Annotated in this window: 95 protein-coding genes, 6 tRNA genes and 1 pseudogene (1 of these 102 running past the window's edge); 68 read left to right on the top strand and 34 right to left on the bottom strand. The window is 41.1% G+C overall.

Annotated features, from left to right (window positions below; genetic code table 11):
* From C7391_RS00540 to C7391_RS00515, 6 genes are all read left to right on the top strand, one after another.
* Positions 1-146, top strand: partial view of a cobalamin biosynthesis protein gene (locus C7391_RS00540; protein WP_243726293.1) — the 3' end only. It extends 220 nt beyond the left edge of the window; the window shows 146 of its 366 coding nt (coding positions 221-366); its start codon lies off the left edge, out of view; the stop codon is at positions 144-146.
* On the top strand, positions 130-912 hold the full coding sequence (gene cobJ / locus C7391_RS00535; protein WP_133516596.1) for a precorrin-3B C(17)-methyltransferase: 783 nt from the start codon (positions 130-132) through the stop codon (positions 910-912). The genes C7391_RS00540 and cobJ overlap by 17 nt, the downstream gene beginning before the upstream one ends.
* 65 nt (positions 913-977) lie before the next feature.
* Positions 978-1,694 (top strand): precorrin-8X methylmutase, encoded by a 717-nt coding sequence (locus C7391_RS00530; RefSeq protein WP_133516595.1) that lies wholly within the window; start codon positions 978-980, stop codon positions 1,692-1,694.
* A gap of 78 nt (positions 1,695-1,772) precedes the next feature.
* Positions 1,773-2,897, top strand: coding sequence for a cobalt-precorrin-5B (C(1))-methyltransferase (locus C7391_RS00525; RefSeq protein ID WP_133516594.1), 1,125 nt, complete (start codon positions 1,773-1,775; stop codon positions 2,895-2,897).
* Positions 2,898-3,133: 236 nt separating this feature from the next.
* Positions 3,134-3,487 (top strand): hypothetical protein, encoded by a 354-nt coding sequence (locus C7391_RS00520; RefSeq protein WP_133516593.1) that lies wholly within the window; start codon positions 3,134-3,136, stop codon positions 3,485-3,487.
* Complete coding sequence (locus C7391_RS00515) at positions 3,484-4,077, top strand: cobalt-precorrin-7 (C(5))-methyltransferase (RefSeq protein WP_133516592.1); 594 nt, start codon at positions 3,484-3,486, stop codon at positions 4,075-4,077. The genes C7391_RS00520 and C7391_RS00515 overlap by 4 nt, the downstream gene beginning before the upstream one ends.
* 68 nt (positions 4,078-4,145) lie before the next feature.
* Here C7391_RS00515 and C7391_RS00510 read toward each other — a convergent pair whose 3' ends face one another.
* Positions 4,146-5,183, bottom strand: coding sequence for a virulence RhuM family protein (locus C7391_RS00510; RefSeq protein WP_133516591.1), 1,038 nt, complete (start codon positions 5,181-5,183; stop codon positions 4,146-4,148).
* Between the two features lie 177 nt (positions 5,184-5,360).
* On the opposite strand from C7391_RS00510, the gene C7391_RS00505 reads away from it, so the two are divergent.
* Complete coding sequence (locus tag C7391_RS00505; protein WP_166627337.1) at positions 5,361-6,182, top strand: heparan-alpha-glucosaminide N-acetyltransferase; 822 nt, start codon at positions 5,361-5,363, stop codon at positions 6,180-6,182.
* Positions 6,183-6,195: 13 nt separating this feature from the next.
* On the opposite strand, the gene C7391_RS00500 is transcribed toward C7391_RS00505, so the two are convergent.
* The 6 genes from C7391_RS00500 to thiE form a co-directional block, all read right to left on the bottom strand.
* Entirely contained in the window at positions 6,196-8,169 is a 1,974-nt protein-coding gene (locus C7391_RS00500) for an ATP-binding protein (RefSeq protein WP_166627336.1), read from the bottom strand.
* Between the two features lie 96 nt (positions 8,170-8,265).
* A complete protein-coding gene (locus tag C7391_RS00495; RefSeq protein ID WP_133516588.1) occupies positions 8,266-9,660 on the bottom strand; it encodes an FRG domain-containing protein in 1,395 nt (464 codons plus the stop codon).
* 15 nt (positions 9,661-9,675) lie between these two features.
* Positions 9,676-10,998, bottom strand: coding sequence for a restriction endonuclease subunit S (locus tag C7391_RS00490; RefSeq protein ID WP_133516587.1), 1,323 nt, complete (start codon positions 10,996-10,998; stop codon positions 9,676-9,678).
* Positions 10,995-12,416, bottom strand: a complete 1,422-nt coding sequence (locus C7391_RS00485) for a class I SAM-dependent DNA methyltransferase (RefSeq protein ID WP_133516586.1) — start codon at positions 12,414-12,416, stop codon at positions 10,995-10,997. Before C7391_RS00485 ends, C7391_RS00490 begins: the two co-directional genes overlap by 4 nt.
* On the bottom strand, positions 12,416-15,691 hold the full coding sequence (gene hsdR / locus C7391_RS00480; RefSeq protein WP_133516585.1) for a type I restriction-modification system endonuclease: 3,276 nt from the start codon (positions 15,689-15,691) through the stop codon (positions 12,416-12,418). Before hsdR ends, C7391_RS00485 begins: the two co-directional genes overlap by 1 nt.
* A 137-nt stretch (positions 15,692-15,828) precedes the next feature.
* Positions 15,829-16,515 (bottom strand): thiamine phosphate synthase, encoded by a 687-nt coding sequence (gene thiE / locus C7391_RS00475; protein ID WP_208107031.1) that lies wholly within the window; start codon positions 16,513-16,515, stop codon positions 15,829-15,831.
* A 419-nt stretch (positions 16,516-16,934) separates the two neighbouring features.
* Here thiE and cobT point away from each other — a divergent pair, with 419 nt between their 5' ends.
* The 9 genes from cobT to C7391_RS08185 all read left to right on the top strand — a co-directional run bounded on the left by cobT (position 16,935) and on the right by C7391_RS08185 (position 24,848).
* On the top strand, positions 16,935-17,996 hold the full coding sequence (gene cobT / locus C7391_RS00470) for a nicotinate mononucleotide-dependent phosphoribosyltransferase CobT (protein WP_133516584.1): 1,062 nt from the start codon (positions 16,935-16,937) through the stop codon (positions 17,994-17,996).
* Positions 17,997-18,171: 175 nt separating this feature from the next.
* Positions 18,172-18,735 carry a hypothetical protein gene (locus C7391_RS00465; RefSeq protein WP_133516583.1) on the top strand — a complete coding sequence of 188 codons (564 nt, stop codon included), beginning with the start codon at positions 18,172-18,174 and terminating at the stop codon, positions 18,733-18,735.
* An 8-nt stretch (positions 18,736-18,743) separates the two neighbouring features.
* Positions 18,744-21,233: a DUF5814 domain-containing protein gene (locus C7391_RS00460; RefSeq protein WP_133516582.1), complete on the top strand. Its 2,490-nt coding sequence runs from the start codon at positions 18,744-18,746 to the stop codon at positions 21,231-21,233.
* 186 nt (positions 21,234-21,419) lie between these two features.
* Positions 21,420-21,806, top strand: a complete 387-nt coding sequence (locus C7391_RS00455) for a DUF3467 domain-containing protein (RefSeq protein WP_223610928.1) — start codon at positions 21,420-21,422, stop codon at positions 21,804-21,806.
* Positions 21,807-21,992: 186 nt separating this feature from the next.
* A complete protein-coding gene (locus tag C7391_RS00450; protein ID WP_133516581.1) occupies positions 21,993-22,217 on the top strand; it encodes an LSM domain-containing protein in 225 nt (74 codons plus the stop codon).
* Positions 22,218-22,285: 68 nt separating this feature from the next.
* A complete protein-coding gene (locus tag C7391_RS08405) occupies positions 22,286-23,374 on the top strand; it encodes a helix-turn-helix transcriptional regulator (RefSeq protein WP_208107030.1) in 1,089 nt (362 codons plus the stop codon).
* A gap of 226 nt (positions 23,375-23,600) precedes the next feature.
* A tRNA-Glu gene (locus C7391_RS00440) sits at positions 23,601-23,675 on the top strand.
* A 71-nt stretch (positions 23,676-23,746) separates the two neighbouring features.
* On the top strand, positions 23,747-24,475 hold the full coding sequence (locus tag C7391_RS00435; protein ID WP_133516580.1) for a TIR domain-containing protein: 729 nt from the start codon (positions 23,747-23,749) through the stop codon (positions 24,473-24,475).
* Between the two features lie 220 nt (positions 24,476-24,695).
* On the top strand, positions 24,696-24,848 hold the full coding sequence (locus tag C7391_RS08185) for a hypothetical protein (protein ID WP_166627335.1): 153 nt from the start codon (positions 24,696-24,698) through the stop codon (positions 24,846-24,848).
* Positions 24,849-24,941: 93 nt separating this feature from the next.
* On the opposite strand, the gene C7391_RS00430 is transcribed toward C7391_RS08185, so the two are convergent.
* A complete protein-coding gene (locus C7391_RS00430; protein WP_133516579.1) occupies positions 24,942-26,213 on the bottom strand; it encodes a proteasome-activating nucleotidase in 1,272 nt (423 codons plus the stop codon).
* Between the two features lie 87 nt (positions 26,214-26,300).
* Between C7391_RS00430 and C7391_RS00425 the strand changes: the two genes are divergently transcribed.
* The 10 genes and pseudogenes from C7391_RS00425 to cptIN form a co-directional block, all read left to right on the top strand.
* On the top strand, positions 26,301-26,747 hold the full coding sequence (locus C7391_RS00425) for a TIGR00304 family membrane protein (RefSeq protein WP_133516578.1): 447 nt from the start codon (positions 26,301-26,303) through the stop codon (positions 26,745-26,747).
* A 47-nt stretch (positions 26,748-26,794) separates the two neighbouring features.
* On the top strand, positions 26,795-28,615 hold the full coding sequence (locus tag C7391_RS00420; protein WP_166627334.1) for a phosphoadenosine phosphosulfate reductase domain-containing protein: 1,821 nt from the start codon (positions 26,795-26,797) through the stop codon (positions 28,613-28,615).
* 248 nt (positions 28,616-28,863) lie between these two features.
* Entirely contained in the window at positions 28,864-29,424 is a 561-nt protein-coding gene (locus tag C7391_RS00415) for a bacteriophage T4 gp5 trimerisation domain-containing protein (RefSeq protein WP_133516576.1), read from the top strand.
* A gap of 82 nt (positions 29,425-29,506) precedes the next feature.
* Positions 29,507-29,779 carry a hypothetical protein gene (locus tag C7391_RS00410; protein WP_133516575.1) on the top strand — a complete coding sequence of 91 codons (273 nt, stop codon included), beginning with the start codon at positions 29,507-29,509 and terminating at the stop codon, positions 29,777-29,779.
* A 26-nt stretch (positions 29,780-29,805) separates the two neighbouring features.
* Complete coding sequence (locus tag C7391_RS00405) at positions 29,806-30,123, top strand: hypothetical protein (protein ID WP_133516574.1); 318 nt, start codon at positions 29,806-29,808, stop codon at positions 30,121-30,123.
* A 13-nt stretch (positions 30,124-30,136) separates the two neighbouring features.
* Entirely contained in the window at positions 30,137-30,538 is a 402-nt protein-coding gene (locus C7391_RS00400; protein WP_133516573.1) for a hypothetical protein, read from the top strand.
* 14 nt (positions 30,539-30,552) lie between these two features.
* Positions 30,553-31,245 carry a transglutaminase-like domain-containing protein gene (locus C7391_RS00395; RefSeq protein WP_133516877.1) on the top strand — a complete coding sequence of 231 codons (693 nt, stop codon included), beginning with the start codon at positions 30,553-30,555 and terminating at the stop codon, positions 31,243-31,245.
* Positions 31,246-31,247: 2 nt separating this feature from the next.
* A complete protein-coding gene (locus C7391_RS00390; protein WP_133516572.1) occupies positions 31,248-31,547 on the top strand; it encodes a TfoX/Sxy family protein in 300 nt (99 codons plus the stop codon).
* Positions 31,548-31,833: 286 nt separating this feature from the next.
* Positions 31,834-33,798 carry a threonine--tRNA ligase gene (locus C7391_RS00385; protein WP_133516571.1) on the top strand — a complete coding sequence of 655 codons (1,965 nt, stop codon included), beginning with the start codon at positions 31,834-31,836 and terminating at the stop codon, positions 33,796-33,798.
* 459 nt (positions 33,799-34,257) lie between these two features.
* Positions 34,258-34,521: pseudogene (cptIN, locus tag C7391_RS08635) on the top strand (type III toxin-antitoxin system CptIN family toxin); the annotation flags it as partial.
* A 98-nt stretch (positions 34,522-34,619) separates the two neighbouring features.
* Here cptIN and C7391_RS00380 read toward each other — a convergent pair.
* Both C7391_RS00380 and C7391_RS00375 read right to left on the bottom strand, forming a co-directional pair.
* Positions 34,620-34,692 (bottom strand) — tRNA-Glu (locus C7391_RS00380).
* A 104-nt stretch (positions 34,693-34,796) separates the two neighbouring features.
* Positions 34,797-35,873 carry a hypothetical protein gene (locus C7391_RS00375; protein ID WP_133516570.1) on the bottom strand — a complete coding sequence of 359 codons (1,077 nt, stop codon included), beginning with the start codon at positions 35,871-35,873 and terminating at the stop codon, positions 34,797-34,799.
* Positions 35,874-36,023: 150 nt separating this feature from the next.
* Between C7391_RS00375 and C7391_RS00370 the strand changes: the two genes are divergently transcribed.
* Together C7391_RS00370 and C7391_RS00365 are read left to right on the top strand one after the other, a co-directional pair.
* On the top strand, positions 36,024-37,457 hold the full coding sequence (locus C7391_RS00370) for a type II/IV secretion system ATPase subunit (RefSeq protein ID WP_133516569.1): 1,434 nt from the start codon (positions 36,024-36,026) through the stop codon (positions 37,455-37,457).
* Positions 37,454-38,362 carry a type II secretion system F family protein gene (locus C7391_RS00365; RefSeq protein ID WP_133516568.1) on the top strand — a complete coding sequence of 303 codons (909 nt, stop codon included), beginning with the start codon at positions 37,454-37,456 and terminating at the stop codon, positions 38,360-38,362. Before C7391_RS00370 ends, C7391_RS00365 begins: the two co-directional genes overlap by 4 nt.
* Here C7391_RS00365 and C7391_RS00360 read toward each other — a convergent pair.
* A complete protein-coding gene (locus tag C7391_RS00360) occupies positions 38,340-38,552 on the bottom strand; it encodes a hypothetical protein (RefSeq protein WP_133516567.1) in 213 nt (70 codons plus the stop codon). The two genes, C7391_RS00365 and C7391_RS00360, sit on opposite strands and share 23 nt — an antisense overlap.
* Between C7391_RS00360 and C7391_RS00355 the strand changes: the two genes are divergently transcribed.
* From C7391_RS00355 to C7391_RS00335, 5 genes are all read left to right on the top strand, one after another.
* Positions 38,547-38,774 carry a hypothetical protein gene (locus C7391_RS00355; protein ID WP_133516566.1) on the top strand — a complete coding sequence of 76 codons (228 nt, stop codon included), beginning with the start codon at positions 38,547-38,549 and terminating at the stop codon, positions 38,772-38,774. The genes C7391_RS00360 and C7391_RS00355 overlap by 6 nt on opposite strands.
* Positions 38,775-39,443: 669 nt before the next feature.
* Positions 39,444-40,451 carry a signal recognition particle-docking protein FtsY gene (gene ftsY / locus C7391_RS00350; RefSeq protein WP_411268220.1) on the top strand — a complete coding sequence of 336 codons (1,008 nt, stop codon included), beginning with the start codon at positions 39,444-39,446 and terminating at the stop codon, positions 40,449-40,451.
* Between the two features lie 63 nt (positions 40,452-40,514).
* Positions 40,515-41,681 (top strand): tRNA (guanine(10)-N(2))-dimethyltransferase, encoded by a 1,167-nt coding sequence (locus C7391_RS00345; protein WP_133516565.1) that lies wholly within the window; start codon positions 40,515-40,517, stop codon positions 41,679-41,681.
* 298 nt (positions 41,682-41,979) lie between these two features.
* Positions 41,980-42,489: a hypothetical protein gene (locus tag C7391_RS00340; protein WP_133516564.1), complete on the top strand. Its 510-nt coding sequence runs from the start codon at positions 41,980-41,982 to the stop codon at positions 42,487-42,489.
* A gap of 202 nt (positions 42,490-42,691) precedes the next feature.
* Positions 42,692-43,207, top strand: coding sequence for a hypothetical protein (locus C7391_RS00335; protein WP_133516563.1), 516 nt, complete (start codon positions 42,692-42,694; stop codon positions 43,205-43,207).
* A 164-nt stretch (positions 43,208-43,371) separates the two neighbouring features.
* Here the strand turns inward: C7391_RS00335 and C7391_RS00330 are convergent, their stop codons facing one another.
* Positions 43,372-43,557, bottom strand: a complete 186-nt coding sequence (locus C7391_RS00330; RefSeq protein WP_133516562.1) for a hypothetical protein — start codon at positions 43,555-43,557, stop codon at positions 43,372-43,374.
* 396 nt (positions 43,558-43,953) lie between these two features.
* Between C7391_RS00330 and C7391_RS00325 the strand changes: the two genes are divergently transcribed.
* The 5 genes from C7391_RS00325 to C7391_RS00305 all read left to right on the top strand — a co-directional run bounded on the left by C7391_RS00325 (position 43,954) and on the right by C7391_RS00305 (position 47,911).
* Positions 43,954-44,667 carry a hypothetical protein gene (locus C7391_RS00325; RefSeq protein WP_133516561.1) on the top strand — a complete coding sequence of 238 codons (714 nt, stop codon included), beginning with the start codon at positions 43,954-43,956 and terminating at the stop codon, positions 44,665-44,667.
* Positions 44,668-44,803: 136 nt separating this feature from the next.
* Complete coding sequence (locus C7391_RS00320) at positions 44,804-45,505, top strand: DUF2110 family protein (protein ID WP_166627333.1); 702 nt, start codon at positions 44,804-44,806, stop codon at positions 45,503-45,505.
* Between the two features lie 39 nt (positions 45,506-45,544).
* Entirely contained in the window at positions 45,545-46,072 is a 528-nt protein-coding gene (locus C7391_RS00315) for a DJ-1/PfpI family protein (RefSeq protein ID WP_133516559.1), read from the top strand.
* 331 nt (positions 46,073-46,403) lie between these two features.
* Positions 46,404-47,069 (top strand): SatD family protein, encoded by a 666-nt coding sequence (locus C7391_RS00310; RefSeq protein ID WP_133516558.1) that lies wholly within the window; start codon positions 46,404-46,406, stop codon positions 47,067-47,069.
* Positions 47,069-47,911 (top strand): DUF3307 domain-containing protein, encoded by an 843-nt coding sequence (locus C7391_RS00305; RefSeq protein ID WP_133516557.1) that lies wholly within the window; start codon positions 47,069-47,071, stop codon positions 47,909-47,911. Before C7391_RS00310 ends, C7391_RS00305 begins: the two co-directional genes overlap by 1 nt.
* A gap of 41 nt (positions 47,912-47,952) precedes the next feature.
* Here the strand turns inward: C7391_RS00305 and tatC (C7391_RS00300) are convergent, their stop codons facing one another.
* Positions 47,953-49,119: a twin-arginine translocase subunit TatC gene (gene tatC / locus C7391_RS00300; RefSeq protein ID WP_229386308.1), complete on the bottom strand. Its 1,167-nt coding sequence runs from the start codon at positions 49,117-49,119 to the stop codon at positions 47,953-47,955.
* Between the two features lie 324 nt (positions 49,120-49,443).
* On the opposite strand from tatC (C7391_RS00300), the gene tatC (C7391_RS00295) reads away from it, so the two are divergent.
* The 4 genes from tatC (C7391_RS00295) to C7391_RS08610 all read left to right on the top strand — a co-directional run bounded on the left by tatC (C7391_RS00295) (position 49,444) and on the right by C7391_RS08610 (position 54,285).
* Positions 49,444-50,355 (top strand): twin-arginine translocase subunit TatC, encoded by a 912-nt coding sequence (gene tatC, locus C7391_RS00295; protein WP_133516555.1) that lies wholly within the window; start codon positions 49,444-49,446, stop codon positions 50,353-50,355.
* Positions 50,356-50,453: 98 nt separating this feature from the next.
* Positions 50,454-50,804, top strand: coding sequence for a Sec-independent protein translocase subunit TatA/TatB (locus C7391_RS00290; protein WP_133516554.1), 351 nt, complete (start codon positions 50,454-50,456; stop codon positions 50,802-50,804).
* 138 nt (positions 50,805-50,942) lie between these two features.
* On the top strand, positions 50,943-51,245 hold the full coding sequence (locus C7391_RS00285; RefSeq protein ID WP_133516553.1) for a Sec-independent protein translocase subunit TatA/TatB: 303 nt from the start codon (positions 50,943-50,945) through the stop codon (positions 51,243-51,245).
* A gap of 1,312 nt (positions 51,246-52,557) precedes the next feature.
* Positions 52,558-54,285, top strand: coding sequence for a bifunctional fructose-bisphosphatase/inositol-phosphate phosphatase (locus tag C7391_RS08610; protein ID WP_166627332.1), 1,728 nt, complete (start codon positions 52,558-52,560; stop codon positions 54,283-54,285).
* A 154-nt stretch (positions 54,286-54,439) separates the two neighbouring features.
* Here C7391_RS08610 and C7391_RS00275 read toward each other — a convergent pair whose 3' ends face one another.
* The 3 genes from C7391_RS00275 to C7391_RS00265 form a co-directional block, all read right to left on the bottom strand.
* The gene (locus C7391_RS00275; RefSeq protein WP_223610924.1) at positions 54,440-55,987 is read right to left on the bottom strand and encodes a replication factor C large subunit; all 1,548 of its coding nucleotides are present in this window, start codon (positions 55,985-55,987) and stop codon (positions 54,440-54,442) included.
* Positions 55,988-56,075: 88 nt separating this feature from the next.
* Positions 56,076-57,095 (bottom strand): type II glyceraldehyde-3-phosphate dehydrogenase, encoded by a 1,020-nt coding sequence (locus tag C7391_RS00270; RefSeq protein ID WP_133516874.1) that lies wholly within the window; start codon positions 57,093-57,095, stop codon positions 56,076-56,078.
* Positions 57,096-57,320: 225 nt separating this feature from the next.
* Complete coding sequence (locus C7391_RS00265; RefSeq protein WP_133516551.1) at positions 57,321-58,292, bottom strand: damage-control phosphatase ARMT1 family protein; 972 nt, start codon at positions 58,290-58,292, stop codon at positions 57,321-57,323.
* 104 nt (positions 58,293-58,396) lie between these two features.
* On the opposite strand from C7391_RS00265, the gene C7391_RS00260 reads away from it, so the two are divergent.
* Entirely contained in the window at positions 58,397-59,971 is a 1,575-nt protein-coding gene (locus C7391_RS00260; RefSeq protein ID WP_133516550.1) for a sulfatase-like hydrolase/transferase, read from the top strand.
* 53 nt (positions 59,972-60,024) lie between these two features.
* On the opposite strand, the gene C7391_RS00255 is transcribed toward C7391_RS00260, so the two are convergent.
* A complete protein-coding gene (locus tag C7391_RS00255; RefSeq protein ID WP_133516549.1) occupies positions 60,025-60,417 on the bottom strand; it encodes a carboxymuconolactone decarboxylase family protein in 393 nt (130 codons plus the stop codon).
* A gap of 401 nt (positions 60,418-60,818) precedes the next feature.
* Here C7391_RS00255 and C7391_RS00250 point away from each other — a divergent pair, with 401 nt between their 5' ends.
* On the top strand, positions 60,819-61,391 hold the full coding sequence (locus tag C7391_RS00250) for an FKBP-type peptidyl-prolyl cis-trans isomerase (protein WP_133516548.1): 573 nt from the start codon (positions 60,819-60,821) through the stop codon (positions 61,389-61,391).
* Positions 61,392-61,501: 110 nt separating this feature from the next.
* Here C7391_RS00250 and C7391_RS00245 read toward each other — a convergent pair whose 3' ends face one another.
* The 3 genes from C7391_RS00245 to C7391_RS00235 all read right to left on the bottom strand — a co-directional run bounded on the left by C7391_RS00245 (position 61,502) and on the right by C7391_RS00235 (position 64,248).
* Complete coding sequence (locus tag C7391_RS00245) at positions 61,502-61,882, bottom strand: hypothetical protein (RefSeq protein WP_133516547.1); 381 nt, start codon at positions 61,880-61,882, stop codon at positions 61,502-61,504.
* A 234-nt stretch (positions 61,883-62,116) separates the two neighbouring features.
* A tRNA-Arg gene (locus C7391_RS00240) sits at positions 62,117-62,207 on the bottom strand.
* A 109-nt stretch (positions 62,208-62,316) separates the two neighbouring features.
* Positions 62,317-64,248, bottom strand: coding sequence for a site-2 protease family protein (locus tag C7391_RS00235; RefSeq protein WP_133516546.1), 1,932 nt, complete (start codon positions 64,246-64,248; stop codon positions 62,317-62,319).
* A gap of 480 nt (positions 64,249-64,728) precedes the next feature.
* Here C7391_RS00235 and C7391_RS00230 point away from each other — a divergent pair, with 480 nt between their 5' ends.
* From C7391_RS00230 to C7391_RS00220, 3 genes are all read left to right on the top strand, one after another.
* A complete protein-coding gene (locus C7391_RS00230; RefSeq protein ID WP_166627331.1) occupies positions 64,729-66,777 on the top strand; it encodes a beta-propeller domain-containing protein in 2,049 nt (682 codons plus the stop codon).
* A gap of 135 nt (positions 66,778-66,912) precedes the next feature.
* A complete protein-coding gene (locus C7391_RS00225) occupies positions 66,913-68,499 on the top strand; it encodes a thiamine pyrophosphate-dependent enzyme (protein ID WP_133516544.1) in 1,587 nt (528 codons plus the stop codon).
* Positions 68,500-68,583: 84 nt separating this feature from the next.
* Positions 68,584-70,347, top strand: a complete 1,764-nt coding sequence (locus C7391_RS00220) for a DUF4139 domain-containing protein (protein WP_166627330.1) — start codon at positions 68,584-68,586, stop codon at positions 70,345-70,347.
* Between the two features lie 186 nt (positions 70,348-70,533).
* Here C7391_RS00220 and cutA read toward each other — a convergent pair whose 3' ends face one another.
* The 6 genes from cutA to C7391_RS00190 all read right to left on the bottom strand — a co-directional run bounded on the left by cutA (position 70,534) and on the right by C7391_RS00190 (position 74,510).
* The gene (cutA, locus tag C7391_RS00215; protein WP_166627329.1) at positions 70,534-70,884 is read right to left on the bottom strand and encodes a divalent cation tolerance protein CutA; all 351 of its coding nucleotides are present in this window, start codon (positions 70,882-70,884) and stop codon (positions 70,534-70,536) included.
* A 29-nt stretch (positions 70,885-70,913) separates the two neighbouring features.
* Positions 70,914-71,975: a hydrogenase expression/formation protein HypE gene (gene hypE, locus C7391_RS00210; protein WP_133516541.1), complete on the bottom strand. Its 1,062-nt coding sequence runs from the start codon at positions 71,973-71,975 to the stop codon at positions 70,914-70,916.
* Positions 71,976-72,000: 25 nt separating this feature from the next.
* The gene (hypB, locus tag C7391_RS00205) at positions 72,001-72,690 is read right to left on the bottom strand and encodes a hydrogenase nickel incorporation protein HypB (protein WP_133516540.1); all 690 of its coding nucleotides are present in this window, start codon (positions 72,688-72,690) and stop codon (positions 72,001-72,003) included.
* A gap of 74 nt (positions 72,691-72,764) precedes the next feature.
* The gene (locus C7391_RS00200; protein ID WP_133516539.1) at positions 72,765-73,133 is read right to left on the bottom strand and encodes a hydrogenase/urease maturation nickel metallochaperone HypA; all 369 of its coding nucleotides are present in this window, start codon (positions 73,131-73,133) and stop codon (positions 72,765-72,767) included.
* A gap of 13 nt (positions 73,134-73,146) precedes the next feature.
* A complete protein-coding gene (hypD, locus tag C7391_RS00195) occupies positions 73,147-74,241 on the bottom strand; it encodes a hydrogenase formation protein HypD (RefSeq protein ID WP_133516538.1) in 1,095 nt (364 codons plus the stop codon).
* 11 nt (positions 74,242-74,252) lie between these two features.
* Positions 74,253-74,510: a HypC/HybG/HupF family hydrogenase formation chaperone gene (locus tag C7391_RS00190; RefSeq protein ID WP_133516537.1), complete on the bottom strand. Its 258-nt coding sequence runs from the start codon at positions 74,508-74,510 to the stop codon at positions 74,253-74,255.
* Between the two features lie 509 nt (positions 74,511-75,019).
* Here C7391_RS00190 and C7391_RS00185 point away from each other — a divergent pair.
* From C7391_RS00185 to C7391_RS00155, 7 genes are all read left to right on the top strand, one after another.
* The gene (locus C7391_RS00185; RefSeq protein WP_133516536.1) at positions 75,020-76,171 is read left to right on the top strand and encodes a hydrogenase small subunit; all 1,152 of its coding nucleotides are present in this window, start codon (positions 75,020-75,022) and stop codon (positions 76,169-76,171) included.
* A gap of 6 nt (positions 76,172-76,177) precedes the next feature.
* The gene (locus C7391_RS00180; RefSeq protein WP_133516535.1) at positions 76,178-77,971 is read left to right on the top strand and encodes a nickel-dependent hydrogenase large subunit; all 1,794 of its coding nucleotides are present in this window, start codon (positions 76,178-76,180) and stop codon (positions 77,969-77,971) included.
* Positions 77,972-77,984: 13 nt separating this feature from the next.
* Positions 77,985-78,746 (top strand): cytochrome B, encoded by a 762-nt coding sequence (locus C7391_RS00175; protein ID WP_133516534.1) that lies wholly within the window; start codon positions 77,985-77,987, stop codon positions 78,744-78,746.
* A gap of 376 nt (positions 78,747-79,122) precedes the next feature.
* Positions 79,123-79,680, top strand: coding sequence for a hydrogenase maturation protease (locus C7391_RS00170; protein ID WP_133516533.1), 558 nt, complete (start codon positions 79,123-79,125; stop codon positions 79,678-79,680).
* Positions 79,681-79,697: 17 nt separating this feature from the next.
* Positions 79,698-82,190, top strand: coding sequence for a carbamoyltransferase HypF (gene hypF / locus C7391_RS00165; RefSeq protein ID WP_133516532.1), 2,493 nt, complete (start codon positions 79,698-79,700; stop codon positions 82,188-82,190).
* 64 nt (positions 82,191-82,254) lie between these two features.
* Positions 82,255-82,337, top strand: a tRNA-Leu gene (locus C7391_RS00160).
* Positions 82,338-82,491: 154 nt separating this feature from the next.
* The gene (locus tag C7391_RS00155; protein WP_133516531.1) at positions 82,492-83,010 is read left to right on the top strand and encodes a type IV pilin; all 519 of its coding nucleotides are present in this window, start codon (positions 82,492-82,494) and stop codon (positions 83,008-83,010) included.
* On the opposite strand, the gene C7391_RS00150 is transcribed toward C7391_RS00155, so the two are convergent.
* A complete protein-coding gene (locus C7391_RS00150) occupies positions 83,007-83,228 on the bottom strand; it encodes a hypothetical protein (protein WP_133516530.1) in 222 nt (73 codons plus the stop codon). The genes C7391_RS00155 and C7391_RS00150 overlap by 4 nt on opposite strands.
* A gap of 157 nt (positions 83,229-83,385) precedes the next feature.
* Positions 83,386-83,943 (bottom strand): RNA 2',3'-cyclic phosphodiesterase, encoded by a 558-nt coding sequence (gene thpR / locus C7391_RS00145; protein ID WP_133516529.1) that lies wholly within the window; start codon positions 83,941-83,943, stop codon positions 83,386-83,388.
* A gap of 226 nt (positions 83,944-84,169) precedes the next feature.
* Between thpR and C7391_RS00140 the strand changes: the two genes are divergently transcribed.
* The 5 genes from C7391_RS00140 (at position 84,170) to C7391_RS00115 (ending at position 89,247) form a co-directional block, all read left to right on the top strand.
* Positions 84,170-85,165, top strand: a complete 996-nt coding sequence (locus tag C7391_RS00140; protein ID WP_133516528.1) for a cation diffusion facilitator family transporter — start codon at positions 84,170-84,172, stop codon at positions 85,163-85,165.
* 339 nt (positions 85,166-85,504) lie between these two features.
* The gene (locus C7391_RS00130) at positions 85,505-86,767 is read left to right on the top strand and encodes a 3-isopropylmalate dehydratase large subunit (RefSeq protein ID WP_133516526.1); all 1,263 of its coding nucleotides are present in this window, start codon (positions 85,505-85,507) and stop codon (positions 86,765-86,767) included.
* Positions 86,768-86,779: 12 nt separating this feature from the next.
* Positions 86,780-87,274, top strand: coding sequence for a 3-isopropylmalate dehydratase small subunit (locus tag C7391_RS00125; protein ID WP_208107041.1), 495 nt, complete (start codon positions 86,780-86,782; stop codon positions 87,272-87,274).
* A gap of 310 nt (positions 87,275-87,584) precedes the next feature.
* Positions 87,585-87,863: an ACT domain-containing protein gene (locus tag C7391_RS00120; RefSeq protein ID WP_133516524.1), complete on the top strand. Its 279-nt coding sequence runs from the start codon at positions 87,585-87,587 to the stop codon at positions 87,861-87,863.
* Between the two features lie 22 nt (positions 87,864-87,885).
* Entirely contained in the window at positions 87,886-89,247 is a 1,362-nt protein-coding gene (locus tag C7391_RS00115) for a PFL family protein (protein WP_133516523.1), read from the top strand.
* A 229-nt stretch (positions 89,248-89,476) separates the two neighbouring features.
* Here the strand turns inward: C7391_RS00115 and C7391_RS00110 are convergent, their stop codons facing one another.
* Positions 89,477-89,839: a transcriptional regulator gene (locus C7391_RS00110; protein WP_133516522.1), complete on the bottom strand. Its 363-nt coding sequence runs from the start codon at positions 89,837-89,839 to the stop codon at positions 89,477-89,479.
* An 846-nt stretch (positions 89,840-90,685) separates the two neighbouring features.
* Positions 90,686-90,759 (bottom strand) — tRNA-Ile (locus C7391_RS00100).
* A gap of 253 nt (positions 90,760-91,012) precedes the next feature.
* Between C7391_RS00100 and C7391_RS00095 the strand changes: the two genes are divergently transcribed.
* The 4 genes from C7391_RS00095 (at position 91,013) to C7391_RS00080 (ending at position 95,217) form a co-directional block, all read left to right on the top strand.
* A tRNA-Ala gene (locus C7391_RS00095) sits at positions 91,013-91,084 on the top strand.
* A 537-nt stretch (positions 91,085-91,621) separates the two neighbouring features.
* On the top strand, positions 91,622-91,978 hold the full coding sequence (locus C7391_RS00090; RefSeq protein WP_133516521.1) for a response regulator: 357 nt from the start codon (positions 91,622-91,624) through the stop codon (positions 91,976-91,978).
* Positions 91,979-92,271: 293 nt separating this feature from the next.
* Positions 92,272-94,590, top strand: coding sequence for a DNA topoisomerase I (locus C7391_RS00085; RefSeq protein WP_133516520.1), 2,319 nt, complete (start codon positions 92,272-92,274; stop codon positions 94,588-94,590).
* Between the two features lie 240 nt (positions 94,591-94,830).
* A complete protein-coding gene (locus tag C7391_RS00080; RefSeq protein WP_133516519.1) occupies positions 94,831-95,217 on the top strand; it encodes a hypothetical protein in 387 nt (128 codons plus the stop codon).
* Between the two features lie 40 nt (positions 95,218-95,257).
* Here C7391_RS00080 and C7391_RS00075 read toward each other — a convergent pair whose 3' ends face one another.
* From C7391_RS00075 to C7391_RS00065, 3 genes are all read right to left on the bottom strand, one after another.
* Positions 95,258-96,493, bottom strand: coding sequence for a DUF373 family protein (locus C7391_RS00075; protein WP_133516518.1), 1,236 nt, complete (start codon positions 96,491-96,493; stop codon positions 95,258-95,260).
* Between the two features lie 197 nt (positions 96,494-96,690).
* Complete coding sequence (locus C7391_RS00070; RefSeq protein ID WP_133516517.1) at positions 96,691-96,906, bottom strand: hypothetical protein; 216 nt, start codon at positions 96,904-96,906, stop codon at positions 96,691-96,693.
* Positions 96,907-97,135: 229 nt separating this feature from the next.
* On the bottom strand, positions 97,136-97,867 hold the full coding sequence (locus tag C7391_RS00065; RefSeq protein WP_133516516.1) for a 6-hydroxymethylpterin diphosphokinase MptE-like protein: 732 nt from the start codon (positions 97,865-97,867) through the stop codon (positions 97,136-97,138).
* Positions 97,868-97,972: 105 nt separating this feature from the next.
* Here C7391_RS00065 and C7391_RS00060 point away from each other — a divergent pair, with 105 nt between their 5' ends.
* From C7391_RS00060 to C7391_RS00045, 4 genes are all read left to right on the top strand, one after another.
* Positions 97,973-99,715 (top strand): ABC transporter ATP-binding protein, encoded by a 1,743-nt coding sequence (locus C7391_RS00060; protein WP_133516515.1) that lies wholly within the window; start codon positions 97,973-97,975, stop codon positions 99,713-99,715.
* Positions 99,712-101,649, top strand: coding sequence for an ABC transporter ATP-binding protein (locus tag C7391_RS00055; RefSeq protein ID WP_133516514.1), 1,938 nt, complete (start codon positions 99,712-99,714; stop codon positions 101,647-101,649). Before C7391_RS00060 ends, C7391_RS00055 begins: the two co-directional genes overlap by 4 nt.
* A gap of 657 nt (positions 101,650-102,306) precedes the next feature.
* The gene (locus C7391_RS00050; RefSeq protein WP_133516513.1) at positions 102,307-105,030 is read left to right on the top strand and encodes a hypothetical protein; all 2,724 of its coding nucleotides are present in this window, start codon (positions 102,307-102,309) and stop codon (positions 105,028-105,030) included.
* 517 nt (positions 105,031-105,547) lie between these two features.
* The gene (locus C7391_RS00045) at positions 105,548-107,812 is read left to right on the top strand and encodes a cation:proton antiporter (protein WP_208107029.1); all 2,265 of its coding nucleotides are present in this window, start codon (positions 105,548-105,550) and stop codon (positions 107,810-107,812) included.
* 262 nt (positions 107,813-108,074) lie between these two features.
* Here the strand turns inward: C7391_RS00045 and ileS are convergent, their stop codons facing one another.
* Positions 108,075-111,257 (bottom strand): isoleucine--tRNA ligase, encoded by a 3,183-nt coding sequence (ileS, locus tag C7391_RS00040; protein WP_133516512.1) that lies wholly within the window; start codon positions 111,255-111,257, stop codon positions 108,075-108,077.
* Positions 111,258-111,754: 497 nt separating this feature from the next.
* On the opposite strand from ileS, the gene C7391_RS00035 reads away from it, so the two are divergent.
* Positions 111,755-115,343, top strand: a 3,589-nt coding sequence (locus tag C7391_RS00035) for an InlB B-repeat-containing protein (RefSeq protein ID WP_133516511.1), incomplete at its 3' end; no start/stop codon positions are given.

Below are 115,343 nucleotides of genomic sequence, written 5' to 3'. Positions count from 1 at the left end.
AAACGAATCCCGAGTCGGAATCGCAGGCCGGAAGATTCGGTCTCAAAGGCGTGGCTGAGCCCGCCGCTTTAGCTTTATCAAATCATAAAAAATTAATTTCAAAGAAAAAAGTTTACGGGAGAGTTACAATTGCCGTTGCAGAATGAAAAGAAAGGAAAGTTATACATTGTCGGAATCGGTCCGGGTTCGGTCGAGCAATTGACAGTGCATGCGAGAGACGTTATTTTAAATGCCGATTATGTTCTCGGAAATGACACGTATTTGGATCAGATTGAAGATTTGCTGACGACGCAGAATATTTACCGCAGCAGCATGGGCAAAGAAGTAGACCGCGCCAAAGAAGCGGTGAAGCTTGCAGAAAACCATGTCGCTGTTATGGTCAGCGGCGGCGACGCGAACGTTTACGGCATGGCAGGCATTGTGATTGAGGTTGCCGAGAGCAACAATTTGGATGTCGACATTGAAGTCGTTCCGGGCGTCACGGCGATGCTTGCAGCGGCCAGCGTTCTCGGCGCGCCCGTTGTCGTTGACGCGGCAACAATCAGTTTAAGCGATTTGCTCACGCCGTGGGAAGTGATTGAAAAGAGACTCGCCGCTGCAGCCGGTGCGGACTTTATTATTTCTCTTTACAACCCCAAGAGCCGCCAAAGAACATCCAATTTTGAGCGCGCGATTGAAATTATCCGCAAAAACCGTGACGATTCCGTTCCGGTTGGTTTGGTGAAGAACGCGCTTCGCGGTGACGAACAGGAATATATCGTGACAACGCTTGGTGAAGTTTTGAAATACAATGATTGGGTGGACATGAGAACGGCGATTCTTGTCTGCAACAGCGACTCACGTATTTGGAACAGTCCCAACGGTGACAGAATTATCACGCCGCGCGGTTACCACCGAAAGTATGAATACTGAGCCGTGAGATTAAACTTATCAATAATTATTATCAATAATTAACAGAGTAAAACACGGGGCAAATTATGACAGATGCAAATAAAAACTACGGTACTTTAGACGAGTTGGCCGTTGTAACGATTGAGATTGATCAGGCTTTTGCAGATTCCTGCAAAGATTTCGGCGCGGGAACGGATGAAGCTAAAACCATTTACATGAAAAGCCGCACGTACATTGAAGGCGTGGTCGGCAACAAAACGCCTGAAGACCGGATCCGTCAGCGCTGCGCTGTGGCAACCGGCGACATTTCCGTTGCCGACATCATGGAATTCCGTCATGATCCGATTGCAGCCGGAGTCGTTGCAATTGAAAAAGGCGCGCCGATTTTTACCGACATCAGCATGGTGAAAGCCGGCATTACCAAGATCGGCCACGATTCCGAAATCATTTGTGTTTTGGATGGAGACAAAGACGCTGAAATCGCCAAAAAATACGGCATCACAAGAACGTCTGCCGGTTATTTGGCAGCGCGCGACAGATTAAACGGCGCAATTATTGCAATCGGCAACGCTCCTTCTGCCGCAATTACCGTTTCAAGACTCATTGAACGCGGTCTCAGACCGGCTTTAATCGTTGCGACACCGGTCGGTTTTGTCAATGCCGCCGAGTCTAAGGAAATTGTCAGAGACATGGAAATTCCCATTCCGTCGATTACTTGCGTCGGAACTCGCGGCGGAACGCCGATGGCGGTTGCCTGTGTCAATGAAATCATTGCGATTGCCAATGAAAAGAAGAAACAGTAAACTCCGGTTTACTTCACTTTTTTATTTTTAAGATTATTTAATAATTTGTTAAAATAATTTAAGAGTCGTGCGATTATTATGAAAGATCCCGTCAACGATTTTGAAATTCCCGAAGAATGGCTTGCAAAATCAACGCTTCCGAGAGCGGAAGTCGAAGATTTGGTCAGCCGCGGGTTAATTGTTGTTTTAAGCGACGGATCTTTCTTAAAGCGCGGCTTCACGACGGGAACAACGGCCGCCGCCGCCGCCAAAGCAGCAACGCTGTCACTCGGCAAAACGCTTTCAAACGGAACAATTATCTCGGTTCCGACAACAATCGGTTTGCGTGCCGAGATGCCGGTTGAATCCGCAAAAGACGGCGATGCCGGCGTTCGAAAAGTTTACAATGATCACGAATCCGATATCACGCGCGATGTTCTTTTTTGCGCCAAAGTCCAAAAAGTAAATCCGAAGGATTCCGAATTTTCGGCGGAAAAAGCAAAAGCCGTTGATAATATTTTTGTTACCGGCGGCATCGGTGTCGGAATTATTCAGCGCGCCGGCTTTGAGACGCGTGTCGGCGAATATGCGATCAACCCGAAACCGTTGGCTCAGATTCGCGAATCTGTCAAAGAAGCGCTTCAGGAAGTCGGTTTATTCAATGAAATTTGCGTGAAAAAAGAATCCGCAATCATTGTCAGCATTTACATTCCCGATGGCGTCGCGCTCAGCAAAAAAACGCTGAATGAAAAAATCGGAATTGTCGGCGGCATTTCGATTCTCGGAACCACCGGTTTCGTTGAGCCGTGGAACGATCATCTCGGTGAAATGAAAGATGTTTTGATTCAAAACGCCAAGAAAGTGGTTTTGACAACCGGCCGCCAGGGGATGGCGACATCAAGCATGCTTTTTCCGGGCTATGAAATTGTGATGGTCGGCAGCCGGATTTCTGAAGGCATTGACGCTGCCGTCTCCGCTGAAGAAATTGTCGTTTGCGGTCTTCCGGGGCTTGTTTTGAAGTGGGGAAATCCCGATATGCTCAAAGACAGCGGTTTTGCAACGGTTGTTGAAGTGATTGAAAAAGATCCCGGGAATCCGCTTTTGAAGCAGGCGTTTGACATGTGCGTCAAAAAAGGAAAAGGCGCCCGCATTGTTGTCATTGATCGAGAAGGTCTTGTTTTGATGGACAGCAAGGGCGAATTTGATTATTTGATGAAAAATTGAGTGATTTTCATGGATCCCTTAAGAATATTGCAATTTCTTGCCGTTGTCGGCTTTATTCTGATCATTTGGAACGGTTATATTTTATTGTCAACAGCTGACATCAATTCAATCTCAACTTCTTATAATCAATTCTTTTGGATGATTGTCGGCGTATTATTGATTGCTCCTCTCTGTATTTACGGGCGAGAGGAAACAAATAAAAATGCTTGAAACGTGTTATGAACCGAGTGATTATTATGGATATGAAAAGAGCAATACCGGCGTTTATTCTTGCAGCATTGGGTTTTATATCGACGTTTTTCGGCATTTTTCTTTTATTTTCCGGTTCAACCGATGTCTTAAGTTTAAGAGGTCAGCTCGTTTTAATCGTCGGCGGTTTGTTGATCGTTGCTTTTGCAATCTTTTACGCTCGAAATGAAAATGAGTATAAAGATGAAGACGATACAGTCGAGGACGAAGTTGAAATTATTTGGGAAAAAGTTGATGAAGACGAATCAAGTGAAGATGAATCAGATGAAAACGAAAATCCTGAAAATGAAATCCGTGAAAACGAAACCCATGAAAATGAATCTGGCGAGGAAAATAAATGATTGTTGTCGGTGTCGGTGTCGGTCCTAAAATGCTGACCGCGGAAGGAATTGAAGCGATTCAAAAAGCATCAGTCGTTTACGGCTCAGGCCGCGCTTTGGAATTGGCGAAGCCTTACATCCCGGAAAATACGCCGATTGATACAATCAAAGATTACAAAAATATTCATTTTCTGCCGGCTGACGCCGTCATTTTGTCAACCGGCGATCCGATGTTTTCGGGACTCGGTAAATTTGCAACTGATAATGATATTGTGATTCCCGGAATCTCTTCATTTCAAGTAGCCTGCGCCCGTTTGAAAGTAAATCTGACGAATTTTTCATGCGTGACGGCGCACGGAAGAAAAGAAATTGATTCCGCCAAGGATGAATTGATTCGTGAAATTCGGCTCGGGAAGAATGTGTTTTTGCTGCCGGATGAGAAGTTCGGGGCGAGTGAGGTTTGTGAGGTTTTGAAGGAATTTTCTGTTAAAGCGGATGTTTATTCTTTGGAAGAATTAGGTTATCCTGAAGAAAAGATTTTGAAGGGGGATGTTTTGAATCCGCCGAAGCCTGAGTCGGATTTGTATGGGCTGATGATTGTTTTGAAATAAATCATGTTAGAAATATTCAAGTTTCTTCGGTTATCAAAGTATAAAATTAATTGAGTTTAAATTATGGTTCAAACTAAATAATTCTCGCCCGCTTCTCTAACCATTCGGTCGAAATCGCTTTCATACTCACGATCCTGAATAATACGATATTTTTCAAATTCACTTTCTGCAAAAGCGCGAGCGATTTCGGCGGTGACTTTGCCGCTGTCTTCTAAAATTTCCTGTTCGTTGAATTGAAGGAAAGCGTTCAACTTTTCCGCCCAATCTTGCATTGTCATCGGGATCTTCTTTTTGGCCTGCAGCTCGGCATAATCCAAATACATGGAAACAATTTGGTTCATTTCTTTAGATTCGCAGGCGGTCAGATAATTTTTTGCGACAGTTACGTCACTGCGAATTATTTTTCCGTCGGGCGCATTTTTCCAAGTCGATAATCCCATGTGTTCTTTTTCGCTGTCAGCCCGGTTCATAATGAGCTCGGCCGCGGTTTGACTGTGAACAGCATAATGAAGTTTATTTTGAACGGCTGCGAAAAAGGTCTTCGTTGTCGGTGCATCCGGATTATAATCCATAGCCGTTGCGTAAATATCCGTGATTTTTTGGTAAAAGCGGCGTTCGCTTGCTCTGATTTCGCGGATCTCTTCCAGAAGTTGGTCATAATAGTTTTCGTTTAGGAAACTGCCGTTTTTCATGCGTTCTTTGTCCAAGACATATCCCTTGAGTGAATAATCTCGAAGAATTGTAATTGCCCATTGGCGGAATTGAACGGCACGGGTATTGTTGACTTTGAAGCCGACAGCGATGATTACATCTAAATTGTAGAATTTGATTGCTCTTGAAACGGCTCGACCGTTTTCATTTTGAACTATTCGGAAATTCCGAATAGTTGCCTCTTCATTCAGTTCTTCTGTTTTGTAGATATTTTTCAGATGTTCATTAATTGTGTGAGTTTCAACTTCAAATAATTCCGCCATCAATTTTTGAGAAAGCCAAACCGTTTCATCTTCAACACGAACTTCAATCGCTCCGCTGCCGGACTGTGATGTGAAAATTAAAAATTCTGCCGTACTGTTTTTGATTTGAAGCTTTTTTGACTTTTCCGACATTGTTTTCTCTTTTATTTTTTAATTTTATTTTCGGTGAATTTCAAGTGCTTAATCTTAGATGTCTTCATTCAAATATGTTTTTAAATTTTAATTCAATCAAAAAAACAAGATATATAATATCAAAAATAATATCACATATAGAATTTCAATCGTAATATTTCAATCGGATTTGCAATCGTGAACATCCTCCCAATCTCCAAAAATTCAACTGTGTCTTCATCCGCCTCTTCGCCCAGATTCTACGAACTCGACGTTTTCCGGGGAATCGCCGTCTTTCTCATGGTCATTTATCATTTCCTTTTCGACCTCGAATATTTCGGAATTCGGGAAATGCCCGCTTGGTTTTGGCCGCAGCAGCTCTACGGTTTTCCCATCACAATCATGTTCATTTTCATCGCCGGCGTTTCGCTTGCTCTTTCCGCATCCAAAACAAAAGATGCCGAAACTTTAACGAAAAAACTCATCAAAAGAGGCACCTTCATTTTTGCCGTCGGATTGATCATCACGGCGGTTACTTGGATTTATCCGCATGACGGCGCGATTCTTTTCGGCGTTCTTCATTTGATCGGAATTTCAACAATTCTCGCCGTGCCTTTTCTGTTAAGTTTTACAAAAGAGGCGCAAATTTCGGGAAAATATAAAGAAAAGTCGGCATGGCTTCTCCCGTTTATTTTCGGAATCGCGGTGATTTTGGCTTCAAAGATTGTTGAAAAAATGAGCGGGCCGATTTGGACAGTTCCTTTGGGAATTCATCCTTACGGGTTTTATGCGTTGGATTATGAGCCGCTGTTTCCTTGGTTCGGGGTTGTTTTGATCGGGGTTGCTGCGGGGGCATGGTTATATCCGAAAGGAGAACGGCGAGGATTATTGTCTTTTTTGAAAAATGAGCCTCCGGTTTTGAAGGGGATTTCTTGGATTGGGAGGCATTCTCTTTTGATTTATTTGGGGCATCAGCCGATTATTTTGGGATTATTGTGGCTGTTAAGTTTATTGAATTGATACTTTCTATAAATTATATTCCCAATTTCTCAAAGTAAATTTTCAATCTTTGTTTTGCGTTTACACTTATCCAATCATAAGATAAGACTTCCATGTATGCATTGTAATCTTCGTGGAATAAATAATATCCTGCCCCATTGTACATTTCTTTAAATTTATGTCTTTTCAATGTTTGTTTTATTTTATCATCCGGATCACAAAGAGCATAACAGAAAAATTTTGTAGAATCAGTTGTTTTGATGTCCCTTCCATTTTCTCTTTTTATTGTGCAGTTTTGAATATTTTCAATATAGGTGTATAATTGATTAACAATATCTCTATCATCTGTTTGTGATCTCTTTAGTTCAATTATTGAAACCGAATTGCAAATATTTGAATTATTTTCGTTAACTTCTGAAAAAATTATTACATCTGGTCGATTATCGCTGTCTGAATCGGATATATTCTTTAATTTCATATCTGAAGCAGCATAACTATGGAATGTAAGAGATTCATCAATTAACCATAAATTATGATCATCATAATCTATTTTTTCAGAATCTGTTTTCCGAGGGAATATTATATCGTGTATTTCTCTTTCAAAAGGATATTTGCCATCATCATTTAATTCTAATGATTTTTCAAATAAATCGAGGATCAATTTACGATGAATAACATAACTGGTTAAGTTGTCCTTTTGTAGCTCATCCAATTGTTTAAAAATCTCCTCGTTTTTTTGCTTTAAAACTTCACGTTTATTTGTTTTAAGTATCTTTTCAACTTCTTTTCTCTTCTCGTATTCAGCTTTTCCTTTATACTTGTATAAAACGTCATTAATTTTTTCTTCGGATGATTCCGGATTTATTTCATCAAGTATTTCTTTTGAGTAATATTTGTATACAAATTTGAAATGAGGATTCTGCAAAAAATATTGGTTTAATTTATCTTTTTTAGTTTTTTCAGCTTGTTCTGTATATTCTTTTAAGTGAAGACGAGAATGTTTTTCAACCTCTTTTAAAATCATCTCTCTTGTAACTGGGAATGTTTCCGTGTCTAAATCACGTATTGAAGGTATTCTAAAATTCAATCTATCAGACTCAACATTCTCATCTAAATAATCACTTAAAATATATGCCGAATAATAACATTTTTTACCTGCAAAAGACAATGATGTCTTTTCTAAAAAATCAATTTTATGAGATGAAACTGCTCTATTGTGTGCGCATAATATTGATTTATTCAAATCTTGAACTGTATTAAACATAATTACATGAATTAGTTTAAAATCAATATTTGCCAGTTTAAAATTTTCTTCTCTGATCCCATTTTTTAATTCATTAAACATGGATGTTAAATCTTTTGAAACTTCTTCGCTAATTGTATGAATATGTGGATAATTATCTCCAACGTAATAAGACAAACAGTGCTCTAATATGCGTTGTGCAATTTTTTCAGTTGTTCGAAATGCACTTTCTTGCTGTCTATATTCATTTTTAAATCCAATTAGTTTCACACAAGTTTGGATATCCTCTTCTGTTTTTACTGGTTCCTGACCAACAATTCCTTTTGTTGTAAATGTAATTATTCTTTTAAATTTTTGACCTTTTTCTAAAAAAACACTTTCAATCTCAACCTTTTCAAATACTTTTAGCCAAGTAAATCGTCCAATGCCTTTTCCTCCAATTTCCCATTTATGAGGACTGTGCAAATTTAAAAAAGATTGATAATTTATTTCATCGAAACCGCATCCATTATCTCGAATTTCAAAACCTACAATTGTATCGTCTTTTTCACCATTCAAATTTTTATGCAATCCCCTATTAATTATTACAGAAATGTTTCCATCTGCCATCTCCAAATCTTTTCTTTCATCAATAGCCTGAATTGAATTAACAACAGCCTCATAAACGGGTAATAACGCTTCAGTTTTCCGGAGAGGTAGATTTCGAACAATTCCTTCTAAATTTGCAGGTATTTGTCCATCTGAAATCTTTATAGTATTTTGCATAATATGTTCCTTTGATTTTTTAATAGAACTTATGGGCTTCATTATTAAAAAGATATATCTTACTTTTATAAAAGAAATTCAAGCAAGGTGAAATTATTAATCTAATGGAACTGTTTTAAATGAAGTTATAATGTTTAATATGATGTTTTCAGCTTTTTGCTGACGGATTTCTAAAGCATAACCACAACTAATCAAAATCTCTTCAATTTGTTTTTTTAGTTTAATTATTTCCGTGGTGTCTTCATACCAGTTTTCTTCTTTATTTATGAAGAGTTCTTTTATTACTTTAGAATAATAGTTTCTATTAGAAACAAGGGCAATCTCATTTAATATAATGTAATTCATGTGTTTTTCAATTTTTTCATTTCTTGAAGGGAAATCCATTTTGGCATTGAATTTTTCATCGGGTGTTGAAACCAATGAAATCATTTTTCCACTAACTCCTGTCATACCAGAAGCAAGGTTAATGTTTTTTGGACATCTGTATCCGCTATAATGAGAAAAATCTTTAATGACACAGTGATGGAACATTGGATAAAAGGAAACATCATCTTTTAACGATTGATTTTTGTATTTTATATATTTTAATTTATGTTCCAGTTCTGGAAATACAGATGCTTCGTTGATATTCAATCTGTCGAGTTCTTTCAATATTGACTCTTTTTTATCAAAAGGAATTATAAACATTTCTTGAAAATCAATTCTTAAATCTCTGATTCCCGGGCTGATTCTGGATTTTGAATAATTAGAATTATCTACTTCGACTTCAAATCCCGGAAATAAAAACGCACCGCTTTGGGAGACAAGACGCTCATTATTATAACTCGATAAAATAAATTTACTGTTTTGAAGAAAAGAAAACATTTGGTAATATCGTTCATTCACTTCCATTCCACTTTCTTTAAAATAGCCGAAATGTTTGTCAAATATTTTCAATATCTTTTCAGGAACAAGTTCGTCAAGACCAAGTTCACATAAATTTACAACAAAATTGACTTCAGGTGCATTATAATAAACTCCCCTATCCCATGCACCATAAACAACTCCATTATCTTTTTTCACTTTTGCATAATATATTGAATCATCCTCTGGGGGTGCATTCAAAATTCGATTTGAGTCTATTTTTTCAATTGATTCTGAAGGCTGACAAGCAAAATATAATGCGATTAAAGGATTCAATGTCAAATCTAAAATTCTTGTACTAAGTCCGTAGTGTTGAAGAACTGTTAAATTATCTAAGTCCATAAAATCAGTTTTTGATAAAGAAGGGGTTCGTTGAATTGCTTCTCTGATCATTCTATATTCTATGCTCAGATTATCTTCTCTAAATATACTGGGTGCAATAGCCCACTTTGAATTTGCTTGACCTCTAAAGAAAAACTCAACATTGCTGCCTTGCCAATTCTTTTTCTCTTGAAATTTTGAAACTGCATCCAAATATTCCTTTAAATTATTGACTTCAAATTTTTTCTCATCTACATCAATATTCAAAGATTCACTTCCAGATTAAATGTTCATTTTTTCTTCATTGGGGTTATTTGTTCCAAGTTCCCCTCTAAAAGCGCGAGCAAGTATCGATTTTTTAATTAAATCTATCTGTTCAATTACATCAATTAGTTCATTAGACTGGTCTTCGAATGTAAAGATTTCATCCAAAATTGAAACAATTCTTTCTTGTTCTTCTATAGGTGGAACCGGGAATCCAATTTGAGAAATTCTTTTCCCAGATAATTCCAAGAATGTTGTTCCACTAGCATATGATTCTAATCTTTCTCCCATAAAAATCAAGTAATAATACAAATAAAGGGGAAGATAATGAAAGTTGGGCAAAAAACTCTTAAATCCCTGATTTGTACATAATTCATTTTCAGCAATTGCAACATATCCAATCGGTGCACGAGAAGACAATAAAACTGTTCCTTTTGGCATTAAACGAGCAGAACTTTTTGATAAACCCAGTTCAGTAATATTCTTTTTTCCTTTGGAGATATATTTTGATTTGTAGTTTGATAAATCTGAAGGGGAAATCCACGGAATTGTACCATTTTCATAATATTCATCTACATTTGAAGGAGGGGTTCCTCCACCAATTATTGTTGTTATCTCTCCAAATGTAGTCCAAATCCAACAATCAGGAATTTCAAAAAGAATTACATCATTGTCAAACGATGTTGAGAAATCACAAACAAAGTTGTGATTTTTTCTCCATTCCCTCGTCAACTCTCCTGTAAAAGCCTTATGAAGAATGGCAGCTTTCCTTTCTTCAAATTGATCAAGAGCTTTTTGAGCGAGTTTTTTCGCTTGGTCGAGTTTTTCAAATAAACTTTCAATCCGGTCAACAATTCTTTGTTGTTCAGGAAAGGGGGGGATTGGTATTGGATGAGCTTTAAGAATTTCTTGTGAAATATTTGGTTGAGCTCCACCTTTTCCCTTTTTTAAAAAAGCGTCTTTTTGTGAAACAAGATAATGAAATAAATATTTGTAGTAAATGTTATCATTCACAATCGCGGCAGCACAAGCCTGATTTGTTGTAGCTTCCACTCCTAATATTGCACATTTCCCAATGGTTGCACCATACATTGCAATTAATACAGAGTTTTTGGGAAAAAGTTTTGCACTTGATTTATCTATTGCGTCTTGATTTATTTTCTCTTCACTATCATAAATAAATGAATCTGAAAGTTCTCCTGTTTTAATCCATGGAATAGTTCCAGAATAAAATTCAGGATTTTTACGAGATGGTGTTCCTCCTGAACCCCATTTTGCAATAGAACCCAAATTCGTAATAGTCCAATTGCTTGGAATATTTTTCACCTCTTTAGAATTCATTGGTTCTTCCCTTCCAACGACTTCAGTTCTTTCACAACACTTTGAATCAAATTAATGGCTTCTTCCAAATCTGCGATGATTTCTTCACCGCTTTCAATCGGGTTAGGAAGATCATCATAATCTAAAACGGAATCATCACGAATCAGGCCGAGATCAAGACTTTCTTTCTTCTCTTTAATTTGTTCACGTGTAAAATATGAAAAACGCTCATCTTCGATTTTTGTTCTGTCTTCGGCGGTGTAAGCTTTGATGAAGTTTTCAAAATGGTCATGTTTTAATGGGCTTGTTTTGCCGAAAGATTGCATGTTTGTTCGCAAATCATAGAACCAAACACCTTTTGTGTTGTTTTTTTCGGTCGGCTCGCGGGTGAAGAATAAAACATTCGTCTTAACGCCCTGGGAATAGAAAATGCCGGTCGGAAGTCTTAAAATTGTATGAAGATTGCATTTGTCCATTAAGTCGGCACGAATGGAAGCACCATCATTGTCGGCGAAAAGAACATTATCGGGAAGAACAACGGCGGCTCTGGCTTTGCCGTCTTTCTTTAAACTGCGGTAAATGTGTTGTAAAAAGTTAAGTTGCTTGTTGCTTGTCAAATATGATAAGTCCGTTCGGGTTGCGCGCTCGCCGCCTTTCTTTGTCCCGAATGGCGGATTGGTCAAAACAACATCAAAATTCTTTAAATTTTCACCGGCGCTTGATAAAGTATCAATTAAATAAATCTCGCCTTCAATATCATGCAATTGAGCATTCATCAAAGCCAAACGATGCGTTTCATGAACAAGTTCCGCACCGGTAAAAGCTTCTTTAACTTGGAATTCCTGTTGGTCTTGGGGCAAGTCAGCCAAATCATCCGTTTTATTTTTGATATGCCTGTCAGCAGCAATCATAAACCCGAAAGTTCCGCAGGCCGGGTCATTACAGCGTTCTCCCGGTTTGGGATCAATCAGTTCAACCATCACATCAATCAAAACACGCGGCGTGAAATATTGGCCGGCACCGGATTTCTTTTCATTGGCGTTCTTTTCCAAAAGACCTTCATAAAGATTACCCAACCCCTCTTCCTTGGCGGAATACCAATCCAATTGATCGATTGTTTTGATGATTTTTTCAAGATTTTTGGGTTCTTCAATGTTGGAACGAGAACCCGCATAAATTTGCTGAATTTTTCCGGTACTCTTGTCACCGAGGTTGGTTAAAAGTTCATTATAGAATCTTTTCAGCTCAATTCCTTCCTTAGAAACAAGCTGATTCCAGCGGTAAGCTTCGGGAATATTGGATTCACTTCCCGTCTCTTTTGCCATTTTCAAAAAAAGAATGTAAGTCAATTCAGTAACATACTGGTGGTAAGTAATACCGTCATCTCTGAGGACATTACACAAATTCCACAATTTCGCAACAATTTCCTGATTATTCATTAGAGTCCCTTCATCCCGTACATAAGACTGTTCAAGTCAAAAATGATTTGGTTCAACTGACCGCCAAAAACACTATCGGCCATTTTGAACCCTCCGGAAGATTTAAAAGTCGGAGCTTCGTCAAACGTTTGAGCATCCAAAACACTCTCATGAAGCAAATGCTTTTCAATTTTATTCAAAAGATTCTCTTGCCTCTTGTTGAAAGTGTGTTTCTGTTTGAGTTCCTGAAATGCTCTTTGAATCCGATCATTATGATCAACAAGCTCAATGCCAAGTGCTTCCTTTCGAATGAAGCTGATAATATCAGCCGTAATGTCTGCATTTGTCATTTCTTTCCAAGCAGCGTTCAATTCATGTTCCGAAAATTGATTCTCTTCCAAAATCAATTGAAGCTTTTTCAAATCATCCCGCTTTAAGGAAGCCGGCTGTGTACAAACAATCATCAAAGCTGGAATTTTATCCTTATGAATATCAATAAACTCTTTAAACTCCTCTAAATAATCCTGCGGCTGTTTTTGATTTTTCCCATAACCGTGAGTAAATGAAAGGAAGGAATCAGGTTTATCGGAGACTGCAATATAACGCTGTTTTGTTTCTTTACTTTTTTCAAGCAAAATCAAAAAATCATAATTTTCCTGAATGAACTGATACGACTTTGAAACATCCGGCTGAAGTAAACCCTTGATGATATCATCCGGCATCAACCCATCTGTTTTTATTCTGAATTTCTCCAAGTTCTCATCAGAAATTGTCCGCTTACTTCTCTGCAATTTCGCAGCAATTTCTTGAATCTGATTTCGAAGAACCCTCTCGTCATGAATGCCGTCTAATTCTTGAATCAATTGCTCAATCGTCGCATGAGGATTCGAGGAAATCGGCTTCATCGTACTGACACTGTTCAATGCATCATAAATGCCGACAGCATCAAAAATCTTGAAACTGGTTTTTCCGATTTCATCACATCTGCGTGTTGCGCGTCCCAACATCTGTTCATATAAAACACGAGAGCGCACACGGCGCAAGAAAACTAAATTACAGATAGACGGGACATCAATGCCTGTTGTCAAAAGATCAACTGTCACAGCAACATTCGGATATTTTTCATTCTTAAAGCGTTTAATTGCTTTGAGAGTTTTCTTAGAGTCACCGCCGCCGGTTGCTCCGGTAATCTTCATAACCGATTCATGGCTGAAATTTCTCTCACTGCAATATTCTTTCAAAATTTGAACAATCAGATCAGCATGAGCATCATTGGTTGCAAAAATCAAAGTTTTTTCATCGCTTGAAAAATCTAAATATTCATCAGCAATATTGTAAAGAACAGTACGATTGAAACTTTCAGTAATGACATCTTTATTAAATTTCTCAACTTCAAAATCAACATCATCTTCTAACTCATCACTATTTAAGAGTTCTCCTGTAACAGCATCAATTTTCGGAAGAATTTCTCCTTTTTTATAATGAATTCCTTGGGTATTTAGTTCCGTATTTACATTAATAGGCGGATCATAAGGAATCAAATATCCTTCAATAACGGCTTGGCGATAACCGTAATTAAATACGGGAGATCCGAATATTTCTGTTGTATGAAGTGCAGGCGTCGCCGTTAATGCAATTTTGACAGCATCAAAATACTCCAAAACTGTTCTGTATTTACTGATGTAATCTTTATGGTTTTTAAATACCAACTCATCTTCATCCATTTCTTTATCTAAAATGTAACCGCGATGAGCTTCATCAACAATAATCAAATCAAAATCGCCCGGAAAAACTGTCGGTTCATCTGCAATCAATATGCGTTGAACAAGGCTTTGAACCGTTGAAATCTGAACTTTCACTTCAGGTTCAATCATACCACTTTTAAGACCCAGGGGGTTGATATTATATATGCTATCTAAAGTCGTAAACTCCTCCAATCTCACTTCTTGAAATGTATCCATGGCTTGTTCACCAAGCGGATTACGATCAACCAAAAACAAAATCCTCTTAAATCTTTTATTCTTGAGCATTTTATACATAATTCCAAGAACGGTACGCGTTTTTCCTGTTCCCGTGGCCATTGAAAGAAGAATCGACTGCTTCCCCTCAATAATTGCTTTTTCCGAAGCTTCAACCGCTTCAACCTGATAAGGTCTCAAGTTCAACCCGTTCGGGTCGGTTAAGTATCTTTCATCTTCCGTCTTCATTTTTTCATTTGCTTCGGAAATATTTGTTTCCAGCATCTCTTTTATGTTTAGAGGTGAGAACCAATTCGGAAGTGCTTTTGGAGCATTTGATTCACGGCGAACATCTAAAAACCAAATCCCTGATTTCGTTGAAAGTTGTTTCAGATACGGTCTGCCATTTGTTGCAAACAGGAAAGGAACACGATACTTATCGGATTGCCAACACACATATTCTTCATGCTCTTTCTTAATATTTTGAGCGTACTCTTTACATTGATAATCTAAATCCGATGACACATCTTTAGACTCTTTTTTAGCTTCAATAATTCCGACCAATTGAAGACCTATAAATAAAGCATAATCTGCGTATCCGCTTTTGCTGACCGACGAATCAGTCGGCCATTCCGCAATAGCTATATTTTTATTTGATTGCGGACGAACACCCTTTGCATATGTCAATTCTTCCGAATCAGCTTCCCATCCTGCATCTCTTAATTGTTCGTCAATTAAAATACGTGTTTGTTTTTCGGTTTTGTGAATAAGCTGAGCACTTTCAGTTGAAATCTTAATTCTTTCTTCAATGTTTGTCGGCAATTTGATTGATTGGAGTTTCTCAAGCTCCTGCTCTAAATATTGAGTCCTTTGTTCTGCTAATTCTGTTTGTTTTTTCAATTCTTCAATTGAAACTTGTTCATTTTCCGGTAAAAAAAACGGGTCCGGCTTAAAAGCAAATGTTTTATACGTTTGATAAAACCAAACCGATATTTGATATGTGAATTGAAGCATTGCTTGAGCAGCTGTTTCTGATTCATAATTGTCATGAGCTGCATCATTTCTCTTTTGTCTCAAAACATGAAGAATATCGGAAATCTCGCGAGGCAGTAAACCGCTTCTTTTAAGTATGGAAATTCGATTTGCAGCAGTATTTTCATATCCTTCCGGTTCTCGAATATGTTCCATTGCTAAAATGTATTGGACAAGTTTCTCTGAAAAAATGCCCATTTTTAAAAGAGCCGTATTAGTATCATCATAGAGATTTCGTTCAGCCAGTTGTCCGATTTTAGCAAGCTCAGGCCAATCCTTTTCCAAAAAGCTGAAATTACTTTTCATATGCAAATACCTCAAAATAAAAATGATATCTCTTTGAAATTAATTTATTTCTATGGTATAAAAGAAAAGATGTAATATTTAAACAAATTGTCTTCGTCTTTAAAAAATAACAGACTCAGGGGATAAATATAATAAATTCAGAATGATTCGATTAAGTTACTTAATTTCTCAGCCGCTTCCTTAGCATCTTCACTTCCCATTATCGCCGACACAACAGCAACCCCATCAATCCTTAAACCAGACAATAAAGAAATAGTCTCCAAATTTATCCCCCCAATCGCCACTATAGGAATAGAAACAGCCTCTCGAATCTCTTTAAACATCTCTAAAGAAACTTCAACAGCTTCCGGCTTCGTCCCCGTCGAAAAAGCGACAACACCCAAATAATCTGCCCCCTCCTTCTCAGCCAAAACCGCTTCTTCAACGGACCCCGCGGAAACTCCGAGAATCTTATCCGGCCCCAACAACCGCCGGCAAACAGAAACAGGTAAATCTTCCTGTCCGATATGCAAACCGTCGCAATCAACAGCCAATGCAATATCAAGCCGGTCATTAATCAAAAAAGGAATCTTCAAGCCGCTGACACTGCACATATTTTTCAACAAATTTGAAACTTCAACCGCACGATTATAAAATTCCAATGAAGAGGCGTCTTTTTCTCTCAACTGAACGATTGAAACACCGCCGAGAACGGCTTGTTCGATTTGATGCAGGAATTTATCAGGCGGGCAGAATGACCTGTCGGTCACGAGATAAAGCGAATAATCAATTTTTTGCTTCTTCAGTTTCTTTGAAGCCATGTATTCTGCAGTTTCTTCCGTCATAATTCAGCCGCCGGGTGAAAAAAGGAAATGTTGAAATTAAGAATAATGAAATAATGAAATGAATGATATAAATCAAACAAATCATACTTCTTCAACATAAATTTTCGCATTTTTTCTGAAATCGTCGGCATCAATCAAAAAAAGTTATTTTTTACACAGTATGTGTCGACCACTATCGAAATAATTGAGTGTAAAAATGTTGAAAGAAAAATAAAGGGATAACAATAAAATAACAATAAAATAGCAAATTCTTTATTCAAATCAATTTTCAAATCAATTAAACTTTCATTTTTTTCAAATTTATTTAACGGAGGGTTAATATTCAAAAATCCCCTTATTACATTCCACTTGTTTATTACTTGTTTATTTTATCAGAATTATGATTGCAGATTGTTTTTGAATGAATGGGGATGATTAGAATGAGTTGGACGACACCAAAACCCGAATGCAAAGCTGAAAAGCCGCTTTATGTCTGCGTTTTATCAAACACGAAAACATCGCAGATTCCCGGTCTTTCGGCTGCCGGAAAAACGGCGGAATTAACCGTTTACACGCCGGCCGGCGACAGTGAATTGATGCACACCGGAAACATTATCAGCGTTCCCGTGATGCCCATGACACCGCCTTACGATACGCCGACGCCCGCTGTGATTACACGCTCCGCTCTCAATCTGACAAAAGTTCCCTACGCCTTCGTCAATGCCGGTTTAATGATTCTGCCGGATGATTCCATTCCGATGTACACCACCGACGCAGCTGTCGGCGAAGACATCACCACCGGAATCGCCGTTCACGATCCGAAAGCGATTTTTGAAAGCGGCCGAAAAATCGGATACGAACTCGCGCCGACCACCGACCACCCGATTATCGGCGAAAGCACGCCCGGTGGCACAACGACTGCAATGGGCGTTCTCATCGCGCTCGGCTACAACGCCCGCGTCAGCAGCAGCGCCGACATCAATCCCGTTGAGCTGAAATGCCAAGTCGTCAGCGACGCGATGAAAAAGAACAACATCATTGTCGGCAGTCTCAGAGACGACCCGCTCAGAGCCGTCGAACTCCTCGGCGATCCCATGATGCCTGCCGTTGCAGGAATTGTTGCAGGATTCAAAGACTACGATCCTGATATGAATATTATCATGGCCGGCGGAACACAAATGGCCGCCGTCTACGCTGTCGCGAAACACATGGGCGTCAACCTCAAAAACGTAGATTTGGCAACCACGAGATACGTCATGGAAGACGAAACCGCCAACTTCGGTGATCTTTCCAAAGACCTCGGTTTCAAGGCTTACATTTCCGACCCGGGTTTCGGCAAATCAAGACTTCCCGGAATCCAAAGATACGATACAGGAACAATCAAAGAAGGCGCCGGCGCTGGGGGTGCCATGTATTTAGCAAATCTTTTAGGTTTTTCCGACAAGGAGTTTAGAGAAGAAGTCGAAAATGTGTGTGAAATTTTGAAAGCGGGAAAGGTTTAATTTTCCGTTTTCTTTTTAATTTTAAACCCCCTTCAACCACCGCTAATTTTCATTCCGAGCTGAGCAAAGCGAAGTGAGGAATGGAAATTTGCGGATTCGTACTCAGCCGATACAGCAAAAACTAAGAAGCGGAGTTAGTGTCAAATCTTATTTCCATGTGGGTCTGCATCGTTGCGTGCATCTGCTCATTTTAATGGCAGCCGTTCGCTTCGCGAACGTGGACACTGCTACCTTCCGTTCGCATTACCGCTGCTACCTTCTGTTCGCGTTACTGCTGCTACCTTCTGTTTGCGTTACTGCTGCTACCTTCTGTTTGCGTTACTGCTGCTACCTTCTGTTTGCGTTACTGCTGCTACCTTCTGTTCACGTTACTGCTGTTACCTTCTGTTCGCGTTCCTGCTGCTATCTTCTGTTCGCGTTCCTGCTGCTACCTTCTGTTCGCGTTCCTGCTGCTACCTTCTGTTCGCGTTCCTGCTGCTACCTTCTGTTCGCGTTACTGCTGTTACCTACCGTTTCCGTTTTGCTGTCGCCACCTTACCGTTTCCGTTTTGCTGTCGCCACCTTACCGTTTCCGTTTTGCTGCCGCACCGCCGCGCGCGAGCCTCATGGGTATTTACAAATTCAAAAAATGCATCCCTCGTTTTTAAATTTCAAAAGTTTTGCTATGGTTTTCAAATCTTTTAAAATCCGTTTCTCGGTTTTCAACTATGAAAAATATTTAAACCCCTTCCGCTTTTGAGATATCAAATGTTATGGATCCTTTTTGCCGGGAAGGGAAAAACTTTCACGGTCATGGTCATTGTTGACAAAAAACGGGAGCCCTTGTGGGTTGGGGAGCTGGAGCTGAAACAAAATACAGCCGGATTCCGCCCGCATAAAATTCGGGTTTTGAAGAAAAACGGAAAAGTGCTCACCGATGAAGAATATTACCCGACAAAGGATTTTATCGAACTTTTGAAAAAGGCAAACCGGATTATGGTTTCAAAAGAAACGTCGGCCAAAAACCGCGGCGAACTTGAAGATATGTTCAAAGCGTATCAGGCGAAATTCGATGTCGTTGAAATCTGCCGCCATTGCCTCCTTCAAAAACGCTTCAATTTTCTCAACAAATCATCCGTCAAATACGGCAAAGAATTCATCTGCCCCGATTGCGCAAAAGACGAGCTCAAAAAAGCGCTTCGCAATTCTAAGCATCATATGGGTGATTCCACGATGGATTTCTTTGACCGCGTCATGGACCGCACCAAAGATTTTGACAAAACGCTTTCCATGCTCAACGCCGATCATTTAGATGACGCGACAACAAAATACGATACGGTCGTCTCTTCCAAAGACGAAAAGAAAACGCCGATTAAATCGCTTCCGATTCACAAACGGTTAAAAGATCTGCTTCTCAAAAAATCAAAAGACCTCATGCCTGTTCAGTCGCTGGCCGTTGATGCCGGTCTTTTGAAACATCAGAATTTAATGATCGTCTCAGCGACAGCCACCGGAAAAACGCTCATCGGCGAAATCGCAGGCGTTGAAAACGTTCTTTCCAAAAAAGGAAAAATGCTTTACCTCGTTCCGCTCGTTGCGCTTGCCAACCAGAAATACGATCAATTCACAACGCGCTACAACGAAATCGGACTCAAAACATCCATTCGAATCGGCGCCGAGATGATTAAAACCAAAGAAACAACGTTCATGAAAAAGACGCTCGATTCCGATATCATTGTCGGCACATACGAAGGAATCGACCATCTTCTCCGCCTCGGCAACGCTGATGCGCTCGGTCAGGTCGGAACGGTCGTCATTGACGAGGTTCATATGCTCACCGACACCGAACGCGGCCATCGCTTAGACGGTCTCATCGCACGACTGCGTTACACAGTGCCGGACGCGCAATTCATTTATCTTTCCGCAACCGTCGGCAATCCGAATTATTTTGCCGAAAAACTCGGCGCGAATCTCGTTCTTTACGAACATCGCCCCGTTCCGATTGACCGTCATTTGGTTTTTGTTCAGGAACATGAAAAAAACCGTTTGATGACACAGCTGATTCAAGACGAATGGAATCAAAAGTCATCCAAAGGACATCGCGGGCAAACGATTATTTTCACAAACTCACGCGCCAATTGCCAAACCCTTTCAAATTCACTGTCGATGCCGTCTGCTTATTATCATGCCGGATTGAATCAGCGCGAGCGAAAAATCGTTGAAACAAAATTCGGAAAAGGCGAAATTCCGGCTGTCGTCACAACAGCGGCACTTGCGGCAGGCGTTGATTTTCCGGCGTCGCAAGTTATTTTTGAATCCTTGGCAATGGGCATTGATTGGCTGACCGTTCAGGATTTCTTGCAGATGAGCGGCCGTGCCGGACGTCCGGATTACCATGATCGCGGCGTTGTTGTTTTAATGCCGGTTCCCGGGAAATCATATTCGTCGGGAACTAAGGAATCCGAAGAAGACATCGCGGTCGGGCTTTTGAAAGGAACACTTTTAGATGACGATTTCGATTATAATGAAGAAAATCAATTGGAAGAGTTGTTAGCTTCTGTTTCAGTCACGTCTTCCAAATCGGATTTAATGAAAATATTGTCAACAATGTTCGGGTCAATCAATGAAAATATAATGCTGCTCAAGCTTCAGAAATATCGTTTCATTGAACTCAAAGGACAAAATGTGACTCAAACAGAACTCGGACAAATTGCGTCGGCGCATTTCCTGTCGGTTTCAAAAACATTCATGATTACGGATTCCATCAAAGCGAATATTTCAGCGCTTCGCATCATTACGAATTTAGAATTTTTCTCGGGCGCGACGTTCAAATATGCCGAACAGATTTCCAAAGATCTTCGAATGAATCTGCCGTCTCGTGTTTTCCAAGGGGCGTTTTTAGATATTATCTTTGACGGTGCTGTTTTAAGGGAAGTCAGCCCGAAATATCAGAAACTGCTTCTCAATTTCGCAAGCGATATGTTTGTCTGTTCCTGCAAGGAATCGCCGTACTGCGGCTGTGCCGAGCGGAAGTTTTCTGAAAGAATTCTGTTGCTTCGAATGAAAGGACTTGAGCCGATTGCAATCATTCGGGAACTTGAATCCGAATACGGTATTACGGCTTATGTCGGTGACGTTTTTTCCTATTTGGAAGACGCTGTTCGAAATTTGGAAGCGGTGGAGCTGATTGCCAAAACAATGAAGAAAGACGGGTTGGCAAAAGAAGCGAAAGAATTGCGCGTGAAAATACGCGGCTGAAAACAATAAAGTCATTGAAACGGTTACAATTGCTGAATTATTGAATTGTTGAAATGATTGAATTGTTGAAACAAATCACCGAAATATTTGTCAAAAAACGTAATATATAGAGAATATATGAAACATACTTAAATAATGTAAAATCATTCAATCAACTTATTCGAATTCATAAAAACAGGCGATATCATGACGGACGAAAATACTCCTCAAAATGTGCCGGCACAACCCGGACAGCCGATTGAAATTGTAATTGAAGTTTCCAAAGAGGAAGACTTTAAGCGTTTTTACGCCATCGGCGCAATCGGTGTCAACAACATCTACGATTTCAGAGTCAGTTTCTACAATGATGATCCGGAGCTCGGTCAGAGAAACGGCGTTAAAAAAATTCAGCGCAAAATCGGAACAGAAGTCATTCTCTCTCCGGTGGCGGCCAAAGAACTTGCCCGCTGGCTCACGCAAAATGTCAAAGATTATGAAAGCAAATTCGGTGAGATTAAAGGTCAATCCGTTCCGAAAGCAAATTCCAAAGGAACGGCAGACAGCGACAGCACCGTGTTGGACGGATACGCTTAAACGTATCCGCTTTATTTGTGCCTCGTCTATGCTTCATTTATGCTTCATCTATAAACATTTATATGCAATAAATGCAATTTTAAATGCCGGAATCTAAATTCTTTTTTTAAAATTTATATTTTGAGAAAAATTTCAGATTTTCGCATTGAATCGATTTTTATCCAAGTCAAAAAGAGAGGGATTATTTTGTTCCCAAATAAAAAAGTTCAGAAAATTGTCGGATCACGTGTTCTTGTTGAAATGAAAGGCGACACCAACCTCCTTGAAGGAACACTCAGTACGGTAGATGACTACATGAATCTCCATTTGGTTGACACCTTTGAAATCGTCAACGGCCAAAAGGAAAGATCACTCAAGTCAGTCGTTTTGAGAGGCAATAATATCATTTTGATTACGCCGGTCGATGAATAAACTCTCAAGCTCTCTTTAGCTGTCGGTTTTTTCCGAATACTTAAGCTAAATCTTCAAAGGAGAACATCATGAGCACAACTGTTAAAAAAGAGAGTACAAAGAAAAAGAGTACCAAAAGCGAGGAAGCGGAAGCTGTCGTGGTTGAGGCCGAAGAGGCAAAGGCGCCCGCTAAAAGAACGGCACCTGCAAAAAAGACCGCAACATCCAAAACAACAGCCGCCAAAACGACTGCAACCAAAGCTACTGCAACTAAAGCTACTGTAACTAAAGCTACTGCAACGAAAACCGCTGCAACGAAAACCGCCGCAACCAAAGCGGCAGCCGCTCAAGATGAGCCGGAAGTAATTGCAGAAGAGCCTGTCAAGAAGACACGCGGAAGAAAGCCTAAAGCTGCAGAAACCGTTCCGGCCGAAGAAGAACCTGTCAAAAAAACAAGAGCTTCAACAACGCGCAAGTCCAAGACGGCAGAGGAAGCCGAACCGGCGACAGAAGCTGTTGAAGTGGAAGAGCCTGCGCCCAAGCGCAAATACACGCGCAAGGCAAAAGCGGATGACGCTGAAGCTGACAACGTTGCGGTTGATTCTGATATCGGTGAAACGGCTGCTCCGGCGAAAAAGCCCGGCCGAAAAAGCAAAAAGGATAAGGAAGCCGAAGCTGCGGAATCTGATGACGGTGCTGACATTGAAACGCGTGTTTACAATTTGATTAAAGATACGCCCGGCGGTGTTTATCAGAATGAAATTTGGAAACAGCTGAGTATTGACAGCCGCAAATGTTCCCGCATTTTGAAAAAATTGCTGGATTCGGATCAGATTATTCGTGAAGAAGCCGTTTCCGGCGGAACGAAGACTTATCTTTTAAAGACGGTCGCCGAAGAACGCAAAAGAAATTACGATGTTTTGATGGTGAAGGGCATGTTCTCCCCGTGCACCGGTTGCATTGGCGAGTGTCGTCCCGAATATTGTCCCGCATTAACGTTTTGGATTATGAATCTCCATGAAACTCCTGAGCAGCTTTATGCGGCGATGGGTTACAACAGCGATGCGGCAGAACCCGAACACGGCGAAGTTGAAATGCCGCCCGAATTCCTTGAAGAAATGGAAGCCGGCGAGTATGAATTTGCCGATGAAGATGATGGAGATCTTGTTTTTGATTAACGTGTAAACGTTTCTCAAAACAATTTCTTTTTTTGTTTATTTTGTTCTCGTTAATTTTTATTTTTATAAATCATTCAATTGATTCTTATTTAAATAAAAAAGGAATCGCGGACGGAATAACCAAAATGTATATATACCAGCGATTCCTTGTTATGCTCTGTTCACAAGCCCTAAAATAAGGAAGCGTGAACCTCTTTAAATAAAAAACGAATGGCATATCCAATATGCTCCAGTAGTGTAGCTCGGCCAATCATTCCGGCCTTTCGAGCCGAAGACTCGGGTTCAAATCCCGACTGGAGCATCATTTTTTATTTTTTGTTTTCTCATCACACAGCGAAAGCTGTTTCAGAAAGACGGTTTGGGTGATGGTATATGATTGAAAAAGCGTTTATTTGTTTTGATTCCGATGATTTTCAAAGAGTCTCCGACATTTTTAATTCACAATCGGATGATATTTCAAACAGCTTAAATGTTTCAAACGGCTCAAAAGTTTCAAATGGTTCAAACCTTTCAAATCTCTGTTCGCCCGACTCTTTTCAAAATGCAGAAATCACCGATCTTTCAGGACTTTTAAATGAAACCGATATTACAATCGTTTTCATCGGCAAACACACTTTTGAAGATGAAAAAGTTCTTCATGCAATCAAAGAGAGTTTCAATCGCGGAAACGCTTTTCTCGCAGTTTATCTCAACAACGCCGAAGATGTTAAAAAAACCGGCAAAGAGCTTCTCGGCAAAAACCCGTTTGAGCTTTTCTATTTTGAACACAAAGACGGCAAAACAACGCTCAATCAAGGCGCCGTCGTTCTTCCCGGAGCATTAAAACGCCGCATTTCTTCTAAAGAAATGAAAGCCAAAGCCGACTTCGTCAAAATTTATGATTACATCAAAGACAACGGCGCGGAAAATTTAGAAAAATGGATTGAAGAAGAGCGCCAAAGAAAAGCCGAATTTTGGGCCGAATGCGATAAAATCAGCGATAAAGAATGGCCTGAAGCCCTGAAAGTAACACATAAAGGCGGTATCGTCAGTTTCTTTTTGTATTACGATTGGATTTCTCGCTCTCAAAAAACAAATTCATCGGAAACCGTTTCTCAATAATATTTATGGAAACTCCAAACTACCACCCGCTAATTTTCGTTCCCGGGCGGTGCGAAGCAGCGAATCGGATTTCGATCTGAGCAAAGCGAAGAGAGGAACGGAAATTTGCGGATTCGTACTCATCGGATACAGCAAAAACTTAAAACTGATTTTTCAAGTTAATTTATTTTCACCTCATCTTTCTTACTTTACTGTGCCAACTTGCTGTCTGTTTTGCTGCGTGCATCTGCTCTTTCTTATCACACCCGTTCGCTTGCGCGAACGGAGCCGCGGCTACCTTACTGTTTGCGTTGTTGCTACTTTATCCGTTTGCATTGCTGCTGCTGTTTGCTGCTGCCGGTCAGCCGCCGCGCGCGAGCCGCACAGACCTTAAAAAATTAAAAAACGAGTCACGATTTTTTAAAAATAGAAAAACAAATCACATTTTGAAATAAAAAAGGAAATAAAAGAAGTTGATACATTTGCATTAAGCAAACATATCATTCGGCGCGTTCAATTTGTTTTCTTCTTCGTCTTTTTTAACTTTCTTGACCGCGTCTTTTAAATCTTGCATTGTTATGGTGTCGCCGCGTCTTCTGAGTACAAAAATGCCGGCTTCGCGGGCAACAGCGTTCAAATCGGCACCGCTGAATCCTGCCGTTTCTTTGGCAAGTTTTTCCAAATCAACATCTTGTCCCAAATTCATTTTTCTTGTGTGAATTTGAAGGATTTCAAGGCGGGCCTGTTCTTCAGGCATCGGCACTTCAATCGCGCGGTCAAAACGACCGGGGCGGAGAAGCGCGGGGTCGAGCAGATCCTTTCTGTTGGTCGCTGCCATAATCTTAACGTCACCGCGACCGTCAAAGCCGTCCATCTCGGCGAGCAGTTGAAGCATTGTTCGGTTCACTTCAGCCGAGCCGCTGGTGCCGTCAAATGTTCGTGTGCCGCCGACTGCATCAATCTCGTCAATGAAAAGAATGGTCGGTGCCTTTGAGCGTGCCATCGCAAAGATATCTTTGACAAGACGGGCGCCTTCGCCGACGAATTTCTGAACAAGGTCGGATCCGGACATACGAATAAACGTCGCATTCGCTTGCGTCGCGACGGCTTTGGCAATCAAAGTTTTGCCGGTTCCGGGGCTTCCGTAAAGAAGAACGCCGGAAGGCGGTTCAATGCCGATTTTCTCAAACAGTTCCGGCTGCGTGAGCGGAAGCTCGACTGTTTCAATGACTTCCTGAATGACGTCACTGAGACCGCCGACTTGATCGTAACTGATATTCGGCGACTGAATGAGTTCCATCACCTGGGCGCGGACATCTGTTGATTGGCTGAGAATGTCCATAATCACATAAGCTGCGCCGTTGACCGCAACACGCATTCCCGGTTCCAAATCGTCTTCAAAGTCGGGTGCTTTGTGCGTTAAAATTTCCTGATTGTTACCGTGCAATTTGATAAGCACTTCATCATCAAAGATTTCCATGACTGTGGCGATGAAAAACGGTGTTTTCGTCAGGTCTTCGATTTGATTTTTGAGGCGGCGGATTTCCCAGCGGTGGTCTTCAATGATTTGCGTCATTTTCAGAACATTTGCTTTCAATTCCCCGTTCTCAATTTGAGCAGTGGAAACTTCTTCCGTCAACGCTTTAATCTTTTCATGCAACTCTTTGTTTTCCAAAGACAGCTGCTCCGGGTCAGTCGATTTCTCTATTGAAACGGAATTGTGTGAATTTTGAGTATTTTCAAAGTCATTTTCTGACATAGTGTAACACATGACGGTTTTAGTCTATAATAACATTTCTTTGCAAAACAATCATAAATTAAATCATCCTATCAAACTTGAGGAAAAATGGCAGACGTGAATGTATATTTCTTTTGGCCGGGGCTGATTGTTTCAATCCTTCTTTCAATCATCTTTTCAATTCTATTGACAATCGGATTGAATTTACAGGCAAAGCGAAGAATGAACTCGGCCGGATTCGAAACTTATCCGAACGATTCTGATTATAATTGTAATGATAATTGTAATGATGATTCTACGAATTGTCATGATGATTATATGAATTGTCACAATGATTACGAAGGCGATTCTGATTTCAATGAAAAACGTAATAATCCTAATTTTGACGACGAACCGCGCTCAAAAACGAGCGGCATGATCATGATCGGTCCGATTCCGATTATTTTCGGAAACGGCGGATTTCGGTTTGATAAAAACGCATTCAAATATGCGTTGGCTTTCTTTTTAATTGTTTTAATTTCATGGATTTTGCTTTCCCGAATAGTTCGCCTTTAATAGCAGAAATACATTCCAATTTCATAAATCCACAGAACGGTGAAAATATGTCAAGAAGACCGCCGATGCAGAAAAATTCAAAAGATAATTACCGCGTTAAAGGCCGCGGAGAACAAAAGGGGCAAAAAGCCGGAAAAGAAGCTCCGAAATATGCAAAGAGCGGCGGCAATAATCAATCCGGCAATAGTAGCCGGTCCGACGGCAGTAACAAATCAGGCGTCAATAACAAATCGGGCGGCAGTCACTCATCCGGCAAGAAATATACTGACGGTTACAGCGCCAAAGATCTCGGCAAGCTTTCCGAGTCAAGCAAAAAAGATTTTAAGAAAGGCGGCAGCAACCGCGTTCATTACGATAATGATTTCATATTCTGGTGCCGTGAGTGTAATCTGCCGCTCATCGGTGAAAAATGCGGCGTTTGCGGATCAAACGGCGACAAAATCACGCTGTCACAGCCCGCAGACGTGCGTTTTGCGCAAGGGTACGATTATGATTTGATTGAAAAGCATTTGTTGGATCTGTTTTCATGCAATCCGCTGAAAAACCGCGTTCTTCTTTTGAATAAAATTCCGGGCGACGACCAAACGATGGAAATTATCGCTGACGGTCGTGTTGTCGGGATGCTTCGGTTTGATTTGAAAATTTTGGATTTCGTTTTTGAGCCGACGCTTGAAGGATCAAAGCTGTTCTTTAACGAACCCTACAATTTCGCTTCTGCCGAGCGCGTTGTTAAAATCGGAAAAGCAAAAGCGCATTTGAACGGTAAAAATGTGACTTATGATTTGATTGAAGAATTCCCTTCTGGCATTAAAAAGGGCGAGACGGTCTTGATTGTCAGCGGCAATTTAACCGGGTACGGTATTTCTCATGCCGACAGCGAAGATTTTTACCGCGTGAAAAAGGAGAATGAAAGCGCCTCTTCGGCAATGTCAACGAAATCGGATGCGGAAATTAAAGCGGCTCAGATTTTGAAAGTGAAAAGCATTACATCAGACGATCCTTCTTCATTTGCTTTATCTGATAAAATGCCGACAATGGATGATGTTGTCGCTGCGAATAAGGATTATATCAAAGCACTCGGCAAGGACGCCATGAATACGATTAAAGGTGCCGTGAATTTAAAAGACAATAAAGAAAAGCCCGTCTTTGTGTCTTTCAGCGGCGGCAAAGACAGTCTTGTTGTTTTGGATTTGGCGGCCTCGGCACTGGTTCACCGTCCGTTTACGGCTGTTTTCTTGAACACGGGCATTGATTATCCCGAAACGGTTGAATTCGCGCGTTCTTATTGTGAAAGCCGAAATATTCCTTTTGAAGAAATGAGTGCCGGCGATGACTTCTGGAAAACGCTTAAAGTTCAGAATCATCCGACAAAAGATTCCCGTTGGTGCTGTAAAGTTTGCAAACTCAATTCAAGCAACCGCCTCGGCGACGGCAAGCCGCATTTGTCTTTGGACGGCAAGCGTCGGCAGGAATCGTTTATGCGCTCTAAAATCCCGACGATGGACATCAATCCGAATGTGGAAGGACAGCTCAATATTTTCCCGATTCGCGATTGGCGCGCGATTGAAGTTTGGCTGTACATTCACTGGCGCAAATTGCCGTACAATTCGCTTTACGATAACGGATTAGAGCGTATCGGGTGCTGGATGTGTCCTGCAGCGTTCCAAGCGGAATATGAACGCATGAAAGAGATTCATCCGGAGCTTGCGGACCGCTGGGAAACATATTTGACAAATTGGGCGAAAAAAGCGGGCGTCTCGGACGCGTATGTCAAGCACGGTTTCTGGCGCTGGGAACAGCTGCCGCCGAAGATGATTAAACTGGCGGAAGAATTGAATATTGATATTGAAAAGAATGAATCTTTTTAACACAGTTTAAAATTATTTTTACTGTAGTTTGTTCGTATAACAAGGTAGAGTGAAGACATTATAAATATTATAATCTCATTCTTAATATTCTTGTTATTCTATCGTTTGTTAAAAACAGAGCGTAAAATATGATTAATTTCAGAAACGGGGATATCCGAATTAATTTAATCAAGAAGGACGGCCGTGTCTTTCACGATATCATATTCAGCGGATAGCCTTTTCAAAATTTTACAATCGTTGTTCGGGATATGCAAACCCCGTATGAGCTCGGCGACAAAATGGAATTGGTTCTTTTCGCAGTGAAAGAACACTTTTTTATCACCAAAATTACGGAATTCCGTGACGGTGCCGGTTTCCCGTTTAAAATAATTGAAATCGGAAAGGTTGAGAAACAAAAAGCGCAGCCTCAGCTCCAACCGAAAAAAGAAGGTCCGGTTTTTACCGTTCGCACACCGCAGCTTCCGGGAAGCCGAACAAGCACGCCGAAAAAGCAGATCGCAGGCGGCGCGGCACAGCTTCCGGCCGGCAAAGTGACGCCAAAGGCGGTTGCAGCAAACGGCACCAAACAAGTCTCAGCAAACGGTACCAAGCAGGTAGCAGGAAGCGGCACGAAACAAGTGGCAGGCAGCAGCACCAAGCAAGTTGCCGGAAGCACCACCAAGCAAGTGGCAGGCAGCAGCACCAAGCAAGTGACAGGCAGCAAAACAAAGCAGCTTTCGGCAGGTGCTCCCAAAAAGATCTCAGCCAATGAAAGCAAGAAATTGGCAGCGCGTGACGCGTCTTTTTTGCCGGCGGGAAAGAAACGCTGATTTTTATCAATCGGATGACTTTTAATACTACTTTTGAGTATTTTTCTACATCTTGATTTGAAAAAATGAAAGGAAATCAGTTATGTACCGCATCATCGCACTCATCTTTATTTTAATTCTGCTTTTCTCGCTTCAGGTTTTTCTTTGCAAGCGCGAAAACCGAAAAACCGGTTTGATTTTGCCGGCGCTGACATTTATTATTTCAATTTTGGCCGTCATTGGCGTTCATTTATATTCGCCGCCGCCGAATTTTGTCAGCATGATTTATCTGTGGGTTCAGGTGTTCGTGGCAATGAATGTGCCGACGGTGATTTTAGCGGGAATTTATATTTTGTATCACGGCAGAAGGATGTAAAAAGGATAAGGGATTGGTGAATTTTAATGGATATTGCTTTAACATGGAATCAAATCGGGCTTTTGCTCGCAGCGGCTGTTATTTTGATTGCCGTTCAGGTTTTTTTGGGACGAAAAGGAAAACAAAAAGAGAGTTTCATTCTCATCGCGGTTCCGCTTCTCTTCTCGATTCTGTTTTCGATTTACGCGTTCTTCTTTACTGAGTTTCCCGAAGGCGGGCGGATCGTGACGGTTTTTTCGTATTTCATCCGAATTAACATTATCACAATTATGCTGGCAGCCGTTCATTCCTTGTATTTCACGCCGAAAAACCTGCCGAAGCCGAAAAATGTCAAAAAGAAATAACCGGGGCTGAAAAATGATTGTTGAAGATCCGATATTAACGGCTTTCAGTTATTTGTTTTTGATTTGGTTTATCTTTCTTGTCGTTGCGGAAATTTTCTATTCCGCCCGAAAAAAACCGGAGAAAGCCAAAACCGTGCTTTATGCCGGATTCATCCTTTCTCTTTTAGCAGCCGCAGGATTGACGATTTACACCGCGTATTTCGTTCAAAACATTCATGAAATCGGTTACCTTTTGGTTTCATTCATCGGCAATTTTATTCTTTGGATTTCTCCCGTCATCATTGCCGCGCTCATCTATTTGGTTTACTCTTGGAAAAATAATCAAAAACCCAAAGAGCCGGAAAATCAAAAATCCAAAGACGAGCCGAAAAATATGTCGTCTTCCATTTACGGAAACAGCCTTAAGAAAGAATGAAAATTGTGATTGAAATGAAATTGATTCCCGAATCCGAAAATTTATCTGATTATTTGGCGGAAACGGAAATCATTGACTTTTCTGATTCGGATATTATGGCGGTTTCCGACAGGCTGAACACTCAATCTGTCGATAAAATCGATTTGATGAAACGAATCTATGAATTTGTCCGCGACGAAATTTCTCATTCGGCTAACATCAGCGAACAAATCGTTACGCTGAAAGCGTCGGAAGTTTTGAAAGAAAAACATGGCATCTGTTTTGCCAAATCTCATTTATTAGCAGCGCTTTACCGGCTCAACGGAATTCCGACGGGCTTCTGCTATCAAAAACTGATTTTAGATGATGAAACGGCACCGTTTCTGATTTTTCACGGCCTTTGCGGTGTTTATGTTAAAGAAACGGACATCTGGGTTCGTTTAGACCCGCGCGGGAACAAAGCAGGCATTGACGCCCGTTTTTCGTTGAATCCGAATGATGAAAAAATCGCCTTTGTTGTCCGTCCCGAATTCGGCGAAGAAGATTTTCATACGGTTTATCCAAATCCGGCGCCGGAAGTGATTCAAGCGTTGACCGAAAATAAAACCCGTGAAGAATTATGGACAAATCTGCCGGTAAAAATTTACGGCAAAAGCAGTGAGAATGACGGCAACGGAAATGATGGCGATAATAAGAGCGGTTGGCATAATATTTGTGAAAGGTGCTGAAAATGGCAGATTGTTATTCTAAAAATAAAATTCAAACGCAAAATACGCAATACGAAAAGCTTGAAGATATGCCCAACATCGGCAAAGTCGCAGCCGAGCGTCTCAGAGAAGCCGGCATCGAAACGCCCGATCAACTGCGTGCTGTCGGCAGCAAAGAGGCGCTTTTGCGTCTGCGCGAGCGCGATCCGGGAGCCTGCCTGTCTATGCTGTGCGGATTGGAAGGCGCGATTCAAGGCGTCAGATGGCATAATTTGCCGGAAGAGACGAAGGCGGAACTCAAGGAATTTCATAAAAATCTTTGATTTTTCTTTTTATCACACTCATTCACTTGCATGAACGGGGCTGCATTGCCTGTGGTTGTTGTCGACTACGGTCCGCTGCGCGCGAGTCGCATCATTTTTAAAAATTGATTGGAAACCCGACCTCATTTTTTAAATTAAATCTGAAATTTGACCTCCGTTTTAACAACCGAGAACCTTGTAACTGATTTTTTCTTCGGTTAATATTTAAATAATTGAACTGCATTCAATTTCCATCTTTAAGACTTAAAAAGAATATTTGAAAATTCAAAATCAGGTGTTAATTTTTATGCAAATGCTTCTCATACACTCGGATTACATCGAGTATGAAACCAAAAAGAAAACGAAAATCGCTGAGGAAATCAGCGACGACATGAAGTCCGGACGTCTCGAAGAGGCGTTAACGGCGTTCATCGCAGTGGAAAAATGCGATGAAGCAAACTCTGACGGCACGGTGGCAGCCGCTGTCGCACAGATTAAAAACACATTGGAGCAGGTGAAGTCTGACAAAGTGATGGTTTATCCGTACGCTCACCTCAGTTCCAGCCTTTCCGCTCCCGATGTCGGCGTTTCCGTTTTGAAAGGAATCGCGGCAGCACTCGAAGAGGACGGACTCACTGTCAAACGCGCGCCGTTCGGCTGGTACAAAGCGTTTCAAATCAGCTGCAAAGGGCACCCGCTCTCCGAGCTTTCCAAACACATTTGTGTGGATGAAGCGGCGGAAAGCGCAAGCGGTGTCGGCGGCTCCGGAAGCGTTGCCGCACTCAAAGACGGTGCCTGCGGCTCAACCGTTCAGCTTTCCGAAGACGGCGATGTTGTTTCCGAAGCGCTCAAAGCAGAAAGCGTTGCCAAATCGTATTTCAAAATCATGGATCCGTCAGGCGTGATGCATGATGTCGATTCTTTTGATTTGAAAAACAATGAAAAACTTCAGAAATTCGTCAACTACGAAGTTTCCAAAAACAGAGCGGTCAATGCGCCGCCGCCGCATGTTGAGCTTATGAAACGGCTTGAGCTTGCGGATTATGAGCCCGGATCGGACTCCGGCAACATGAGATATTATCCGAAAGGCCGTCTCATGAAATCACTTCTTGAAAATTACGTCATTGAAAGAAGTGTAACGGATTTCGGTGCGATGGAAGTCGAAACGCCGATTATGTATGACATGAACCATCCGACATTGAAAAAATACTTGGATCGGTTCCCGGCAAGACAATATTCCATTGAATCTGACAAAAGACATATGTTCCTCAGATTCGCCGCCTGTTTCGGTCAGTTCTTGATGAATCACGACATGACGATTTCTTACAGAAACATGCCGCTTAAAATGATTGAAATGACCCGCTACAGCTTCAGAAAGGAGCAGCGCGGGGAATTGGTCGGCCTTCGCCGTCTGCGCGCATTCACAATGCCGGACATGCACACGCTTTGCCGCGACATGGATGAAGCCAAAGAACAATTCTTTGAGCAGTACGAATTCTGTATTGATGTTTTAAACAACATCGGAATCGATCTCGATGATTTTGAAATTGCCATTCGCTTTACCAAGGATTTCTATAACGAAAACAAAGAACTCATCGAAAAGATGGTTCAAAAAGTCAACAAGCCGGTCCTTATTGAAATGTGGGACACTCGCTTCTTCTATTTCGTCCTGAAATTCGAATTTAACTTTGTCGACACTTCCGACAAAGCCAGCGCACTCTCAACCGTTCAGATCGACGTTGAAAACGCGGAGCGCTACGACATTACCTATACGGATTCCGACGGCGAAATCAAACGCCCGACCGTTCTTCACTGCTCTCCGAGCGGTGCCATTGAACGCTGCATTTACGGCCTTTTGGAAAAAGCCGCTATGGGCAGCGCCAAAGGAGAAATCACAACCCTCCCCGTTTGGCTCTCACCGACTCAGGTTCGTGTGATTCCGGTCTCCGAAAAGCACACCGAATTCGCTGAAAATGTTGCGTCCGCCATCAAATACCGTGTTGATTATGATGACCGTGAACTCACGCTCGGCAAAAAAGTCAGAGAAGCCGGAACCGAATGGATTCCGTACACCGTCGTAATCGGCGACAAAGAAGCCGAGACCGGCAAATTGACCGTGACAATCCGCGCCGAATCCCAGCCGAACAAGCCGTTCCAGCAAGAAATGACGGTTGAAGAACTCAACGACAGAATCGGCAAAGAAATCGCTGGTATGCCTTACAGAGGCTTGGCGCTGCCGAAATATATGTCGAAGAGAGCGAAATTTGTTTAATTTTTTTAAAATTGCAGAAAAGCAGTTGTCTTTTCTGCATTCCTTTTTTGTTTTTACATTCTTTTTTATTTTTATTTTGAGTGAATGAATCTTTTTTTGAAATATTAAAAAAGATATTTATAGACATGAATCGTTTTTGAAAATAACGGGTTCATTCCGTTAAATCCTTTGTATAATCTACAAAGCTGAAACAATTTGTTTCGGATGCGAAATGTATCTCCGCTCCGCCGGCGGCGGACCTCTAATAAATTGCCGGTTATTATTTTAAAAACAATCTTTACGGTGCTTCTTTCCAATTATTGGTGTGATTAAATGAAATTATCAACGAATTCCTTTTATTTCATTACAAATCGTTTTTTTGAAAAATTTCCGGATAAAAATTTAATGAAAAACAAATACTTTGAAAATGATTTTGTTAATGGAAGACCTCAATATTTATGTTTTTAGGATTCAGAAAATAAAGAAATCCTTTGGTTTATTCCGATTTCTTCAAGGGTTCAAAAATACGAAACAATTCACCAACGAAAAATCGAAAAACATAATAACTGCAATACGATTTTATTTGGAAAAGTTTTGGGGCAGAACAGAGTTTTTTTAATCCAAAATATGTTTCCTTGTATTGAAAAATATATTTCCGGAAAGTATTTGGATATAAATCTTAACGACCCCGTTTTAGAAGAACTATTAAACGTCATATTCAGAAAAATGCCCGTGAAGTTTTAAAGCTTCATAAAAAAGGTGTGAATATTATTTTCCCAAATGTTTTGGAAATCGAAAAAAAACTGATTGAAGAACTTCAAAAAGAAAATAATTAAATAAAATGCTCCGACCGGGATTCGAACCCGAGTTACAGGAGTGAGAGTCCTGAATGATTGGCCACTACACTATCGGAGCAATTGAAAAACGAAATTGTAAAACAGTTGCTGAATCCAAGAAAATCTCGAATTGCACAGCAAAAGAGAGATTTAAGGTATAAAAAGATTGTTGTAATCCTTCTTTCAAACAATATCAAAAACGCCGCCTGCTGTAAATGAAATCCAAACGGCAAACAACATTAGGAATGTGTATTTTAAACCGGCGGCGGTTTTTCCTTTTTTTAATTTGCCGATCATGAGACCTGAAAAGAATGCTTGAATCAAAAGCATTCGATAAATTAGTATTGACGATTCGTAAGCGGTTTCAAAGGTGTTTGCTTGTGTTGTAAGCATGTTCATGGAGTTGAATTGCAGAATCAGAAGAACGGCTATGCCGATAAACAATAAGAATGAAATGAATAAAACGATACCGTAAACGGATTGTTTCGAATCCCTTTCTTTTTTCAGGTTGACCGCTTCCCGAATATCAAAAACGGCGGCATCAATTGATAAATGCATCAAACCGCCTGATTTTTCAGCAGCGGAAATCACCGATGCCGCTCTTTGAATCAGTTTTGAATCATACCGTTTTCCGAAACTTTCAAGGCAAGTGTCAAAAGGAATGCCGGATTTCATCTTTAACCCGATCAGATTGATTTCATTTTCAAAAAATGATTCATTCGTATTCTTTTTTGATTTTGCATCCTGCGGATTTGTTTTATCCGACCGATTTGTTTTATCCGACTGGTTTGTTTTATCCGACTGGTTTGTTTTATTCAGTGGATTATTTTTGTTTGTTTTCTTTGAAAATTCCGTTAAAGCTTCCTGAAGTGTTAAACCGCCTGCGATTAAATCAGATAATCCATGTAAAAAACCGGGCAATTTTTCTTCAGCGGTTTCAATCTTTTTTTGATGTTTTTCTTCAAAATAAATGAACGGTAAAAAGAAAGCGAATGCCGTCAAAAGCAGCGTTGTTTCAACAGATTGAAATGTTGAAATGAGATGAAAATATTCGGCTGATTCCTGAGTTGTTAAAACAATTTGAATGGCTGTCAAGACAATGAAAGCGAACAAAAATCCCGGAATAAATGACAGAGGAGGATTTTGTTCAAAATAATAAAACGGGTTTTTTAAGAAATCAATATAAAAACCGTAATCCTCTCTCCTTTTCATTTTTCTTAAAATGGAATCGTCATCATCCGGATTTAATTTTTGATTCATTTCATCACATGTTTGAAATCAAACATTCGCTTGATATACTTTTTCATTTTTTCAAAATCGGCAGCTTTATTATTCTAAATTTTAAGTCCTGTTATGGACCAATTGCTTCATTCTTATGAATTAATCAAACCGCACGTTTCGGTTTTTATCTTGAAAACGGAATCCGGCCGAATTCATTATCATTTGTCTGAGCCTGAAATCAGTCCGGGAAAATTTCTTCTTTTTCAAAAAATCCTGTCACTTTTGGAGGATTCTTTCAATCCCGATTTATTTGAAAAAGAAACGGATGATGGTGATAATGGCGTTGGGGGCGATGGTGGTGGTTGCGGTAATGTCAGTGGCAGTGGTGCCTGTGGTGGTGGTGGTAACGATGGCAGTGGTGGTGACAAGGGCGATGGATTCGCGCTTCAAAAAACGATTATTCGGTTGCTGAAAACATATTCCATTCGTCTTTCTGATGACGACTTTGATATTTTGAATTATTACATTCTGCGAGATTTTCAGGGATTTGGAAAAGTTCAGCCGTTTTTGGAAGACTCAAATATTGAAGACATTTCATGTAGTGGCGGCAATCTGCCGATTTATGTTTTTCACAGGCATTACGGGTCGATTCAAACCAATATCGTTTTGTCCGCTGATGAAACGAACGGTTTGGTTCGAAAAATGGCGCAACGGTCGGGGAGGCAGATTTCAGTCGCCGAGCCGATGGCAGACGCCGTTCTTCCGGACGGGTCGCGCGCTCAACTGACGCTCGGCAGCGAAATCACGACAAAAGGGAGCACATTTACAATTCGAAGATTCAATGAAACGCCGTTTACGCCTTTTGAATTGATACAAAACGGAACGTTTACTGCGGAAATGATGGCTTATCTTTGGCTTTGCGTCGAGTCGAACATGAACATGATGTTTGCCGGCGGCACCGCCTGCGGGAAAACAACGTCTTTAAACGCCGTTTGCCGTTTTATTCCGATTGACAAAAAAATCGTTTCCATTGAAGATACGCGGGAAATTAATCTGCCGCATTTGAATTGGATTTCAGGCGTTTCAAGGGAGAAACAAAAATCTTCGGAGGAAAAAGCGGTCGGCGAGATTACGCTATATGATTTGCTCAAAGCGTCTCTTCGGCAGCGTCCCGAATATATTTTAGTCGGTGAAATCCGCGGGTCGGAAGCGTATGTTCTTTTTCAGGCCATGTCAACCGGACACACAACAATTTCAACGATGCATGCCGAATCGGTTGACACGCTGATTCACCGCCTTGAAAATCCGCCGATGAACGTGCCGCGCGTTATGATTCAAACATTGGATGTGCTGGTCATTTTAGCGCAAACGGAAGATGAGGGTCGTTTCTCTAAAAAATGTCTTTCCATTTATGAAATTTTAGAAACCGACCCTCAAACATCGGAAATTCTCACGCAGGAAATTTTTAATCTGAATCGGCCGAATGAAAAAATCAATTTGGAAAAATCGGCGGTTTTGGAAAAAACCGGAATTCGAAGAGGCTGGACGTTTGAAAAATTGAAAGACGAATTTAATCGCAGAGTTTCAGAACTTCAATCACAGACAAGCGGTGAAACGAAATGATTCCCGATTTTTATTCTTTATTTGATCGCGCCGCTTTCTTTTCATATCGTTTATTCGGCAAAGCCGCCGAAAAAATGAATTTGTCATTTTTAAATCAAAATTTGAAAAAAAGCAGAATGTCTTTTCCGGCTGTTCTTTACCTTTCTTTTATTCTGTTTATTTCCTTTTTAATTGCAAGCACCGGATTTTTTCTTGAAATCGCCGTCTTTTCATTAAACATCGCCAATCGAATTGATGAAGAACAAACAAGAGTCGCGACTGTTCTGATTTGTATTTTCACTGTCTTTTCAATTATTCTTGCCGGATTATTTCTTATCCTGCTTCCTTTTTTTAAAGCATATGACCGAAAACTCAAAATTGAACAGCAGTTGCCGTTTGCCGTTAATTATATGGCGGCAATGTCAATTGCCGGCGTTTCAATTGAAAATATCTTCATTTCCATGTCTCAAAAAAGAATCAGGTCTGTTTATCGGGACCTTTCTGATGAAATGAAAACAATCGCCGTTTCAGTCAATTATTTCGGGCGGGATTACCCGTCAGCACTTCAAAAACTGTCGGAAGAAACATCCTCTCCGATGTTTTCTGATTTCATCCTCAGTTCCAAAAACACAATGATTTCCGGCGGCAGTTTTCAAAAATTCATCATTTCCAAAAAGCACGAATATCAAAGTCTCGCTTTGCAGCGAAAAGAAAAATATTTTCAAACCCTTGATATGCTTTCTGAAATTTATATCACCGTTTTCTTAGCGATGCCGCTTTTCTTTATGATTTTATTTTTCACAATGACACCGCTTTCCGGACCGCAAACCGAACAAATGAAGGTGCTTGCGTATCAGCTTGTTCCGTTTTTAGGAATTTTCTTTTTGCTGATTTTGGAAATTATTAATGAAAAAGAGGATTTGTGATGTTTTTTTCATTTTTTTGAAAACCTGTTTCGGTTTTGAAATAATTTTGAATAAATGATGCAATTCGCGCGCGGCGACGGTGGCAACGAACGGAAACGGCAAGGTAACAGTAAGATAACGGCAAGGTAGCAGTAAGGTCGCAGCGGCTCCGTTCGCGCAAGCGAACGGGTGTGATAAGAAGCAGATGCATGCAGTAGCACTGACAGTTTCAATGGCAGCACCAACCGCTACAATAGAAGCCAAGACAGAAGCAGCAACCAAGATCAAAGCAGCAGGCCGATTGAGTAAACTGCGTTTTCTGTTTATGCCATCTCTTTCTTTGAACAGCCGCAAATTCCGATTTTGTTCTTCGCTTCGCTCAGACCAAAATTCGGAATTAGCGGTCGTATTTGAGGGATTAATCCATTTTTGATTTGTATTTGAGATTCAATTCATTTTTGATTTTTATTTGGGGTTTCCATTCATTTTTGATTTTTATTTGGGGTTTCTATTCATTTTGATTTTTATTTGGGGTTTCCATTCATTTTGATTTTTATTTGGGGTTTCGATTAATTTTTGATTTATACTTGAGTTTTTCAGTTTATTTCGAACCGTTTCGTCTTAATTTGTTTTCTTCCGACTCACATTTATTTATATTCGTTTTCTCTTTACTTCATATAAATTCAATATTACGTAATCAATTTCAGGAGATTATTTCTTGTTCGGAAAATTAAAGGAAAAACTGGCAAGCTTCACAAAATCTTTGGACAAAACGGTTGAGGAAAAAGCCGTTGAGCTCGAAGAGCCCGAGGTTATTGTCGAAGAAGAAGTTGTTGTCAAAACCGATGGCGACATGAGTGTCGAAGGGGCGAAGGCCGCGGCAGAAGAAATCGCAGAGGTTCTTGAGGAAAAAGAACTCGAAGCCGTTGCCGAAACAAAAGATGACACCATTGAAGTCATGGTTGAAGGAACAATCGGGGACAAAGGACAAACTGAAGCGCAAACCAAGGAACAGGTTGAGACGCAAGTCAAGGAACAAGCTGAGGAGCAAATCAAAGAACAGGCTGAGGTGCAAGTCAAGGAACAAGCTGAGGAGCAACCGATGGCAACTGCCGACTCTTCTGCTGACTTTTCTGCCATTTCTTCTGTTGACTCCTCTGTCGTTTCTGTTGATTCCGTCTCCTCTGAATCAGAGCAAGCCGAACAGAAAAAAGAGAAAACCGGCTTTTTCGGAAAAGCCAAGGCGTTGATTTTTGACCGTGAGGTCATTTTGGATGACGATGATTTGGAAGGACCGCTCATGGAACTTGAAATCGCTCTTCTTGAAAGCGATTTGGCGCTCTCCGTCACCGATGCGATTGTCGCGTCTGTCCGCGAGCAGCTCAGCGGCACCAGAAAACGTCTCGGCAAAAACACGGGAAGCATTGTCGAAGAAGCACTCAAGAATGCGATTTTGGAAGTTATGTCCGCCAATGTTTTTGATTTTGATGAATTCATGGAAGCGCGCCGCGGACAAACCGTTCATATCGCTTTCGTCGGTATCAACGGCACCGGAAAAACAACGAGCATCGCAAAAATTGCGAACCGTCTTCAAAAGAACGGGTATTCCATAACAATTGCAGCCGGCGACACATTCCGTGCCGGCGCGATTGATCAAATTCAAATTCATGCCGACCGTTTGGGTATTAAAGTGATTAAGCACCAGGAAGGATCCGACCCGGCAGCCGTCATTTATGACGCGCTTCAATACGCAAAAGCCCACAAATCCGATGTTTTGCTTTCCGACACCGCCGGAAGAATGCACACAAACGTCAATTTGATGGCGCAGCTTGAAAAAATCTGCCGCGTCAGCACACCCGATCTCATCATCTTTGTTGATGAAGCAACCGCCGGAAACGATGCCGTTGAGCGCGCGTCCCAGTTTAATGATGCCGTTCCGATTAACGGCACGATTTTGACCAAACTGGACGCCGACTCCAAAGGCGGCGCAGCCATCTCAATCGCATACATCACGCAAAAACCGATTCTGTTCTTCGGTGTCGGTCAGGAATACGATGATTTGCTGAAATTCGATCCCGAATGGTTTGCCAAGAAAATATTTGAAGAATAAAAAAGAAAAATAAAAAAGAAAAATCACAACGAAATTTAATATTTATTTCCGCGAGTGAATCTAATGACAGAAACGTACCGCTTAATCAAAGAAGGGCAAACGGAAGTTTATGTTCCGACTGACAATGATCCCGATGTTCCGTCAGCGTCCGCTTCTGTTTTTTACAATCCCGCCATGGAAATGAATCGGGATATTAATGTGGCGGTAACTTCCGTTTATGCCAAAAAATTGGCCGAACGAAAAGGGTTTGATAAATCTCAAATCACATACGCTGATGCATTTTCCGCTTCCGGAATCCGCGGCCTCCGTGTCTCAAAAGAAGTCGGGATTGCCGCTGTTCTCAATGATTGGAAAGAAGAGGCTGTCTCATTAATTCAAAAAAATATCGATTACAATAATCTTCAAGAAACCGTGACGGCAACGTGTATGGGCGCTGACAAACTTCTTCACGGGCAAAAATTCGCAATTGTTGACATTGACCCGTTTGGAACGCCTGCTCCCTTTTTAGATTCCGCCGTTTCGTCCGCTTCTTTTTTCCTCGGTGTAACTGCAACCGATACGGCACCGTTGTGCGGCGCGCATCTCAAATCAGGAATGCGAAAATATGCGGCTGTTCCGCTGAATAATGAATTTCACAGCGAAATGGGACTTCGCATCTTAATCGGAAGTATCGCCCGCGCAGCTTCTAAATTTGATAAAGGAATTCGGCCGTTATTTTCTCATGCAACACGTCATTATGTTCGCGTTTATGCTGAAATATTAAACGGCGCGGGCAACGCTGATAAAACATTGAAAGAGCTGGGTTTTATTGCCTGGTGCCCGCAATGCAAAAACATGGAAACAAAAAACGGTCTTGCCGTTTTCATGAATGAAGAATGTCCGGTTTGCGGCGGGAAACGCAAAATGTCGGGACCGCTTTGGCTGGGAACTTTTAAAGACAAAGATTTCTGCAACGACGTGATTTCCAAATTGAATTCTTTGCCGCTCAATAAAAAAGAAGAAGCGATTAAACTGCTGACGGTTTGCCGCGATGAAGCCGACATTCCGTTCTTTTATGACCAGCATTTATTGTGTGAAATGCTGAAAATTTCAGCGCCGCCGATGGAACCGTTTTTAGAATCTGTTCGAAAAGCCGGCTATATCGCAACACGAACGCATTTTTCCGGGACTTCATTTAAAACGGACGCTTCAGTTGAAATTATTTTAGACATTTTAAAAAATCAATCATAAAAATATCTTATTAAGAGTTTTTTTCATAGCAATTGTCGAAGTCCGATATTTCAAAAGATGCCGTTCTGCTATGAAATTGTCTTTGTCTGTTGAAAATATTTATATATCTGTCTTCCATTTATTTTTTAACTTACGGTTTATTGATTCTATATTGTTTTAATTCTCATCTTTAAAGGGGTTGAATTTTAACACATTCATGTAAAGTTATCAATAAATTGTTCGCGTTTATCTTTTAATTTAAATAATTTAAATCTAAAATTTAAATTCAATATTAAATCCAATTTAAAAGAGGAATCGAATGGTTAAATCCAAAACATTAATGATTTTTGCTGTTTTGATTTTGCTCTTCACAGCAGTCGGATTCTCCGGCTGTCTCGGAGGAAATGATGATAATGCAACGCCTTCGGAAAACGTAACACCGCCGGAAAACATTACGCCACCTGTCGATGAAACGCCGTCTGAAGATGTCGCTCCTCCTGTTGTTGAACCGACTGAAAAAGTTAATGTTTCAACGACTTTTGATGGCGATAACTCCGTGTTGATTACAATTAAGAACAAAAGATATTCTTCAACTTCTGTCAGTATCAGCACCGGTGACGCAGTCAGGCTTTGGAGCCGTGAAGAACGCAATTTCAGACACATTTTCCAATCAGAGGAAAATGCCTTTGAAGATTTTGATCTTATTCCGGGTTATTTTGCCTATTTGACATTTAACCAGCCGGGAACTTACAAAATTGATATGATTAACTATTACACCGGCGAGCCTCACGGCGATGCGCCGATTGTCTTAACCGTGACGGTAACGTAACCGTCAACAACAATGTTAACGCAATATAGCATCAATGTAACAGAGAAATGTTAACAGCAATGTAATTTAATCACAACACAATTCAAATTTATAAGGGTTAATTAATTTTGATTTTTCAATTTTAATTATTCTTTAATTTCAATAAGCAGTAATGCTTGTTTTTATCTGTAAATTAAACTAAATTTAAACAAAGAGGGATCATATGAAAACAACTAAATTATTGATGGGTCTCGTTGTTTTAGTTATGCTTTTCGCAGCAGTCGGCTTCTCCGGCTGTCTCGGCGGCGATGACGACAACGCAACCAACAACACAACCAACAACACGACCAACAATACAACCAACAACACCACTGTTCCGTCTGAAGGCAACAACACAACCAACAACACCCCGTCTGCCGGCTCTGTTACAGTTGTTTTGGGCGAATCCGGAGATGCCGAGCCCACCTATTTCGTGACAACCAAAGACCAGAAGTTCAGCACAACTTCCTTAAGCGTCAGCAAAGGCGAAACTGTCAGATTCATGAACACTGAAACCAGAAACTTCAGACACACTTTCCACTCTGAAAGCGGTGCCTTTGAAGACTTCGATCTCAACCCCAGATACTCTGCAACACTCACATTCAACGAAGCAGGTACCTACAAGATCGACTTGCTCAACTACTACACAGGCGAGCCCTTCGGAGACGCAGCCCCTGTCTTGACAGTGACTGTCGCATAATTCTGATTTAAACTTTAATGAATTTATCAATCCGAAATTGATTTTTCAATTTCAGATTGATCCTTTCTTTTTTCGTTCAATTTTTCTGTTTTCTTCCTATTTCGTTTCTTCCCGATTTCTTCTGATTTCTATCGAAAAGACCACGCTTTGCTTTTTTAGAATTTTTAAATCCGGAGTGTCAATTTTGTTATTTTTAAATTCGGGTTCTGTTCAGGCGCGGCGCGAGCGATGAATATTGCAGCGGCAAGCGTATGAGCAGGCGGCAGAGAGCAGGCGGCAGAGGCGAGCAGGCGAACGCGAGCAAGCGGATGGCAAACAAGCGACCCGGCAAACACTGCAGAAAAGCACAAACTCAGGGGTGGCCACGTTCACGAAGCGAACGGGTGTGATAAGAAAGAGCAGATGCACGCAGCAAAATAGACAGCAAGTTGGCACAGTAAAGTAAGAAAGATGAAGTGAAAATAAATTAACTTGAAAAATCAGTTTTAAGTTTTTGCTGTATCCGATGAGTACGAATCCGCAAATTTCCGTTCCTCTCTTCGCTTTGCTCAGATCGAAATCCGGTTCGCTGCTTCGCACCGCCCGGGAACGAAAATTAGCGGATGGTTGTTTCGGATTTTATTTAATTTGATTGAAAATGATGTTGACGTTTTTTTTGAAAAAATAATTAAAAGAACGGTATGTTTTTATTTCTCAACCTGTATTCTGTGTTATATTTGTTTTAACAGCGGTTTGCGAGGATATTCATGAAATTTAGTGCCGATGAAAAGTTTTTGTTTCAGGAGAAAACGGTTTCAGCTTTTCTTTTTATCTATCAGAAAGAAGTGACTTATATTTCCGAAGTGGCGGCAAACATTGAATCCACCTTTGCGCATACCAATAAAATTATAAAACGATTGGAAAGCATCGGTTTTCTGTCTTCTGTTTTTGAAGGACGGAGCCGTTTTTTAAAATTAACGCCCAAAGGCTATGCTTTCGCGCAAAAACTCTCGGAGGCTTTTGATATTTGCCAATCCGATGACGTATTTAATTATCCTGAAGGATATGAGCCGACCCGCAAAACCGAAACGGCTGAGTTTGATACAGAGGCTGACGCTTCTTTTTTAACGGAACGCATTGAACAATCCGGTTCGGCGGCAAAATCTGATGCTAAATCTAATATCAAATCCGATTCAAAAGAAAAATCGGGTTCAAAAATTAAAATTCCGGACGGTCCGCTTTCAACCGCTGACAGAATCAAACTTTTCGGTCTTCGAATCAAAGAAGTTTATGATGAATTGATTGAAAACGAGTCTGATAAAACAACTTTTCTCAGACGTCTCGGTCCGTTTGACCGCGAACTCAAACTCATCGGCTCCGAAATTGAAAAGTTAGATCTGGCCGATGAATCCGCGGCAGAACTGCAAGCTGCTTACCGCGCGGCGGAAATGCAATATTCTTTTTATTTGGGAAAGGAATAAGGAAAAGAGTCAGGAGACGCGTAAGGAAAAGAGTAAGGAAAAGAATAAGTTAAATCCGAACTTGATTGTGTTTATTAATGATTATGCTTATGATAATGCTTATTGATGAATTATTTTAAAATTTCAAATGATTTTTATGAAAATTGAATTACTGCAGCCTGTTTATATTCCCGAAGAAAACGCCGTCCAATCTTTTAAAGCATTCACGGATGCCGAGTTTAAAGGACTGGAAGTCTCTTGCAGCGTCACTGTTCAAAACAAACGTTTTCATGTTTCTTTAGATGGCGAAGATGCTGAGGTTTGCGAAAATCTGCTTTACAAAGAATTCGGAAAACCCGTCACCAAGAAAGAAATTGCTTTCGAATCAGATTCCGATTCCGAAACCGCATACAAGGGTTTTATTCAAACAATAAATCCTGATCAAATTTTGGTGAACATCGGTTTTGAACTTCCGATTACGACGGAATCTCTTGAACAGCTCGGGGCAGGCACCGCCGGTCAAATCGCCGCTCGGTTCGGCATGATTCCATATCTTCCTGTTACGGTTCATGTTTTACCGGATGGAACTGCCGCTTTTACAAAAGAGCAGATTGATCAATGGTGGTCTTGGAAGAAAACATCAACGGATCGTATTTTTGTCAACGGCGCGACACGTTCTCAAGTGAAAGCGGCACTTCAAAGGAAAGGGCACGGACGCGATGTTTACGGCGTCGAAAAAATCGGTTTAACGGAATGTGTTATTATTTGTAAAGAAAAAACGGACGGTCCCGGAATCGTTTCCTCAATCGGAAGAGTGTTGCCGGTACAAATGGGCGTTTTGCTCGGAATGAAAAAATGATTGAAAGATGATTATTTGAATAATTAAAAGGTGAATCAAATGGAGTCAAAGAAAATTTTAATGATTGTTGCGCCGGAACGTTTCAGAGATGAGGAATTTTTTGAACCGCGTACAGTTTTTGAACAGAAAGGCTATCAAGTAACCGTCGGGTCAACGCGTCTCGGGAAAGCAACAGGTGCTTTAGGCGGCGAAGTTGATGTTGATATTTTAATTGATGACGCATTGGCAGATGAGTATGATGCAATCGTCATTTCCGGCGGCGGCGGCTCCAAAGTTTTTCTTTGGGATAACTCAAAGCTTCACGCACTTTTAAACAAGGCTTTTGAATCCGAAAAAGTCGTTTCCGCAATCTGTATTTCGCCTGTTGTTTTGGCAAAAGCCGGTCTTTTAGAAGGAAAAGCGGCTTCCATTTTCCCGGCAGACGATGCGATTGCTGAAATGAAAAAAGCCGGTGCTGATTTAAAAGGAAAAGCAGTTGTTAAAGACGGAAAAATTGTTACGGCAAACGGACCGGAATGTGCCGCAGAGTTCGGCGAGACGGTGGTTTCGGCAATTTCCGACAATTAATTCTTTTTTACTTTTTTTGGTTTAAGTAAAATTCTGCTTATATTTTACTTATATTTTTGATTTAAGTAATATTCTGCTTATATCTTTGAAATCAGTATTTTATTACTGATTCCTTTTCATATTTCCTGTTTTATCTTTCCTGTTTTATCTTTCCTGTTTCATTTTTTCTGTTTCATTTTTCTGTTTCATTTTTTGATTTTTCAAATTAAGTAATAAATTACTGAATTTTTAATTTTAAGTAATAAACTACTTATATTTTGAAAATCAGTAATTTATTACTTAATTAACTCTAAACTTTAGTCAAATCTAAAAATAGGAATCAGGGATTTTAATGATTTATTTTGCCGTTATCGGGGACATCATATCTTCTCGAAAAATAAAAGACAGAAACAAGTTTCAAAGACATTTGAAAGATGTTATTTCATCTATTAATTCTGAATATGAAGGAGATCTCGCTTCTGCTTTTGTTGTTACGTTGGGAGATGAATTCCAAGGACTTTTGAAAAAAGCGGATCATTTGCTTGAAATCACAGATAAAATAAAATTTATGCTGGATCCGGTGGAAGTTCGTTTCGGAATCGGAATCGGTGGAATTGATACGGAAATTAATTTTTCCTCCAGTACGGGCGCGGACGGCCCGGCTTATTGGTGCGCGCGAAACGCAATCAATTCGATTCACAATCATAACGATTATAAAAAGTCAAAAATTTTGATTGAAGCAACCGAAAAAACCGATTTTATGGACGTTGTAAATGAAAGTTTAAGACTTTGTGATTTTACGGAAAGTAAATGGAGAAATACGCAGCGGGAACTGGTTAAGCAAAGCGTTTTAAATTTCGGATATGATACAGCAATCCCTCAAAAAAATTTGGCAAGTTTATTAAATATTACCGTCCAAACAGTTAATTCTAAAATTCAAAGTACGGGATATTACAATTATCTGCGTTTGAAAAAATCAGTGTGCGCAACACTTCAAAATCATTGGGGAAACAAATAATGTTAACAATTTCATTTTCTTTTTATTTGGTTATGCTTCTTCTGTGTCATTTTATCGGCGATTATTATCTGCAGACAAACAAAATGGCACAATCTAAAGAAAACAGCATTCAGAATACGCTTATCCACTCCGGTCTTTATGCCGTTCCGTTTGTTCTCCTCCTGGTTGGATTGGCGTTTCTTGGATTTCTAAATGTAATCACAATCGGAATTGTTGTACTCACTGTTCTTTCTCATGCTGTTATTGATCTTATCAAATGCGTTTTTGAAATGACAGTCGGTCGCAATGAGTCTGAGTCAAATGACGGAAAATATGAATTCGCCGATGGAGGATCTAAATTGAGTAACCGGAAATTCAACTCAAACGGAGAATTTAAAAGAATCATTTATCTTGCGGATCAGACGCTTCATTTAATTATCGTTGTCATTGCCGCTGTTATTCTCTCCGAGCTTGCCGGGTCGGTTAACCTTTCTCCTGAAATTTATATGTTTTTCAAATACGCTCTTTTTGCAGTTATCATTGTGAAGCCGGTTAATATCTGTTTTAAAAAGATTTTCGAAAAATATCAGCCGGTTCAAAAAACAAATGAAAACGGTGATGAAATCGAGTCTATTGCCGGCGCAGGCGCAACCATCGGAAATCTGGAACGCTTTTTAATGGGCATTTTTATCGGCATCGGCCAATATGCAGCATTGGGGTTGGTGATGACGGCTAAATCCATTGCGCGATATGATCAAATCTCAAAAAATAAAATGTTTGCCGAATATTTCTTAATCGGCACACTTTACAGCGTGTTGGCAACGCTTATTGTCTATTTCATTATCTTTGTCGTTTTTGCCTGAATTTTTTCAGGCTTAATTTTCGGCTTAGCACTCAATCTTCTTTAAATCAGATTTGTTCCGATCGGCGGGTCTTTTCTGCCGAATATTTTGACAATGATAATGCTGATTTCATAGAAGAAAATCATCGGAATGGCAACGATAATCTGGCTGATCACATCCGGCGGCGTAATGACGGCGGCCAGTATGATAAATAAGACGTAAGCATGTTTTCTGTATTTTGTCAGCATTCTTTTTTGAACGATTCCGAGACGGTTTAGTATAAATGTCACTAATGGGAATTCAAAGATGAAACCGAAGATTAATGTCATCAGTGCGATAAAACTGACAAATTCATAAATCGAATAAGTTGCCTGTGCGCCTGAGGCGGCTGCGCTGATATAAAGGAATTGAATGAACAGCGGTGCCATGAAAAGATAAGAGTAAAGCGCGCCGATGATAAATGAAATAAACATGACGATAACGATTAATATCAACCACTTTCTTTTGAACGGAATTTTATCCTTTAAATTCAGTTTTTTGGTGTCGACATATTTCGTTATTTCTTTTCCGGTCATGTAGAACAGGATTGGCAACATCACAATAATTGCGATGATGATTGACATTTTCAATTTTAAGAGCGGCACTTCAAGCGGTTTTGTATAAACGACAATCGGGTTGCTTGAATCACTTTTTTCTTCTTTTTCAACATGCGCGATTGTAAACATCGGTTCGCGGCCTGTAATGTTTTCAAAATCTTTTCCGATTTCTTCAACCGTACTTATTTTTGTGATGTCTTTTTCATACGGGGTTACCTGCCAAATGACAACTTCGGATGAGTTTGACAGATTTTCAATTGTTAACTCTTCCGTTCCGCCCTGTATGATTAAGTCTAAAACTTCGCTGAGCGTGTATTCGCTTTCACCGAGAATATAAAGTGACAGAATATCTAATGCGGATATTTTTTCCGTATTTTCAATGATGACGTTCTGAACAACGTTTTCCGCCTCCGATACATTTACGGGAGACGTGTAAAGCATAATTTTTTTATCGGGATCGTTCAGCAATTCCGTGATATTCAAATCATCAACGGTAAATGGTCCGTCATAAACAACCAAAAGCTGGTCAAAACTTTCTTTTAACGGGTTATTGACATTATGCGGTAAGCTGCGGTCAATGGCATCGCTGATGATAAAGTCCGTTACCGGGTATGCTATTACGGCAGCAACCAAAAAAACAGCGAATAAAATAATCAGTTTCTTTTTGATGGATTCTAAAAATTTGAAAAGAAACTGGATTCCTTCTGACAGCTCAACGATAATATCACAATCCTGATTTAGTCTGTTTTGAAAACAAATTTAAAACTATTAAAGGTGATTTTTATCACACCATACGGGTTTTTAAAACTTACCCGTGAGTTGAATAATGGCGTTAAATAAAAAGGTTATGTCTTTTTTTCGGATTTTGTCAGTTTTAATGGTTATGTTTAAATCTTACCGTGTTTTTATTAACCAAAATTAAAACATCTGTTTTTAAATTCATAATGGGGATATGACATGACTTCGGGAGCAAATGAGGGTAATAATCATTCAAATGATACCAATCATTCAAATGATGCCATTCATTCAAATGATGCCATTCATTCAATTGATACCAATCCTTCAAGTAATCCTAATCCTTCAAGTAATTCCTCCAACTCTTCAACGGCCACGGCTGCATCTTCTCCGGAAGTTCTTCCGCCGCAGGAATCGGGTAAGAAAAGGCCGGAAGGCGATTATGAAGAACATGTTGTCGGTCACCTCAAAGAACTTCGCAACCGCATTATCATCGCCGGCGCAGCATTGCTGATCGGTGCTGTTTTGTTCTACCCGTTTTCGGGCGATGTTGTCGCGTATCTTTGGGATAAACTCATTCCGGAAAGCGTGATTATGTCGATTTATTCCCCGACGGAATATTTGATGGTTCGTTTGAAATTATCAATCGCGGCAGCAATTTGTATCTTTTTCCCGCTTTTGATGTATGAGCTGTTTAAATTCATGTCCCGCGGGCTTTATAAAAATGAGCGCAAATTTTTGATTAAAGTTGTGCCGCTGTCATTCATATTATTTATATTGGGGTCAGCGTTGGCGTATTTTATCGTTCTGCCGCTGTTTTTGAATTATGTCTTGTTCTATTCCGATCAAACAGCTGTTGCTCAAATCGGTCTCGGTGAAACGTTCAATACGATTATTTCACTGGTCTTGGGATTCGGCTTGGTTTTTCAGATTCCGCTTTTGATGGTTTCCGTTGTTCGTATGGGAATCGTTGAAGAGAAAACGCTTCGTAAAGGCAGATTGGTTGTTTACGGCAGTTTAATCGGATTCGCTTTTTTGGTTGCGCCTGATCCGACGATGGTTTCTCAATTAATTGCCGGCGTTGCGCTTGTCATTCTTTTTGAATTCAGCTTAATTCTGCTGAAGTTTGTTTAAGTGGGTGCTGTTATTATTTATTATCTGATTATTTAAAACAAAAAATAATGACAGACAATGAAAATCTTTATAAGCATTAATCTGAATGTAAATTTACTATGTTGTCACTCGGATTCGGCGAAGTTGTTTTCGTTTTAATTATTGTTCTGGTTTTATTCGGCCCGAACAAACTCCCCGAGTTAGCGCGTGCCGTCGGCGGTGCGTTGGGGGAATTTAAAACGGCTCAGAAGGCGGCCGAATTTGATCTCAGTGGTTTTGATGAATTGAATCGTGAAATCGCCGAGAAGAAAAAACAAGAATCAGCAGCTTTGAATGAAAAAATTTTAAAAATGGCAGAAGATGCCGGTATTCAAACGGAAGGAAAAACCGCAGATGAGTTATTGGTTTTGATTTCCGCTAAAATGAATGACGGTGCTGACGCAATCGAAAATTCAAAGGAAGAGGCTTAAATATTATCAAATTGAAAAAAATGCTGAACAATAAATTTATATGATTATTATTCATTGACAAAGTACAAGTTAAGTAATTACAGTTAAGTAATGTGCCGTTTGGTTTATTTAATTAAAAATTGAGAGAGGTTAAAAATAATGTGGACACCAGGAACCGGAGAAATTATTCTTATTGTTGCAGTGATTGTTTTGCTTTTCGGAGCATCCAAACTTCCCGAACTTGCCCGCTCCGCAGGTAAATCTGCCGGCGAATTTAAGAAAGCGCAAAAGGAAGCCGAAATTTCTTATCAGGAATTTGAAAAGAGTTTAAAAGACACAACGCCCGAAGTTAAAGAATCAAAAATTCAAACAATGGCCAAAGAACAGGGAATTGACACCGCCGGCAAAACCGACGACCAACTCCTTGATGAAATCAGCGCCAAAATGAACAAAGAAAACTGATTTCTTTTGTTCTTCTTTTTTATTATTTTTCTTTATTTTTGTTCTTCTGTTTTTTACTCCCCTGCGTTTTAAAAAATAGGTACTGTTGACTTTAACTCTCAATAGTCTGTTTATGTTGTTTATTCAACGAATGAGTCCGAATCTCCAACTCCTTCTTTCCTCGCTTCGCTCGGAAACGCATCGTTGAAGGCGGTACTTTGTATTTCCATTCATTTGAGTTAAATCGAAACATCATTTTTTCCGAAAATTAATAAAAAACGAACGCCGATTAAGCCCCAAATAAAAATCGGATTGTTTTTGTTTTTGGGTTTAGACGGCGTTCGGGTTTCAAAAATAAATGAAAACAGATGTTTGATTTCATTTTAAATTAAAGAAAAGTCCACGAACGACCGCATTTTTCGGTTTTTGTGAGCGATAGCGAGCAAAAATTGAAAAATGCGGATTCTTACCCCGCCGTCTCTAAACCCAACTAACCCGATAAAATTACTCCGGAAGAAAAATTGATTTTGTTATTTACCGTAAATGATGGGGGCGAATCTCCAACTCCTTCTTTCCTCGCTTCGCTTGGAAACGCGTCGTTGGAGGTGGTTGTTTTGTTTTTTCATTTCTCTTGGGAAAGCCGAAACATCGTTTTTCCCGAAAATGAATGAAAAAACGAACGCCGGTTAAACCTTTAAATAAAACGGTATTTTGTTTTGGGTTTTTATCGGGCGTTCAGGTTTTTAAAATAATAAAATCGTTGTTTCGTTTTGTCTGAATTGAAGAAAAGTTCATGAACGACCGCAATTTTCGGTTTTTGTGAGCGACAGCGAGCAAAAATTGAAAAATGCGGCTTATTCTCCGCCGTTGAAAAAATCGTTTCAGCCGAGTTTGAGACGGTAAATTCTTTGGCAAGTTCTCGTCTATAATGTCCTCAGTTTATGTTGTTTTTATCAACGGATGGGAAGAATCTCCAACGCCTCCTTTCATTCGCTTCGCTCATGAAACTCGCGTTGGAGTCGGTTGTTCCGTCTTTTTATTATTTTATCAAACCGTTGCTTTGCTTTTTCTATTTTATCAAATCGTTGTTTTTGCTTTTTCTTATTTTTCAAATTGCTGCTTTTGCTTTTTCTATTTTATCAAATCGTTGTTTTTGCTTTTTTTATTTTTCAAATTACTGCTTTTGCTTTTTTTATTCTATCAAATTGTTGTTTTGAGTTTTTATTTTTCTTTAAATCTTTTTTTCATTTTCTGTAAAACGGCATTTATTTAAAGCAAAGAACGAATTTTCATTCATATTTCATATCTTTACTTTATTGTTTAAATGATTATTATGTCTGAAAATTCTTCTCCGAATCCCGAATTGTTGGAACTTTGCCGCGCCGTTTATGCGGATATCCGCGCTGCTATTTCATTTTTGGAAGGCACGAATGAGGCGGATGAGTTTATGTTTATCGGTGCCGACGGGACCGATACAAAACGTATCGATTTGGCGGCCGAAGACGCTATGATTAAACGCTTCAAAGAATCCGGCCGCTCGGTTCGCATCATCAGCGAAGAGCTCGGCGAAACAATTATCGGCGATGTCAATAATCTTGAGTTTGCAGTTATTGTTGATCCGCTGGACGGGACAACAAACGCGATTCATGATATTCCGTTTTACAGCGTTTCTATCGCTTTTTCCAAACCCGATTTAACAGGCATTTATTTCGGTTACGTCTGCAATTTAGCCAATGGAGATGAGTTTTACGCCGAGGCCGGAAAAGGCGCTTACATGAACGGCAAAAAGATTACTTCATCCAAAGCATCAACCGTTCGCGAGTTAACAATCAGTGCTTACGGGTACCGCCAAAACACAGACCGCGCTGCCAAACTCTGCTCCCGCGTTCAAAAAGTGCGTGTTCTCGGAAGCGTCGCGCTTGAATTGTGTTATGTCGCGGCCGGCAAAATCGACGCTTTTATTGATGTTCGCCGCACATTGCGGTTGATTGATATCGGTGCCGGCCAATTGATTGTCAAAGAAGCCGGCGGCATTGTGACAGACGGTGTCGGCAATAAGGTTTTTTTGCCGGACAATCACATCAAGCCCGTGAATCTGGTCGCTTCAAACGGGGCGGTTCATCAGGAAATTCTCAATTTAATTACATTCCCCGAAATTGATTGCCGCGGCGATTGGTATTACTATCAGGGAACCGTCAAAAAAATCGCAATCGTTTCTCGATGTGACAGCGAAGCAGCACTTGAAATGATTCGAAAAATCGTTGACACATTCAAAGACCGCGTTGAAATTTATCTTTCCTCCTCTCCTGCGAAATACTTGAACATGGAAGAGCGCGGCATCGCTGTCGGGAAAATGAAAGACATCGGCGTTGATTTTGTCATTTCACTCGGCGGCGACGGCACGATTCTCAGGAATATGTCTAAAATGCCCGACCCTATCCCGATTCTTGGAATCAACATGGGAACACTCGGTTTTTTGGCAGACGTTGACCCCGAAGACGCAATTCAGGCAATTGAGACAGCCATTTCGGGTTTCATGTACGACGAACGCCCGCGTCTGGATCTTTCAATTAACGGCAAATTTATCGGAAACGCGATCAATGAAGTCGTTGCGACATCCGCTTATCCGGCCAAAATGATTACTTATGAAATTTTGGTCAACCGCCGTCTTCTCGGGGAAATTCGTGCCGACGGCATTGTTTTTGCAACGCCGACCGGGTCAACCGCCTATGCGATGAGTGCCGGCGGTCCGATTGTCACGCCCGAAGTCGATGCGATTTTAATCGTTCCGATTGCACCGTTTAAACTCTCGTCGCGCCCGTGGGTTGTTCCGTTTGACAGCGAAATCACGGTCCGCGTCAAAATGCCGAATAAAGAAATCGTTGTCGTGACAGACGGTAAAGTTGTTACGCCGCCTGAAATTGAAACAGAGCGGCCGGAAGATTTTATTCATGTCAATGAAAACGACACGATTACAATCAAGCGCGCGCGTTATCCCGGCAGATTCGTTAAGTTCTCCGACGCGTGTTTCTACGATACGGTTCGTAAAAAGTTGAGTTAATTGAAATTTGAGAGTTTATGCCGAAAATGATGCGGCCTCCGCGCGCGAGCAGCATCATTTTTTAAAAAAGAATAAAAATGAACCATCGTTTTTCAAAAAAAATAAAAAAGAATCATCGTTTTTCAAAAATCAAAAATAAAATGAAAGAAAAAAATCAAAAATCGAATAAACTCTTTTGGTTTTTCGGTTTTTCTTCTGTTTTTGCGGCAGCTTGTTCTTCTTCCGCTTTCTTTTCTTCACTTTTCTTCGTGATTTCTTCAAGTGTCAATTGATTTTTATCTGCCGCTGCCACCGTGCTTCTTTTTTCCGATTCCGGCGTTTTAAAGAATTCCGGTTCTGCCGGTCGTTTAGCATCGGCGATAAAGCGGGATTTTTCATAAACCGACTGAACTTTCTTCGTCGCGGATTTTGCTTTTAACAGATAAACCAATTCATCCATGTCAAAATCAGATTCACCGGCAAGCGCAATGGCGTATTCTTCATTTTCCATCAATTTCCGGTAATACGGAATAATTTCATTACGGGAGACACGCATGGATTTGCCGTGACGCGCCGAAATTTTAACGGCGATGTTGTCACGCATATTGCGAACGGAACGCGATTGCCCCATCCTTTTCCATTTCGACGGCGACGTATATTTGATAAATCCTGAATAGTCTTTGGAACGAACAGACATCGGGCCGACTGTTGTCATAAAACCGGCATAGCGCCACATTCTGTAAGTTTGACGGCGGCGCACGCGCCCGAGGTATAAATCTGCTTTTGAGAGAACCTGATATCCGTTTGCAACATCCGGATTGATGCCGTTTGCGGATTTCCCGTCGGAACTCTGATTCGGGAACTGAATCGGCAGATTTTCATCCACCCATAAAATCAAGTCTTCAGGCGTTTCATCAAGCGTTTTGACCGCGTCTAAAGCGTCAGAGCGGTGATGTCCCTTAAAGACCTTCACAAGAGCCTTAAAAATCGTTTCTTTCACGTCTCTGCCTGAGATGACAATGTCCTCATCGGCAATTTCCGTTTTGCCGACAGTTACTGCCTGCAAATCATTAATTGCGCTTCTGACGTCACCGCCTGCATTCTCGGCGATTTTCAAAATCGCGCTTTCAGCGGCTGTTATGCCTTCATTTTGACAAATCTTTGTCAAAACCGGAACAAGAGATCGCGTTTGAATTCTTGAAAATTCGATTTCCATAGATTTGGAGCGAATCGTTTGCGTGATGCCGTAAACATCATTGGCAATCAACAAAATCGGCTGCGTTGTTTTATCAATCACGTCAGCAATTGCTTTGCTGCCGCCTTTGTCATACGTGCCGTGCAGATTATCCGCTTCGTCCAAAACAATCAGTCTTCTGCCGGATGATTTTTTCCCGTCTTCATCGACTTCGTGGCTGAAAAGCGTGGTCGTTTTGGATGCCATTCCCGCAATGCGTTCAATCACGTCTGCCGTTCTCTGATCACCGGCATTCATCTCGACGTATTCCCATCCCATCTCAGCCGCTAAAACCGCAGCGGAAGATGTCTTGCCGATGCCTGCCGTCCCGTAAAGAATGACAGCTTTTTTCTCGGGAACGCCTTTTTCCCATTCTTCCGCCCACAGGCGAAGCTCATGAATGGCTTTTTTGTTGCCGATTAAATCTTTAAACGTTTTCGGGCGATATTTTTCCGCCCAATCATTTTGAATGACAATTTCAACAGACATGATTGTTTCACGGGAGAGGCATTGATTTTTATCTTTTAGCTTTTGTTTTTTTAGCTTTTTATCCTTTTAGCTTTTTGTTCTTTTATTATCAGCATTTAAAGCCGATGCCCATTGATTTGTTTGTCTTTTCAATGGATTTCAAATTATCCTTTTCAAGTGACATCATTGCGCGAATGGCATCAACATTTTCGGGAATAACATCTGATTCCTGATGAATGGCTTGGAAGAAGTAAAGTTCGCCGTCGTCGACAGAGACGGAATCTCTGAAAACGCAGTTTTCCCACATGTCGTTTCTCGGTCTCCCCAAATCGCGGCCAAATTCAATGATCTGCGCCGTTGCGGAAATGCCGTCGGCAATCATTCTGATGCGCGGGCGGGATGCGAATAAGTTTTTCACGTCTTCTGCGCTGCATTCCGTTTTCAATTGAATATTCAGGACGTGAAGGTGCATAAAAGAAGTCGGGGCTTTGATTGCCGCCGATGTAATATTGATATGAGGCATGATGGTTTTAACGTCCGGTCCGTGGTGTGACGGTAATTTAATCGGGTCTAAAACAAGCGCGTCAATCGGGCCGCTTTTGATGTCTCCCGGGTCGCCGCCTCTTCTGACAATGGTGACGCGGACTTTTTCAACGCCGTATTTTTGATCCAACGGATAAATCACGCGGCAAAGGCCTGTTGTGTTGCAGGAAACGACACGAACGTAATCGGCACCGATGGCATCGGCATAATTTGCTTCCGAATTAAATGAAATCGGTGCGATGTCCTTGCTTTCACCGCCCTGCCAAATGGCTTTCACGCCTTCTTTTTCGTAGAGCGCTTTGTTGGAGACGCCGATTTTTCCGGGCGTGCAGTCAACAACGATGTCGGCTGCTTTTACCATGTCTTCAATGGAACCGGCAATTGTATATCCGTCATTCTTAAATGAATCAATTTTGTCGGCAGGCGCATAAATGTTGTATCCTTTCATTGCAGCCGTTTTGGCTTCAAAGTTCGGGCGAGTTTTTGAAATCCCGATTATTTCCATATCATCCTGGAGCGCAACAGCATCAGCAACGCGTTTGCCGATTGTGCCGTATCCGTTAATAGCGACTTTAACTTTAGACATGTCCATCTGTACCTGCTTCTTTTAAAATAATAATTCTAATAATTTTGATAATTTTAATAATGAGTTTAATAATAATTTTTATTTCAAAAATTCGAACAAACCAAAAACACGGTTTTTAAAACCAAGGCGGATAGTTTATTTATAATTGTTGCAAATCGGATTTTTACTGTTTTCATTTATTGTTTTTATTTTGTTTTTATCTTATCCGGTTTGATTTTCATTTTTTTATTCGATTTCCAGCTTTGCAATGGACTCTCCCATCTCAACACCCAACGATTCGGCAATCGCTTCACATTTTGATCTCAACAGATAGGCAATCGGCCGAATAGACTTCTCATCCGATAAGCTTTCATAATTCGCCATGCCTTTGCTGATGACGATTGTTGCTTCTTCCATTGCTTTTATTGTTTCTGACGGTGTTTCTTCAAGTATGACACCGATTGCGTTTGATCCCGTTGTTAAGATACGGTCAGCGACGGATGCCATGTCCAACTCGTCCGCATCTGCTCTTGTCGCATCCGTCAAAATCGGCTCACCTCTCACAACCAAAATTAATTCCGGGAGGACAGCTTCAGCGTTTTTCTTTTCGTTTTTTTCGTTTTCATATTGAAGACGCTGAATGTGTTTAATGACTTTCAAAACCTCGCGGTCATAAACGATTTCGCCGCAATTGTCGGTGATATAAACAACTTTTTGGAGTCGGTTCATCATTTCTTTTGTGTCATTGATGTCCAATCCTTTTTCAAAAAATGAAACAAATTTCAGTTTGAAATCCTCGTCGGAAGCGTCAAGCCCCATAACGCCGAAATCAAAATAATTCCCGATGACCGCGGCCAAAACGGCTTTTTCAAACGTTTCTTCCAACGGCTGCGGACTGTTTTCAACAGTGTAAGCTTCTCCTTTTTCATTTTCCCCGTATATGATTTTTTGAACAGACGGGAGAAGTTCCAAAGCCGTTTTGGTGTTCATTTCCTTTACTTCTTTATACGGGTCGTGATTTTCAAGAACTTCAAAACAGCGGCGATGAACTGCGGTTCCGATGTGCGTTGATGTTCGTGACGGGTCATATTCATCACCTAAAGCAGAAATACATTCTTTCATAACTTTATGAATCAAATCGGCATCGTCTGTGACGAGATTGCATTGGTAATGAACGCGCGATAAAAGACAATAAGTGCAGCGGGGATTAATTTTCATGAGGGACAGTCCTATGTCGGAAAAATACATTTTAGTTTTGATTTAAAGCTTTCTGTTTCGAAAATTTCGGCAATTAATTATGTTTCAGGCATTTTGTCCCATTCATGACATCAATCAAACTATCAATCAAACCATCAATCAAATCTTTCATTTTATGCGTTTTGCTTCTTTCGATTCTTTTTTCGTTTTCCGTCCCTGCTTTTGCGGCCGATTCCGGTCAGCCTCAGAATAATACGTTTTACACAAATCTCAATGAAAATAATACTTTACCCGACGGGGCTGTTTATTTAATCGTTGACGGGCTCGGTTCATATTATCTGTTTCCCGAATTAAAGGGCGAAACACTTTCCGGCGAATCTGTTCAAAAAGCTTCTCTTTCCGTTTTGCCGAATATTTGGGATCGCGGGTTCCGAATTTCTCAAATGAAAGTTCCTGTTCCTGTTACTGAAAAAGGTCATTCTGTTCTTGTTACCGGAAATCCTTCAGCGGATGCGGAAATTGTCGGGTACGCGGAGTCAACGGTTATGGATGTTTTGAGGGAGGAGGGATTTTTATGTATCGGAATCATGCAGCGCGGGGATTTCGAATCGATGCGCAGCAAATTCGATGTCATCATTTATGATAAAACAAACTCGGTCAACAATATGGATTTTACAATTCAGCAAAATTCATTTAACGGCTCGAATCAAGCTGTTATCAATGACATCGTTTCCGTTTTTAATTTTCAGAAAAACCGCGCTTTGTCCTACATTAATACAAAAGACACCAGTGAGAAGTATGCCGGTTACAATCGCTGGGGATTGGATACCGCTTGCGAAGTTTTATCCGTGATGGAAAAATATCCCGGGCAAAAATTTATTCTTGTCATCAGCGTCGGCGCCGTCGATTCAACCGGGCATTACCGCGGCTATTTTGCTTATTTGGATGCTGTTGAAAAATTGGACAAAGATTTGGAGAAATTATTTGAAAAATGCCGCCGCAATAATCTTTTCTTTTTATTGACGGCCGATCACGGCATGGCTTTTGAAGAACAGAACAAAAAAGGCGGCGGGCACAGTTCAACCAAATATTCCAAAACCAAAGAATCTTTGAATATTCCGTTTATCGTTTACGGAAATTCAATTCAGAAAAATGTTGTTTATTATGAACAAACAGGGCAGGAAGACATTGCGCCGACTTTGCTGTCTTTATTCAATATTCAAACACATCCGCGATTTTCAAAAGGAAAAGTTCTGCCGGCGAAAGAAAAAGCGGCTTTTTATCTTCAAGCGCCTGAGCCTGTTCAAATTCGTTTGTTTCAACTGACAGGAGACGGCGAATCTGAAGTTTTCAATTCTTTGGGATTTAATCGAAACGCCGTTTTTTCACAATATTCAATCGCCGGACTGACACCGGGAAGTTATTTGCTGAAATGGGATACGGCCGATTCAAAAATGAAATATGTTCAGTCTGAGATCAGATTTCAAATAACGTCTGATACATCAATTGATTTATCAGATTATTTAATCAAATCATCCGATTCCCTTTTGCCGATTTCAAACGTTCTTCCGCAATCCGATTCCAAAATTTCATCAAAATACATGAAACCGATTTATTACCTGCTGATTGCGGTCATTAATATTGCAGGAATCGGCGGCATTTATTATTTTTATAAAAAAAGTGGTTTTTCAAAAATATAAAAAGAAAGATGAAATTTCATTTTTATCATCTTTTCATTTTGTTTTAATTTTGTTTAATCTCTTTGACAATTGCCGCCTTCTGTTTTGCTTTCCAGAAGAAGCACTTTTAAAGCTTCACGGCAGGCGGCAACGGCAGGCGCGCCGGATGTGATGGAAATCACTTCCATTGTTTCCATGATTTCTTCTTTGGTGGCGCCGTTGTGAATGGCGCTTCTCATCTGTGACATCACGCATGATTCACATTGCTTGGAAGCGACAACTGCAAGCGCCATTAAAATTTTTGTTTTTGCGGGGAGAACGCCGTCTGTCAAAAGTCTGCCGTCACAGCGGCCGTAACGCTTGACAAAATCTTCATCAATCTCTGCTAAAGTTTCAAGAACGTGGGGTGTAAAACCCATTTTGTCGCCGATACTTTTTACAATTTCTTTTCCGGTTTGTTCTTCCATTTTTTACCCTCTCAGTTTTTATTTTGTAAAAATTCTGTTGAATTCTCTGATTCTCGTAAATTTTATAATTATGTATTGATAAATTCAATCTGTTTTATTTATATATTCCGTTTTTTAAAACCGTTTGAAACAGCGAAAATCAATTTTTCCAAAGGTAACTTTTTTAAATAAAGGATTCTTTTCATAATCAATTGATACCTGTTATTGTTTTGTACTTCATACAAACGCAGGAATGTCTGAAATTTGTTTATCTTATTTCGGTTTTTACAAACATTTTTCAAACTCATCGTGTTTGACGGTGTTTTTGATTTATCATGTTTATTACTCATGATTCTATGATTTATGATTTACAGAGTTATAAATTAATTAAAATTTATTAATAATCATATCGGGTTATACATATGGCAAAAAAAGTAAATCCAATGTTGGCAATTGTAGGCGGTTTGTTTGCCGTCCTTTTGCTCTTCTCAATTATTGCAGTTGTCCTTTATCCGGGACCGGCGATCAGTTCTGACCACGGCGTACAAGAGGGCGACACCGTTTCTGTTCATTATGTCGGGAAACGTGTAGATGGGACCGTTTTTGACTCCAATCAGGGGGAAGACGGCAGAGAACCTTTGACATTTGTTGTCGGCAGTCACCAAGTTATAAAAGGATTTGAAAACGGTGTTATCGGCATGGAATCTCACGAAACCAAAATCGTGACCATTTCGCCTGAAGACGCTTATCCGTACAATCCTGACATGGTCGTGACATACAACAAAACTGATGTTATCGAAAGCCTCGGATCAACACCCGAAGTCGGCGATAAATTGATGTTGGTTACCGGAACCGGTGCTGTTGTTGAAGGTATCGTTACAGAAATCACACAAACAACAATCGTCATCGACTTCAATTCCGAACTTGCCGGCGAAACGCTTGTCTTTGAAATCACAATTGTTGATATTGTCAAAGGCGAAGGCGGCAGCCACTAATCATTTTCAATTTTTTCAATTATTTGAATTTTAAAACGGCTTTTGCCGTTTTACTTTCTCTTTTTTGTTTATCTATTATTCATTAATTTCTGGTTTACATTCCGGGTTTTTCATTTATTATAAACGCGGGGCAGTTTTTGTAATATTTTTAAAGCCGGGCGATTCGCGCGAGCGGCAGCGGTTGGTGTACCAAACGGTGAGGCGGCAACAGCGAACGCAAACGGTAGGTGGCAGCAGCGAATGCAAACGGTAGGTAGCAGCAGCGAATGCGAACGGTAGGTAGCAGCAGCGAATGCAAACGGTAGGTAGCAGCAGCGAATGCGAATGGTAGGTAGCAGCAGCGAATGCGAACGGTAGGCAGCAGCAGCGAATGCGAACGGTAGGTAGCAGCAGCGAACACAAATGGTAGGTAACAACAGCAAAAGTGAATGGTAGGTAACAGTGCCCACGTTCGCGCAGCGAACGGCTGCCATAAAAAAGAGCTGATGCATGTAAAAGTGCCGCACACGCACATTTTATTGTAAAGCAGTGGTTCAGTTTTGCTGTATCGGCCAGGCACGAATCCGCAAATTTCCGATTTTTCATTTCGCTTCGCTCCATTCAAAATCGAAAATTAGCGGGTGGTTGTTTTGTTTTTTCATTCATTTTTCGAAAAAACGGTGTTTGGGTCTTGCTTCAAAATAATCAAAAAAAGGAAAATAAAAAACAAAAAGAAAAATAAAAAACGGGCCTATTGCGACTCGAACGCAAGTCGACGGATGTCTTCACAAGCAAATGTTTCGAAGTCCGTCAGGATATCCGCTACCCTATAGGCCCAGAAGTATCGGGCTCAAAGACGGTGTCTTTGATTTTATAGTTTTTGCAATTGCCCGATAAGCCTGTGTTATTATTGCGTTAATTACGTTATTTTGTTTGATTCATTTGATTAATTCAGATTAAAGAGCCTGAGAACATACGGCCCGATATACGGCCAAATGAACATCAGCAGGAATGACAGGAAAATAAAGCCTGACAAGTAGGTGCTGGCTCTGAAAGACATGCGTGTTGCTCTTTCAGGATTCATTTTGAGCTTTTCGGCAATCTTGACAAAATATGTCCGGAACAAATGACCGCCGTCAAGCGGAATGGCCGGGAGGCAATTGAAAAGACCGACGTAGAAGTTCAGCCAGGCTACCCAATAGAGCAGATTGGCAATCCAAAAGATGCCGATTCCGAGCGGTTCAGCCCAGCCGACAGGTTCGAAGAATTGCATCATCGCATCCGAAAAACCGCCGAATCCGTCACCGAGAATGCTCATAAACGGCATCATCATCAGAATCAGCAAAACGGAAAAAATCGTCATGACAGATTCTTTCGGTTCTGAAAAATCAAATGAATAAAGCAAAGACGGGAGTGTTTTCATGTATTCCAAATAACCGCCTGCGTTAAATTCGCCGACGGAAATGCCTAAAAGCGAAATTTGGAACGGTCCGGGCGTGTAATAAATTCCGATGTAAGCCTTGGATTCATCATTCGGATTAGAAGCCAATGTCACCGAAATTTCTTGTGTTTCGACAACGGCACCGTTTTCATCATAATTTTGAACCGAAAGGAGAATTGTATCCCCCGGCGCCTTTGTTTCCATAATTGTTGAAAAGTCTGCTGCGCTGACTAAGTATTCATCATCCACTTTAAAGATGAGGGAATTCGCTTTCAACCCGGCAGAGTCAGCCGGAGAATCCGCATTAACAGACTGAATTAATATGCCTGCATAATTTATGTTCTCGGCAGACGCGTTTGTCACAATTTCATACTCTTCAATCACCCGATCATAAGACGCGCGAACCGTAACGGCATCGCCGGGCGTCACATTTGCCAGTGCCTGATTCACGGTTTCAATATCTGTCACATTTTGACCGTTAATGCTGACCACAACCATTTCTTTTGTTAAACCCGAAGACACGGCAAGATTATCAGCATCTGTGATTTGAAGCGTTCCAATCGGGGCCATTGCACCGAGAACGGGGCCGAAGAAAAGAATGCCTGCAATCAGCGCGACAACGAAATTAGACATGACGCCTGCTGCCAGAATGCGTGAACGCTGCGTTTTAGTGGCGGCTTTCGGTTCCTCTTTCTTATTATTGCCGACCTTGTCGCCGAAAGTTTCAGAAACGGCAGAATTCGGGGAAACCGAAGAAACCGGGAAAACTTCTTCAGCATTTTGTTCCTCTTCCAGTCTCTTTTTTTCCAACTTCTCATGTTCGCGTATTTCTTCAATTGTTGCCGTTAAATCATCAAACTCGCTTTCTGATTCAATATCCGTTTCATCAAAAACGTCTAACTCATCGCCGTAAAGCTGTTTTTCATCAATTTTTGCGAATCCGCCGATTGGAAACAGCGCGACAATTAAACCGACGGAATGAACCTTGATATCTTCGACGCGGGCGAGAACGGAATGCATCATCTCATGGATAAAAACAGCCACGATTAAAGCAATGGCTCCCCAAACCAACGGAATGAACTGATTCACGCCCGGAATCAGGAAAATATTTTGGATTTCGGTGTATTCATTCGGCTCCATCGAAACGCCGTCTAACGCCTGCTGAAAAAGAGCAAGATCTGAAAAAACGACCAGCGAAAACATGAAAATCATGCCGGCAAACATCAAAATAATGCCGATATTTGCAAACAAACGCCAAAACCATCTCGGTGCCGCGATTTTATCCAATAAATGAAGACCTTTGGTTGTTTCAATCATTAAAATCGGACCGGTCGCCGAAATGTTGTATTTCGCCAATGTGCCTCTTTTTTTCAGCCAATAAATGATTGCCCAATAAACAAAAAAAGCAAGAATCAAAAGTTGTGTTGTTGTTTGCAATAAATCACCTGCTATTCGCGGATTCAATATTTAGAATTCAATATTTGAGTTAGAATGCAGATGTCAATTAAAATTGTTTGGATTTTGAACGGTCTGTATAGATTTAGTCTGTATGGATTTCGTCTGTATGGATTTCGTCTGTATGGATTTCGTCTGTATGGATTTCGTCTGTATGGATTTCGTCTGTATGGATTTAGATTTTGTATTTTTCCCCTTTGGCGGTATCTATATACTTTTCAAGAAGTCGTCCGTTAACTGCAATTTTGTTTGCAGCTTAATAAATATATAAATAGATTCTAACCCTTTTTTTCAATACAACTTCAATGCCGCTGTACTTATTTTATTATTTAAGTTTACCGACATTGAATTCAATATATTTTATATGATTAACAAATTTATCAATTCATAAAAATGAATTTTAAATAATTCACAATCAATATTTGCACTCTTATTTCGTTGAAAGTTTTAATGAAGGTTTATATGATGAAAAAAATGCATATCCTTTTGGTTTTATGTCTTGTCGTTGCCGGCGCAGTGATTGTCGGCGGCTGTTTATCAGCCGACAATGATAAAGATTTGAACAATGTCGGCATGACATCGTTTAAATCAGAAAAAGAATTGAAAAATTATCTTGAAACAGGCAGCACATCCGGAAGATCCGTTTACGGATCAACCAATTATGCGAAATCATCCGGCGTCGCGCCCGAAGCGGCACCGGAACCCATGGCAATGGACGCAATGACAGAAGACGGAGGCGGAAATTCAGGCGGCGTTGATTATTCAAAGACCAACGTTCAAATCGCCAATGTCGATGAAGCCGATATCGTCAAAACAGACGGCAAAATCATTTACTACACGCCCGGTCTGTACTATCCGACAAATGTTACGCTTCACGACGATTCCAAGTATCCTTACTATACTTATGATACCTATCAAATCACGCTTGTCATTAATGCAATGCCCGCAGAAACCGCTTCCATTATTTCTCAAATTAAAGAAACAGGCGGCAACCTCTATTTGGCAGACGACCTTTTAATTACAATCGCAACCGGGTACAACGAAAGCAAAATCATCGCTTACGATATTTCCGACCCGTCAAACCCGAAAGTCATGTGGGAACAATCCTATGAAGGATATTATGTTGACTCCCGCCTCATTGAAGACAAATTGTATTTTGTCGCCAGTGAATACGGTTTCGGTGTTTTCCCGATGATGTACATGGGCAAAGAATTGGCCTACGCTGACTGCTACTACCCGTACGGTCCTGAGATCATCCGACCCGCTGCCGACATTACTTATTATGTCACAAAATTGGATGTTAAAACAGGCGATGTCGATGATACAAAAGCGTTCATCAGTTCCTACAGCACAACAATTTTTGTCTCCGGCGACAACATGTATTTGACCAACTATTACTATCCCGACACTCAAATCATGTTTTTGGATTTTGTTGAATCAAACGGGTCAAACTATTTGTCCTCCGACACCATGAAATATGTCAAAAAGGTGATGGGCTACGACTTGAGTACACGCATTAAGTATATGGCTGTCTCAGAAGCAATTGGCAATTACACTTCCGACTTAACGGAAGATGAATACACCAATTTCTATGATTCATTCTACAAAGACTACAACGCTTACTCCTCCGCATTAATCATTGAAGCCGAGAAGACAACGATTACAAAAATCAATTTGGAAACCTTTGATGTTGTTTCAGGCGTTGTTCCCGGAAGAATCAATGGCAAGTTTGCAATGGATGAAAAAGACGGCTACTTCCGTGTTATTTCAACCGTCGGCGATGATTACAGAACCGAAGAAAGCACGCTTCGTTCCATTGTCAACATCTTGAACGCTGAAATGGAAACTGTCGGAACACTCGACAATATCGCAACCGGTGAATCTATTCAAACAACACGCTACATCGGAAACACGCTTTATTTGATGACATACACTGACGGCGACCCGTTCCTCTTGATTGATTTGAGCAATCCGGAAAGTCCGGCCGTTCTCGGTGAAATGAAATTGCAGGGCACTTACAGCTACATTTACCCGATCAGCGACACACTGCTTGTCGGTTTCGGCTACACGGGCGACTGGAGAGACTGGCGCACAAAACTTTCCCTCTACGACGTTTCCGACCCGGCAAACCCCGTTGAGTTGGATGTCTTCTACTTCAACGCCGACGAATATGTCAGCGTTTACGACTACCACGGATTTACATGGAACGCCGCCAAGAATCTCATGATTGTTTCCGGCTCAGACACCGCCTATGTCTTTGAAATCAAAGACGGTCAGATTAAACTGATGAAAGAGGATGTTCACAAAGACAGCTACGTTGTCCGCTCCGCTTACATCGATAATTACCTGTATGTGTTCTCTAACAAAGAAATCCACATCTACAACATGACCAACTGGCAGCGTGTTCAGGTGATTCCGATCGAACAGCCGGTTTACCCCGACTACGGAACAATTTACCCGACACACGATGAACCGATTTACGGAACGCATGAAACTCCCGTTTACGGATGAATTTTTGAAATAAATCAAAACATAAATTCAAAGTAAATTAAAAAATAAATTAATTAAACGAAGCCGATTTATTTCGGCTTTCTTTTTTCTTTTTTTACTAAAAACTAAATATACTCCTCCCGCCTTTTTCTTTTCATGACCTTTTTATCGGGCCTTCAAGCTGTTCTTAAATCCGCTGCCGACAATCATGTCAGCGCCGTCTTCGGCGTTCCCGGTTCTCCAACAACGGATGTCGTCACAGCATTTCAGGAGTCGCCCGAATTTTCATCAACCTCTGAATGGTTCATGAATGAAAAAATCGCTTTTGAATGGGCACTCGGAACTTCTTTTTCAGGAAAACGGTCTCTTGTTGTTGTCAAACATGTCGGCATGAATGTTTTAGCCGACCCGCTGATGACATCTATGATTCACACCATCGGCGCGGGTCTCGTTATTCTGGTCGGCGACGATCCTGAAGTAACGGGATCGCAGAACTCCCAGGATTCCCGATATTACGGCAATCTTTCAAGGTCGCCTGTTTTTGATCCTTCAACACCGCAGGAAATTTATAATTTTTTGACGGCGTCATTTCAGTTATCCGAAAAAATCAAAGCACCCGTTATTGTTCGTGTAACGGCGGCAATTTTAAATGATGAAGCGGAAGTTAAAGCCGCGGCAGATATTTCGGCTGCCGATTCGGGTGCTGACCTGAAAACCGACAAATATGTTTGGCAATATCGAATGAAGGGGCGTTATCAGCGTTCACATTACGCCAACGATTCTGTTTTATCAAAAACCGCCGCCGATTTTTGCCGGATTGGAAACGCTGCATCCGGCGGCGAGAATTCTCTCGGGATTATTACGTCAGGATTTTGTTATTCGCGCACAATCGCCGTTTTAAAATCAATGCCGAATATTCCTGTTTTAAAAATCGGTGTCGTTTCCCCGCTTCCGATTGAACAAATCCGGCAATTTTTGGAAAAACACAAAACGGTTTTGGTCATTGAAGAATCCGAACCGGTTATCGAAGATCAAATTCGGGTTTACGGAAATGTCATCGGGAAACGTTCGGGGCACTTGCCGTTTGGCAGCACGGCCGAAGCGCATATCTTATCCGCGATTGAAAATTCAAATCAGCCGTCTGTTCCGATTTCAACAAATATTGAAATGTTTAAGCGGCCTGCCGATAATTCTTATTTCTGTGACGGCTGTCTTTATCCCGCTTTTTATGAAATGCTCGGCCGATTGAAAGAAAAAACAAAACTGCCGGTGACAGGCGATATCGGCTGTTCCATGTACGGCATTGTTGCGCCGTTCTCTGTTTTAGATTCCGCTGTCTCGCTCGGAGCCGGCATCGGTATCGGCTCCGGCGTCAGCCGCGCTGTCGGCAAAAAATCAATTGCCGTTATCGGCGACTTCGGTTTTTTCCATTCGGGTCTGCTCAGTTTGATTGAAGCGGCTGAAAAAGGCGTTTCCGAACTCGTTTATGTGATGCATAACTCGGCGGCGGCGATGACGGGCGGGCAAGCGGTTTATGATCCGGAAAATTTAATCCGCGCCGCCGTTCAAACAGGGTCAATTCCCGATCAGTCCACGATTCAATCCTTTGATTTTGACGTCTCCGCTACAGGAGAAGTTTTAAATAATGAGATGCAGTTGCTTTTTGAAGCGAGTTCTAAAGAAATTGAGAAAGAGGGCATTTCCGTTATCATTGTCCGTTGGAAATGCCGGAAACACAAATAATCGACTGCGTCGGCAATGAACCGATTCCGAAGTGAACAGCAGCGATATGATATTTTAATAAATTTATTATTGGAGGCAATAGCTATGGAAAATTATACAATCTCATCAAAAGTCGAAGAAGCATCTGTTTTTTATAACGGCGCCGAATTGGTGCATACAGCAAAAGCGACTCTCAAAAAAGGCAGCAGTGAAGTTTATATTGACGGCTTCAGTCCGAGCACGGACCAAAAAAGCATCAAAATCAAAACGACAAACGGTGTCGTTATTTCTTCTTTTGAATTTTCAGTGAATTATCTGAAAGACGAATCTTTGGGGGAGGCGGCTCAGAAATTAAAAGAAGAAATTCAAGCGCAGCAGAAAGAATATGAAAAAGTCAACACGGCGATTCGTATCAATGAGGAAATGCTGAATATGCTTCGCGAAAGCATTGAAAAGAAAACATCCGGCCCGAAAAAAGGAGCCGACATCAATGAATTGATGAAAGCGCTGGACTTTTTCAAAACCAAATCCGTCGAATTGGAAGACGCGCTTTTTGATGACCGCGAAAAATCGAATTTGATTCTTGAAAAAATCAATGACTTATCAGCTCAGTTCAATCAGGAATCCGCAAAAAATACAAAAGCGTCAGGCATATTAAAGCTGAACCTTTCAGCCCCTGCCGACTGTGACTGTGATTTGATGATTCGGTGCTACACGTCCAACGCCGGTTGGTATCCGTATCATGACATTAACGTGGCCACCGCCGACAGTCCGGTTAAAATCATTTCTAAAGCCAAAGTTCGCCAAACAACAGGCATTGATTGGGAAAAGGTTAAAATTACGCTTTCAACGGCTGTTCCGAGCATGGGAAAAACCGCGCCGCTCTTTAACGCTTGGTTTTTGAATTTTGTTGAACCGTACCGCCCGCCTGTTTCAGTGCCGGGAATTATGCAAAAAAGTGCGGCCCGTTTGGTTCAAAACGACTATTCTTATGATTCTAAAATGGCGGAAGTTTCTGCCGTTATGGAGTATCAAGAGGAATGCTGCGATTTCAATCCGGTTGAACCGATTTATGTAATTGACGGCGTGATTGTTGATTCCGGTTATTTCTATTCCATTGACCAATCCATGGTAAAAGAAAATGTCTTTTTGGATCCGGCAACGGCTGCCAGTAAATTCGGTCCTCACGCATCTGCCGGCGCTTATGTCATCACGCTGAAAAGCGGCATGGAAGATTTCGTCACGGAATCCGAGAATCAGTTAAACGTTACTTATGAAATTGATTTGCCGTATTCTATTCCGGGCAACGGCAAAGAGCAAAGCATTGAACTCAAGAGCAGCGAAATGCCAGCGACATTTATCTATTACTGCGCGCCGAAATTGGATTACGAAACCTATTTGATTGCAGAAATCGCCGGCTGGGAAAGCTTGGGTTTGCTCAGCGGCACTGCCAACGTCACTTATGACGGTACTTTCATCGGCGAGACGTACATTAATGCCGACTCGACGAGTGACAAGCTGTCATTGACGCTCGGAACAGACAAACGCGTTACCGTCAAACGCGAGAAGATGAAAGAATTCAGCAGCAAAGGCTTGTTCGGAAGTGACATGAAGCAGGAATTCGCTTACCGCCTGACGGTTCGAAACAACAGAACCGTCGCCGGTCGTATTGTTTTAAAAGACCAGTACCCGATTTCTTCCAACAAAGAAATCACGGTTGAATTGTCAAAAGAATCGACGCCGTTTTCGTTTAATAAAGAAGATATCGGCGTTGTCACTTGGGAATACGATATGAAGCCGGGAGAATCAAAAGTTTTCAATCTGGTTTACAGCGTGAAATATCCCAAAGGAAAAGAATTGAATTTTTAAATTAAAAATCAAATTCAAAATTAAATTTGTAAATTTAAAAATTGAATTTATGAATTGAATTCAAATTGAATAATTTGTAAAAAGTAATTGTAAAAAATTAATAAAAATGAAAAATTATAAAATTAATAAAAAATGCCGGATTTTTCCGGCATTTGGTTCTATTTTTTTATTTTTGAAATTTTAATTTTATTTGTCTAAACTGTCGTTCATCCATTTTTCAAAACCGGGGCTGTAACCTCTGATTCTGAGTTTTAAAATCACCGGGGTCTCATACGGATGTTCTTTCAATATGAGTTCTCTGGCTGCTTTCCATTTGTCGCCTCTTGTTTTAAAGAAAACGGCGTATTCTTTCTCTTCATAAACGCGTTCATTCCAGGAATATATTGAATCGTGTTCACTGATATTTGCACAAACAACCAATTTTTTCTGAATCAATTTTTCCGAAATTTTCATTACGGTCTTTTTCGCAGGAAATGTCGCGTAAATAAAGATGTATTGATTTCTCTTATTGCTCTTTTTCTTATTACTCTTAGACATGTTAACCATCTCTTCCATACAACAAACTTTTAACAAACACGCGGAATCGGGTCACCGGTCGGTACATCGACGTAACGCGTGCTTCCGAGTTCCGATATCAAAATCACTTTACCGGGTTTTTCCTCCGTGACTTCACCAATGATTGCCGCGTCTTTACCGTACGGGTGGCTTTTCAGAAGCTTAAGGACCGCTTTTGCACACTCCGGTCGAACGCCGATAACGGCTTTTCCTTCGTTGGCAATTTCAAGGGGATCTAACCCGAGCATTTCACATGATGTAAAGACAGCTTCCCGAATCGGGAGCTTTTCTTCATAAATTCGAATGCCGACATTGCTTTTTTGCGCCATTTCATTTAATGAATCGGCAACACCGCCGCGTGTCGGATCTTTCATGGCGGTGACGGCTCTTTCTCCGGCTTGCGTTTGAACGGCCAAAAGCGGTTCAATCATTTTCCAAAGCGGCGCCGTATCGGATTCCAAATCAGAATTGAATTCAAACCCTTCGCGTTTGGTCAAAAGGGCCATGCCGTGATCGGCAATGTAGCCGGAAACAATCATTTTATCGCCGATTTGAAGTCCGCAGTCGCGAACAGGCGCGTCGCAGATGCCGATTGCGGCAATATTAATGATTATTGAATCTAAAGCGGTTCCTTCAACGGTTTTTGTATCGCCCGTAATCAGCGGAACGCCGATTTCAACAAGCGCGTCATTCATGGAATGAACCACTTTTTCCAAATCCGTTATGCTGAAGCCTTCGGGAATAATCATGCCGCTGCTGACGGCAAGCGGGCGCGCGCCCATGACGGCTAAGTCGTTGATTGCGCCGCAGACTGCGACTTTGCCGATGTCGCCGCCCGGGAAGAAAATCGGCTTCACAACATGGCTGTCGGTTGTCATCACAAGTTCCGCTTTTTTGTTATTGTTCAAAAAATCGCGGTCCAATTCAATTGTCGCGCCGTCATCTAATGCGTCTAATCCGACGGAGCCTGCAGACGTATTCGTGAAATTCTTTAAAATGATTTCACCGATCAGCGACTGCATCTGTTGGCCGCCTGCGCCATGTTCCATTGATATTTTATTTTCTTTTGCCATCTTATTTGTTTCCCGAATCTTTTAATTAATTTCCGTTTTTCTTTTCAAGCATGGCATCTTCAATGGTTTTTACCCATGCGGCAACGGTTTCTTCCTGCTTTTTTGAGGTTAAAAGAACCGGTATTTTATCATTTAATGATTTGACATCGCGAACCATCGTTTCAGGATTGACGCCGACGGCTTCGGCAATATCAATTTTGTTGATGACTGCCAAATCAGATGTCTTGAATATGACGGGATGTTTTAAAATGATGTCGTCTCCTTCGCTGACACTGACAACAACGATTTTCATATCTTCGCCGAGATCAAAGTCGGTCGGGCAAATCAAATTGCCGACGTTTTCAATAAACAAAATATCGTAACCGCTCAAATCATTCTTTTTGAGCAAATCATTGACAATGTGCGCATCCAAATGGCATTCTTTTCCGGTATTGGCCGGAATTGTCTTGATGCCGAGCTTTTCAAAGCGGGACGCGTCCATATCGGCAATTACATCGCCGGCAATGGCCGCGACTTTGTATTTGCTGCCGAGCGCTTTGATGGCTTCTTCAATTAATGTTGTTTTCCCGGAGCCGATAGCTCCCATAATATTGACGGAGAAGACGCCTGATTTTTTAAGCGTCTCGCGATTTTTGTCGGCCAGCTTTCTGTTTTCTTTAAAAACATCATGGCCGATGTTAATAATGTGTCCGGTTGCCAAAAAAGTATTCCACATTTCTTATCCCTCTTGTTTTTTATTTTATTCTTTTTTATTTATTTTCTTTTGTTCGTTTTACGTTTTATTTATTATTAATCAATATCAATCGAATCAACAACGAGTTCCGTTCCGCCGATTACTTCCACATTTTTGCCGCAAAGCGGACAAATCAAAGAGACCAGATATTCCAGCATATCCAAGTCATCTTCCGTCTCATCCGGTTTTCCGAAATAACCGCAAGCGCATTTAATTTCCGGGTCAATATATTCAAATGAATAAGACGCGTTTTCGGCAATGGTTCCTTCTCCGATGGATTTTAAACAAAATTCCAATTGCATCGGATTGACGTGGGCGATTCTGCCGACTTTTACGCTGATGCGGTTGACGATTTTCGCGTTGTTGTCTTCGGCTGTCGTCAAAACGCTTTCCATCAAATCCATTGCCAGAGAATATTCATGCATTTTCGTCTCTCCGTTAATCGCGGCAGTATTTGTACCAGCTGTGGCACATGCCTTCGTCGCTGACCATGCACGGTCCGATCGGATTTGTCGGTTTACACGCTTTGTCAAACATCGGGCAATCGGCAGGCGTTGCTTTTCCGGTCAGAATGGTTGCGCAGATGCAGTTCTTCTTCTTCTTGCTGCGGATTTCACGAAGTTTGTTTAAATCATCTTCATAGATCTTTTTGAATTTGACGGCCGCGTCGTTTTCTTGATATTTTTCTTTTAAACGGTAACCCGATTCGGGAATAATCCCAAGCCCGCGCCATTCGACGTCAACAATATCAAAAACATCGTTCATCATTTTGATGGCAATCGGATTCCCTTCGGTTTTAACCGCGCGCATGTAGGCGTTTTCGACATTAGATGTGCCGGCTTCCATTTGGTCCAAAAGCATTTTGATGCCCAAAAGAATGTCATATGATTCAAATCCGGCAACGGCAATCGGATATCCTTTTTCCGCGAATTCTTCGTACGGGACGGTTCCGGTAATCACGGCGACGTGACCCGGCGCGATAAATGCGTCAACATTGATGTCCTGAACAAGCAGATTGATTGCCGGCGGCGTTAATTTGAGTGATGTATATATTGAGAAGTTGGAAGGCAATCCGCGGCGAACGGCAGCAGCTGTCGTCGGGATAGTGGTTTCAAAGCCGATTGAGAAGAAAACGATTTCTTTTTCGGGATTTTCCTCGGCAAGCTTAACGGCATCGTCAATTGAATAAACCATACGCACATCGGCGCCTTCGGCCCGCGCGTCAAACAAACTTTCTTCTGTTCCCGGAACGCGGAGCATATCGCCGAATGTGACAACGGTTAATCCTTTTTTTGCCAAAAGAATGGCGGCGTCAATGTCATCATCGGGCGTGACACAAACGGGACATCCCGGGCCGCTGAGAACTTCAATTCTGTCGGGAAGTAAACTGCGGATGCCGTATTTTGCAATCGTGCGTTCGTGCGTGCCGCAAATGTGCATAATTCGCGCCGGCTTCGGGTAGGCGGCAATGGATTCAATCAACTTCTTTTGAACTTCCACCGGATTTTTAACAAACGGATCTGTTTTCGTCATCATTATCCCCGTTATATGCCGGCTTCCTGATCCATTGCTTCATTTGCGGCCAATAATTCATCAAAAGCTTCAGCAGTTAAGCGAGCTTCTTCTTCCGTAATAATTGAAATCGCGTAGCCGACGTGAACCAAAACGTGATCGCCGACGTTTATTTCAGAAGATCCGCCGAGCAGGTCTAAATTCACCTCTCTGTAAACGCCGCCGAAATCCACCTCAGCTTTGTTTTCGTCAATAATTTTTGAAATTTTTCCGGGAATTGCAATACACATGTTTTTAACCTCTCTTTTTCTGTTTTTTATCTTAATTTTATGATTATATATGATTAATTGTGTCGTTTTCTTTCATCCTATTAATAAACCTGTTCTTCGAAAGAGCAATTCGCTTCAAAATGAAGTTTTATTGACATGATTTTTTTATCATCATTTTCGGAGCATATCGTATTAGGATTTGTCATTTTAAACGCGTCTTTTTCTCTATTTATTATCATCATTTATCATTACGATATGTTTCTAAAATTTCTTTTTTTATTTAAATGGGTCGGTTCGACTGATTCGGGTATCTCTTTTCTGTTCGCCGAAAAATTTTCACATTTCGGGGTTTTGGTTCCTCTAATTTCAGAAATAATGTTTGAGATATCGAAAATTGTTTTTTAAAACTGTCATTTTTCGGCTCAATCCTGCATGTTTTTTAATTAAAGATGTGGGCAACGTTTATATACACCATAGCGAATATAGTCAGATGCTACTACTTTATAGTGTTTACAGTAGAGGGTTTTCAAATGGCTAGTGAAAAATTGAATATGATTGAACAATTCAAGAACCTTGATATTCTCAAGGTTGACCGCCGTACTTTCTTAAAGGCGGTGGCTGCCCTCGGAGCAACCTCTTTTGTTTCACTCTACGGAAACCAGTTAACGGAAGCGTTGGCTGCATTCCCTGAGACAAAAGTTCTTTGGCTTCACGGCGCAGAATGTACAGGCTGTTCAGAATCCGCATTAAACGGCAGCAGCCCGGAATTTGCGGACGCACTCAGCGAATTAAACATCAGCTTGGTTTACCACGAGACGCTTTTGGCGCAGCAGGGTATCTTTGTTGACGGCAAGTTGGTTGGTAATTCTGAATTGAACGGCGAAATTTTATTGAAAGAACTCGTCGCAGCAGGCGGTTACATCCTTGTCGTTGAAGGATCTATCGGAAACGGTCCCGACGGCACAGGCAAAATCAATATGATCGGAACACATCCCTTCAAAAAGATCTATGAAGACGCTGCTAAAAATGCAAATGCAATTATCGCGCTCGGTACATGCGCAACTTACGGCGGTATCACAGTAACAGACTCCGATGTCAAAAAATACTGTGACTTTATGGGCGTTAACCAAACCGAAAACAAGAAAGGCGGCATGAACGCTGTTCTCGGCATTAACAAACCCGTCATCAACCTTCCCGGATGTCCGGCACACCCCGACTGGTTCTTCTTAACCGTCGCAGCAGTGCTCCTCGGCAAGATTGACTTAAACAACCTCGAAGGCGTTTTAGACGGTGACGGCAGACCCAAAGTTTTCTACCCGCCCCAAAACACACTTCACGACAACTGTCCCAGACGCGGCTTCTATGACCGCGGCGTTCTTGACGAACGATTCGCAGAAGGTGGCTGCTTGTGGAAAGTCGGCTGTAAAGCACCGTACGTCCACGCAGACTGTGCACTCAGAAAATGGAACAACGGAACAAGCCTTTGTATGCAGGCCGGCGGCCCGTGTATCGCTTGTGTCGAACCGATTTTCCCCAACGGCTCCATGCCTTTCTATGTTGAAAGAGAAAGCGCAGGCGTTTTGTTCGGTGTCAACATCGGAACCGTTGCAGCTCTTGCAATCGGCGCAGCTGTTGTTGCAGCCGGTGTACACGCTGTCCGCAGAGTTAACAAGGAGAAGTGATGAAAAATGGTTAAAGTTACAGTTGATCCCTTAACAAGAATTGAAGGACACATGAAAGTGTCCGCTGAAGTTGACAGCAGTGGTCTCATCACCTCCGCACAGAGCGGCGGTATGCTTTTCCGCGGTTTTGAACGTATGCTTCAGGGAAAAGACCCCAGAGACGCATCCATGCACGTTGCCAGAATCTGCGGTGTCTGTCCGATTTCTCACTCAATGACCGCAACAAATGCGCTTGACGACCTCTACGGCGTTGCCGAAAGTGTTCCGCAGAACGCGCTTGCCGTCAGAAACTTCATTCAGGCCGCAAACACAATTGCAAGTCATGCAACACACATCTACATTTTATTCGGTCCCGATTTGGCCAACCCGAGATACAGAGATGTTTTGACCGGCTCCACCCTCAGTTTGGGCGCAACCGGACAAGCTGTCTGGAACGAATTGCTCGGCAGATTCGCGCCGCTCAGCTACAAGCTTGACGGCAAAGCAATTCCGGTCGGTACCAGCTACTTAAACGCAATTCCCGAAAAGAAAAGACTCCAGGAAGCAATTGCTCTCTTCGGCGGTAAAATGCCCCACCAGGCCGTTACCGTTGCAGGCGGTGTCACATGCACACCCGGTCTTGGCGAAATTACCAAGTCCGCAGCAATTTACTTGAAAGTCATGGAATTCGTTCAGAACTACACACTCGGTGTGCCTCTTGACACATGGATTTTAAACACCGCTCAGGCAAAATCACCTGACGCAGCCGTTAAATTCGTGACGGACCACCTCGCAAGTTTAATCAGCAAGTCTTCCGGCAATGACTTCTCCAGAGAAAACGGCTGGAAAGATGTTGAATTCTTTGCAGCATTCGGTTCCGAACTTGTCGGTGAAAAGATCCTCGGCCTTCCGGCCAGCTTAAGACTCGACAAACTCGGCGGTTACCAGGACCCGAGCAAAATCAGCTTCTTGTCTTACGGTTCATTCTACGACAGCACCAAAGACGGTTACAACCCCGAAAGCCCGACCGGTGAACGCTTCTTGACATCCGGTGTCGTTTCAGGCAACTTGAAGTTCGAAGACTTGGACACAACAAAGATTACAGAAAGTATTCAGTGCGCCTTCTATGAAGACGACACACCGTCCAGACACCCGTACGACGGAACCACCGTTCCGGTCAGCAAGGCAGAACAAATCAACCTCGAAGCAGGTCCGACTGAGAAATACAGCTGGCTCAAAGCACCGCGTTACAACGGCATTCCTGCCGAAGTCGGTCCGCTTGCCCGCATGATTGTCGCACAGGACCCGTTGGTTACAGGTCTTGCAAAAGCTTTCGCAGACAACGGCATGTCCCCGGCAAACGTTTACACAAGAGTTCTTGCCCGCATGCAGGAAACCGCAATTCTTGCGCACAAGATTGTTGACTTCCTCAACGATATTGACCCCGCAAAGAAATTTGCAGAACCGCTTGACTTAAGAGCTGCAAAAGAAGGCAGAGGCATGGGTATCTGGGAAGCACCCAGAGGCGCGCTCGGTCACTGGATTTCAACAGATAAATCCGGTAAAACCAAGAATTACCAGGCGATTGTTCCGAGTACATGGAACCTCGGCCCGCGTGATGAAAACGGAATTCCGAGTCCGGTTGAACAAGCTCTTGTCGGTAATGCGATTTCAGGCGTTGACAATGTCGGCGGCGCAGATTACACAAACCCTGTCGCCATTCTTCACGTCGGTCGTTCCTACGACCCGTGTGTCGCTTGTGCTATTCACACCATTGATGCAACAGGAAAGAATGCTCCGAGAGATTACGAATTATTCTGAGGAGGTTTTCTAAATGTCAGAAAATGCACAGAAAACCAAAACAGTCGAACGATACAACTGGGTTGAGCGCTGGACACACACGTTCCACGCCATCGCCATGTTGGTCTTGATCTTCACCGGCCTGCACATTTACTTCGGCTGGGATATCATGACGTTCCACAACGCACGTGTCTTACACATGGTTATGGTTCCCGTCTTGATTTTGACCAACTGGTGTTTGGTTCCTTACGGAATTCTCTCCCACGGCTGGCAAGAAGGCGGCGTAAAGGGTGTTGTCAAACACTTCTACTACGGCTACATCTTCAACAAAGATGACTTCCGCCGCTTGAAAGGTATGGTTCTTAACTTCTTCGGAAAGCAAGAGAAGTATCCTGAATTTACAGTCTACAACAAAGCAACCGGTCACTACAAGACCAAGCTTCACCCGATGTTCAAAATTTTCATCGTTGTTGAAGGTCTTTGTATCTTCTTGATCTTCATTACCGGAATCGTTCTTTACAAGGTCGACTGGAGTATCATCGGTATTCCGATCGCTCACTGGCTGACGATTATCTTTGGCTGGATCTCACCGATTCTGAACATGAACGGTCTTGAATTTGCACGCTGGTTGCACTTGGCTTTGACATACTTCTTTATCTTTGAATTGATTTGCCACGCTTTCATTTTGGAATTCGACACCAAAGTGTTCAAGTACTGGAGATCGATTTTCATCGACGGTAAAGAATATTTGGACAGCCCTGTTGTTCAGGTCATCGACGAAGAAGAACACCATTAAAATTTGAAATTGAAAAGGAAAATCTAAGGAAACCCTCTGTTTCCTTTTCTCTTCTTTTTTTACGTTTTACTTTTTTACGTTTTACTTTTTTACGTTTTATTTTTTACGTTTTATTTTTTTACGTTTTATTTTTTTATGTTTTACTTTTTTACGTTTTACTTTTTACGTTTTATTTTTTTACGTTTACTTTTTACGTTTTATTTTTTTATGTTTTACTTTTTATGTTTTCACGTTTTACTTTTTTAACGAAGCAGCTTTCTTTTTTTTATTTTATCGAAATTAGAAGCCCTTTTATACAACATTGATAATTCATTTCATAAAGATTAATTATATTCGCGAGAGGCTGAATTTATTCATTCTATCGCCGGTGATTTTTATGACACTTTCAAAAACAATTCGAATCATGGGATGCGGCAATTTATGGATGGGCGACGATGGTGTCGGTATTCATACGGTTGAAAAACTGACGGCAATGAAGGATAAATTAGAAGGCGGCGCATCTTTATCTGATTCTTGTTTTTTGAATTTGCCGGCTGAGTCGCTTTCCTGCTTATCTGAAGTTGATATTATGGACGCGGGTGTTTCCGGTTTGGATATGCTTTGTTTTTTGGAAGGCTTTGATAAAATTATCATTATTGACGCGCTGAAAAGCGATCAAAATCTCGGCGCGATTTTAAGAATTAAAGGCGAAGACCTTTTAGACGGCGAGGGTGTCGGCAAAATGATGTCGTCACACGACGTTTCCGTCCCGACCGTTCTCGGCATTGCCCGCGAAGTTCAAGGCTTGCCCGAAATTGTCGTTTACGGCGTTGAAATCCAAAAACATCCGGATGAAGTTAATTTAACAACCGAAATGAGCCCCGAGGTCGCTGCGGCAATTGATCGTCTCATTCCGCTGGTGCTTGAAGAAATCCGAAAAGATTTGGTTGCCTAACGATTCTTGGTGTCATCATGCCGGTCAAAAAATTGCTTGTCAAGGGAGTCGTTCAAGGCGTCGGTTTTCGTCCGTTTGTTTATCGGATTGCCGTTGAAAATCACATTTCCGGTTCCGTCATTAATCTCGGAAATATGGTTCAAATTCTCGCGGCGGGCAGCACCGAAAATCTGAATTCTTTTTTGTCGGATTTAACGACGAAAAATCCGCCGCTTTCCCGAATTGATGAATTGAATGTCACTGATTTGCCGGAAGGCGAAGCCGCGATTGAAGGCGGCTTTCTAATTTTAAAAAGCAAATCCGGCGTTTCCGGAAATTCTATTATTCCGCCGGATACGGCTGTTTGTGAGGAGTGTTTGTCTGATATGCAATCACCTCAAAACCGCCGTCATTTGTATCCGTTTACGGTTTGTACCAATTGCGGCCCGCGCTACACAACTGTTCGCAAACTTCCTTATGATCGAAAAAATACAGTAATGGATGAATTTCCGCTTTGTGAGGCGTGTTTGAAAGAATATACTGACGTCAATGACCGTCGCTATCATGCGCAGCCGGTCTGCTGTCCGACGTGCGGTCCGATCCATACGTTTGAACAAAAAGCGGGGCGGAAGGCTAAAAATTCTGGAGGCGACAGAAAAGCGATTGTTCTTGCATCCGGCAATGACGCTTTAAAGGAAGCGGCAAAAGCGATTGATGACGGTTTTATTGTCGCGCTGAAAGGAGACGGCGGTTTTCATTTGGTTTGTAATGCATTTTCTGAAGAGGCCGTCTGTCTTTTACGCAATCGCTTAAAAAGACCGGCGCAGCCTTTTGCCGTTATGGTTCGAAACGCGGCTGTCGCTTCTAATCATACTCAAATTCGCCGTACAGCCGGAAAAGAACTTTCTTTTCTTGAAAATGTGCGCCGACCGATAGTTGTTTGCAACAAATCCGACTCCTACGCGCTTGCACCGTCAGTGGCCCCGAAATTGCATAATCTCGGTATGATGCTTCCTTATTCCGCGGCGCATTATGTTTTGTTCGAATATTTGAAAACGGATGTTGTCGTGATGACATCTGCCAATCTTCCGGGATTGCCGATGGTGATTGACAATGATGATGCTTTTTCCAAACTTTCCGACATCGCTGATTATTTCCTTTTCCATAATCGTTTGATTCAAAACAGAACGGATGACACGGTGATTCGTTTTGTCAACGACGAGCCTGTCTTTTTGCGCCGCTCACGCGGTTTTGTTCCCGAACGGATCGTTCTTCCGTTTTCTCATTCAAAAGGCGTTGCCGGCGTCGGGGCTGAAATGAATAATACATTATCGTTTGCAAAAGACGGCAATATTTTTTTATCTCAATATATCGGCAACACGAAACATTTGCAAACGGCTGCTTATCACGCTGAAGCTTTTGAAACGCTTCGTCAGCTGACCGGAATTCGCCCGAAAATCATCGCCTGCGATATGCATCCCGATTTTAACACGACGCATTTTGCCAAAGAGTATGCTTCAAAAGAAAAGGCGAAATTGATTCAAATTCAGCATCATCACGCTCATATTTGTTCGGTGATGGCGGACAATGATTTGCCGCTTGATTCAACCGTTCTCGGAATCGCGCTTGACGGCGTCGGTTACGGTGACGATCAAACTGTTTGGGGCGGCGAGATCTTAAAATGCACTTACACGGATTATGTCAGACTCTCGTCACTTGCGCCGCAGCCGATGGCAGGCGGCGACTTGGCAACGAAGTTTCCGGCGCGATTGGTTTTCGGCATGCTTTATCCTTATATCTCAGACGGCACACTTTCCGAAGAGGATTTGCTGTCGCTGAATTTATTTTTCCCGCGCGGCGCGGATGAGGCGAAAGTCGTTTTATCGCAATTGAAGAATAACTTTAACGTCGCCGCTTCCAGCAGTTCCGGGCGCGTTTTGGATGCTGCCGCCGCGCTTCTCGGTCTTTGCGGTGAGCGGACTTTTGACGGGGAGCCGGCAATGCTTTTGGAATCTGCCGCTTATCACGGAGTTGCCGAATTGACAGCCGGATCGGATTTAGCGGATTTGTCTTTTTTAGCGGAAACAATCGGTTCCGAAATTCCGACGCTTTCTGATTTGTCTTATTTCAAACCGGCGATTCAACAGTCTGATGAAAGCGGAAGGCTTGTTTTTGATACTTCTGCGCTGCTTTATGCGCTTTATACAGAAGTTATCAAAGGCGAAGATTCACGTTTTTCACCAAACCAACTGGCGGCATTGTTTGTTCACGCTTTTGCCGAAGGCATCGGCCAAATGGTTTTGCAAAATGTTCGTGATTCCGGCATTCGTGTTGTTTGCGTTTCCGGCGGCGTTGCCAACAATGATTACATCATTTCGGTTTTGGCGAAAATGTTAAAAGAAAACGGCATTGATTTGCTGACACACAAAAACCTGCCGCCCGGTGACGGCTGTATTTCTCACGGTCAGGTCGCGTCGGTGACCGCGCGGCTGTTGCTCAAAAGTAAAAAGAACTTCGGGAATAACCTTTAAATATAATCGTTATGATTATACGTTGCTTTTATTGTTTTTTAGTTTTTTATTCTTTAAACCACGTGCGAGGGTTGTCGAGTGGTCAAAGGCGCCGGACTTAAGATCCGGTTCCGAAGGGATTCGTGGGTTCAACTCCCACCCCTCGCATTTTTAACTCTTTTGATGCTGTTTTCAAGTACTACGCCTTTGACCACTCTAATGATCTGGGATCTATTAATTTATTTTTCAATTTTCATCTTTTTTCAAATTATTTAAAAACATTCATTTGTACTCGATTTTTAGTTCTTTTGAGGTTTTCATCATGAAATTTCAAAAAACCAAAAAATCAATTTCAAAATTCAATTTTCTCTCCGACAACCGCGGTATTTCCCCGGTCGTCGGCGTCCTGCTTCTCCTTGCAATCACGGTCGTCATGGCCGGTTACTTGGCAACGGAAGTTCTCAGCTACGAATTTACCGCGCCGTCTCAGCCGGTCAGCTTAACCGCCCGCGTTGAAAATGTCACTGTCGGAAGCGTACAATACAAAGCCGTTCGACTGGAACACAGCGGCGGCGCACCGCTTCAAATGTCAAATATTCGAATTTTGTTTAATCAATCGGAAGCCGATTTATCATATTACAAAAATGAATCCTTCGGAATCGGTGAATCACTTCTCATCGGCGGTATTGAAAGCAGCAAATCAGCAGTTATAATGTATCCGATTTCTTCAAGCACGAAAAAACCGACCCGAGATATTTTGAAAAAAGGAGAAACCGTCGAGTTGACGGTGATTGATTCTTCCAATAATCAAATTTTGTTCAAAAAAGTGATTTATGTTTAAGGCGATGGCAGTAACTGCAAACGGAAAGGTAACAGCAGCGAACAGAAACGGAAAGGTAGCAGCACCAAACGGAAACGGCAAGGTAACAGCACCAAACGGAAACGGCAAGGTAACAGCACCAAACGGAAACGGCAAGGTAACAGCACCAAACGGAAACGGCAAGGTAGCAGCACCACGTTCGCGCAGCGAACGGCTGTCATAAAAAAGAGCAGATGCATGCAGTGACACAGATGCAGACGAATAATTGACATTAAAAACAGGTCCTCGTTTTTGCTGTATCGGCCGGGTACGAATCCGCAAATTTCCGTTCTGTCCTCCGCTTTGCTTCGGTCAGAACGTAAATTAGCGGGCGGTTGTTTCGGGTTTCGCTTTGTTTTATAAAATAATCGTGAAAAGTTCTTTGTAATTCGGACCGGTCGACGTTAATTCGCTTTCCATTAAACTGATCTTGGAAATTGAGGTTTCAAATTCGGCGTTGATTGATGCCAAGAATTCATCAATTTCTTTTTCGTTGCGCGACGGTGTTTTAAATTGAATCCGCCGGCCTAAAGTAACATGGGGGACGAATTTTTTCAAGTCTTGATTGATGCCGGTATTTTGTAATTCAGTTGAAAGTTGTTGATGAATTTCCGAAAGTTTTTGGGAATCGCCGCCGGCCCAAACAAGGGATTCATTTCCTCTTTTGAATCGCCCGATTTTTTCAAATTTCATGGTTACCGGGTGGTTTGGGATTGTATTTTCCATTATTTTTACAATCTTATCTGCGGTTTTGGAATCTGTTTCACCGAGAAAAATGAGCGTCATATGCAGGTTTTGAGGTTTTGTGAAGTTTCCTCTTGCGTTTTCTTTTAAGAAATTATTGAATTCTAATAACCGTTGATTTGTTTCTTCAGGAAAGTGGGCGGCAATAAACAATCTCATTTTATCACTCATTATTAATCATCACCCTATCACTCATTATCAATTATCACTTGTTTTTTTTATCATTCATTTCCTTTCGGCACGGTTAAAATCATTCATTTTATTCAAAAGAATTGATGATATTCAAAAGAGTTGAAGAGTCTTAAAATCATTTTGTTTGTTTTTTAAATACTTTAATCCCCTTTTATTTATTAAAGAATTTTACCGTTTACGGAAAAATCTTTACGGGGAATAATATTTGACAGGAAAAAAACATGAAACTGTGACCGTTGGATTAGAGGATTTGCAGAGTCCGTTCCAACATGCTGAATACAAATCTAAAGAAGGTTTACGTGTAACGATTATCGGAATGGCTGTAAACATCTTATTGACCATTTTCAAAGTGATTGCAGGCGTTATCGGCAACAGTGCGGCTTTAATTGCCGACGGTGTTCATTCACTTTCAGACCTTTTAAGCGATTTCGTTGTTATCTTCAGTATCCGAATTTCCGCAAAACCGGAAGATGACAGTCATAATTTCGGTCACAAAAAAATCGAAAGTTTGGCTTCCGTTGTTGTCGGTGTCATGCTTCTGCTTGCAGGCGCGCTGATCTTATCTGAAGCCGCCGGGACAATTTATGATTTCATTGAAGGAACGCCGATTGAAAAGCCGGCAATGATTACATTTTATGTCGCGCTTTTGTCTATTATCGCAAAAGAATTGCTCTATCAGTACACGCACAGAGTGGCTAAAAAATTAGGCAGCGACATGATTGAAGTAAATGCCTGGCATCACAGAACAGATGCGTTTTCCTCTGTCGGCGTTGCAGCCGGCATCGGTGCCGCGATTCTGCTCGGCGATAAATGGGCAATTCTTGATCCGATTATGGCGGTTCTTTTGGCACTTTACATTCTTTATATCGCCCTTAAAATCATTTACAACAGCACGAATGATTTGATGGATGCGTCTCTCAGCCCGGAAATCAATGAAGAAATCAAAACCATCATTCTGGATTGCGAAGGCGTGTTGAATATGCATTCGCTGAAAACACGTAAGCTCGGCAGTTCCAAGGCAATTGATATGCATATTATGATTGATGAGAATTTAACCGTCAAAGAAGCGGCTGAAATTCAAAAAGAAGTTGAAAACTGTTTGAAACAGCGGTTCGGGGCGGATACATATGTCATTATAAAAGTCGAACCGTTTTTGGATCGGAAAGTAGACCGTGAAAAACACATTCTGGAAGGACTTTAAGAAAAGTTTTTCCTTTTCTTTTTTCCCTTTTCTCTTCTTTTTTCTCTTTTTTCCTTTTTCTCTTCGTTTCTTCTTTTTTCTCTTCTTTTCTTTTTTTTGTTTCTTTTTACTTTACTCTTCTCTTTTCTTTTTTTGTTTCTTTTTACTTTACTCTTCTCCTTTTTTTATTTATTTTTTAACATTAAAAAACATGAGAAATAAGGATACGATGTCGGCTTTTCCAATACTATTTTATATTTAAAGTCAATTCTTATCCAAAACAGAAATATCTTACTGAGAGCGATTATCTGCCTCTCGTTTTCTTTTTATCTGTTCATTATTTTTGAAATGTGATTGATTATGGCACAAAAACCGCAAACTTTAGCTGAAAAAATTATCAGCGGCCGTGCCGGCAAAGACGTTTATGCCGGCGACATCACGCTTGTTGATGTTGATGTGACCGCTGTCCAGGACGGAACAGGACCGCTCGCGGTTCAGCAGCTGGAAAAAATGAATTTGGTTCAGGCCGCAAACCCTGACCGCACCGTTCTTTTTATTGACCACGCCGCGCCCAGTCCGCAAAAAGATCTTTCAAACGCTCACGTGATTCTCAGAACATTTTCCAAGAAAACCGGCGCGCATCTTTCCGAAGCCGGCGAAGGTGTCTGCCACCAGCGTTTGGTTGAAACATATGTGAATCCGGGAGACGTTTTAATCGGTGCCGATTCCCACACCTGTACATCCGGCGCGCTCGGCGCATTTTCAACCGGCATGGGTTCCACTGACGTTGCAGTCGGTATCGCGCTCGGCAAAACCTGGTTCCGCGTTCCCGAAACTTTCCTTGTCAACGTCACGGGCGAATTCCCCAAAGGCGTTTATGCAAAAGATTTGATTCTTCATTTAATCGGCATGATTGGTGCTGACGGCGCAACCTACAAAGCGCTTGAATTCCGCGGCGAAACCATTGAAAAAATGACCATGTCTCAAAGATTTACATTGGCCAACATGGCCGTCGAAGCCGGTGCCAAAGCAGGTCTTTTTGAAACCGACGCAACGACCAAAGCGTATCTCGAAGAACGCGGTCGCGGCGACAAATTCAAAGAAATCAAAGTCGACGAAGGCGCAACTTATGAACGCGTGATTGATATTGATGTTTCCAAATTGGAACCGACCATTTCAAAACCGCACACTGTTGACAACACGGCAACCGTCGGCGAAGTTGCCGGCACCAAAATCGATCAGGTCTTTATCGGCACCTGTACAAACGGCAGAATTGATGACCTTGAAATCGCTGCCAAAGTTTTGGAAGGCAAAGTCAGACACCCTGACACGCGCTTGATTATCGTTCCTGCTTCTAAAGAAATCTATTTGGAAGCCGTTCAAAAAGGATATATTGAAATATTTATCAAAGCAGGCGCAATTATTATGGCACCCGGCTGCGGTCCGTGTGTCGGCGTTCATGAAGGCGCGCTCGCTGACGGCGAAGCATGTCTCGCAACGCAGAACAGAAACTTCCAGGGCCGCATGGGCAACACGGAAGGCTTCATTTATCTCGGCTCTCCCGCAACAGCCGCCGCAACAGCGATTGCCGGCGTGATTGCAGACCCGCGTGAGGTGATTTAAATGGCAGACATTATGAAAGGCAAATCATTCAAATTCGGCGACGACATCAGCACCGATCACATCGCTCCCGGCCGTTTGTTCCACTTAAGAACAAACCTTCCGGAACTCGCCAAACACGTTTTGGAAGACGCAGATCCCGAGTTCGCCAAAAAAGTTCAAAAAGGCGACTTCGTGGTTGCCGGAAACAATTTCGGTCTCGGCTCCTCCCGTGAGCACGCCCCGACAATTATTAAAATGGCCGGCGTCAGCGCCGTTTTGGCAAAATCATTCGCCCGCATTTTCTACAGAAACGCAATCAACGTCGGATTGCCGGTTCTTATCTGTGACACCGACCAAATTGACGAAGGCGACCAGCTTGAAGTCGATCTCGCCGGTGGTCTCATTAAAGATGTGACAAAAGGCATTGAACTCACCTTCTCACCGCTGCCTGATGCGATGATTACAATTCTCAATGACGGCGGACTTGTCGCTCACATTGAGAAAAATAAAGGATTTAAATTCGATTAATTCTAATCGAATTTTTCATCTTTTTATTTTCATTTCTTTTTTATTTTTCACTTTTTTTCAATTTCACTTTTTTTCAATTTCATTTTTTATTTTTTATTTCAATTCATCATTTTTCTTTTTTAATTTATTACAATATTTTAGAAAATTAATGAGTTTCATCTAATTCAAATATTTTTAATTAAAAACAATTAATCAACGTATTATATTTTTATTTGAAAAACGGATATATACTTTAAATCGTTTGAGTGTTTATTATTGCAAAATTTGTAAGCGGTAACTTTACTTTTACACATTTATCAGGAAAATAAACATGAAAACAGATCGTTTTGTTATTACAGTGATCGGTGTCGATACGGTCGGCATTGTTGCCGGTGTGACGCGCGTCATGTCCGATTTCAGCGTTAATATTATTGATATTCGTCAAACGCTCATGGAAGACATTTTTACGATGCTTATGATCGGTGAAGTCAAAAATGAAAATTTCATTTTGAAGGATTTCCAGGAAAAAATGACTGAAGTCGGTCAGGATCTCAAAGTCGAAATCCGCGTTCAGCACGAAGATGTTTTCAGATACATGCACCGCATTTAATAGTTAATTCGGAGTTTCTATTATGTATTTGACATCTGAAGAAATCTTGGAAACCATTGAAATGGTCCGGATGGAAAATTTAGACATTCGTACCGTAACAATGGGAATCAGTTTAAGAGATTGTTCTCATCCCGATATTGATATTTTCAATCAGAATATTTATGAAAAAATCGTCGGCAAAGCCGAAAACTTAGTCAGCACAGCCGAAGCGGTTGAAGACCTTTACGGCATTCCGATTATCAATAAACGCATTTCTGTAACGCCGGTCGCAATCGCGGCCGAAGCCTGTCAAAGCCCCGATTTTGTTTCTGTCGCTCAGACATTGGACAAAGCCGCCAAAGAAGTCGGCGTCAATTTCATTGGTGGTTTCAGCGCATTGGTTCAAAAAGGAATGACAAACGGTGACCGCCGTTTGATTGAATCTATTCCCGAAGCACTTGCCAAAACAGAGCGCGTTTGCTCTTCCATTAATTTGGCCAGTTCTAAAGCCGGCATCAACATGGATGCCGTTGCGTTAATGGGCGATGTTATTAAGAAGGCTGCAAAGCTGACGGCAGACGCTGACAGCATCGGCTGCGCTAAGTTGGTGGTTTTTGCCAACGCACCTGATGATAATCCGTTCATGGCAGGTGCTTTCCACGGTGTCGGTGAAGCGGAGTGCGTCATTAACGCCGGTGTCAGCGGTCCGGGTGTCGTCAACTCGGCTGTCAGAAGGCTTAAAAACCCGTCTCTCGGGGAAATTTCAGAAGAAATCAAGAAAACCGCCTTTAAAATCACAAGAATGGGTGAGATGGCGGCTCGTGAAGTTTCTCAAAGACTCGGCGTCGAATTCGGTGTTGTTGATATTTCTTTAGCCCCGACGCCGGCTGTCGGTGACAGTGTTGCCGAAATTTTGGAAGCGATGGGGTTGGAACGCTGCGGAACGCACGGAACAACCGCCGCCTTGGCTCTTTTAAACGATGCTGTTAAAAAAGGCGGTGCGATGGCATCATCATCAGTCGGCGGTCTCAGCGGCGCTTTCATTCCGGTCAGCGAAGATGCGGGCATGATTCGCGCGGTGAATGACGGCGCGCTTTCGCTTGAAAAATTGGAAGCAATGACTTGTGTCTGTTCGGTCGGCTTGGATATGATTGCCGTTCCGGGCGATACGTCCGCCTCTACGATTTCTGCAATTATTGCAGATGAAATGGCAATCGGCGTCATCAACAAAAAGACAACGGCAGTTCGCATTATTCCGGCGGCCGGTAAAAAAGTAGGCGATTCGGTTGAGTTCGGCGGTCTTTTAGGCGCTGCGCCTGTCATGAATGTCTCAGCTTTCAGTTCTGAAGAATTCATTAAACGCGGCGGTCGCATCCCGGCACCGATTCAATCTTTAACAAATTGATTTTATTCTCTTTTGCCGAGGAGCCAAGCTCTTCGGCTTTTATTTTTTTAATTTTTGATATTTTAAATTAATATTTTAAAAAATGAAACGTTTTATTCAAAATTATTTAAAAATTTATTTTAAAAATGATTAAAACAAAGATTATTTTTGAAAAACAAAGAAAAATAATATTTTTCAACAGAATGTTGTATTTTTATGAAAAAAAATCAAAAAAGACAAAAATAAAAATTTAAGAAATTTTCTTTAATTCTTCGATGTTTCTCAAAATCATTTTTCTTTCTTCGAGAATATTTTCCTCGATCTTTTCAATGATTTTGTCCATCGGAACGGTTAACTTGTAGTATTTTACAGGTCTTCCTTTACCATTGTCTCTCTTTTCTTCTCTGATCTCAATCCAGTTGTTGTTTTTCAGATAACGCATGGCAATGCTGACTTCAGGTTGTCTGAGACCGGATGACATTTCAATAGAATGAGATGTTAATTCTTTTCCGTCAGATAAACAGGCCAATGTTTTAGCAACAGGGCGACTGATGTCTAATTTTCTCAGCAATTCTACCATTTCGGAATCTTTACTAATATATTGTTCACTCATTATAGTTCCTCATTTAAGCTCATTTCGTTTTTACTCGTTTTTAACGTTTTTATTTATTTTGCAGTAAATACTGCCGCGTTTTTTGTATGTAATCTGATTCTTGTTCCTGAAATTTAAGGTGATTTTTACATCAAATAAATTTCGGACAATTAATAAATATCAAGTTATAATATTTATGTGTATTCGTTATTAGAATCAAATCTCAATATGGTCGAAATTATATATTTCGCGAAATAATTGTATGAAATCATCTTAATAATTTTTGATACGAAAACCATAAGCGGCTACTGCACAAAATTTATTATTATTTACGTTTTATAATTTCAAACAATAGATAAACCGATTAATTATATTTTAAACTTATTGGTATAATTCAAAATATATTTTAATTGTTTTATCATATCCGAAACGGATAATTTCTATTAATTGTTAAACGGTCAAAACAGTCAATTAATTCTTATGTTTTATTTATTTAAATATTTTTTTATTTAAGAATTTTAACGACTTTATTAAACAGTTTTTTATTTTGAACCGGATTTTGAATTTTTATTATTGATCTCCGTTTTGAATTATCATTCATTTTTTCAATTGATGATTTTAAATAATCATAAAAAAACAAAGTAAAAAACAAAGTAAAACAAAGTAATAAACAAAGAAAACAAAATAAAACAAAGTAAAACAAAGTAATAAACAAAGAAAACAAAATAAAACAAAGTAAAAAACAAAGAAAATAAATAAAAAGCAAAGCTCATCCGAATTATTTTCATAAAAAACAGTTTGTGAAATTTACGATAACGGTAAATTTCAATAATTTAAAATTTTAATTAAAGAAAAATTAAACAAAAATGGGCCCGCTGCGATTCGAACGCAGGACCTTTCGGTTATCAGCCGAACGCTCCACCAGGCTAAGCTACGGGCCCAATTTGATTTTGTTGTATGCTCGTGAGACAACAATCCTCTAATATGTATTGTGATATTTAAAGGTTTTGCCATGCATTGTTTCTTCTCTTTTTCGAGAGAGAGAATCACTGCATCCAAATCGACAATTATTTATAGAAATTATTCCTTGTGTTAATCCGCGAACGTCGTCACAATTCAATATGAATTTAAGCGGCAGTAGCATCATTTATTTCTTAATTCAGTTCAATTTAATTCTTATCTTTAATTCGTTATGGGCTGGTAGATCAGCGGAAGATCGCTACCTTGGCATGGTAGAGGCCTCGGGTTCAATTCCCGATCAGTCCATTTTCTTTATTTATTTTCTTTATTTTTTGTTTTAACAATGTTCTTTTTAACATTTTTATTTTTCACGTTTTTTCATGATTTCTTTTTTTACATTTTTTTATTTTTTACTTTTACATTTTCTTTTTTACATTTTCTTTTTTATTTTTTATATTTTCTTTTATTCTTTTAATTTTATTCAAATCATCCTATTCTTACGTCTTTTTGGTTTATTTTTCTTTCATTTTTCACTGAAAATATCGTTTACTATTCAAAAAATATTTGAAAGTATCTTATTTTGATTTACATTGTTTTTTATTTTTTCAAAAAATTATTATCACTGCTGTCAACGAAGTTATTTTATATTGGAGCACCTCTTTAAAATACAATTCAATGAACCAAAGATTTAGCGAATACTTTATAATCTATCCTACTGTTATGTATCATATAGCCTCATTTTGAAAAAATGAGAAAAAATGAGATAATAAAGTATGGTCGTTATGGTCGGTTTCCATACCTTTATGTATGATTCAGTTTGGTTAATTATGAGAGTGATCTATTATGCAAAAAAAAGTACTGGTTGTTGATGATGAGGACTTGCTTCGTGACCTTCTTGTTCAAATTATTCAGAACTCCGGATATATTGTTGAACAAGCAAAGGATGGTGAAAAGGCAGTCGAGATTTATAAAAAATTCAACCCCGACATTGTGATTATGGATATCGTTATGCCAAACACGGACGGTATTCAGGCAACAGAGAAAATTTTAAAATACGATTCTCAAGCCTCCATCGTTGCTTTAACTTCATTCTCCTCAACAAAAGGCGATGACATCTTAAAAGCAGGTGTCAAAGAAGTTGTCGGCAAACCCGTTAAGAGTGCCGATTTAATCGAAATTATTAAAAAACACCTCGGTTAACTTTTCAATAATTTCGATTTTAGAGATTCTTCTTAAAAACAGCGTGAGCGAATTGATTATTCCTGCAATAATCTTTTAATCACTCTTTAAAATTCTTCTTTAAATTATTTTCTTTCAATTTCTGAAGCTTCTGCCATCGTTTTTATTTGGGCCGGCAGAAAAGTAGTTTCAAAAAAATATAAATAACACAGTTCTCCATTTAACCATTCAAAATGAAAATATGTTTAAATTGTGTTTAAATTTAGACACGGCAGGCAAAATTAAAAAATTTCTTCATTCTACCGGAGTTTTAGATGTATCTGATTATTACCGAAAAAGATACAGCTGCAAAGCGTATTGCGGCTATTCTTTCAGAAAACAAAGTTAAAAAAGTCCGCTATCCTAAATTAGGCGTTGAGACATACGAATTTACTTATAATGATGATCACACGATTGTCATGGGTCTCAGCGGACACGTTGTCGGAATTGATTTTCCGAATGAATATAATAACTGGCAGAAAAACTCGGCCAGAGATTTAATTGACGCGGAAATCGTACCGATTACAACCAACAAGAAAATTGTCACGGCACTGAAAGTTCTCGGCAAAAAAGCCGACATCGTGACGATTGCAACTGACTATGACCGAGAAGGAGAACTCATCGGCGTAGAAGCGCTGACATTGGTCCAGTCCGTAAATCCTGACGTTAAGTTCAATCGCGCGCTTTACAGTGCGATTACGCCCAAAGATATCACACACGCGTTTGATAATTTGACAACCGTGAATTTTGATTTGGCGGATGCCGGTCACGCCCGCGAAGTCATTGACCTGGTTTGGGGCGCGGCACTCACTCGCTACATTTCACTTTGTGCCGGCCGTCTCGGCAAGCTCTTTTTATCTGTCGGTCGCGTTCAGTCGCCGACATTGGCACTGATCGTCGAGCGTGAAAAAGAGAGAGAAGCTTTTATTCCCGTTCAATATTGGGAAATTGAGGCAACACTTGAAACCAAATCCAAGGAATCATTCATCGCGGAATACCACACCAACCGCATTTTTGAAAAAGAAATCGCAGAACGCGTTTATTCTAATGTGATTGTCGGCGGCGACGCTAAAATCAAAAGCATTGAAGCGAAGCAACGCAAAGAAAAACCGCCGATTCCGTTTAACACAACCGAATTCTATGTCGCGGCCAACGCTGTCGGCATTTCCGTCAACAATGCCAAGCGCATGTATCAGACGCTTTATGAAGCCGGTTTTTTGTCTTACCCGAGAACAGACAGTACAATTTATCCGGAAAGCTTGGAACTTCGATCTTTGATTGAAATGTTTGTCGGCACTGAATTTGATGAATATGCCAAAGCCCTTCTCAAAATTGCCGATAAAGACGGTTTAAAGCCGACGCAGGGCAAAAAAGAAGACCCGGCTCACCCGCCGATTCACCCCGTTGCGCCGGCCAAACGCTCTGACATGAAAGAGGATGAGTGGAAAATTTATGAATTGGTTGTGCGCCGTTTCTTCGCGACATTTGCAGGCGAAGCTGAATGGGATACGCTGAGAGTTGAAATCGACATCAACACCGAAGATTTCAAGACCAACGGCTCCCGTTTAACGAATGAAGGCTGGCGTTGGTACTACCCGTACAACAAGCCCGAAGACCGTGTTTTGCCGCATTTGGAAGAAGGCGATGTTTTAAAAATTACGCATAAAGAATTATTTGATAAGGAAACGCAGCCACCGAGCCGTTACGGTCAGGGCCGCTTAATCCGTGTTATGGATGACATGGGCATCGGGACAAAAGCGACGCGCGCGGATATTATTAACAAGCTTGTTTCCCGTTATTATATTCACGGCAATCCCCTTCAGCCGACCAACATGGCTTATTCCGTCATTGATACGCTTGAACAATACGCGCCGACCATTGTCAAACCGGATATGACCAAACAGCTGGAAGCCGACATGGATAAAATTTCAGAAGGACAAATTTCGGAATCCGATGTTTTGAAAGAATCCAGAGAAATGTTAAACAGCGTTTTTGATGATTTGGAAAAGAATCATGAAGATATCGGGCGATCTCTCCAGTCAGGTTTGCGCGAAGACAGAATCGTCGGAAAATGTCAGCGCTGCGGATCAGACTTGAGCATACGCAAATCCAAGAAAGGCGCGCGCTTCATCGGCTGCAACGGCTATCCCGAGTGTGACTTCTCCCTCCCCGTTCCGAGAACCGGTCAGGTTGTCGTGACCGACAAAATGTGTGACGAGCACCAAATGTATAAGATTAAAATCATCACTGAAGGAAAACGCCCGTGGGAACTCGGCTGTCCGCAATGCAATTTCATTGAATGGCAGAAAAAGTTAGAAGAAGACGAGAAAAACGGCATCGTTGCCGAAACATCCGCCGAACGCGCCAAACGCATCAAAAAAGAAAAAGCCGCTGCCAGAGCCGAACGAGAAGCCAAAGCCGCCAATCCGACAGAGCTTTCCGACATCAAAGGACTCGGCACAGCCTCGCTTCAAAAATTAAATGACTCAGGCATTATGACGCTCGCCGATTTAGCAGGCGCCGATGCCGCTCAATTGGCTCGGGAAACCGGAATCAGTTCGAAAAATATTGAAAAATGGAAAGAAGTTCTTTAAGATTTTTTTCTTTTTTTGTTCTCTTCTTTTTTTCGTTTTTATTTTCATTTCCATTTTTTATTTTCCGTGCCATGTTTTTTTCTTTTTTCAAATCCCAAACGACCACCCGCTAATTTTCGTTCCGATCTGAGCAAAGCGAAGTGAGGAACGGAAATTTGCGGATTCGTACTCCGCCGATACAGCAAAAATAGAAAAGCATTTTTCAAATTCATTTATTTTTCTGCATCTGTCTGTTTTACTGTGCTTGCTGTTTTACTGTCTGCTTTGCTGCCTGCATCTGCTTCTTTTTATGACAGCCGTTCGCTGCGCGAACGTGGGTACTGTTACCTGCCGTTTGCATTGCTGTGTTACCTACCGCTTGCGTTGCTGCTGTTACCTGCCGTTTGCGTTGCTGCTGTTACCTACCGTTTGCGTTGCTGCTGTTACCTCCCGTTTGCGTTGCTGTTGTTACCTTCCGTTCGCGTTGTTGCTGCTGCCTGCCGTTCGCATTGCTGCTGCTCTGTCCTGTCACCATCGCCGCCGTACACACGCGTTGCTACATCTTTGATTTTTACAAAAAACAGTCTCTGCTTTTTTAAAAATATTCATTTAATGTATTTCGTTTTTCAAAAAAATAGTAAAAAATAATAAAATAAAATGGAAATAATTGAAGCAACCGTTTTTTGATTTATTCTTTGCTGCTTCGAATTCCGATTTTGATTTTTACCGGCTTCGGGATGGTTTCTTCGTCGTCATCATCCTGTTCTGTTCCGTCTTTGACGATGATTGTGGTTTCCGGTTTTTTCGGTTTTGACTCTTTCGGCGGTTCCTGAATTTTTTCTTCTTCAGGCTCTTCGGTTTTTTGGGCCGAGAAATAAATGCCGACGAGGCCGATAATGACAGCTAAAACAATACTGTAGATGAAATACGCAACTGAAAAAACATATCCCAGCTCAGGCATTATGGTTGATAAAGCGTAACTTCCGGCACTCCAGAACAAAAGCGTTCCTGCAAGAACAAAAAGCATTTCCACAACTAAGCTCTGATATTCCTGTTTGGCATAAATGCAGTCAACGATTTTTCCGAGCAAATAAACAAAGGCTGATCCGGCGTACCATAAAATCGCTTTTTTGATGTACAAGGAAACAATCAGAAGGAAACCGTAATAACTGATTTCGCCGCCGGTTAAATTCCAAACACTGATGGAACCGCTAATCGTTCCGACGATAAACAAAAAAATGGCGGCAAGGGTTGTAACAAATGAAAGCTGATGCGAATTGAATGATTTTTTGAGTTCGGACCAGCTGAGAATCAATTTGTCGTTGAGCGAATACGCTCTGATGATCATGTAAATGCCGACAACGAAGAATGTGCCGATAATGGCCCACTGCGGATTGCTGGTTGCCATCGCAAGCGCGTAAATGATTAAAGCCAAACCGATCGGGACGAAAAATGTTTGAAGCAGTTTCGGGTCTTTCAGGAAGTTTTTAATCATGTAGTACGTGCTTTCCAAGTTTTCACTCTGCATGACCACGATTCTTTGAACCGAATCCACTTTAATGCGGGATTGAACCAGCGGAACCAAAGATTCGTCTTCAGCGCCGTCGGATACGAAAACAGCGCTTTTAGCATCTTGATTCGCTAAGAATTCATCTAATTGTTCGGCAATTTTTTTATCCGAAATCGTGCCGACATTTTTATCGCCTGCAAACGAAACAATTTCGGCGTCAACACCGAGGCTACGCAGTTCATCTAAAATTCGAATGCCGCCGAAAATCGTGTTGGTATCGGAATCCTCAGGATCGACAGTCGCCAAACTGACGGCAGCAGCAATATTTGCGCCGCGGCCGATGACCGGCGTGATAACCTTCGCCTTTTCACCAAGGTCGTTGTCTCTGTCAATACAAATAACAAGCGTATCCATTTTTTAATTCCGGTTTAATTCTTAAAATAAAACAATAAATGAAAATGAATTAAGCATAAATGATGTAGTATCCATTCTATTTATATTTATAACCGAGCCCCTATATTAAAAACGTTTTTTTTGTTTTTGATTTCAACAAGAAATGTATCGTTTCCATCTCTTTTCTTTTTTTATGAAATCGGTTCCCTCTGTTTTCGTTATTTTGAAGAAATGATGCGGCTCGCGCGCGGCGGCACTGCCGGTTGCGGGCAGGCGCCGGCAATGCGACCGGCAGGTGACAGCAGCAACACAAACGGCAGATGGCGACAGAAACGCAAACGGCAGATGGCGACAGCAACGCAAACGGCAGGTAGCAACAGCCCCGTTCGCGCAAGCGAACGGATACGATAAAAAAGAGCAGATGCAAATGGCAAAGCGGTCTGCGACACGGCACAACGTACACAACGAAGCCAGACACGTAATAACACCCAACACGACTGTAATAGGATTAAAAAACCGCATTTGATTTTTGCTGTATCGGCCGGGTACGAATCCGCAAATTTCCGTTCCTCATTTTATTCGGAACGAAAATTAGCGGGCGGTTGATTCGGGTTATAATTCTTTTCAAAACCATTCATCTTTTTTTATTTTTAAAAAACGAATTTACAACTCCGAATAAAATCGAATTTTTTCAGGATTCTGCTCTTTTTCTCGAATTAATTGAATCAACTTTTCAGCGCATTCCAATTTTTTCTTTTTTAACGGCAGCACACTCGGGTCCTTAAAATCAAAACCGATTAAAACAACGGATGCCGCGTTAAATGCGTCAGCCAGAAAAACACAGCGGTCACCGTCTGTGAAACCGCCGAAATTTAATAAATAATCCGGCGGGCGGCATTGGCATGTCGGAATTATCGTGTTTTGATTGATTTTATCCGAAAAGGCCGGCAAATATTTCTCTAATTTGTCCAAATTATCGCCGTGCGCGTGAACCAAAAGAAGCGCGCCTTTATCAACCGCTTCAATTTCTTTAATCGCGTCATTGGGGTGTTTTCCGTCCAAATCCGTGACAATAATGTCGGGAATCCTGTTGTTTTGAAGCAAGACCGTTGCTGCGCCATCGGCGGCAATATAAATTTCATTGCCGCGGCTTTTTTCTTTCAAAAAAGCGATATATTCCTTTTCCAACGAAGGCGCGTTGCCGCAAACGACAACAGGGCGACGGCTGATTTTTTCTTCCAATATTGAAAAAATTTTATCATTCCGGTTTTCCAAAGAACAGACTTTTTTGAATTCATTTGAAAGCCAGAGTGCTGTTTTTTCATCTTTTTCTTTTGGAAATCCGAATTTGTTTAATATTTCTGTATAATACGACTCCCATTCGGTAAAATTCATAAAATTCCTCTTATTAAAACCAATATTCTTTGTAAAAGGAACAAGAATTTAAATAGTTTAATCTTTCATCTTAAATTTTACATTTTGTAATCGGGAAAGACATTTATGAAAAAACTTTTCGGGTATTTGAAACCCTACAAATTATATATTACAGCAGCTGTCTTTTTAATTTTTCTTCAATGTTTGACACAGCTGTTGCTGCCGGATTTAATGGCCCGAATGGTTGATATCGGCATTGTCGGCGGCGATATCAGTTACATCTATACGATGGGTGTTTACATGCTTGTCGTCACCGTTTTCAGTATGATTTTCTCCATTGCCGCCGGATATTTCACATCCAAAACCTCCGCCGGATTTGCAAAATTACTTCGAAAAGACTTGTTTGATAAAACAGATTCTTTTTCATTGGAAGAATTTGACAAATTCGGAACGTCGACGCTTGTCACGCGTACGACCAACGATGTCAATCAACTTCAAAACGTTATCATGATGATGCTTCGTGTCGTCGTCGTTGCGCCTCTGACGTTTCTCGGCAGCATTTTGCTGATGATGAATAAAGACATCACATTGTCGCTGGTGGTGCTGGCAGTCATTCCGCTGCTCATTCTTTTTGTATATGTCGTTTCCCGTCAAATTATTCCCGCCGTTCAAGAAATGCAGCGCAAGCTTGACAGTGTCAGCCGTATTCTTCGGGAGCGGTTAACAGGCGTTCGCGTCATTCGCGCTTTTAATAAAGAAGAAGCGGCAACACGCCAATACGAAGCGGCAAATGATGATTTAACCGCCGTTTCCTTAAAAGTCAACAGAATCGCCGCTGTTCTTTTTCCCGGAATGCTTTTCTTAATGAATCTGGCAACGATTGCCGTTTTGTGGGTCGGAAGTTTCAGAATCGAATCCGCGAATTTTACGGTCGGGGATATGATGGCGTTTATCCAATACGTGACAATGATTATGATGTCGGTTGTCATGATTTCAATTATCTTTGTTATTCTTCCGCGCGCAAAAGTATCAGCCGACCGCATTTTGGAAGTTTTGAACACGGAACAAACGGTTTTAGATCCTGAAAATGAAGCCGAATTTGTCTTCACCGTTGATGAAAATCAGCCGGCGGTTGAATTTAAAAACGTTTCATTTCGTTATTCCGATTCCGATAAAATGATTTTGAAACACATTTCCTTTTCAATCAACCGCGGTGAAACAGCGGCTGTCATCGGCGGCACTGGATCCGGAAAAACGTCTCTTGTCAGCTTAATTCCGCGTTTTTATGATGTCGCCGACGGCGCGGTTTACGTTGACGGTTTTGATATCCGTGATATTAAACAAGCGGATCTGCGCCGAAGAATCGGATTTGTTCCGCAAACGGCCGTTCTTTTTTCGGGAACGATTGCCGACAATCTTCGCTACGGCAAAGATGACGCAACCGAAGAAGAAATTTGGAAAGCACTTGAAATCGCGCAAGCGTCCGAATTTGTTGAAAACATGGAAGAAGGCATTTATTCATACATTTCCCAAGGCGGAACAAATGTTTCAGGCGGCCAAAAACAGAGACTGACGATTGCGCGCGCGATTGTTAAAAAACCTGAAATTTACATTTTTGATGATAATTTCTCGGCGCTTGATTATAAGACAGACGCCAATCTCAGAAGCGCGCTTCAATCCGAAATCAAAGACGCGGCCGTTTTAATCGTGGCGCAGCGCGTCGCAACTATTCGAAATGTTTCCAAAATCATTGTATTGGACAACGGCGAAATTGCCGGAATCGGAACAGATACTGAATTGATGGCAAATTGTGAGGTTTACAGACAAATTGTCGCGTCTCAAAACGGCAGCGCGGAGGCGGCAGAATGAGCGGCTCTTCACGAGAACAGAACAGAACATTTACCGGACGGCAAAGACGCGGCGGCCCGGGCGGTCCCGGCGGTCCGGGTTTCTTAGGCATCACCGAAAAGCCTCAGAATTTCAAAAAAACGCTGAAACGACTTCTCGGATATTTGAAACCGCATCGAATCGGAATCGCCGTCGTTTTAATTCTGGCTGTTTTAAGCACGGCCTTCTCGGTTTTAGCGCCGCTGCTCATCGGTGATATTGTCAATGTTTTATTTGAAGGCGTTATCGGCAGTGACAGCCGGATTGCGGGAATTAATTTTTCTGCCGTGACAACGCTGTTGGTTCTGCTGTTCGGCCTTTATGTCGGCAGTTCCCTTTTCGCTTACGCGCAGCAATACATTATGGCCGGCATTACTCAGAAAGTCGTTTCTGATTTGCGCGTTGAAGTCGGCTCAAAATTATCGCGCCTGCGCTTAAAATATTATGATTCGCATACGCACGGCGAAATCATGAGCCGGATTTTAAGTGATGTGGACACAATCAGCAACACGCTTCAGCAAGGCATTGTTCAACTGATCACGTCAGCCATCACGATTATCGGTATTTTGGTCATCATGATTTATTTGAATCCGCTGCTGACGCTCATCTGTTTCTTAATTCTGCCGGTGTCGGCGGTTTTGACAAAAGTGATCGTGAACAAATCTCAGCCTTACTTTAAGCATCAGCAGGAGCGAATGGCGGATATGAACGGTCATGTTGAAGAAATGTATACCGGTCACAAAATCATTAAAGCGTTCAATCGCGAACAAAAAGCATCTGAAAAGTTTGACGGCATCAACGATGATTTGTATGATGTCGGCTGGAAATCTCAATTTATTTCAGGCATTGCCATGCCGGTTTTGTTTTCCGTTCAAAATATCGGATACGTTTTTGTTTGTATCATCGGTTGCCTGTTTGTTTTGGCAGGCTCAATGAACATCGGCAACGTTCAATCGTTTATTCTTTATTCCAAACAGTTCACACAGCCGATTTCACAAATTTCAACGGTGATCACAACAATTCAATCAACAATTGCGGCCGCCGAACACGTCTTTGAAATTTTGGATGAAGAAGAAGAGCAGCCTGATTCCGCTGACGCCATATCTGTTGTCAACCCGGACGGCGCCGTTGTTTTCGATCACGTTTCTTTCGGTTATGAATCCGGAAAAACCGTCATTCATGATTTGAATCTGAATATTTATCCGGGCGAATCCGTTGCGATTGTCGGCCCGACCGGCGCCGGAAAAACAACCATTTTGAATTTGTTAATGCGGTTTTATGAAATCGACGGCGGCCGGATTTTAATTGACGGAACAGACATTACGCAAATGAAACGCAATGATTTAAGAAACATGTTCGGCATGGTTCTTCAAACGCCGTGGCTCTTTAACGGTACCGTTCGCGAAAATATTGCTTACGGACGCGAAGACGCAACGGACGAAGAAGTCATTCGCGCGGCAGAAGCGGCGTATGCGGACGCGTTCATCCAAAAGCTGCCGCAAGGGTATGAAACGGTCATCAACGAAGACGCGTCCAACATTTCAGAAGGCCAGAAGCAGATGCTGACAATTGCCCGCGCTTTCTTATCAGACCCCGTTATTTTGCTTCTGGACGAGGCGACAAGCAACGTTGACACGCTCACGGAAGTTCACATTAAAGACGCGATGACGACGCTTATGAAAGGCAGAACAAGTTTTGTGATTGCGCATCGTCTTTCCACCGTTAAAAACGCGGATTTGATTTTGGTGATCAATCACGGCGAGATTATCGAGCAGGGCAATCATGATGAATTGATGGCAGAAGGCGGCTTTTACGCGATGCTTTACAACAGCCAATTCAGCAGTGATAATTTGGATGAAACATTCAGACAGGTTGAAAAGAATATTGCGGGGAAATCGACGGCTTTGGTCGGTTGATTTTTCTTTTTTTGTTTTTTTGATTTTTTTGTTTTTTTGCTTTTTTTGTTTTTTTGATTTTAAGTTTCGGGAAATACGGGATTCGTTTTTCTTTTTCAATTAAAGTCGGAGCAGCTCGCGCGCGAGCGCAAGTATAATCTGTTTCTACTATTTTACTTTCGATAATTTATTTCATTAATGAAAATATAAATATGGGTATTTCTAAACATAAATATTGGTTCTTTCAAAAGTGATCTGTAATGTTTGATATTATGGTCTCTTTATTGAAATATCAAATAAATTTCAAACTTATCATTTTTAAAAACGAAAATTGAATCGGTTTTGTTCCGGCTCTCAAAAACGGTTGACAGAATTTTACAGCTTTGAAATTCAACATGAATACGCTATTCATTTTGAATCCGTTCGTCAAAAAAGACTCTCTGTAAGGTTTGCCTTTCTGCATCGCGCCGTTTATAAAAGAACAATACACAAAGACGGTTTTTATTTCATAATTAAATGATTGTAAAAATTGTATAAATTAAATAATTCTAAAATCGAATGCGAAAGCGATCACATTAAAAATGAACAATAAAAATGAACAATAAAAACGACAATAAAAACGACAATAAAAACGAAACAATAAAAACTAAAACAAAAAAATCCTTCAGTGGTGGATTTATGACATTATTAAAAAACGAAAAAACGATATTGAAAATTTCAAACGGAGTTTTTTATTCCGGTTTGATCTTATTTATGCTCTTACTTTTGAGCAGCTCTGCCTTGGCCGCAACGACACACGATATTTCAACTGTTGACGATTTAAAAGCAATCGGTACCGGTGATTTTTTACTCAGTGACAACTACAGATTGACGACAGACATTGTTATTGAAGATTCTGTTTGGAATCCGATTGGCAGCTATGAAACCAATTTCACGGGAACTTTTGACGGCAATGGAAAAACAATTACTTTTTCTGCGCCTTCAGTAACCTTTGAGAAAAAAACAGAAAGTGAAATAACACAGGGATACGGCTTGTTCGGGAACGCCAACTCCGCTGTTTTTAAAAACGTAAATTTGAAAGTTAATAATCTTACTGTTGATACTAATTATAGTGTTTTATATCTCGCTTCATTAGTCGGCAAGACATACGACGTGACAATAACAAATTGTACTGTTACGGGAATGACATCTGATGCGACAATTAAAGGAAATGGCGGAGTCGCAGGCCTTGTTGGTGTTATTGAATCTCCAAAATCATCTCGATCTGTTATTGAAGATTGTTATTCAAATGTAAACGTCATTTCAAACGGCGTTGTCGGCGGTATTACCTCAGTGGCTAATTATACAGATGTTATCAATTCATCTGCAAGGGGCAGCATTGAATCTAATAATCAATATATCGGCGGTTTAATCGGAATGACGAGCAATTCCACTGTAAAAGATTCTTCTTATAATGGTTTTAACAGATATATTGTCGGGAACGGAAATATCGGAGGATTACTCGGGTCCGCTGATAATTCAACTGTCTCAAATTGTTATGCAATTAATGTAAATGTAACAAATAAAGGAAATAGATCGCAGATTGGTGACGCCGGGGGATTAATCGGCACTTCAGGAACGGTTACTTTAAACAGCTGTTTTTCAACAGGAATTGTAAAAGGCAATTTTAATGTCGGCGGTATTACCGGAGCCGCGCGGACAGGTTCAATCTCTGATTGTTACTCTATTTGCGATGTTGAAGGTGACTCCAAAACAGGCGGATTTATCGGCTCGCACGCTGCCGACAGATGGGACCTTGAGATTCAAAATTCATATTCTGCAGGACGTGTAACTGCCGGGACTGCGTTTGGCGGTTTTATCGGTCAATCATACGCAAAAACGACTATTACTGATTGTTACTACGATACCAACACCTCCGGAAAAGCAGACACCGGAAACGGTGAGCCTCATAAAACCGCTGACATGAAAACGCTTGCCACATTCCAAAAATGGAACATTTCAGAAACGCCTTATGAAAAAACTTGGTATTTCGAAGCCGGCTCTTATCCTGAATTATTGGTTAAAACAAATCGGATTTACATTCAAAATGCTTCTTCTTTAGAAAAAATCGGTACGAACGTTTATGCTGAAGATGGCAGCAACGATGTGAAAAAACTTTGGACTATGGATGCCAATTACATTTTGGCCGATAATATTGATCTTGATTCGGTTTCACATTTCAAACCGATCGGAGCTGCGGATAATCCTTTCACCGGCACATTTTCAGGAATGAACAAAAACTCCAAATATACAATTTCTAATTTGAGAATTTTGTCTGATCGTGATAACATGGGTTTCTTCGGCGTTGTCGACGGCGCGGTGATTTCTGATGTTTCTTTAATTGTTAAATCAGTTGAGGGCGAAAAGAATGTCGGTGCTTTGGCCGGCAGCTTGAAAGATACTGTTATTCGAAATTGTTCTGTTGAAAACGGTACTGTTCGGGGGGAATCATCTGTTGGCGGTCTTGTCGGCAACTCTGTTGAAAACAGCGTGATTGAAAATTGTTATACCAATACCGACGTCAAAGCTTTATCCAATACCGCCGGCGGTCTTGTTGGTTCAATTCATCAATCCGGAACAATTCAAAACAGTTACACGGTTGGTTCAACAGAATCCGCAGGGACAATTGCCGGCGGTCTTGTCGGTTCAATTTTGACAGACGCAGTTATTGAAAAATCTTATTCTGTCGGAGAAGTGACAGCTTCCGGCGGTAAAGCAGGCGGCTTAGTTGGTCAGATTTTAGAATCTGCTGACATTTCAAACAGTTTTGCATTAAATGAACATGTCGACGGCAGCGATGCAACCGGTCGCGTTATCGGCGATATTGTGAAAGCTGGCAAAGTCAATGTCGAAAATGTTTATGCTTGGTCCGGAATGAAAAACGATTACGGTTTCACAACAAAAGATGCCGGAAAGAATAACGGTCAACCGATTGCGTCTGTCGCTTTCTGGGAAACCTTCCCGGTCAATGAAATTTGGGATGAATGGAGTACATCTGATTGGAAATTAAATGAATATGTCAATTACAAACTTCCTGTTTTGACATGGCAAGGAGCCGTTGTCAGCGATTTAAGCTATTTGATTTCGTCATCGGAAAATACGGCAGAAGAAGAAACAAAAGACTCTGAAAAAACGAAAGGAAATTCAGGCGGAGGACGACGTATGAATCCCGAGGCTGAAAAATCCGCCGGTCAACATATACTGCCAATTGACTATGAATCCGAAGATTTAATTGAAGAGCTTTCTGTTATAAAGGAAAAGTTTTCACCCTTCCTTTTCTTTATTTTGCTCTTGTTAATTGTTTGCATAGCGGTAATTGCCAGATCAGTTTTGAAAAATTCAAAGGAAAACAAAGAGAATTAAAAAACAAAGAATGAAAAACAAAGAATGAAAAACAAAGAATGAAAAACAAAGAATGAAAAACAAAGAATGAATGACGGTTTAATATATCCTCATTCATTTTTTCATTTCTTTTTATTCATTTTTATTTATTTTCATTCATTTTCATTTTGTTTTATTCATTTTTATAATTTTTTCATTTTTTATTAATTTTTCATTTATTTTTTGGCTGCCGCCGCGCGCGGGACGCATCATCTTTTTAATTTTTGAAATAATAAACCCGCATCTATTTTCAATCTTTGAAATCAAAAATCCACTCAGATTTGTCAATGAAATAATAAATTTATTCGCATTTTCTGATTTTATCAAAATCAAATCGGGCTTTTTAAAAACAATTGTTAACCCTGAAAGCAACTTTTTTTAATAAAAGGAAAAATGATTTAAACCATGTTTTGTTATGTAAAACGTTATTTTATTTTTTAATGTAAACTTAATAAACTTTTGAATTTTTATCATCATTTGAAAACTTCGGGGAAAACTCATGTCAATGGAATTGTCGCCGCTCATATCTGATTTAGCATTGATTTTAATTTCGGCCGCCGTCATTACGCTTATCTTTAAGCGTTTTAAACAACCGCTCGTTTTGGGATATATTGTTGCGGGGCTGCTGATCAGCGGGTATTTAATCGGTTATCTGCCTGAAAGTATCGGGCAATATATACCGTCGATATCCGATTCTGAAAATATTTCCATATGGGCCGATATCGGTGTTATTTTCCTCCTGTTCGGTCTCGGTCTGGAATTCAGTTTCAAAAAGCTGATGAAAGTCGGCGGCACGGCCTCCATTACCGCCATTACAGAAGTTATTTCAATGTTGATTATCGGGTTTGCCGTCGGTTATTTAATGGGCTGGAATCACATGGACAGTCTCTTTTTAGGGTCAATGCTCGCGCTTTCCTCAACAACCATTATCATCAAAGCCTTTGAAGACTTAAAACTCAGAGGACAAAAGTTTACCAACGTCGTTTTCGGCGTTCTCATTGTCGAAGACCTGATTGCCATTTTAATGATGGTTTTACTGCCGGCAATCGTTTTAGCACAATCTTCCCTCGGTATCGAATTAATTGAAAGCATTGCCAAAATGGCTTTCTTCCTGATTCTTTGGTTCATTGCCGGCATTTACATTCTGCCGACCGTTTTCAAATACATCCGCAAATACATGAACGATGAAACACTTTTGATTGTCGGAATCGGTCTGTGTCTCGGAATGGTCGTTCTCTCCGTCAAAACCGGATTTTCATCTGCGCTTGGCGCTTTCATTATGGGTTCCATTTTGGCCGAAACCATCGACGGTGAAAAAATAGAACACGTCACAAAACCGATTAAAGATTTGTTCGGCGCGGTTTTCTTCGTCTCCGTCGGTATGATGTTAAACCCCCAAGTGCTTATTGATTACGCCGGCCCGATTATCATCATCACAATTGCCACCATTCTCGGAAAAGCTTTCTTCTCAAGCTTCGGCGTTTTGATTTCCGGCCAGAACTTAAAAGTCTCCATGCAATCCGGTTTCTCGCTTGCGCAAATCGGAGAATTCGCGTTTATTATTGCCGCGCTTGGTCTCAGTCTGAAAGTAACGAGTGATTTCTTGTATCCGGTTGTCATCGCTGTTTCCGTGATTACAACATTTACGTCACCGTACATGATTAAGTATTCCGACCGCGCTTATGAAGCATTCAACAAGATTTTACCGGCCGGAATGCGGAATTATCTCAACAATTTCGGCAACAAAAGAAATGCGATTAACAAAGACAATACCTGGAAAAAAGTGCTCAAATCCAATATTTTTGTCATTATGATTTACGGCGTTGTTTTAGTGGCGATTGCCATTTTATCCGTGACATACATTTCACCGTTCTTCAGGGAAAATATCGGCGGCTGGCAGGGATCTTTGATTTCCGTTGTCGTCACGCTTTTGATTATGGCACCCTTCCTGAGCGCGCTTTTGATGAGCAAATTAAAAACCAAAAACTTTGAAACTCTTTGGAACGATCCGAATTTCAACAGCGGTTACTTGGTTTTCTTAAGATTGGCGCGCTTTGCCGTTGCCGCTTTGATTGTCGGCTACGTCATTTTCATGGAATTCACATCCAGAATCGGTATGATCGCCATTTTCGTTCTCTTTGCAATCGCTTTTGCCTTATGGTCACAGACACTTCAAAAGCAGTACACCAAATTCGAAGAAAGATTTATGGAAAACCTCAACGAACGCAGTGTCAGCAAGCTCAAAAAAGAAGTGGACGTTTCATCCATGGAAAATATTCACATGGACACTTTTGAAGTTGACCCGGAATCACCGGTCATCGGAAAAACACTTGCCGAACTTGGATTCAGAACAAAATACGGCGTCAACATCGTTTCAATTATTCGCGGTGATCAGCGTTACAACATCCCGGGCGGCAATGTTCGTATTTTCGCGTGGGACAAAATTATCGTCCTCGGAACCGATGAGCAAATGGACGCGTTCAGACAAGAAATCGAAGACCACTCTCTCGCGCCGGAAAAGAAAAATGAAGACGAAGTCGTTCTTCAGCAGTTTGTCGTTGAAGACAATTCCCCGCTTCTCGGAAAACCGCTTTGTGACTGTGCCATTCGCGACAAATCCGAATGTCTCGTCGTCGGCGTTGAGCGCGATGAAGATATCATCATGAATCCCGACGGCAAATTTACGTTCCATGAAGGCGATGTTGTGTCAGTCGTCGGTGAAAAAGAAAAAGTCAGAGCACTTTGCTGTGTGATTTTAGATTAAATTAAAAATGTTAAAAAGCTGCCGAAATCGGCAGCATTCTTTTTTGTATCTTTTGCTGTAATTCTTTATTTTTTCTTTTTCGTTTCTTTTTAGCACTGCTGCCTTACTCGCTTCTTGCTGCTGTCGGCAGCCGTCGCGCGCGAGCCGCTGCAATTTTTAAAAACAAAACACAAAACAAACGAACTCGGTTTTTTTTGAAACTTAATCAAAAAACGAAAAAATGAAAAAGAAAAAATGATAAAAAAAGATGAAAAAGAAAGCTTTACGCTTTCTTTCCTGAAATACCGATGGTCATTTGAATGCCTTCGATATCCCATTCTTTAATCAAATCGCCTGAGGCTGCATCCGGATTCAAAATGAGTTCTCCGGCGCGAACTTCTGTTGCAATTAAACTTGTCATGTCTTTGATTAAATCCGAAACATGCTGATCTTTAATTAAAACGGCTGCTGTGATTTGATCGTCAACGGCAAGGTTCAATTCTTTTCTCATGTCTTGGATTCTGCGAATGACTTCTCTTGTGTAGCCTTCGGATTCCAATTCTTTGGTCAGTTTGGCGTCAACGTAAACCATACCGCAATCTGAATCGCTTCCGGCAATTCCTTCCGGAATGAGTTCTTCAAAAATGACCATGTCCGCCGTAATTGTAACGGTTGTGCCATCGGCAAGAGAGAGCTCCATTTCTTCGACGCGGTCAAAGACTTCTTTTAAAGACTTGGCACCGGCTTCGATTAAAGCGTCAGACACTTTTTTTGCGTCCTGCTTAAATGTCGGACCGAGAACGCTTTGGTTCGGCGTCATCTGAACATCCAAATCTTTCCAGGCTTCGCCGACAGCGAGAACTTCAACGTCTTTCGCGTTGGTCTGCTCAAGCAAAACATCGCGCAGGTGGGTCAGCGCAGCGGCAACCGCTTCATCTGTCGGGACGACCACAATTCTTGAAATCGGCCATCTGAGTTTGCGGCCGGCTTTTTGGCGGGCGTTTGATGAGGCTTCAACAACGTTTCTGACAATTTCCATGTGTTCTTCAAGTTCGGCGTTCACAAAGATTTCTTTGGGAGCCGGCCAATCGTTCATGTGAACGGAGAGCGGCGCGTTTTCATCAATGTTTTTCACCAAATTCTGATACATGGTTTCAGACAAATACGGCATAAACGGCGCTGAAAGTTTTGCAATTGTCACATATGTTTCGTAAAGCGTTGCGTAAACCGCCAATTTGTCGGGATCGTTTGCTTCTGTCCAAGTTCTTGGACGAATCAGCTGGATGTACCAGCGGGAAAGATCTTCCAATATAAAGTTAAACAAGCCGCGAAGCGCTTTATGAAGCGTTTTTTCATCCATGGCTTCCGTGACTTCGGCAACGGTGGATTGCAGGCGGGAGAGAATCCATTTGTCTTCTTCGCGCATGCTGCCGATTAATGATTCTGCGGGATGTTCAAGCGGATTGAAATTGTCTAAAACCATGTAAGGGAGCGGGAATTTGTAAACATTCCAAAGGATGTTGACCGTTCTGTTAACAGTTGCAACGTCGTCCCAAACGAATTTCAAATCGTCCCACGGCGCGCTGGATGAGAGCGAATAAGCGCGAAGCACGTCAGCGCCGTATTTTTCAATCACTTCATCGGGCGTGACAACATTTCCGAGACTCTTTGACATCTTTTTACCGTCTTTATCCATGGTAAAGCCGTGCATGAGGACGCTTTTGTAAGGTGTTTTGCCGAAAGCCGCAATGGACGCGCCGAGCTGAGAGTAGAACCAGCCGCGCGTTTGGTCGTGGCCTTCCGTAATGAAGTCTGCCGGCCATTTTTCTTCAAACAAATCCGTTCTTCCCGGGAAACCGAGCGTTGCAAAAGAGGCAACGGCGGAATCAAACCAAACATCAAAAACGTCTTTGGTGCGAACCATTTTGCCGCCGCATTCACACTCAAGCGTGACTTCGTCAACATACGGGCGGTGAAGTTCAATGTCACCGGTCAGCTGCGCTTTTGTAATCAGTTCCTGTTTCGTGCCGAAAACGGCGCGCTTTTTACAGTCCGGGCAGGTCCAAATCGGAACCGGAATGCCCCAGTAACGCTGGCGGGAAATGCACCAGTCGCGGGCGTCGGCCACCCAGTCTCTGAAGCGGGCAGAGCCGGCCCAGTCGGGCGTCCATTCGATTTCGTTGTCAATCGCGTTCAGCATTTCATCTTTAATTTTCCCGACATCCAAGAACCACTGCTCGGTCGCTAAATAGATGATTGCTGTTTTACAGCGCCAGCAGTGTCCGTATCTGTGATTGATTTTGCCTTGGGAAAGCAGTAAATCTTTGCTTTTCAAATCTTCAATAATAATGTCATTGGCTTCGCGAATGTTCATGCCGGCATATTTTCCGGCTTCTTTTGTGTAAGAACCGTTTGAGCCGACGGGACAGAAAATCGGCAAACCGAATTTGGAGCCGACATTAAAGTCGTCCAAACCATGGCCGGGCGCAATATGAACAATGCCGGTGTTATCGAGTGAAACGTAATCGGCCGGATAAACCGCGTGTGCCATCTCAGCCTGTGCCGGAACTTCGGCAGCCAACGGCGCTGTGTATTCCAAACCCTGAAGATCGGATCCTTTTTTTGTTTCAAGAATTTCATGGGAGGGATATTTTCCGCGTTTCATAATGAGCGGAACGGATTCCTTGCCGATGAGAAGGCGTTCGACTTTACCGTCTTCGCGCGTTGCTTTGACAATCACGTATTCGGCGTCCGGATGGACGGCAGCGGCAACGTTGGACGGAATGGTCCAGGGCGTTGTTGTCCAAATGACGACATAAAAATCCTGCTCGCCTTTGACAGGGAATTTAACGTAAATGGAATCATCATCGCGGTCCATATATTCGACTTCAGAGTCGGCAATTGCGGTTTCGCAGCGCGGGCACCAGTTGACGACACGTTTTCCTTCTTCCAACAGGCTTTTTTCGTGTGCTTTTTGAATCACCCACCAGGCGGCTTCGATGTATTCATCTTTTAATGTCATGTAAGGATTGTCCCAATCCATCCAAATGCCGAGCGCTTTGAATTGGTTGGTCATGTCACCTTTCTTTTCAATCGCAAAAGACTTGCATTCTTGGATAAAATTGCCGACACCGAATGTTTCGATGTCTTTTTTAGATTGGAAGCCGAGTTTTTCTTCAACTTTCACTTCAATCGGCAAGCCGTGCATATCCCAGCCCGGTGTGTCGGTAACAGCGTCGCCGTTCATAGATCTGTATCTTAAAATAGAGTCTTTAATGACTTTGTTCCAAGCCGTTCCCATGTGAATATGTCCCGTTGTATACGGCGGCCCGTCAACGAAAAAGAATTTTTTCCCGTTTTTGCGTCCTTCTCGCGTTTTATGATACGCGTCAGTTTCATTCCAAAATTGGTTGATTTGCTCTTCAACCTTTTTGGTTTCATATTTCTCCGGTATTTCCTGAAGCATAAATTGTCCTCGGTTTTATGATAGAATGATAAATATTTGATAATTTTGATAATTTTAAAATTTTAATGTGATTTTTTGTAATTTAATTGAAATCAGCAATAGAATCCGAATCGGATTCAAATTAAAGTTGTTACTAATTTATATACTGACATATAAAGATGTGGAACAAAGACCGCCTTTTCTTAAATATATTTCGAGAAAAAAAGTTAACCCCATCAATCTTTGTTTTGTTTAACGCGGTGTTTCTTTTTGTTTTATATTTTTAATTTTCGTTTTTAATTAAACTAAAATGACTAATTTTCATCTTTGTATATATCTTTATATAGTGTATATACTATATTTTATAACTCACTTAATCTATTTTGAATGTGAATAAAACTTATAAACAAGAAAATTTATTATGTTATAATATTGGCTAAATAATAAAAAATATTGTTTAACTATTTGGTAATTGGATTTGTTATATAATCTATACTAAAACATATGGGGCTTACGCAATGAATAATTACGCAATGGATATTTTTACACGTATATTTTCACTTTTTATGATCTGTATATTATTAACCGGATCAATTGTAACGACAGAAATGGCTGCGGCACAGCCGGGAACCTCAGATATCACAATTTCTTGGTATTCTGATGAAAACGGTGAATGGACACTTATCGGCACAAAAGTATTGACCGGTGTAAATGGCGATACGGCAGAAATAGATCCGATTATGGACAGTGACGGAATTGATTATGTCGAAGGGAAAAACAATCAGAATGTCATTTGGTCTTCCTATACCGCAGACTCAACTTTATCTGATGACGGAAATGTAATATTCGGAGAAACAAACACTGTCGACTTTTATTTGACTTATGTTGATCCGTCAACACCATCAGAACCTCTTTTCGGACCTCTTTCTCTGGGGTGGACAGCTGAAATTTATCAGGTTGTTAATAAAATAAATACATCTACAAATCCGGCATCAATGGAGAAAGAATTTGTTAAAGTTAAAACAATGGATCTCTCATACGCAGGCGGAGAAGTTACTGTACCTGCTACTTTGTTGGATAATACTCAAATTAATAAGGATACGACAACTCATCAAAACAATTTAAGCGATAATACGCTTAAAACCTATAGCCATCAATGGGTTTTAAATGACAGTTATCCTGACGGGCAAGCAGCAGATGCCCCCGGAAATATTGCCGTTGGCAGTTCTACGGGTGTTTTGAAGTTTTATTATGAACCTCCGAACTGGCAATATGAATATGATTTTGATACTCAGACACTCAACACATCCAGAGCAATTGTGTATACCAACATCGGATGGTTTGAATTGATGTCGAAATATGAAACAAGCTCAGCCCGGCGAAATTTATTTGAAAACAATGAAATTACACATATTCGCCTGGGGGCCGATATTAATCAAAAAGATGATCAGCGTTACGGTACATTTTATGTTAACCGAAAAAAAGCTTCATTAGAAATAGACGGCGCAAAAGACCCTGCAAATCCCGGAACTTCGGAAGAACACTGGTATAAATTTGTTCAGTGGCAGTATACCGCGCCTTTTACTTCCGGTTATTTAAATGTAATGCGTTTACATACAGATGACGGATTGGGAGATATCGGAAGTTCAGCGGCTCCTCTTACTGACGTCAATTGGAAAAACTCGTTTTTAATAGGTGGTAACGGGTATGGCCTTTTTACAACTATAGGTCGTGAAGGAGTTACTTATAATTATGAAAATATATTATATGTGGGGCCACAGCTTATTTGGAATTCTTATGGTGACGCTAATATAAAAGACGCTGAAATTGTTATTGAAGACCCGCGTATTTTTGATCAAATTAATTACAAATATTTTAACGGAACCGCTCAAACAATCAATTTAAATTTATCACGCAGTTCTACAATTTCTCAAGGATATTGGGGAGAATTTGCAGAAGTCAACAAAGTGAATTTGTCCGGAAATATTTCTGTATATAAAGGAAACAGAGATGCTGAGGGTACTTCTGTTGCGATTTTCCAAATCTGGAATAATAACGGTGACGGTAAAATTACTATTTTACCCGATTCTGATGTGCAGATGGTTCATGAAAATACACGTGCCGGAGATACTTATTATACTCCTTTTGTCAAAGTGCCGGCAACAGTTAATTTGGAAATCGGGGATAATTCCACATTTAATTTTATGGGTGACCATGCATTTTCAGAAGCATCTAATAACATTAAGAATTTTGATATTAAAGAAAACGCGACGGTAAATCTTATTTCTAATAATATACGCAATATCACTATTCCTTTCATTAGTTTTAATGAATCATTAATTGTCGGTGAAAATGCAACATTAAATGTTACGGTTGCAAATGATTCAAATCGAAGTGCGGTAAGATTCAATGGCAGTATATTTTTAGATAATAATTCTTCAATGAATATCATCGGACGTACAAATAAATCCAATCCAATGGTTGAAACAAAAAATATTGATATTAGTCGTGGGGCTGATGTTTACATTATAAATCATAATAACGGAACAGCCTTAAAAACCAATAATTTAACTGTTGATAAATTGGCATTATTGCATGTTGCCGGCATGAATATTACAGACGAAACAGTGCCTGCAGCAAATGTTACAAATTTAAAAATAGATCGCGCAGAAGATGTTGTATTCTATAATGCAGGGCAGGGTAAAGGTTTGCATGTCAGAGATAACAACACATTAACGGTCACAAACATGGAACATATTCGATATTGGAATAATGCTTCCGGAGCAACATACAATTTAGATACGGGTAATATTATCGGTGAACCTACCTCTAATTGGTTGCATAATACAAGTGATAATTACGGATTTAATGTTACAGCAAATATCAGTGACAGAAGCGCAGAAAATCGTTCCGGTCAGATTAATGGAAACAGCAATATTACAGTTGTACGTTATGTTCCTGTTTCTGATACTCCCGATGGCAATCCTGAACTTACTATTAATGAGTCCATCAATGAAACGAATTTTGGAACGAGACATTGGTTAGACAATAAAAATTATAATGATCACCGAATTTTATCTTATAAGGGGTATGCCGGTCCTTATCTTGTTAACCTTTATTGGAAGGATCCGACTTATAAAATTACACAGGGAGTTGTTCCTTATGGTGCAACAATCTCAAGCTGTATTAATTGGGAGTCTCAAAAGCCGGATTACCCACTTCATGTGTTCCGTGGTTGGTATTCTGATTCGGCTTTAACAGAATTTTATGATGTTAATACAACTGAGTTGGAAGGAGCTGTTGATTTATACGGAAAATGGGTTGCAGACGGGACGACATTTGAAGCAAGATACCATTTGAATGATGGAACAAATATCAATCAATCGATAGAAATTCCGATCGGTTCCAGTCATACTGTACTTGCTCCCAATCATGCGGATTTGTTATTTACGCGCGAAGGGTATACCTTTTTAAATTGGAATTCTATGGCCAACGGCTTAGGTGAAACCTATACTATCGGCGACTCTTTGCCACAAAATCATGATTATCATTTGTATGCTCAGTGGGATTTGATTGAGTATACAATTACATATCATAATTTGTTTGATGCCGTGAGTCCGAGTAAAACATCATTTAATATTAATGATTTAAATCCGGTTTTAGATTTAGAAGAACCCGGATATCGCCCCGGTTATGATTTTGGCGGTTGGTACGCCGATGACGTATCTTTTACGACTCCTGTGTCTCAACTCTCAACACTCGGAAATCAGGAAGTTTGGGCCAAATGGGTGGAAAATAGAACAGATACAGTTTCAATTAATGTCAAATATTATCTTGCGGAAGATGATTCTCCGCTGAGTGATTATGATACAACGGTAACTGTATGGGCTGCTGAAGTTCTTGAATCTAATATTTTTATTCCTTCGGGATATACTTTGAATTCTACTGATCCTGTGCTTCCTACCCGGATGGATGATGAAAGTATATTGAATGTTTATCTTGACGCTGATGACACTCAAACCGTTGAAATCACTGTTGAATACTATTTCGACAACGTGATTGATGACAGTGAAACCTTGACGAATCACGAGATTTGGGCCGGACCTT

It is taken from the genome of Methanimicrococcus blatticola, from assembly GCF_004363215.1.
Taxonomy (GTDB): domain Archaea; phylum Halobacteriota; class Methanosarcinia; order Methanosarcinales; family Methanosarcinaceae; genus Methanimicrococcus; species Methanimicrococcus blatticola.
This window is presented reverse-complemented; position numbering and strand designations above follow the sequence as displayed.

Excerpts from the sequence above, each read along its gene's own strand:
- C7391_RS00460 (WP_133516582.1), top strand. The coding sequence starts at position 18,744 with ATGTTATGGATCCTTTTTGCCGGGAAGGGAAAAACTTTCACGGTCATG.
- hypB (WP_133516540.1), bottom strand. The coding sequence starts at position 72,690 with ATGTGGAATACTTTTTTGGCAACCGGACACATTATTAACATCGGCCAT.
- C7391_RS00120 (WP_133516524.1), top strand. The coding sequence starts at position 87,585 with ATGAAAACAGATCGTTTTGTTATTACAGTGATCGGTGTCGATACGGTC.
- C7391_RS00045 (WP_208107029.1), top strand. The coding sequence starts at position 105,548 with ATGTCAATGGAATTGTCGCCGCTCATATCTGATTTAGCATTGATTTTA.
- C7391_RS00115 (WP_133516523.1), top strand. The coding sequence starts at position 87,886 with ATGTATTTGACATCTGAAGAAATCTTGGAAACCATTGAAATGGTCCGG.
- C7391_RS00390 (WP_133516572.1), top strand. The coding sequence starts at position 31,248 with ATGGCAGATTGTTATTCTAAAAATAAAATTCAAACGCAAAATACGCAA.
- C7391_RS00245 (WP_133516547.1), bottom strand. The coding sequence starts at position 61,882 with ATGCATCAGCTCTTTTTTATGGCAGCCGTTCGCTGCGCGAACGTGGGC.
- C7391_RS00375 (WP_133516570.1), bottom strand. The coding sequence starts at position 35,873 with ATGAATCAAAAATTAAATCCGGATGATGACGATTCCATTTTAAGAAAA.
- tatC (WP_133516555.1), top strand. The coding sequence starts at position 49,444 with ATGACTTCGGGAGCAAATGAGGGTAATAATCATTCAAATGATACCAAT.
- C7391_RS00490 (WP_133516587.1), bottom strand. The coding sequence starts at position 10,998 with ATGAATTCTAAAGAGGTGAAAAATATTCCAAGCAATTGGACTATTACG.
- C7391_RS00220 (WP_166627330.1), top strand. The coding sequence starts at position 68,584 with ATGGAAAATTATACAATCTCATCAAAAGTCGAAGAAGCATCTGTTTTT.
- C7391_RS00365 (WP_133516568.1), top strand. The coding sequence starts at position 37,454 with ATGATTCCCGATTTTTATTCTTTATTTGATCGCGCCGCTTTCTTTTCA.
- C7391_RS00265 (WP_133516551.1), bottom strand. The coding sequence starts at position 58,292 with ATGAAAATTAATCCCCGCTGCACTTATTGTCTTTTATCGCGCGTTCAT.
- C7391_RS00320 (WP_166627333.1), top strand. The coding sequence starts at position 44,804 with ATGAAAATTGAATTACTGCAGCCTGTTTATATTCCCGAAGAAAACGCC.
- C7391_RS00430 (WP_133516579.1), bottom strand. The coding sequence starts at position 26,213 with ATGTCAGAAAATGACTTTGAAAATACTCAAAATTCACACAATTCCGTT.
- C7391_RS00415 (WP_133516576.1), top strand. The coding sequence starts at position 28,864 with ATGCAAACCCCGTATGAGCTCGGCGACAAAATGGAATTGGTTCTTTTC.
- C7391_RS00315 (WP_133516559.1), top strand. The coding sequence starts at position 45,545 with ATGGAGTCAAAGAAAATTTTAATGATTGTTGCGCCGGAACGTTTCAGA.
- C7391_RS00405 (WP_133516574.1), top strand. The coding sequence starts at position 29,806 with ATGGATATTGCTTTAACATGGAATCAAATCGGGCTTTTGCTCGCAGCG.
- C7391_RS00435 (WP_133516580.1), top strand. The coding sequence starts at position 23,747 with ATGATTGAAAAAGCGTTTATTTGTTTTGATTCCGATGATTTTCAAAGA.
- C7391_RS08610 (WP_166627332.1), top strand. The coding sequence starts at position 52,558 with ATGTCTGAAAATTCTTCTCCGAATCCCGAATTGTTGGAACTTTGCCGC.
- C7391_RS00075 (WP_133516518.1), bottom strand. The coding sequence starts at position 96,493 with ATGGATACGCTTGTTATTTGTATTGACAGAGACAACGACCTTGGTGAA.
- C7391_RS00170 (WP_133516533.1), top strand. The coding sequence starts at position 79,123 with ATGACACTTTCAAAAACAATTCGAATCATGGGATGCGGCAATTTATGG.
- cobT (WP_133516584.1), top strand. The coding sequence starts at position 16,935 with ATGAGTTGGACGACACCAAAACCCGAATGCAAAGCTGAAAAGCCGCTT.
- C7391_RS00055 (WP_133516514.1), top strand. The coding sequence starts at position 99,712 with ATGAGCGGCTCTTCACGAGAACAGAACAGAACATTTACCGGACGGCAA.
- C7391_RS00410 (WP_133516575.1), top strand. The coding sequence starts at position 29,507 with ATGTACCGCATCATCGCACTCATCTTTATTTTAATTCTGCTTTTCTCG.
- C7391_RS00510 (WP_133516591.1), bottom strand. The coding sequence starts at position 5,183 with ATGTCGGAAAAGTCAAAAAAGCTTCAAATCAAAAACAGTACGGCAGAA.
- hypE (WP_133516541.1), bottom strand. The coding sequence starts at position 71,975 with ATGGCAAAAGAAAATAAAATATCAATGGAACATGGCGCAGGCGGCCAA.
- C7391_RS00285 (WP_133516553.1), top strand. The coding sequence starts at position 50,943 with ATGTGGACACCAGGAACCGGAGAAATTATTCTTATTGTTGCAGTGATT.
- C7391_RS00360 (WP_133516567.1), bottom strand. The coding sequence starts at position 38,552 with ATGCATCTGCTTCTTATCACACCCGTTCGCTTGCGCGAACGGAGCCGC.
- C7391_RS00275 (WP_223610924.1), bottom strand. The coding sequence starts at position 55,987 with ATGTCTGTTGAAATTGTCATTCAAAATGATTGGGCGGAAAAATATCGC.
- C7391_RS00325 (WP_133516561.1), top strand. The coding sequence starts at position 43,954 with ATGAAATTTAGTGCCGATGAAAAGTTTTTGTTTCAGGAGAAAACGGTT.
- C7391_RS00420 (WP_166627334.1), top strand. The coding sequence starts at position 26,795 with ATGTCAAGAAGACCGCCGATGCAGAAAAATTCAAAAGATAATTACCGC.
- C7391_RS00270 (WP_133516874.1), bottom strand. The coding sequence starts at position 57,095 with ATGTCTAAAGTTAAAGTCGCTATTAACGGATACGGCACAATCGGCAAA.
- C7391_RS00395 (WP_133516877.1), top strand. The coding sequence starts at position 30,553 with ATGAAATTGATTCCCGAATCCGAAAATTTATCTGATTATTTGGCGGAA.
- hypF (WP_133516532.1), top strand. The coding sequence starts at position 79,698 with ATGCCGGTCAAAAAATTGCTTGTCAAGGGAGTCGTTCAAGGCGTCGGT.
- C7391_RS00355 (WP_133516566.1), top strand. The coding sequence starts at position 38,547 with ATGCATGCAGTAGCACTGACAGTTTCAATGGCAGCACCAACCGCTACA.
- C7391_RS00385 (WP_133516571.1), top strand. The coding sequence starts at position 31,834 with ATGCAAATGCTTCTCATACACTCGGATTACATCGAGTATGAAACCAAA.
- C7391_RS00050 (WP_133516513.1), top strand. The coding sequence starts at position 102,307 with ATGACATTATTAAAAAACGAAAAAACGATATTGAAAATTTCAAACGGA.
- C7391_RS08405 (WP_208107030.1), top strand. The coding sequence starts at position 22,286 with ATGAGCACAACTGTTAAAAAAGAGAGTACAAAGAAAAAGAGTACCAAA.
- ftsY (WP_411268220.1), top strand. The coding sequence starts at position 39,444 with ATGGCAACTGCCGACTCTTCTGCTGACTTTTCTGCCATTTCTTCTGTT.
- C7391_RS00155 (WP_133516531.1), top strand. The coding sequence starts at position 82,492 with ATGAAATTTCAAAAAACCAAAAAATCAATTTCAAAATTCAATTTTCTC.
- C7391_RS00190 (WP_133516537.1), bottom strand. The coding sequence starts at position 74,510 with ATGTGTATTGCAATTCCCGGAAAAATTTCAAAAATTATTGACGAAAAC.
- C7391_RS00230 (WP_166627331.1), top strand. The coding sequence starts at position 64,729 with ATGATGAAAAAAATGCATATCCTTTTGGTTTTATGTCTTGTCGTTGCC.
- C7391_RS00125 (WP_208107041.1), top strand. The coding sequence starts at position 86,780 with ATGAAAGGCAAATCATTCAAATTCGGCGACGACATCAGCACCGATCAC.
- C7391_RS00400 (WP_133516573.1), top strand. The coding sequence starts at position 30,137 with ATGATTGTTGAAGATCCGATATTAACGGCTTTCAGTTATTTGTTTTTG.
- ileS (WP_133516512.1), bottom strand. The coding sequence starts at position 111,257 with ATGCTTCAGGAAATACCGGAGAAATATGAAACCAAAAAGGTTGAAGAG.
- C7391_RS00515 (WP_133516592.1), top strand. The coding sequence starts at position 3,484 with ATGATTGTTGTCGGTGTCGGTGTCGGTCCTAAAATGCTGACCGCGGAA.
- hypD (WP_133516538.1), bottom strand. The coding sequence starts at position 74,241 with ATGACGAAAACAGATCCGTTTGTTAAAAATCCGGTGGAAGTTCAAAAG.
- C7391_RS00305 (WP_133516557.1), top strand. The coding sequence starts at position 47,069 with ATGTTAACAATTTCATTTTCTTTTTATTTGGTTATGCTTCTTCTGTGT.
- C7391_RS00485 (WP_133516586.1), bottom strand. The coding sequence starts at position 12,416 with ATGAATAATCAGGAAATTGTTGCGAAATTGTGGAATTTGTGTAATGTC.
- C7391_RS00255 (WP_133516549.1), bottom strand. The coding sequence starts at position 60,417 with ATGGAAGAACAAACCGGAAAAGAAATTGTAAAAAGTATCGGCGACAAA.
- C7391_RS00530 (WP_133516595.1), top strand. The coding sequence starts at position 978 with ATGACAGATGCAAATAAAAACTACGGTACTTTAGACGAGTTGGCCGTT.
- C7391_RS00290 (WP_133516554.1), top strand. The coding sequence starts at position 50,454 with ATGTTGTCACTCGGATTCGGCGAAGTTGTTTTCGTTTTAATTATTGTT.
- C7391_RS00110 (WP_133516522.1), bottom strand. The coding sequence starts at position 89,839 with ATGAGTGAACAATATATTAGTAAAGATTCCGAAATGGTAGAATTGCTG.
- cutA (WP_166627329.1), bottom strand. The coding sequence starts at position 70,884 with ATGTCTAAGAGTAATAAGAAAAAGAGCAATAAGAGAAATCAATACATC.
- C7391_RS00185 (WP_133516536.1), top strand. The coding sequence starts at position 75,020 with ATGGCTAGTGAAAAATTGAATATGATTGAACAATTCAAGAACCTTGAT.
- C7391_RS00500 (WP_166627336.1), bottom strand. The coding sequence starts at position 8,169 with ATGCAAAATACTATAAAGATTTCAGATGGACAAATACCTGCAAATTTA.
- C7391_RS00260 (WP_133516550.1), top strand. The coding sequence starts at position 58,397 with ATGACATCAATCAAACTATCAATCAAACCATCAATCAAATCTTTCATT.
- C7391_RS00335 (WP_133516563.1), top strand. The coding sequence starts at position 42,692 with ATGAAAACAACTAAATTATTGATGGGTCTCGTTGTTTTAGTTATGCTT.
- C7391_RS00525 (WP_133516594.1), top strand. The coding sequence starts at position 1,773 with ATGAAAGATCCCGTCAACGATTTTGAAATTCCCGAAGAATGGCTTGCA.
- C7391_RS00520 (WP_133516593.1), top strand. The coding sequence starts at position 3,134 with ATGGATATGAAAAGAGCAATACCGGCGTTTATTCTTGCAGCATTGGGT.
- C7391_RS00340 (WP_133516564.1), top strand. The coding sequence starts at position 41,980 with ATGGTTAAATCCAAAACATTAATGATTTTTGCTGTTTTGATTTTGCTC.
- C7391_RS00060 (WP_133516515.1), top strand. The coding sequence starts at position 97,973 with ATGAAAAAACTTTTCGGGTATTTGAAACCCTACAAATTATATATTACA.
- C7391_RS00150 (WP_133516530.1), bottom strand. The coding sequence starts at position 83,228 with ATGCATCTGCTCTTTTTTATGACAGCCGTTCGCTGCGCGAACGTGGTG.
- C7391_RS00175 (WP_133516534.1), top strand. The coding sequence starts at position 77,985 with ATGTCAGAAAATGCACAGAAAACCAAAACAGTCGAACGATACAACTGG.
- C7391_RS00130 (WP_133516526.1), top strand. The coding sequence starts at position 85,505 with ATGGCACAAAAACCGCAAACTTTAGCTGAAAAAATTATCAGCGGCCGT.
- C7391_RS00180 (WP_133516535.1), top strand. The coding sequence starts at position 76,178 with ATGGTTAAAGTTACAGTTGATCCCTTAACAAGAATTGAAGGACACATG.
- C7391_RS00455 (WP_223610928.1), top strand. The coding sequence starts at position 21,420 with ATGACGGACGAAAATACTCCTCAAAATGTGCCGGCACAACCCGGACAG.
- C7391_RS00090 (WP_133516521.1), top strand. The coding sequence starts at position 91,622 with ATGCAAAAAAAAGTACTGGTTGTTGATGATGAGGACTTGCTTCGTGAC.
- C7391_RS00250 (WP_133516548.1), top strand. The coding sequence starts at position 60,819 with ATGGCAAAAAAAGTAAATCCAATGTTGGCAATTGTAGGCGGTTTGTTT.
- C7391_RS00425 (WP_133516578.1), top strand. The coding sequence starts at position 26,301 with ATGGCAGACGTGAATGTATATTTCTTTTGGCCGGGGCTGATTGTTTCA.
- C7391_RS00085 (WP_133516520.1), top strand. The coding sequence starts at position 92,272 with ATGTATCTGATTATTACCGAAAAAGATACAGCTGCAAAGCGTATTGCG.
- thiE (WP_208107031.1), bottom strand. The coding sequence starts at position 16,515 with ATGACGGAAGAAACTGCAGAATACATGGCTTCAAAGAAACTGAAGAAG.
- C7391_RS00200 (WP_133516539.1), bottom strand. The coding sequence starts at position 73,133 with ATGCATGAATATTCTCTGGCAATGGATTTGATGGAAAGCGTTTTGACG.
- C7391_RS00310 (WP_133516558.1), top strand. The coding sequence starts at position 46,404 with ATGATTTATTTTGCCGTTATCGGGGACATCATATCTTCTCGAAAAATA.
- hsdR (WP_133516585.1), bottom strand. The coding sequence starts at position 15,691 with ATGAAAAGTAATTTCAGCTTTTTGGAAAAGGATTGGCCTGAGCTTGCT.
- C7391_RS00065 (WP_133516516.1), bottom strand. The coding sequence starts at position 97,867 with ATGAATTTTACCGAATGGGAGTCGTATTATACAGAAATATTAAACAAA.
- thpR (WP_133516529.1), bottom strand. The coding sequence starts at position 83,943 with ATGAGTGATAAAATGAGATTGTTTATTGCCGCCCACTTTCCTGAAGAA.
- C7391_RS00345 (WP_133516565.1), top strand. The coding sequence starts at position 40,515 with ATGACAGAAACGTACCGCTTAATCAAAGAAGGGCAAACGGAAGTTTAT.
- C7391_RS00225 (WP_133516544.1), top strand. The coding sequence starts at position 66,913 with ATGACCTTTTTATCGGGCCTTCAAGCTGTTCTTAAATCCGCTGCCGAC.